The organism is Burkholderia sp. YIM B11467 (genome assembly GCF_052952715.1).
In genome coordinates this window covers 1-114,809 of record NZ_JBQVSQ010000001.1, presented here as the reverse complement: position 1 = coordinate 114,809, position 114,809 = coordinate 1, and the positions used below count along the sequence as shown (strand labels likewise).

General features: G+C 66.5%; 95 protein-coding genes and 3 pseudogenes. 61 read left to right on the top strand and 37 right to left on the bottom strand.

The window, feature by feature from the left end; all coding sequences use genetic code 11:
* Positions 1-292: 292 nt before the first annotated feature.
* Complete coding sequence (locus tag ACTRWB_RS00490) at positions 293-577, bottom strand: H-NS histone family protein (RefSeq protein WP_419687497.1); 285 nt, start codon at positions 575-577, stop codon at positions 293-295.
* 502 nt (positions 578-1,079) lie between these two features.
* On the opposite strand from ACTRWB_RS00490, the gene ACTRWB_RS00485 reads away from it, so the two are divergent.
* Positions 1,080-2,630: a phospholipase D-like domain-containing protein gene (locus ACTRWB_RS00485; protein ID WP_446900568.1), complete on the top strand. Its 1,551-nt coding sequence runs from the start codon at positions 1,080-1,082 to the stop codon at positions 2,628-2,630.
* Between the two features lie 22 nt (positions 2,631-2,652).
* Here the strand turns inward: ACTRWB_RS00485 and pdxR (ACTRWB_RS00480) are convergent, their stop codons facing one another.
* A complete protein-coding gene (gene pdxR / locus ACTRWB_RS00480; RefSeq protein ID WP_446900567.1) occupies positions 2,653-4,119 on the bottom strand; it encodes a MocR-like pyridoxine biosynthesis transcription factor PdxR in 1,467 nt (488 codons plus the stop codon).
* Between the two features lie 326 nt (positions 4,120-4,445).
* On the opposite strand from pdxR (ACTRWB_RS00480), the gene ACTRWB_RS00475 reads away from it, so the two are divergent.
* Positions 4,446-5,096, top strand: a complete 651-nt coding sequence (locus ACTRWB_RS00475; protein WP_446900566.1) for a pyridoxamine 5'-phosphate oxidase family protein — start codon at positions 4,446-4,448, stop codon at positions 5,094-5,096.
* Positions 5,097-5,234: 138 nt separating this feature from the next.
* Here ACTRWB_RS00475 and ACTRWB_RS00470 read toward each other — a convergent pair whose 3' ends face one another.
* The 7 genes from ACTRWB_RS00470 to ACTRWB_RS00440 form a co-directional block, all read right to left on the bottom strand.
* Positions 5,235-6,896, bottom strand: a complete 1,662-nt coding sequence (locus ACTRWB_RS00470; protein WP_446900565.1) for a DUF3300 domain-containing protein — start codon at positions 6,894-6,896, stop codon at positions 5,235-5,237.
* Between the two features lie 407 nt (positions 6,897-7,303).
* Positions 7,304-9,136, bottom strand: coding sequence for a S53 family peptidase (locus ACTRWB_RS00465; protein WP_129516892.1), 1,833 nt, complete (start codon positions 9,134-9,136; stop codon positions 7,304-7,306).
* A gap of 598 nt (positions 9,137-9,734) precedes the next feature.
* Positions 9,735-10,235: a histidine kinase gene (locus tag ACTRWB_RS00460; RefSeq protein WP_446900564.1), complete on the bottom strand. Its 501-nt coding sequence runs from the start codon at positions 10,233-10,235 to the stop codon at positions 9,735-9,737.
* A 173-nt stretch (positions 10,236-10,408) separates the two neighbouring features.
* Positions 10,409-11,101, bottom strand: coding sequence for a response regulator (locus ACTRWB_RS00455; RefSeq protein ID WP_419687486.1), 693 nt, complete (start codon positions 11,099-11,101; stop codon positions 10,409-10,411).
* Between the two features lie 101 nt (positions 11,102-11,202).
* Complete coding sequence (locus tag ACTRWB_RS00450; protein ID WP_446900563.1) at positions 11,203-12,633, bottom strand: efflux transporter outer membrane subunit; 1,431 nt, start codon at positions 12,631-12,633, stop codon at positions 11,203-11,205.
* Between the two features lie 4 nt (positions 12,634-12,637).
* A complete protein-coding gene (locus ACTRWB_RS00445) occupies positions 12,638-15,781 on the bottom strand; it encodes a multidrug efflux RND transporter permease subunit (RefSeq protein ID WP_446900562.1) in 3,144 nt (1,047 codons plus the stop codon).
* A gap of 20 nt (positions 15,782-15,801) precedes the next feature.
* Complete coding sequence (locus ACTRWB_RS00440) at positions 15,802-16,959, bottom strand: efflux RND transporter periplasmic adaptor subunit (protein ID WP_446900561.1); 1,158 nt, start codon at positions 16,957-16,959, stop codon at positions 15,802-15,804.
* A 140-nt stretch (positions 16,960-17,099) separates the two neighbouring features.
* Between ACTRWB_RS00440 and ACTRWB_RS00435 the strand changes: the two are divergent.
* Positions 17,100-17,346 (top strand): annotated as a pseudogene (locus ACTRWB_RS00435) (phosphotransferase); the annotation flags it as partial.
* Between the two features lie 37 nt (positions 17,347-17,383).
* Here the strand turns inward: ACTRWB_RS00435 and ACTRWB_RS00430 are convergent.
* The 5 genes from ACTRWB_RS00430 to ACTRWB_RS00410 form a co-directional block, all read right to left on the bottom strand.
* Entirely contained in the window at positions 17,384-17,995 is a 612-nt protein-coding gene (locus ACTRWB_RS00430; RefSeq protein WP_446900560.1) for an ankyrin repeat domain-containing protein, read from the bottom strand.
* 76 nt (positions 17,996-18,071) lie between these two features.
* Positions 18,072-19,607, bottom strand: a complete 1,536-nt coding sequence (locus ACTRWB_RS00425; protein WP_446900559.1) for a catalase — start codon at positions 19,605-19,607, stop codon at positions 18,072-18,074.
* A 225-nt stretch (positions 19,608-19,832) separates the two neighbouring features.
* Positions 19,833-21,320 carry an efflux transporter outer membrane subunit gene (locus ACTRWB_RS00420; protein ID WP_446900558.1) on the bottom strand — a complete coding sequence of 496 codons (1,488 nt, stop codon included), beginning with the start codon at positions 21,318-21,320 and terminating at the stop codon, positions 19,833-19,835.
* Positions 21,321-21,333: 13 nt separating this feature from the next.
* The gene (locus ACTRWB_RS00415; protein WP_446900557.1) at positions 21,334-22,920 is read right to left on the bottom strand and encodes an MDR family MFS transporter; all 1,587 of its coding nucleotides are present in this window, start codon (positions 22,918-22,920) and stop codon (positions 21,334-21,336) included.
* Entirely contained in the window at positions 22,913-24,037 is a 1,125-nt protein-coding gene (locus tag ACTRWB_RS00410; RefSeq protein ID WP_446900556.1) for an HlyD family secretion protein, read from the bottom strand. Before ACTRWB_RS00410 ends, ACTRWB_RS00415 begins: the two co-directional genes overlap by 8 nt.
* A gap of 92 nt (positions 24,038-24,129) precedes the next feature.
* On the opposite strand from ACTRWB_RS00410, the gene ACTRWB_RS00405 reads away from it, so the two are divergent.
* A complete protein-coding gene (locus tag ACTRWB_RS00405) occupies positions 24,130-24,963 on the top strand; it encodes a CerR family C-terminal domain-containing protein (protein ID WP_446900555.1) in 834 nt (277 codons plus the stop codon).
* A 26-nt stretch (positions 24,964-24,989) separates the two neighbouring features.
* Here ACTRWB_RS00405 and ACTRWB_RS00400 read toward each other — a convergent pair whose 3' ends face one another.
* A complete protein-coding gene (locus ACTRWB_RS00400; RefSeq protein ID WP_446900554.1) occupies positions 24,990-27,434 on the bottom strand; it encodes a mechanosensitive ion channel domain-containing protein in 2,445 nt (814 codons plus the stop codon).
* A 309-nt stretch (positions 27,435-27,743) separates the two neighbouring features.
* Positions 27,744-28,703, bottom strand: coding sequence for an LLM class oxidoreductase (locus ACTRWB_RS00395; RefSeq protein WP_446900553.1), 960 nt, complete (start codon positions 28,701-28,703; stop codon positions 27,744-27,746).
* Between the two features lie 710 nt (positions 28,704-29,413).
* Between ACTRWB_RS00395 and ACTRWB_RS00390 the strand changes: the two genes are divergently transcribed.
* The 5 genes from ACTRWB_RS00390 to ACTRWB_RS00370 all read left to right on the top strand — a co-directional run bounded on the left by ACTRWB_RS00390 (position 29,414) and on the right by ACTRWB_RS00370 (position 33,395).
* Positions 29,414-29,554: a hypothetical protein gene (locus ACTRWB_RS00390; RefSeq protein WP_446900552.1), complete on the top strand. Its 141-nt coding sequence runs from the start codon at positions 29,414-29,416 to the stop codon at positions 29,552-29,554.
* A gap of 251 nt (positions 29,555-29,805) precedes the next feature.
* Positions 29,806-30,702 carry an NAD-dependent protein deacetylase gene (locus ACTRWB_RS00385; protein ID WP_343490361.1) on the top strand — a complete coding sequence of 299 codons (897 nt, stop codon included), beginning with the start codon at positions 29,806-29,808 and terminating at the stop codon, positions 30,700-30,702.
* Positions 30,699-31,340, top strand: coding sequence for a DUF938 domain-containing protein (locus ACTRWB_RS00380; RefSeq protein WP_446900551.1), 642 nt, complete (start codon positions 30,699-30,701; stop codon positions 31,338-31,340). The genes ACTRWB_RS00385 and ACTRWB_RS00380 overlap by 4 nt, the downstream gene beginning before the upstream one ends.
* A 97-nt stretch (positions 31,341-31,437) precedes the next feature.
* Complete coding sequence (gene gndA, locus ACTRWB_RS00375; RefSeq protein WP_021160879.1) at positions 31,438-32,850, top strand: NADP-dependent phosphogluconate dehydrogenase; 1,413 nt, start codon at positions 31,438-31,440, stop codon at positions 32,848-32,850.
* A gap of 200 nt (positions 32,851-33,050) precedes the next feature.
* Positions 33,051-33,395, top strand: a complete 345-nt coding sequence (locus ACTRWB_RS00370) for a DUF4148 domain-containing protein (protein ID WP_446900550.1) — start codon at positions 33,051-33,053, stop codon at positions 33,393-33,395.
* A 302-nt stretch (positions 33,396-33,697) separates the two neighbouring features.
* Here the strand turns inward: ACTRWB_RS00370 and ACTRWB_RS00365 are convergent, their stop codons facing one another.
* Positions 33,698-34,015, bottom strand: a complete 318-nt coding sequence (locus tag ACTRWB_RS00365; protein WP_129516912.1) for a hypothetical protein — start codon at positions 34,013-34,015, stop codon at positions 33,698-33,700.
* 422 nt (positions 34,016-34,437) lie between these two features.
* Here ACTRWB_RS00365 and ACTRWB_RS00360 point away from each other — a divergent pair, with 422 nt between their 5' ends.
* Positions 34,438-35,169: a peptidoglycan DD-metalloendopeptidase family protein gene (locus ACTRWB_RS00360; protein WP_129516913.1), complete on the top strand. Its 732-nt coding sequence runs from the start codon at positions 34,438-34,440 to the stop codon at positions 35,167-35,169.
* A 59-nt stretch (positions 35,170-35,228) separates the two neighbouring features.
* Here the strand turns inward: ACTRWB_RS00360 and ACTRWB_RS00355 are convergent, their stop codons facing one another.
* Complete coding sequence (locus ACTRWB_RS00355; protein ID WP_446900549.1) at positions 35,229-35,867, bottom strand: Pr6Pr family membrane protein; 639 nt, start codon at positions 35,865-35,867, stop codon at positions 35,229-35,231.
* Between the two features lie 229 nt (positions 35,868-36,096).
* Here ACTRWB_RS00355 and ACTRWB_RS00350 point away from each other — a divergent pair, with 229 nt between their 5' ends.
* The 5 genes from ACTRWB_RS00350 (at position 36,097) to ACTRWB_RS00330 (ending at position 41,728) form a co-directional block, all read left to right on the top strand.
* Positions 36,097-36,633, top strand: a complete 537-nt coding sequence (locus tag ACTRWB_RS00350; protein WP_048250537.1) for a cytochrome b — start codon at positions 36,097-36,099, stop codon at positions 36,631-36,633.
* A gap of 156 nt (positions 36,634-36,789) precedes the next feature.
* Positions 36,790-37,158: a DUF2946 domain-containing protein gene (locus ACTRWB_RS00345; protein ID WP_446900548.1), complete on the top strand. Its 369-nt coding sequence runs from the start codon at positions 36,790-36,792 to the stop codon at positions 37,156-37,158.
* Positions 37,159-37,242: 84 nt separating this feature from the next.
* Entirely contained in the window at positions 37,243-39,375 is a 2,133-nt protein-coding gene (locus ACTRWB_RS00340; protein ID WP_446900547.1) for a TonB-dependent copper receptor, read from the top strand.
* A 220-nt stretch (positions 39,376-39,595) separates the two neighbouring features.
* Positions 39,596-40,690 carry an esterase/lipase family protein gene (locus ACTRWB_RS00335; protein WP_446900546.1) on the top strand — a complete coding sequence of 365 codons (1,095 nt, stop codon included), beginning with the start codon at positions 39,596-39,598 and terminating at the stop codon, positions 40,688-40,690.
* A gap of 3 nt (positions 40,691-40,693) precedes the next feature.
* On the top strand, positions 40,694-41,728 hold the full coding sequence (locus ACTRWB_RS00330) for a lipase secretion chaperone (protein ID WP_446900545.1): 1,035 nt from the start codon (positions 40,694-40,696) through the stop codon (positions 41,726-41,728).
* A 29-nt stretch (positions 41,729-41,757) separates the two neighbouring features.
* Here the strand turns inward: ACTRWB_RS00330 and pdxR (ACTRWB_RS00325) are convergent, their stop codons facing one another.
* Complete coding sequence (pdxR, locus tag ACTRWB_RS00325) at positions 41,758-43,278, bottom strand: MocR-like pyridoxine biosynthesis transcription factor PdxR (RefSeq protein ID WP_446900544.1); 1,521 nt, start codon at positions 43,276-43,278, stop codon at positions 41,758-41,760.
* Positions 43,279-43,386: 108 nt separating this feature from the next.
* On the opposite strand from pdxR (ACTRWB_RS00325), the gene ACTRWB_RS00320 reads away from it, so the two are divergent.
* From ACTRWB_RS00320 to ACTRWB_RS00300, 5 genes are all read left to right on the top strand, one after another.
* Positions 43,387-44,493 carry an ABC transporter ATP-binding protein gene (locus ACTRWB_RS00320; protein WP_048250530.1) on the top strand — a complete coding sequence of 369 codons (1,107 nt, stop codon included), beginning with the start codon at positions 43,387-43,389 and terminating at the stop codon, positions 44,491-44,493.
* Positions 44,494-44,570: 77 nt separating this feature from the next.
* Positions 44,571-45,617, top strand: coding sequence for an ABC transporter substrate-binding protein (locus ACTRWB_RS00315; protein ID WP_129516921.1), 1,047 nt, complete (start codon positions 44,571-44,573; stop codon positions 45,615-45,617).
* 99 nt (positions 45,618-45,716) lie between these two features.
* The gene (locus tag ACTRWB_RS00310; protein ID WP_193102181.1) at positions 45,717-46,973 is read left to right on the top strand and encodes an ABC transporter permease; all 1,257 of its coding nucleotides are present in this window, start codon (positions 45,717-45,719) and stop codon (positions 46,971-46,973) included.
* A gap of 37 nt (positions 46,974-47,010) precedes the next feature.
* The gene (locus ACTRWB_RS00305; RefSeq protein WP_129516923.1) at positions 47,011-47,847 is read left to right on the top strand and encodes an ABC transporter permease; all 837 of its coding nucleotides are present in this window, start codon (positions 47,011-47,013) and stop codon (positions 47,845-47,847) included.
* Between the two features lie 224 nt (positions 47,848-48,071).
* Entirely contained in the window at positions 48,072-49,490 is a 1,419-nt protein-coding gene (locus ACTRWB_RS00300) for an MFS transporter (protein ID WP_446900543.1), read from the top strand.
* Between the two features lie 65 nt (positions 49,491-49,555).
* Here the strand turns inward: ACTRWB_RS00300 and ACTRWB_RS00295 are convergent, their stop codons facing one another.
* Positions 49,556-51,289, bottom strand: coding sequence for a S53 family peptidase (locus ACTRWB_RS00295; protein ID WP_446900542.1), 1,734 nt, complete (start codon positions 51,287-51,289; stop codon positions 49,556-49,558).
* A 643-nt stretch (positions 51,290-51,932) separates the two neighbouring features.
* On the opposite strand from ACTRWB_RS00295, the gene ACTRWB_RS00290 reads away from it, so the two are divergent.
* The 3 genes from ACTRWB_RS00290 to ACTRWB_RS00280 are packed head-to-tail and all read left to right on the top strand — an operon-like array spanning position 51,933 to position 53,109.
* On the top strand, positions 51,933-52,256 hold the full coding sequence (locus tag ACTRWB_RS00290; protein WP_041493622.1) for an ArsR/SmtB family transcription factor: 324 nt from the start codon (positions 51,933-51,935) through the stop codon (positions 52,254-52,256).
* Positions 52,256-52,687 carry an SRPBCC family protein gene (locus ACTRWB_RS00285; RefSeq protein WP_048250526.1) on the top strand — a complete coding sequence of 144 codons (432 nt, stop codon included), beginning with the start codon at positions 52,256-52,258 and terminating at the stop codon, positions 52,685-52,687. The genes ACTRWB_RS00290 and ACTRWB_RS00285 overlap by 1 nt, the downstream gene beginning before the upstream one ends.
* Positions 52,684-53,109 (top strand): DUF1801 domain-containing protein, encoded by a 426-nt coding sequence (locus ACTRWB_RS00280; RefSeq protein WP_446900541.1) that lies wholly within the window; start codon positions 52,684-52,686, stop codon positions 53,107-53,109. Before ACTRWB_RS00285 ends, ACTRWB_RS00280 begins: the two co-directional genes overlap by 4 nt.
* Positions 53,110-53,201: 92 nt before the next feature.
* On the opposite strand, the gene acnA is transcribed toward ACTRWB_RS00280, so the two are convergent.
* The 5 genes from acnA to ACTRWB_RS00255 form a co-directional block, all read right to left on the bottom strand.
* The gene (acnA, locus tag ACTRWB_RS00275) at positions 53,202-55,919 is read right to left on the bottom strand and encodes an aconitate hydratase AcnA (protein WP_129516928.1); all 2,718 of its coding nucleotides are present in this window, start codon (positions 55,917-55,919) and stop codon (positions 53,202-53,204) included.
* Between the two features lie 52 nt (positions 55,920-55,971).
* Positions 55,972-57,423 carry a bifunctional 2-methylcitrate dehydratase/aconitate hydratase gene (locus tag ACTRWB_RS00270; RefSeq protein WP_193100953.1) on the bottom strand — a complete coding sequence of 484 codons (1,452 nt, stop codon included), beginning with the start codon at positions 57,421-57,423 and terminating at the stop codon, positions 55,972-55,974.
* A gap of 19 nt (positions 57,424-57,442) precedes the next feature.
* On the bottom strand, positions 57,443-57,958 hold the full coding sequence (locus tag ACTRWB_RS00265) for a hypothetical protein (protein ID WP_193100952.1): 516 nt from the start codon (positions 57,956-57,958) through the stop codon (positions 57,443-57,445).
* A 231-nt stretch (positions 57,959-58,189) separates the two neighbouring features.
* Positions 58,190-59,197 carry an HpcH/HpaI aldolase/citrate lyase family protein gene (locus ACTRWB_RS00260; protein WP_446901389.1) on the bottom strand — a complete coding sequence of 336 codons (1,008 nt, stop codon included), beginning with the start codon at positions 59,195-59,197 and terminating at the stop codon, positions 58,190-58,192.
* 185 nt (positions 59,198-59,382) lie between these two features.
* On the bottom strand, positions 59,383-60,369 hold the full coding sequence (locus ACTRWB_RS00255; RefSeq protein WP_048250518.1) for a malate dehydrogenase: 987 nt from the start codon (positions 60,367-60,369) through the stop codon (positions 59,383-59,385).
* Between the two features lie 288 nt (positions 60,370-60,657).
* Between ACTRWB_RS00255 and ACTRWB_RS00250 the strand changes: the two genes are divergently transcribed.
* The 7 genes from ACTRWB_RS00250 to gltA all read left to right on the top strand — a co-directional run bounded on the left by ACTRWB_RS00250 (position 60,658) and on the right by gltA (position 66,579).
* Complete coding sequence (locus tag ACTRWB_RS00250) at positions 60,658-61,482, top strand: GntR family transcriptional regulator (protein WP_080971008.1); 825 nt, start codon at positions 60,658-60,660, stop codon at positions 61,480-61,482.
* Positions 61,483-61,652: 170 nt separating this feature from the next.
* The gene (sdhC, locus tag ACTRWB_RS00245) at positions 61,653-62,069 is read left to right on the top strand and encodes a succinate dehydrogenase, cytochrome b556 subunit (RefSeq protein ID WP_048250517.1); all 417 of its coding nucleotides are present in this window, start codon (positions 61,653-61,655) and stop codon (positions 62,067-62,069) included.
* Between the two features lie 4 nt (positions 62,070-62,073).
* Positions 62,074-62,442, top strand: a complete 369-nt coding sequence (sdhD, locus tag ACTRWB_RS00240; protein ID WP_034180015.1) for a succinate dehydrogenase, hydrophobic membrane anchor protein — start codon at positions 62,074-62,076, stop codon at positions 62,440-62,442.
* Between the two features lie 3 nt (positions 62,443-62,445).
* Positions 62,446-64,221: a succinate dehydrogenase flavoprotein subunit gene (gene sdhA, locus ACTRWB_RS00235; protein ID WP_412024921.1), complete on the top strand. Its 1,776-nt coding sequence runs from the start codon at positions 62,446-62,448 to the stop codon at positions 64,219-64,221.
* A 21-nt stretch (positions 64,222-64,242) separates the two neighbouring features.
* On the top strand, positions 64,243-64,944 hold the full coding sequence (locus ACTRWB_RS00230; RefSeq protein ID WP_059237255.1) for a succinate dehydrogenase iron-sulfur subunit: 702 nt from the start codon (positions 64,243-64,245) through the stop codon (positions 64,942-64,944).
* Between the two features lie 7 nt (positions 64,945-64,951).
* On the top strand, positions 64,952-65,224 hold the full coding sequence (locus ACTRWB_RS00225; protein ID WP_011355742.1) for an FAD assembly factor SdhE: 273 nt from the start codon (positions 64,952-64,954) through the stop codon (positions 65,222-65,224).
* A gap of 53 nt (positions 65,225-65,277) precedes the next feature.
* Positions 65,278-66,579: a citrate synthase gene (gltA, locus tag ACTRWB_RS00220; protein ID WP_048250513.1), complete on the top strand. Its 1,302-nt coding sequence runs from the start codon at positions 65,278-65,280 to the stop codon at positions 66,577-66,579.
* Positions 66,580-66,670: 91 nt separating this feature from the next.
* On the opposite strand, the gene ACTRWB_RS00215 is transcribed toward gltA, so the two are convergent.
* Positions 66,671-67,636 carry a helix-turn-helix domain-containing protein gene (locus tag ACTRWB_RS00215; RefSeq protein WP_446900540.1) on the bottom strand — a complete coding sequence of 322 codons (966 nt, stop codon included), beginning with the start codon at positions 67,634-67,636 and terminating at the stop codon, positions 66,671-66,673.
* Between the two features lie 72 nt (positions 67,637-67,708).
* Here ACTRWB_RS00215 and ACTRWB_RS00210 point away from each other — a divergent pair, with 72 nt between their 5' ends.
* The 5 genes from ACTRWB_RS00210 (at position 67,709) to ACTRWB_RS00190 (ending at position 72,628) form a co-directional block, all read left to right on the top strand.
* A complete protein-coding gene (locus ACTRWB_RS00210) occupies positions 67,709-68,098 on the top strand; it encodes a VOC family protein (RefSeq protein ID WP_446900539.1) in 390 nt (129 codons plus the stop codon).
* Positions 68,099-68,208: 110 nt separating this feature from the next.
* A complete protein-coding gene (locus ACTRWB_RS00205; RefSeq protein ID WP_446900538.1) occupies positions 68,209-69,459 on the top strand; it encodes a DUF1479 domain-containing protein in 1,251 nt (416 codons plus the stop codon).
* A gap of 209 nt (positions 69,460-69,668) precedes the next feature.
* Entirely contained in the window at positions 69,669-70,427 is a 759-nt protein-coding gene (locus tag ACTRWB_RS00200; protein WP_446900537.1) for a dimethylarginine dimethylaminohydrolase family protein, read from the top strand.
* Between the two features lie 98 nt (positions 70,428-70,525).
* Positions 70,526-70,990, top strand: coding sequence for an Lrp/AsnC family transcriptional regulator (locus tag ACTRWB_RS00195; RefSeq protein WP_048250506.1), 465 nt, complete (start codon positions 70,526-70,528; stop codon positions 70,988-70,990).
* A gap of 99 nt (positions 70,991-71,089) precedes the next feature.
* Positions 71,090-72,628, top strand: coding sequence for an amino acid permease (locus ACTRWB_RS00190; RefSeq protein WP_129516936.1), 1,539 nt, complete (start codon positions 71,090-71,092; stop codon positions 72,626-72,628).
* A gap of 167 nt (positions 72,629-72,795) precedes the next feature.
* Here the strand turns inward: ACTRWB_RS00190 and ACTRWB_RS00185 are convergent, their stop codons facing one another.
* Positions 72,796-73,521 carry a glutathione S-transferase gene (locus ACTRWB_RS00185; RefSeq protein ID WP_446900536.1) on the bottom strand — a complete coding sequence of 242 codons (726 nt, stop codon included), beginning with the start codon at positions 73,519-73,521 and terminating at the stop codon, positions 72,796-72,798.
* Positions 73,522-73,649: 128 nt separating this feature from the next.
* Positions 73,650-73,973: a cupin domain-containing protein gene (locus tag ACTRWB_RS00180; RefSeq protein WP_446900535.1), complete on the bottom strand. Its 324-nt coding sequence runs from the start codon at positions 73,971-73,973 to the stop codon at positions 73,650-73,652.
* A 398-nt stretch (positions 73,974-74,371) separates the two neighbouring features.
* On the opposite strand from ACTRWB_RS00180, the gene ACTRWB_RS00175 reads away from it, so the two are divergent.
* The 7 genes from ACTRWB_RS00175 to asd all read left to right on the top strand — a co-directional run bounded on the left by ACTRWB_RS00175 (position 74,372) and on the right by asd (position 81,079).
* Entirely contained in the window at positions 74,372-75,193 is an 822-nt protein-coding gene (locus ACTRWB_RS00175) for a hypothetical protein (protein WP_446900534.1), read from the top strand.
* Between the two features lie 32 nt (positions 75,194-75,225).
* A complete protein-coding gene (locus ACTRWB_RS00170) occupies positions 75,226-75,984 on the top strand; it encodes a Tat pathway signal protein (protein ID WP_446900533.1) in 759 nt (252 codons plus the stop codon).
* Positions 75,985-76,216: 232 nt separating this feature from the next.
* Positions 76,217-77,626, top strand: coding sequence for a 3-isopropylmalate dehydratase large subunit (gene leuC / locus ACTRWB_RS00165; protein ID WP_419689809.1), 1,410 nt, complete (start codon positions 76,217-76,219; stop codon positions 77,624-77,626).
* A 3-nt stretch (positions 77,627-77,629) separates the two neighbouring features.
* Positions 77,630-77,776 (top strand): entericidin A/B family lipoprotein, encoded by a 147-nt coding sequence (locus tag ACTRWB_RS00160; RefSeq protein ID WP_021158717.1) that lies wholly within the window; start codon positions 77,630-77,632, stop codon positions 77,774-77,776.
* 68 nt (positions 77,777-77,844) lie between these two features.
* On the top strand, positions 77,845-78,495 hold the full coding sequence (gene leuD, locus ACTRWB_RS00155) for a 3-isopropylmalate dehydratase small subunit (RefSeq protein WP_048250494.1): 651 nt from the start codon (positions 77,845-77,847) through the stop codon (positions 78,493-78,495).
* Positions 78,496-78,571: 76 nt separating this feature from the next.
* Complete coding sequence (gene leuB, locus ACTRWB_RS00150; RefSeq protein WP_446900532.1) at positions 78,572-79,639, top strand: 3-isopropylmalate dehydrogenase; 1,068 nt, start codon at positions 78,572-78,574, stop codon at positions 79,637-79,639.
* Between the two features lie 318 nt (positions 79,640-79,957).
* On the top strand, positions 79,958-81,079 hold the full coding sequence (asd, locus tag ACTRWB_RS00145; protein WP_034185812.1) for an aspartate-semialdehyde dehydrogenase: 1,122 nt from the start codon (positions 79,958-79,960) through the stop codon (positions 81,077-81,079).
* Positions 81,080-81,181: 102 nt separating this feature from the next.
* Here the strand turns inward: asd and flgE are convergent, their stop codons facing one another.
* Complete coding sequence (gene flgE, locus ACTRWB_RS00140; protein WP_446900531.1) at positions 81,182-82,426, bottom strand: flagellar hook protein FlgE; 1,245 nt, start codon at positions 82,424-82,426, stop codon at positions 81,182-81,184.
* An 802-nt stretch (positions 82,427-83,228) separates the two neighbouring features.
* Here flgE and ACTRWB_RS00135 point away from each other — a divergent pair.
* The 12 genes from ACTRWB_RS00135 (at position 83,229) to ACTRWB_RS00080 (ending at position 96,519) form a co-directional block, all read left to right on the top strand.
* Positions 83,229-85,301 (top strand): FimV/HubP family polar landmark protein, encoded by a 2,073-nt coding sequence (locus ACTRWB_RS00135; RefSeq protein WP_446900530.1) that lies wholly within the window; start codon positions 83,229-83,231, stop codon positions 85,299-85,301.
* Complete coding sequence (gene truA, locus ACTRWB_RS00130) at positions 85,301-86,113, top strand: tRNA pseudouridine(38-40) synthase TruA (RefSeq protein WP_446900529.1); 813 nt, start codon at positions 85,301-85,303, stop codon at positions 86,111-86,113. Before ACTRWB_RS00135 ends, truA begins: the two co-directional genes overlap by 1 nt.
* Positions 86,110-86,811 carry a phosphoribosylanthranilate isomerase gene (locus tag ACTRWB_RS00125; protein WP_193102175.1) on the top strand — a complete coding sequence of 234 codons (702 nt, stop codon included), beginning with the start codon at positions 86,110-86,112 and terminating at the stop codon, positions 86,809-86,811. Before truA ends, ACTRWB_RS00125 begins: the two co-directional genes overlap by 4 nt.
* A 55-nt stretch (positions 86,812-86,866) precedes the next feature.
* Positions 86,867-88,060 carry a tryptophan synthase subunit beta gene (gene trpB / locus ACTRWB_RS00120; protein WP_129516945.1) on the top strand — a complete coding sequence of 398 codons (1,194 nt, stop codon included), beginning with the start codon at positions 86,867-86,869 and terminating at the stop codon, positions 88,058-88,060.
* 9 nt (positions 88,061-88,069) lie between these two features.
* Complete coding sequence (locus ACTRWB_RS00115) at positions 88,070-88,921, top strand: DNA-methyltransferase (protein ID WP_343490334.1); 852 nt, start codon at positions 88,070-88,072, stop codon at positions 88,919-88,921.
* A 46-nt stretch (positions 88,922-88,967) separates the two neighbouring features.
* On the top strand, positions 88,968-89,783 hold the full coding sequence (trpA, locus tag ACTRWB_RS00110) for a tryptophan synthase subunit alpha (RefSeq protein WP_446900528.1): 816 nt from the start codon (positions 88,968-88,970) through the stop codon (positions 89,781-89,783).
* 65 nt (positions 89,784-89,848) lie between these two features.
* Complete coding sequence (accD, locus tag ACTRWB_RS00105; protein WP_129516946.1) at positions 89,849-90,721, top strand: acetyl-CoA carboxylase, carboxyltransferase subunit beta; 873 nt, start codon at positions 89,849-89,851, stop codon at positions 90,719-90,721.
* Between the two features lie 100 nt (positions 90,722-90,821).
* A complete protein-coding gene (gene folC, locus ACTRWB_RS00100; RefSeq protein ID WP_446900527.1) occupies positions 90,822-92,132 on the top strand; it encodes a bifunctional tetrahydrofolate synthase/dihydrofolate synthase in 1,311 nt (436 codons plus the stop codon).
* Between the two features lie 29 nt (positions 92,133-92,161).
* The gene (locus ACTRWB_RS00095; protein ID WP_343490330.1) at positions 92,162-93,001 is read left to right on the top strand and encodes an SPOR domain-containing protein; all 840 of its coding nucleotides are present in this window, start codon (positions 92,162-92,164) and stop codon (positions 92,999-93,001) included.
* 6 nt (positions 93,002-93,007) lie between these two features.
* Positions 93,008-93,502: a CvpA family protein gene (locus tag ACTRWB_RS00090; RefSeq protein ID WP_027782633.1), complete on the top strand. Its 495-nt coding sequence runs from the start codon at positions 93,008-93,010 to the stop codon at positions 93,500-93,502.
* Between the two features lie 51 nt (positions 93,503-93,553).
* Positions 93,554-95,086 (top strand): amidophosphoribosyltransferase, encoded by a 1,533-nt coding sequence (gene purF / locus ACTRWB_RS00085; protein WP_446900526.1) that lies wholly within the window; start codon positions 93,554-93,556, stop codon positions 95,084-95,086.
* A 242-nt stretch (positions 95,087-95,328) separates the two neighbouring features.
* Entirely contained in the window at positions 95,329-96,519 is a 1,191-nt protein-coding gene (locus ACTRWB_RS00080) for an O-succinylhomoserine sulfhydrylase (RefSeq protein WP_048250475.1), read from the top strand.
* Positions 96,520-96,627: 108 nt separating this feature from the next.
* On the opposite strand, the pseudogene ACTRWB_RS00075 reads toward ACTRWB_RS00080, so the two are convergent.
* The 4 genes and pseudogenes from ACTRWB_RS00075 to ACTRWB_RS00060 all read right to left on the bottom strand — a co-directional run.
* Positions 96,628-97,575: pseudogene (locus ACTRWB_RS00075) on the bottom strand (NAD-dependent epimerase/dehydratase family protein); the annotation flags it as partial.
* Complete coding sequence (gene gmd, locus ACTRWB_RS00070) at positions 97,562-98,608, bottom strand: GDP-mannose 4,6-dehydratase (protein WP_129516952.1); 1,047 nt, start codon at positions 98,606-98,608, stop codon at positions 97,562-97,564. The gene gmd and the pseudogene ACTRWB_RS00075, both read right to left, overlap by 14 nt.
* A 35-nt stretch (positions 98,609-98,643) precedes the next feature.
* A complete protein-coding gene (locus ACTRWB_RS00065; RefSeq protein WP_446900525.1) occupies positions 98,644-99,708 on the bottom strand; it encodes an acyltransferase family protein in 1,065 nt (354 codons plus the stop codon).
* Positions 99,709-99,842: 134 nt separating this feature from the next.
* Entirely contained in the window at positions 99,843-100,061 is a 219-nt protein-coding gene (locus ACTRWB_RS00060) for a hypothetical protein (protein ID WP_446900524.1), read from the bottom strand.
* A gap of 118 nt (positions 100,062-100,179) precedes the next feature.
* On the opposite strand from ACTRWB_RS00060, the gene ACTRWB_RS00055 reads away from it, so the two are divergent.
* The 3 genes from ACTRWB_RS00055 to ACTRWB_RS00045 are packed head-to-tail and all read left to right on the top strand — an operon-like array spanning position 100,180 to position 106,344.
* A complete protein-coding gene (locus ACTRWB_RS00055) occupies positions 100,180-102,372 on the top strand; it encodes a hypothetical protein (RefSeq protein WP_446901388.1) in 2,193 nt (730 codons plus the stop codon).
* 43 nt (positions 102,373-102,415) lie between these two features.
* Entirely contained in the window at positions 102,416-103,882 is a 1,467-nt protein-coding gene (locus tag ACTRWB_RS00050) for a flippase (RefSeq protein WP_446900523.1), read from the top strand.
* The gene (locus tag ACTRWB_RS00045) at positions 103,879-106,344 is read left to right on the top strand and encodes a glycosyltransferase family 4 protein (RefSeq protein ID WP_446900522.1); all 2,466 of its coding nucleotides are present in this window, start codon (positions 103,879-103,881) and stop codon (positions 106,342-106,344) included. The genes ACTRWB_RS00050 and ACTRWB_RS00045 overlap by 4 nt, the downstream gene beginning before the upstream one ends.
* Before the next feature lie 367 nt (positions 106,345-106,711).
* Here the strand turns inward: ACTRWB_RS00045 and ACTRWB_RS00040 are convergent, their stop codons facing one another.
* A complete protein-coding gene (locus ACTRWB_RS00040) occupies positions 106,712-107,887 on the bottom strand; it encodes an acyltransferase family protein (RefSeq protein WP_446900521.1) in 1,176 nt (391 codons plus the stop codon).
* Between the two features lie 232 nt (positions 107,888-108,119).
* On the opposite strand from ACTRWB_RS00040, the gene ACTRWB_RS00035 reads away from it, so the two are divergent.
* A complete protein-coding gene (locus tag ACTRWB_RS00035) occupies positions 108,120-108,263 on the top strand; it encodes a hypothetical protein (protein WP_164992100.1) in 144 nt (47 codons plus the stop codon).
* A gap of 230 nt (positions 108,264-108,493) precedes the next feature.
* On the top strand, positions 108,494-109,381 hold the full coding sequence (galU, locus tag ACTRWB_RS00030; RefSeq protein WP_129516958.1) for a UTP--glucose-1-phosphate uridylyltransferase GalU: 888 nt from the start codon (positions 108,494-108,496) through the stop codon (positions 109,379-109,381).
* Between the two features lie 381 nt (positions 109,382-109,762).
* Here galU and ACTRWB_RS00025 read toward each other — a convergent pair whose 3' ends face one another.
* Positions 109,763-110,881 carry an acyltransferase family protein gene (locus tag ACTRWB_RS00025; RefSeq protein ID WP_446900520.1) on the bottom strand — a complete coding sequence of 373 codons (1,119 nt, stop codon included), beginning with the start codon at positions 110,879-110,881 and terminating at the stop codon, positions 109,763-109,765.
* Positions 110,882-111,142: 261 nt separating this feature from the next.
* On the opposite strand from ACTRWB_RS00025, the gene ACTRWB_RS00020 reads away from it, so the two are divergent.
* Complete coding sequence (locus tag ACTRWB_RS00020; protein WP_069747789.1) at positions 111,143-111,592, top strand: HU family DNA-binding protein; 450 nt, start codon at positions 111,143-111,145, stop codon at positions 111,590-111,592.
* Positions 111,593-111,827: 235 nt separating this feature from the next.
* Positions 111,828-112,620, top strand: a pseudogene (locus ACTRWB_RS00015) (AadA family aminoglycoside 3''-O-nucleotidyltransferase).
* Positions 112,621-112,785: 165 nt separating this feature from the next.
* Here ACTRWB_RS00015 and ACTRWB_RS00010 read toward each other — a convergent pair.
* Together ACTRWB_RS00010 and ACTRWB_RS00005 are read right to left on the bottom strand one after the other, a co-directional pair.
* Positions 112,786-113,259, bottom strand: coding sequence for a VOC family protein (locus ACTRWB_RS00010; protein ID WP_446900519.1), 474 nt, complete (start codon positions 113,257-113,259; stop codon positions 112,786-112,788).
* Between the two features lie 390 nt (positions 113,260-113,649).
* Complete coding sequence (locus tag ACTRWB_RS00005; RefSeq protein WP_193100928.1) at positions 113,650-114,807, bottom strand: porin; 1,158 nt, start codon at positions 114,805-114,807, stop codon at positions 113,650-113,652.
* Positions 114,808-114,809 lie beyond the last annotated feature (2 nt).

Genomic DNA, 114,809 nt, shown 5'->3' with positions numbered 1-114,809 from the left:
TCGGCAGATGGCCAGGTGAGGGTGCCCAGCCATTCTGACCGTGGTATCCGCCCGCATGTGACCTGCCAACGCATCCGAAGCCGCTGAATAACGGCGACATTGAGTTATCCGAAAGAAACCGCTCATTGTCCGACGTTACGTGCGGAAGATTTCAGCCCGCGCCGTTCTGGCTGTCGACCAGGGGGGGGCGAGCGAACTGACCAGAAGGCAACGCGGCGGGACAAGGTTTCAACGACTTACTGCGCTTGCCGGATATCGAAATGCGATATCGATCGAATATCGCATTGAATGTTTATCGGGCAATTAAATAGTTCTTGGGATCCTTGTCTTTGAGCCACAAGGGTGTTCTCCCGCGGCCGCACCAGGTTTTACCTGTTTCCGGGTCGCGGAACTTCGGGGTTAATTTAATACCTTTTTTCGCTTTGTTTGCGCCAAATACCTCGCGTGCGTTGAGATCGAACTCGATCACGAGCCGCCTTACTTCGTCGAGTACGGCAGCTCGTTCGGTCGATTTCACAGCATCTATCTGCCTTTCCAGTTCGGCTCGTTGCTCGATTAAATCGCGATATCTGGACAAGTTATTCTCCTGTTGAGGTGGCTGTTGCTTTTAAAGCTATCACATGATGTTTTTATGATGATGAATCAAAATTGGATGATGTGTGGATTTTTGTGTCAGGAGTGGATTTGACGATTGTTCATTATTGAATGGAATTCTTGTGGTAAATGTCGAATCGTGTCGATGATTGGTTAATCATGACCGGGTAGCCGGCTGCTGCACGCGTGGCAATGAATGTGCGCGACTTTCGTGCGAGAAACGGAAGTTATGCCGCGCCGTGTCGCGGCATGCCGAAAACCCGTGACGGCTTCATGCGTCGCGGGTTTTTCTTTGCTTGAACGCACGTCCGGATCGGGAAAACACGGAGGGGGTGCCGCACCGTCGGCAATCGAAGTATGCTGTAGCGCGACCGATACGCGCGACTGCCGGACATCAGCCGAGCGCGGTGGATAACCGGCCAGCCCCGTGATTCATCCGGCGGCCAGAACAAACAACCTTCGCCCGGGAGTGGGGGGCGTCAAACATGACCATGCTGCGTTCGTGGGGTGCGATTCTTTCGTCGCTGGCGCTCGTTGCGTGCGCCAGCCTTCCGCCGCAGGCCGATCGCGTACCGACGCATGCGTTCACCGACACGGAAAACACGCGGCTGGGCGCCGCGTTCCAGCAGCAGGCCAGCATGCATCCGGGGCAGGACGCGTTTCATGTGCTGACCGATCCGGTCGACGCGCTGGATGCGCGTGTGCTGCTGGCCGACCGCGCGGACCGGTCGCTGGACCTTCAGTACTACATCTGGCACGACGACCTGACCGGGCATGAGCTGGCCGACGCGATCATTCGCGCGGCCGATCGCGGCGTTCGCGTGCGCGTGCTGCTCGACGATCTCGGCACGAACGCGGACGACCGCAAGCTGCTCGAGATCAGTTCGCACCCGAACATCGAGATCCGGCTGTTCAATCCGGTTGCCACGCGCCGGTTCAAGAAGATCGGCACGGTGTTCGAGTTCTCGCGCGTCAACCGGCGCATGCACAACAAGGCGATGATCGCGGACAACCAGGCGGCGATCGTCGGCGGCCGCAACATCGGCGACGAATACTTCGGCGCATCGTCGATGCTGGAGTTCGGCGATATCGACGTCGTCGTCCACGGTCCGGCCGTGAGAGCCATCTCGACGGAATTCGACACGTTCTGGAATTCCCCGTACGCGTATCCGATCGACGCGCTGGTCGGGCACGAAGCGGCGCCGGGCGGGCTGGATCGCGAACGCGAACGGTTGCGCGACTACCTGAGGGCGATGGAGGACAACCCGTACGTGCTCGAGGCCAGGCAACGGCTCGACCGGATCGTGCACGGGCAGGGCACGGAACTGTCGTGGGGGCACGCGACGGTGCTATACGACGATCCGTCGAAGATCGCGCATTCGCCGAAGGACAGTGACGGGCACCTGTTGCCGCAGTTGCGCGCCATCCTATTGCAGCCCGAACATGACCTGCTGATCGTGTCGCCGTATTTCGTGCCGGGCAAGGACTTCGTCGAGCGGCTGCGCGCGTATTCGGCGCGCGGCGTGCGCGTGACGGTACTCACCAATTCGCTCGCGTCGACCGACGTGGCGGCCGTGCATGCCGGCTACCGGCGCTACCGGAGCGACCTCGTCGCGGCTGGCGTGCGGCTCTACGAGCGGCGGCCGTCGGGCGACAAGAGCATTTCGAAGGACGTCATCATCGGGTCGTCGCGTGCGTCGCTGCATGCAAAGACCTACGTGTTCGACCACAAGCGCATTTTCATCGGGTCGATGAATTTCGACCCGCGCTCGCTGAACCTCAATACCGAGATCGGTGTTTTCTGCGAGAGCCCGGCGATTGCGTCGCAGGTGGCGAACGATCTGGAATCGCGACTCGACCGGATCGCGTGGCGTGTCGAGCCGCGGACCGATCCGGCAGGGAAAGGGCGGCTCAAGTGGATTCAGACCGATTCGGGCGGGAAGGTCACCGAGCTCGACCACGAACCGGAAGTGTCGACGGCGCGCCGGATGGAGGTGTGGTTTCTCGGGCTGTTTCCGATCGAATCGCAACTGTGAGCGACGCTGCGTCGCGCGACGCTCAGCGCCGCTTGCGTGCGTGCTGCTCGATGACGGCCGCGAACTGCATCGTCGCCGTCTCGATCGTCGCGTCGTTCAGCCCGGAATACCCGAGCACGAAGCCGTTGTAGCGGCGGCCGTCGCCGACGCGATAGCTGCTCAACGGCTGAAGCTGCAAGCCCTGCGCGGATGCGGTGCGGGCGACTTCGGTATCGTGCAGCGCAATCGCGAGATCCGCCGAAAGATGCATGCCGCCCGGGCTGTCCCGAACGCTCAGTGTGGTGCCGAGGTGGCGAGCGAGTGCCGCTTCGAGGCTGCTCCGCCGTTCCGCATAGAGCGCCCTCATCTTGCGCAGGTGCCGCGCAAAAAGGCCGGTGTCGATGAATTCGGCCATCGCGAGTTGATCGGCCGAATGGCCGCGATGGACGAGTTCGCGCAGCGTGCTGGTGAAGCGGTCGACCAGGACCGGCGGCACCACCATGAAGCCGAGCCGAAGGGCGGGAAACATCGTCTTGCTGAACGTGCCGAGATAGCAGACCGGCGCGTCGGCATGCAGGCCCTGGATCGCGGGCAGCGGCTGGCCGCCGTGGCGGAACTCGCTGTCGTAATCGTCCTCGATGATCCACGCACCGCACGCGCGCGCGTGCTCGACGAGTGCCGCTCGCCGCCGGGGGCTCATCAGCGCGCCGAGCGGGTATTGATGCGACGGCGTCGTATAGATCAGCCGGGGCGGTTGCGTGCGCCACTGTTCGTCGGTCGGCGCCATCCCTTCGTGATCGACGTCGATCGGTACGATATTCAGGCCGGTCGACTGGAATGCGGTCCGGGCGCCGTTATAGCAGGGGTTCTCGAGCCAACCGAATTCGCCGGGATTCGCCAGCATGCGCGCGCACAATTCGAGGCTGCTTTGCGTGCCGTCGGTGATGAAGACCTGCCCGGTCTCGCAGCGCACGCCGCGCGAAACCCGGATGTACGCAGCCACGGCGCGCCGCAATTCGGGCAGCCCTTCGACCGGGCCGTACGCGAGTTGGGTGGGCTTGATGACTTTCCACGCGCGCTCGATGCAACGGCGCCACTGCGCAACGGGGAATTCGTCGAGCGAAGGGAGGCCGGGGACGAACGGCAGCATGCGTTCGGGTTCGGGGTGGGCGTTTTCGAGCCCGTGCACACGCTCGGACAGGCGAACCGGGGCCGGGCCGTTTTCGTGCGCGGCGCTCGGGCGGCCGCAACCGTCCCATAACGTGATCGTGCCGTTGCGCGTGGCTGCCACGAAGCCTTCCTCGGCAAGGCGCTCGTACGCATAGACCGCGGAATTGCGCGCGATACCCAGCTCCGCCGCGAGCACGCGCGTCGACACGAGCCGCGTGCCGGGCGGAATGTGTCCGTCCAGCAGCATGTTGCGCAGGCTCCGGTAGAGGGCTTCCTGCTGGCTGTGCGTTGTCGTGCCGTCCTGTCGGGAAAGCGATGAGATGAGCAGCGCGAAATCCATGGGCTGGTTCTAAAAATTATCCTTGAGCTGGTTCTTTTGAAGAATCGACGCGCATCGTATTGTTCACATTCTCGCGGTGCTGGCCAGTACGCGGGTATTTCCGGTGATCGTTTCGGCTTGCGGCACGCGCGTATTTTGATCGATTTGGCGAGCGGCTGTCGATGGGCCGATCGAGTGGTCGATCGGGCGTGGATGCCGCACGATTTCGATTCGATCCCGGTTTCATTCAATTCGCAGTGCAAAGATATGTTCGAGCGGATACCCGCGTCTTGCCGGAATGCGGGCCGATCGATGCGCGCAAGGCCGCGCGAACAGGAAAACGAAACATGAACGACCAGACCGTCCTCTCTCCCACATCCCGTACCACCATTCGCCGCCTGCCCGAACTGGCGCATCGCGATCGCGCGATGCTCTACCGTATCGTGGACGACGCGTACGTCTGCCACATTGCGTTCAACGCCGGCGAGGACACGCATTGCATCCCGACCGCGCACTGGAGACGGGGCGACGACCTCTATATCCACGGGTCCAACGGCAGCAGGATGATCAAGGCGCTGTCGGCGGGCGCACAGGCCTCCGTCGCCATCACGTTGCTGGACGGGCTGGTGCTGGCCAAGTCGGCCTTCAGTCATTCGATGAATTATCGATCCGCGGTGATCTACGGGCAGTTCGACGTGGTGGAGGGCAGTGCTGAGAAGCTCGCGGCGCTGGATGCCTTGATGGACAAGATCGCCGCGGGCCGCAGGCATGAAGCGCGACCGGGCAATGCGAAGGAGATCAACGCGACCCACGTGCTGCGGATTTCTCTTGCGGAAGCGGCCGTGAAAGTCAGCGACTCGATGCCGTCCGACAAGGACGAAGATCTGGCGCTCGCTGTCTGGGCGGGGATCCTGCCGCTGAAGACGACGCGCGGCACGCCGGTTCATGCCGACGCCAACGTGCCCGTGCCGGACTACGTCCGCAACTGGGCAGATTGAATGGCGCGGCAAGGCCGGGAAGCGTTGACGAAGCAGGCGTCGCGCGTCGCGCGCGTTACAAAGGGTGTGCGGCGCCATAGGCCGCGCCGTCTTCGCACGGCAGCGTGATCCGTGTCGCGCTGCCGTGGTGTGGCGTTGTCACTCCGGGCGGTGTTCGCGTGACTCGTGCTGCGTCGGATGCGATTCCGCAGGGTGCGGATGCGGAGCAGGCGCGTGCTCGGGCGCCGGTTGCCGCGGCTGCGCGGCCGCGTGTTCCTGCGGTTGCGCTTCGTTGCGCGGCGGCGTCTCCTTGTGCAGTTGCTGCTCGGCCTCGTTACGTTGCTGCATTGCTTCGCGCTGTTGTTGCTGCGCCGCGTTGCGTTGCTGCATTTCCTCTCGTTGCTGCTGCTCCTGCCGTGCCGCGTCGTGCTGTTGCATTGCTTCGCGTTGCTGCTGCGCCTCGTTGCGCTGCTGTTGCTGAAGTTGCTGCTGCTCGACTGCACGATTCTCCTGCGCGGCGCGTTCCTGCTGCATCGCCTGCTGTCGCTCGTCGTGCATCGCGCCGGGCGGGTGCTGCGCCGGTGCGTCGGCATGCGGCTCGTTCGCGCGGCGCTGCGCAAAGTCTTCCGGCGCCGGCCGGGCACCGGGGCGCGCGTCGTTCGCGGCGAAGTGCGGCATCGTCATCGGCGCGGCACCCGGGCGTTGCTCCATCGCCTGCCCGCGCATCGGCTCCGCGCCCGGCTGCATCGTATTGCGTTCGATCGTCGTGTTGTTGGTGACGTTGCCGCCGTAATTGTTCGTGATGCGCGTGTTGCGGATGTTGGTGATGTTGTTGATCACGGTGGTCGACTTCGTCACGTACGTGGTGTGGTTGTACACCACGGCCGGGCGCTGCCAGCCGCCGTTCCAGCGCGGGCCGTCCGGATGCGGCGCGCCCCAGTTCATGCCCCATGCATGCCAGCCCCAGTCGTGGTGCCCGAAGATCGCGGCGCCGACGGCGATGCCGACGCCGAATGTGATCACGCCGGCCGCGACGATTTCGCCGGTGCTGTATGCGGGCGGCCGATACACATAACCGGGGTAGGTCGAAACCGGCTCGCCGTAGACGACGGTCGGGTTGTACGACGGAACGTAGACGACGTCGGGCTGCGCGGACTCGATCTCGATCGCCTGCTCGGGCGGCGGCACGATCGCCGGCCCGGCGTAGACCACGGGCGCGTCGGTGGCCGGCGTATAACCGGCCGGCGCGGCTTGCGCGACTTGCGTGACCCGCATCTGGCCGCCCGAACGGAGATGCCCGGACGTCTGCGCGCGCTGGCGCATCACCTGAATCGCGTTCATCACGTCGGTCGGATCGTTGTAGTACGCCTGGCCGAGCGACGTGGTCCAGGCCGGGTTCGACACCATTTGCGCGAGCACCGCGGGGAACGCGGTCAACGCCTTGACGGACGGGTCCCACGGCTGCGTATCGGCGGCAGTCGCGAGCGCCGGCCCCTTCAGCGCTGGATTCTGCGTCACCCAGGTATTCGCAGCCGTCACCTGGTCCGGATACGTTGCACTCGCCAGCACCAGTGCGACGAGCTTGTCGGGGAACAGCGCGATCGGCGCGACCATCTGATAGAGCTGGTCGGCCGTCGGCGGCGTGTACGCGACCGGCGTCGACGCGGGCAGTGCCGCCGAGGCCGCGCTCGCGTCGCTGGCCGGTACGGCGGCGTTGCTGTCGCTGTTCTTGTTGCAGGCCGACAGGCCGAGCAGCGACACGATGATCGACGACGCGATCAGCGTTCTGACGGGGCGGTAGTGTGCACGTGCGGTTTTCATGGAGTGGGTTCGGTGTGGTGCGGCGTTCTCGGGCACGCGGGCCGCGCGATCGGCTTCAGCACTGAGCCGCGATCGTGTCCGCATGGCGGTTGTCCCGCGACGAATCGATATATTCAGTTAAACGCACGACACGCACGGAAGGTGTCAGCGGCTTGTGTAACAGTGTGTGTACCTTGCAGTCCGTAAGCGGGCGGGCGCCGGCCAGGTAAGCGATATGAAAGTTGCTGGCGCAACGGTTGCAAGGTCGGCGTGCGTATCGTCCCGCCGGATGATGCTCCGCGAGATTACGCGGAATGCAGAAAACCCGCGACGGCTTTGCAGCCGTCGCGGGTTCTTGTTACGCGGTGGTATGCGGTTCCGGGCGCGCGAAACGGCGCACGCCCGGAACCGGGGCGGTCAGCGGTCCATCAGCGCGCGAAATCCGACGTGCTCTGGATGAAGGCGTTCAGCTTCGAGATGTTCACGCTGCCGAAGCCCGTCGTCGCGTCCCAGCCGGCCTTCGCCTTGTAGCCGTAGGTGCCGCTGCCGTTGTTGCCCGACGTGACGTCATGCAGCAGCGCCGCGTTGGCCGGGAAGTACTTGTAGATGCTCGATGCCGGGAACCCGAGCGCATTGTTGTTCGCCGACTGCAGCCGTGCCCAGATGCCCGTGAAGATCGGCGCGGCGAGGCTCGTGCCGCCTTCGTTGTTCAGGTAACCCGAGCCCCACAGCGTATCGGACGTCTGGCCGTTCACCACCAGGATCGCGCCGGTGCGCAGGTCGGCGTCGAAGCCGACGTCCGGCAGCGCGCGCTTGGTCGACCCGGTGAGGCTCGACGATTGCCACGACGGTGCAGCCTCGTACTTGCTGTACCCGCCGCCCGTCGACCACACGGTGCCCGGTTGCCAGCTCGGATCGTTCCAGACGATCTCGCTGTTGTACGCGTTGGTCGACGTATTGGTGAACAGCGTCGTACCGCCCACTGCGATCACGTACGGCGACGTGGCCGGTTCGCTGACCGTGTAGGTCGAGCGCGACGGCGTGCCGCTCGCGCATTCGTACGCGCCGTGGTCGCCGGCGGATACGGAGAAGGTCTGCCCCTGCGCGACCGCCTGCTTGAAGATGGTGTCGTCGGTGGCCTGCGAGCCGGTGCTGTTCGCGGACGATTCGCACACGCCGAGCGACACGTTGATCACCTTCGCGACATTGTCGGTCACGGCCTTGTTGTACGCGGCCGTGATCGCGGTGAGCGTCATCGACGGCGCGGCGTAGAACACGACCTGCTTCACGCTGCCGCCGGCCGCGCCGACGATCGACTGGCTGTCGAGATTCCATTCGACGGTGCCGGACGTGTCGGTGTACGAACTGCCTGCCGGGCCGGTCTGCACGATGGTGCTGCTGATCGTGCCGAGGCTGTTGTTCGCGGCGAACGTGTTGAGGTCGCTCACGGTCTGCGACAGGTCGCCTTCGGAGATGATGCCGACGGTGGTTTGCGACGCGTTCGGCGTGCCGTCGCCGCCGTAGATCGACGAGAACTCGGTCGGGTTGTGCGGCACCGCCGACGCGCCGGCCGGGATCGTCAGGTTGCTGGTGTTGCCTTGCGGCGTGCCGGCCGCGCCGGTATGCATCAGCTCGACGTTCTGCAGGCCGAGCACCGCGCCCACGATGCCGCCGATCGCGTTCGGCACTTGCGCGGCGTCGGTATTCGCATAGACGCTGCGGCCGTTGCGCGTGAAGCGCTTGAGCGTCGTGCGGAACGCCGACTTGATGGTTGCCGCGGTGCCGGACGCGGAGACCAGCAGGCGGTTCGGCGCGACCACGATATTCACGAAGCCTTGCTTGCGCAGATGCGCGACGACGGACGCGACCTGCGCGTCGGTCGGCGCATATTGCGACGCGAACTGCGCCGGCGTGAGGAACTGCCGGTAGTGCGGCGAGCCGGGCGTATGCAGGTCGTGCAGGTACTGGTCGAGTTGCGCTTCGTTGCGCAGGTTCAGCCCGAGCACGATGTCCACCGATTCGCCGGGCGCCATTTCGATGGCTGCGGCGGCAGCGGCGGCCGTGCTCGCGGCAGGCGCGCCGGCCGCACCGCTTTCGCTCTGCTGCACGAGCGGCAGGAATCCCTTGGTGCGCGTTTCCGTCCAGCCGGCCGCCGGTGCGGCGTGGGCGGTCGCCATGCCGAACGAAGCGGCCGCGGCGGCGGCACATGCGAGCTTGACGATGCGAATGTGCTTTTGTTTCTTGTCTGCAACCTGATTCATTTGAATTACCCCTCCGGTTGAACATCGAACGGCACAACAACAACGGTCGACAGCGGTGCGGGTCATGCACCGCCGTTTTCTGTCGCACGCGTGCGGATGGCACGGACGCGACAGGGCCTTTCGCCCGATCCGGAAAGATGGGTTTTCTCCGGGGGCGAAATACGGAAAACGCGGTAACGGGAGCGCTGCGCCGCGCTGCGGGGCAGCCGCGCCGGACGCGGCGCGGGCGGGATTGCTAGAGCAACAGCTTCGTTGTCCTGCTCATTTGATTCGATCCTTCGGCCCGCTGCCGGATGGCAGCCGTCCAATGAGATGCATCGGGATATTGCATGCGCCGGCGCGAGAACGACACAGCCGGCGGCGAGCACTGCGGTGCGGCGGAAGCGAAAAAAACGTGGAGCGGAATCGTTTGCGTGGTTGGCAATTCGTTAGATTGCTTGCATCTGACGGTATCAAGAACGAAAGCAGAGTGTCAAACTTTTTTTGATTATATGAAACAAAATTAAATCGAATAAAGCGCAATGTTTTTGAAAAGATTGGCGGCGTTTTGTAATTTTCGAAACCGGCAAAGAAGGTAATGCCGGAGGCGATTCGCCGATCACTTCCGATTCGCTCCGTAATCGGCCGATCGTTCTCGAGGAAGTGTTCGAATGGCCGGCGTGTCCGGTTGTTCGGCAAGCCGAAGGTCGTCGACGAACCGGAACAGCCCGTCGATACGGTGAAGCAATGCTTCGCGCGACTCAGCATCGGCATCGGCTTCGGCGGCGAGACCCTTGATCTCTTCGAGCCGGGTTTCGAGTGCCGCGAGCGGGTCGTGTATTTCGCTGCCGCTGTCGCTGCCACCGCCGGCGGAATCAGCGGCCGCATTGGACGAAGTCGTGTGTTTCAGTTGAACGGCCATTGTGTTGAAGTCCTCGATGAATCGCGACATGTCTGCCGGGCAACCGTCGCGGGAAATCGCGCGCGCCGACGAATCGCCTGCGACGATGCGGCCGGCGCTTTCCGCAACCGAGTCGAGCGACCCGAGCGCGCGGCGCATCAGTCTGAACAGGTCGAACGCGGCCGCCAGCAGGCCGACGAACAACACCGTCGCGAGCACGAGGTAGGTCGACGCATTGCCGAGCATCGCGTCGGCCGTTGCGTCGTGCGGCAACGCGTCCGGCTCGCGCAATGCGCCAATGAAGCATGCAGCGGTGCAGCCGATCAGCAGCACGACGATCGCGCTCAGGCCGATCGCCTGTCCGATTTGCCGGCCCGGCCTCGCCGGCGGGGTCACTGCGTGCCCCGCAGCCGGTAGCCGACGCCGCGCATCACTTCGGGCATGCCCGGCGCGCCGGCTTGTTCAAGTTTCCTGCGCAGCCTGCTGATGTGGCTGTCGACCGTGCGCTCCAGCGCACTCACGTCGGCCATGCACGCATCGAGCAGTTCGCCGCGCGTGAAGACGCGGCTCGGCGCTCGCGCCATATGCGCAAGCAGCCGGAATTCCGTCAGCGTCAGCGCGATCGGTATCTCGGCGGATTCCGTTCGAACGCGCGTCAGATAACTTTCGGTGTCGATTTCGAGAGCGCCGACACGAAGCATGCGCGCGGTCGGCGGCGTGGCCGACCGGCGCAGGATCGCGCGCAGCCGCGCGACGACCTCGGCCGGGTTGAACGGCTTGACGATGTAGTCGTCCGCGCCGGCATGCAGTGCCTGCAGCCGGTCGAGGTCGCGGTCGAATGCGGTGATCACGACGACGGGCGTATTGCAGCGCCGCCGAAGCTCGGCGAGCACGTCCCAGCCGCTCTTGTGCGGCATCTTCACGTCGAGCAGGATCAGGTCGGGCTTCAGGTGCGGCTGCACGTCGAGCACCGCTTGCCCGTCGGCCACGCGATAGGTGCGAAAACCGTCGTGCGTCAGATACGCGTCGAGGATGTCCGAGATGTCGGGCTCGTCTTCTGCAATCAGTATCAGGGAATTCGTCATGGGGTTTGCCGTGCGATGTCGAACCATCGGAGCAGCCCGTTGCCGGGCCGAATCGCGCCGTGCCTGCCCGATGCCGCGAGGGAGGGCACAGCGCCGGTCGTTCAGTTCTGCACCACGCTCGTCGACGGCGCGACGTCCTTTTCCGTGAGGCCGCCGCCGAGCGCCTTGTACAGCGCGACGGCATTGCCGAGCTCGCTGCGACGCAGATCGAGCAGCGCCTGCCGGGCCGCATAGAGCTGCCGCTGCGAATCCAGCAATTCCAGCCGCCCCTCGATGCCCGCGCGATAGCGCAGGTTCGACAGGTCGGTGCGGCGTTCGGCCGAGCCGACCACGCGCGTCTGCGCTTCGATCTGGCGGCCGAAGGTTTCGCGCCCGGCCAGGCCGTCGGCCACTTCGCGGAACGCGGTCTGGATCGAGCGCTCGTATTCGGCCACCGCGCTGGACTTGCGCACTTCGGCGAGACGCAGCTCGGCACGCAGCCGGCCGCCCTGGAAGATCGGCACCGTGACCTGCGGCGCGAAGCTCCACACGTTCTGGCCGCCGGCGAACAGGCTGCCCATCGCCGGGCTGAGGAAACCGATCGACGACGTCAGCGACAGGCGCGGAAAGAATGCGGCGCGCGCGGCGCCGATATCCGCGTTGGCAGCCACGAGATTCTGTTCGGCCTGCTGGATATCCGGCCGGCGGAACAGCAGCTCGGACGGCAGGCCGGCCGGCAGTTGCGTCATCACCGGTTGCTGCTGGAGCGGCAGCGCTTCAGGCAGATCCTTCGGCGGCTCGGTGCCGAGCAGCAGGCGCAGCGCGTTGCGCGCCTGCTCGACGGCGCGCGTGCGCGCTTCCAGATCGGCGGTGGCGCTCGCGACCTGGCCTTCGGCCTGCGCGATGTCGACGCCGCTCGCCTGATGCGCTTCCTTCAGGCGCCGCGCGAGATCGAGCGATTGCTGCCAGTCGCCGAGCGTGCGCTCGGACAACTGGCGCTGCTCCTGCGCGAGGCGCTCGGCGAAATACGCGTCCGCCACCGCGCCGACGAGCGAGATCTGCACCGCGCGCCGGCCGTGATCGGTCGCGAGGTAATGCGCGAACGCCGCATCCGACTGCGACTTCACGCGGCCGAACAGGTCGATCTCGAACGCGCTGATGCCGACGTTCACGCCGTACTGGTTCTGCGTCGTTTCGAACAGCGGCGGGTTCGACTGCGGGTCGGCCGCCGTGCGCTGGCGCGTGAAGTTCGCGCCGGCGCCGATGGACGGCAGGCGCGCGGCGCGCTGGATGCCGTACTGCGCTTCGGCGGCCTCGACGTTCAGCGCCGCCACGCGCAGGTCGCGGTTGTTATCGAGCGCGATCTCGATCAGGCGCTGCAGGCGGCTGTCGCCGAACATCGTGCGCCAGCCGAGATCGGCCGCGTTGGCTTTGAGGTCGGCCGCCGCGGCGGCCGTGTAGGCCGTCGGCACCGGCATGGCCGGCTTGACCAGCGTCGGCGCGAGCGAGCAGGCCGACAGGGCCAGGACGAGGGGAAGAATAAGCAATCGCATGGCATCAACCTTCTTGTTCGTGGTGCGCGGCGGCGGGTTTCCGGCGGGATGCCCGCCAGGCGGAGAGGCGCTCCTGGATGCTCATCACGAACACAAAGAAAACCGGGACGAAGAAAATGGCCAGCACGGTGGCGGCCACCATGCCGCCCAGCACGCCGGTGCCGATCGCGTGCTGCGTTTCGGCGCTCGCGCCGGACGCGATCACCAGCGGCACCACGCCGAGACCGAACGCGAACGACGTCATCAGGATCGGGCGCAGCCGCAACCGGGCCGCCTGCACGGTGGCTTCGATCAGCCCCTTGCCTTCCTCGCGCAGCTGCTTCGCGAATTCGACGATCAGGATCGCGTTCTTCGCGGACAGGCCGATCACGGTGATCATCCCGACCTTGAAGAACACATCGTTCGGCATGCCGCGCAACAGCACCGCGGCGATCGCGCCGATCAGGCCCAGCGGCACCACCAGCATCACCGACAGCGGAATCGACCAGCTTTCGTATAGCGCGGCCAGCACGAGGAACACGACGATCATCGACAGCACCATCAGCATCGGTGCTTCCGATGCCGACTGGCGTTCCTGCAGCGACTGCCCGGTCCATTCGACCGCATACCCCTTCGGCAACTGCGCGGCGAGCCGTTCCATCTCGACCATCGCCGCGCCGCTTGAATAGCCGGGCGCGGCGGTGCCCGAGATGCGCGCGGACGGATAGCCCTGGAAGCGCACCAGTTGCAGCGGCGTCTCGGCCCAGACGGGGTGGACCACTTCGGACAGCGGCACCATGCCGCCGCCCGCGTTGCGCACGTACAGCTTCATCACGTTGTCGATCTGCATCCGCGACGGCGCGTCGGCCTGGATGATCACCTGCTGCATGCGGCCCGCGTTCGGGAAGTCGTTCACGTAGGTCGAACCCATCGCGGCCGACAGCGTGTCGCTGATGCTCGTGAACGACACGCCGAGCGCTTCGGCCTTCTGCCGGTCGATTTCCAGGCGGATGCTGGTGCCCGCGGGCAGGCTGTCCGGATAGACGCCGGCGACGACCTTGCTTTGCGCGGCCAGTTCGAGCAGCTTCGTTTCGGCGGCCTTGAGCGCCGCGGCGCCCTGGTTCGAGCGATCCTGCAGCCGCATCGTGAAGCCCGAGCTGTTGCCGAGTTCGTCGATCGCGGGCGGCATCAGGCTCAGCACCATCCCTTCGGTCACGCCGGCCATTGCCTGCTGCGCGCGCATCGCTTCGTCGGCGGCGGTCGCGCCGTTGCGCTTGTCCCAGTCCTGCAGCACGCTGAAGTTCAAGGCCGCGTTCGACCCCGATCCGGAGAAGCCGTAGCCGATCACCGACACGTTCGACTTGATCGACGGCCGCGACTCGAGGTGCTTCTCGAGCGTCTTGACGACGTCGATCGTGCGCTGGGTCGTCGAATCCGCGGGCATCAGGAAGCTGGTGATGAAGTAACCCTGGTCCTCCTCGGGCAGGAACGACGACGGCAGCGTGCGGAATCCCATCGCGAGCGCGCCGCAGATCGCGACGAACAGCAGCATCATGCGGCCCGTGCGGCCGACCAGCCGGCCGACGCGGGTCTCATACCAGTTCGTCAGGCGCTCGAAGCGGCGGTTGAACCAGCCGAAGAAGCCGCGCTTCTCGTGATGGCCGGGCTCGACCGGCTTGAGCATCGTCGCGCACAGGGCGGGCGTCAGCGTCAGCGCGAGCAGTGCCGAGAACAGGATCGACACGGCCAGCGACATCGTGAACTGCTGGTAGATCACGCCGACCGAGCCGCTCGCGAGCCCCATCGGGATGAACACGGCGGTCAGCACCAGCGTGATGCCGACGATCGCGCCCGTGATTTCCTTCATCGCCTTGATCGTCGCGTCCTTCGGCGACAGGCCTTCCTCCGCCATCAGGCGCTCGACGTTCTCGACGACCACGATCGCATCGTCGACGATGATGCCGATCGCGAGCACCATGCCGAACATGGTCAGCACGTTGATCGAGAAACCCGTCGCCAGCATCACCGTGAAGGTGCCGAGCAGCGCCACCGGCGCAACGATGGCCGGAATCAGCGTATAGCGCACGTTCTGCAGGAACAGGTACATCACGAGGAACACCAGCACCATCGCCTCGATCAGCGTGTGCAGCACCTTCTCGATCGAGATCTTCACGAACGGCGACGTATCGAACGGAATCGAGTAGCGCATGCCGGTCGGCATCGCCTTGCTCAGTTCCGCGAGGCGCGTGCGCAGCGCATCGGCGGTCTTGACCGCGTTCGCGCCCGACGACAGCTGCACCGCCGCGAAGGTCGCCGGCTTGCCGACCTGGCGGCTCATGAAGGTGTACGACTGCGAGCCGAGTTCGACGCGCGCGACGTCGCCCAGCACGACCTTCGAGCCGTTGGCGTTGGCGCGCAGCACGATCGCGGCGAACTGTTCGGGGGTCGTCAACTGGCCCTGGGCGGTGAGCGGCACGGTGACCCGCTGGCCCGGCAACGACGGCTCCGCGCCGAGGCTGCCCGGCGAGATCTGCACGTTCTGCTGCGCGACCGCGGTGGTCAGGTCGGTCATCGACAGGCCGTAGTTGATCAGCTTGTTCGGGTCGACCCAGATGCGCATCGCGCGCTCGGAACCGAACAGCTGCACGCGCCCGACCCCTTCGGTGCGGCGCAGCTCCTCGACGATGTTGCGCGCCATGTAGTCGCTGAGTTCGGCTTCGCTGAAACGGCCGCCCTGGGACTGGAGGCTGATGAACATCAGGAAACCGGACGACGCCGATTCGACGATCAGGCCGTTCTGGCGCACTGCGGCCGGCAGGCGCGGCTCGACGGCCTTGATCTTGTTCTGCACGTCGACCTGCGCGAGCGCCGGATCGGTGCCGGGCTTGAAGGTCACGGTGATCTGCGCCATGCCCGACGTGTCGGACGACGACTCGAAGTAGAGCAGGTTCTTGACGCCCGACAGCTCGCGCTCGATGAGGCTCAGTACCCCGTCGCTCATGGTCTGCGGCGTTGCGCCCGGGTAGGTGGCGGTGATCGTGACGGACGGCGGCGCGACCGACGGATAGCGTGCGATCGGCAGTTGCGGGATCGCGATCAGCCCCATCAGGATGATGAAGAGGGCGATCACCCACGCGAACACCGGTCGGCGGATAAAGAATTGAGCCATGATGGAATGCGCTCCCTGACTCAGCGCGCTGCCGCGGTCGTGGCCGCGTCAGGCGATTTCCAGTCGGTCGCGGCGACGGCCGCGCCATCGGTCAGGCGCTCCATGCCTTCGACGACCACCTTCTGGCCGGCCTGCACGCCCGACCGGATGCGGTAACGACGGTCCGTCAGCTCGCCCACCTCGACGGCCTTCAGATGCGCGTTGCCCTTCGCGTCGAGCACCCACAGGCCCGGCTTGCCGTCCATGCGCACGACGGCCTGCTGCGGCACCGTCAGCGCGTTCGCGTAGTGCGCGCGCGGAATGCGGGCTCGCACGTACATGCCCGGCAGCAGTTGGCGCTTCGGGTTGTCGACCAGCACGCGCACCAGCACGTCGCCGGTGCCCGGGTCGACGTTGACGCCCGAGAACAGCATGCGGCCCTTCACGTCGTAACGCGTGTCGTCGCCGCGCAGCACGTCGACCGGCAGGCCGTTGCCCGACGCGTCCGGCTGCGACGCGAGCGCGCCGCGCAGCGATTCGAGCGCGCCGGCCGGCTGGCGCACGTCCACGTAGACCTGGTCGATCTGCTGGATGCGCGCCATCGGCTGGCTGTCGGTGCTCGACACCAGCGCACCTTCGGTCACGAGCGCCTGGTCGATACGGCCGGCGATCGGCGCTTCCACGGTCGCGAATTTCAGGTCGAGCTGGCGGCGCGCGAGCGTCGCGCGGGCCTGCGCCACGTCGGCGGCGGCCTGGTCGCGTTGCGACACGGCGTCGTCGTACACCTGGCGGCTGATCGCATCGGCTTCGACCAGCGGCTTGAAGCGCGCCGTCTGCACCTTCGCGCGTTCGAGCGCGGCCTGCGCGCGCTGCAGCGACGCGGCGGCCGTATCCATGTCGGCCTTGAACGGCGCCGGATTGATCTGGAACAGCGGCTGGCCCGCGCGCACTTCGGTGCCTTGCTCGAACAGCCGGCGCTGCACGATGCCGCTGACCTGCGGCCGGATCTCGGCGACCCGCACGGCCGCGACGCGGCCCGGCAGGTCTTCGCTCACGTCGAGGCGCACGGCTGCCAGCGTCATCGCCGCAACCGGGGTGGCCGGTACGGCAGCCTGCTGTTCGGCGGGCCCGCAACCCGCCAGCATGGCCGCCACCAGCGCGCACACGGCGCCGTAGCAGCATCGTTTCTGATTCTTCATAGCGACTCCAGGAATCGCAGGCAGCCCACTGCCTGCTTTGACGGGTCGGAGTGTGCGTCGAATAGTTGGCGTCTTTGATGCGGAAAGATGGAGATTCGATGGAGGGGGCGAAAGGTGTCGAAAAGAGGGTGTCAGCGGGCGTCGCCGGGCGCGGCGACGCGTGCCTGCCCAACCTCACGGCCGACGACGGCCGCTTCTCCTGCTTCATCGACTGCGGACGCCTGGGGGAGGCCGATCGTTATCAGGTATCAGGACCTGGCGCTGGCGGCGCGCGATATCGAAGCGGATTTGGGCAGCGAATGGGGCGCGCGTTTCTTCACGCGGTACGGGATCGAACACCCCGATCCCGACCGGATTGCGTTCTATCGGCTGCTCGACGCGTTTTTCCGAGTACGCAGGTATTCACGGGCGGCGCGCGAACGCGTCACTGCCCGGCGCCAGCCTGCCGCAGCGCATCCGCGGCTTCCGCGTTGTCGTGCGACAGCGCGAGCCGCAGCAGCGACTGACCGCGCCGATCGACATGGTTCGGATTCGCGCCATGCGCGACGAGCAGCGGAATCAGTTCGAAGCGATTGAAGAGCGTCGCGAACCCCAGCGCGGTTTCGCCAGCGCCGTTCGTCTGATCGATCGGGCAACGCGTGTCGAGCAGGCGCCGTGCGATGTCGGGTTCATTCTTGAACAGGGCACCCATCAGCGCCGTGTTGCCGTGGCGATCGCCGCGGCACGCGTCGGCGCCGGCCGACAGCAGGTAGTCGAGCGCGGCGGGCTGGCCGTCGTAGGACGCGAGTATCACGGCCGTATAACCGTGGCTGTCGGTGGCGTCGACCGGATAGCCGGCGTCGCGCAACGCGCGCAGGATGTCGACGCGTCCGACGCGCGCGGCGTCGAACCAGTCGCCGTCGTAGCGGCGCAGCGCGGCCGGATCGGCCTTGCCGTACGCCGGTCGATCGGGAAGGTGCGCGCAGCCGGCGATCGCGGCCAGCGCGAGCGCCGTTGCGGTCGCGCGGATTGCATGCGTGAAGCGTTCTGATCGCATGGGGAGATCCTGAAGAAGAGAAAAGGTCGACGTGCGCGGCGCAACCGCGCACGTAGACCGAGACAGCACCGCGGGATCAGTTCTCGCTCAGCTTCGCCGCAAGCGACTGAACCTGCTGAACGTTTGCGTGGACGGCCTGCGCGAGGCGCGTGCCGTAGTCGGCGTCGGCCTTGTAGAAGTACGACAGCATCGCGTACTGGTTGTGCGCGTTCGTCACCTTGCCGAGATCGCCGGACAGCGCGGTGACGAGGTCGTCCTTGTCCTGCTGCGACAGGCCGCGGTAGTACTCGCCCGCCTGACGGAACAGCAGCTTCTTGTGGATCGCTTCCTGCTGCGTCGTTCCGCCGAGCGCCATGCGCACGGACTTGTACTGCGGATCCTGCGCGAGCTCGCGCAGCGTCGACGGCTCGTAGTTCACCTCGCCCTTGCGGTCGCCGGCATTCATCGCGCCGTCCTGGTTATTGTTGACCACCGGCACGGCAGGGCGGTTGATCGGCAGGTCCATGTAGTTCGCGCCGAGCCGGTACATCTGCGTGTCGGCGTACGCGAACAGGCGATCCTGCAGCATCCGGTCTTCGGACGGCTCGATGCCCGGCACCAGCCGCGACGGCGCGAACGCCGATTCCTCGGTCGACTGGAAGTAGTTGTCGGGTACGCGATTCAGCGTCATCGTGCCGATCTTGCGTTCCGGTACGCCGGTCCAGACCTTCGTATCGTCGAGCGCATCGAAGTCGAATCGGTTCAGGTCCTTCGGCGTGAGCACCTGCACGTACAGATCCCATTTCGGGTAATCGCCTTGCTTCAGCGCGCCGTACAGGTCGTTCGTCATCATGTTCCAGTCGCGCCCGATCGACGCGGCGATGTCTTGCGGACGCAGGCCGTGCACGCCTTGCTGGCTCTTCCAGTGGAACTTCACGTAGTGCACGTCGCCTTGCGCATTGACGAACTTGAACGCATGCACCGCGAAGCCGTCCATGTGACGATACGAATCGGGCATGCCCGCATCCGTGTACAGCATCGTCAGCATGTGGGTCGCTTCGGGCGTGTTCGCGAAGAAGTCGAACGCGAGGTTCGGATCCTGCACGCCAGTCACGGCGCTCGGCTTGTTCGCGTGAACGAAGTCGGGGAACTTGATGCCGTCGCGAATGAAGAACACCGGCCAGTTGATGCCCACCATGTCCCAGTTGCCCTGCTGCGTATAGAACTTCACCGCGAAGCCGCGCGGATCGCGGGCCTGTTCGGGCGAACCGCGGTAGCCCATCACGGTGGAGAAGCGCACGAACACCGGCGTGCGGGTGCCCGGTGTGAAAACCTTCGCTTTCGTCAGGTCGGAGATGTCGGCGCTCGGCACGAACTCGCCGAATGCGCCGGTGCCGCGCGCATGCACGACGCGTTCCGGAATGCGCTCGCGATCGAAGCGCTGCAGTTTCTCGATGAGCGCGGAGTCCTGCAGCAGCACGGGGCCGGCCGGGCCGGCCGTCTGCGAATTCTGGTTGTCGCCGACGGGCGCGCCGGTGTCGCGGGTAAGTTCGGCGGCGTACGAAGAAGCGGAGAGCGCAACGCAGATCGCGGCGACTGCGCGTCTCGGCACGCGATGGGAGGATGAGGACATGACGATGGAACTCCTTGAATCCGGTCGGTGGTGGGGAAGCCGACTGAATTAAAAGAGATCGTCAGACGATTGGCTAATTGATATTGGATATGTTTTCGATAGCCGCGGCGTCGATGCGGCGCGGGCCCGTTCGTTACGGAGGAAACGAACGAGGATTGTTGCGCACGCAATGAGTTGTTGCGCTGCGCGACACACCGCAATCGTGCGTGTATCGCGCCGGCACCGTCAACCCGCGTTCGTCTGCCACCCGAGCCCGAGGCTCTTCTGCATCGACACGTAGTCCTTGATCAATTCGGCTTGCCCGGCGATCACGTTCTGCTGCGCGGACAGCGCCTCGCGTTGCGTATCGAGCAGGTCGATCATCGATGCGACGCCCGCGCGATAGCGCTCGTCCATCAGCGATCGGGCATGCACGGCCGACGTCTGCACCTTGGTGAGTGCCACGACGTGCTCGCGCTGGTGCCCGTAGCGCTGCAACGACGTGTTGGCATCCTGTAATGCGCCGAGCACCGCCTTCTGATAGTTCGCTTCCGCTTCATCGCGCGACGCTTCGGCTGCGCGTACCGCGCCGCGGGTGCGGCCGAAGTCGAGAATGTTCCATTGCAGGTACGGCGCGCCGACCCAGGTGAAGTTCTGCTTGCGGAACAGATGGCCGGGGTCCGTCGCGCTGAAGCCGAGATCGCCGAGCAGCGTCACCTTCGGGAAATAGTCGGCGACATGCTCGCCGATCTGCGCGTTGCTCGACGCGAGTCGGCGTTCGGCCGCGCGAATGTCGGGGCGCTGCTTCAGCAGCGCGGCCGGATCGCCGATTGCGACACTGCCGGGCAACGTCGGCAGCGCGGCGTCCGGTGCCGACAGCGCGGCGTCGAGCGCACCCGGCGCGCGGCCCGTCAGGATTGCGAGCCGGTCGAGCGATTCCGTGACCTGCGCGTCGAGCGGGATCAGCGACGCGCGCGTGGTCTCGACCTGCGTCGTCAGGCGTTCGATGTCCACATCGGCCGCGACGCCGCGCGCGCGGCGCTGCTGCGTCAGTTCGAGCATCGTCTGCTGCAGTTCGGCCGTGCGCTGCGACAGCGCGAGCCGCTGCTGCTGGTCGCGCAGGTCGACGTAGGCCGTCGCGACTTCGGCGGCGATCGAAACCTGCGTGTCCGACAGATCGGCGTCGACGGCCTCCGCTTGCGCGGATGCCGCTTCGACCGCACGGCGCGTGCCGCCGAACAGGTCGATTTCCCAGGTCGCGTCGAAGCCTGCCGAATAGAGCTGCAGCGGGCCCGAGCCGCCCAGCGACGGCGATGTGCCGCCCGACTGGTTCGAGCCGTTCGACGGCAGCAATGAGCCGAGCGCGCTGACGTCCGGTTCGCGCATGCGGATGGCCGCGACGGTGGCCGACGATTTCGGCAACTGGGCCGCGCGCTGTTGCGAGAGCTGCGCGCGTGCTGCGCGCAATCGCGCTTGCGCGGCGTGCAGATCGGGGTTGTACACGAGCGCGGCGGCGATCAGGTCGTCGAGCTGGCGGTCGTTCAGCGCGTGCCACCACGCGCTTGGCGCAGGCGCGCGAGTGTCGATGCCGGATGCCGGCGCGCGCACGAAGGTCGGCGCATCCGGCGCGGCGGGCGCGCCGCGGTAGTCGGGGCCGACCGTGCAGCCGGCGAGCAGGCACGCGGCCGCACACAGCGTGAGCGCAGGGTGGCGGGGCAGGGAGAAGGGTTTCATCGCGTAAGACGGTTCAATGGCCGGACGACATCGGCTGCGGCCCGCGCGGCGTTCTCAGCAGCAGCGCGAGCGGTACGCAGGCGAGCAGTGCGAGGCCCAGCAGGTAGAAGGTTTCGGAGTAGGTCATCACGACCGCCTGGATCTGGATCTGCTGCGCGAGCTGGCCGAGCGCGCGCATGTTCGAATACGCGAGGTCGCCGGTGTGCGCGAACCAGTTGGCCGCATAGGCCGACAGCCGGTCCTGCCCGATCAGCGAATTCGCGGTCACCGATTCGCGGAGCGCGGCCGTATGGAAGGTCGTGCGCCGGTCGATCACGGTGCCGATGATCGCGAGCCCGATCGAGCCGCCGAGATTGCGCGCCATGTTGTAGAGCCCGGCCGCATCGCCCGAGTCTTCGCGCGCGACCGCCGCCATCGACGCCTGGTTGAGCGGCATCATCGCGAGCATCTGCGCGACGCCGCGGATCAGTTGCGACCACACGAAGTCGTGGCCGACGCTCTGCGCGGTCAGGCTGATGTCGAGCATGCAGCTCAGGCAGAACAGCAGCAGCCCCGAGATCACGAGGATGCGGAAATCGACCTTGCCGAGCAGGCGCGGCAGGATCGGCATCACGAGAAAGGCCGGCAGCCCCGACAGCAGCATGATCGCGCCGGCCTGCTCCGCGTTGTAGCCGGCGACGATCGCGAGGAACTGCGGCAGCAGGTAGGACACGCCGTACAGGCCGGCGCCTACCGCGGACACGATCACGATCACGCTCGCGTAGCGCGGGTTGCGCATCAGCGACAGCCGCATGATCGGCCGCTTCGCGAAACGCTGCGACAGCGCGATCAGGATCATCCCGGCGAGCGACACGAGGCTCAGCGTGACGATCATCTGCGATTCGAACCAGCGTTCGCGCTGGCCTTCCTCGAGCACGACGGTGAGCGAGCTCAGCCCGATCGCGAGGCCGGCGATCCCGAGCCAGTCCGCGTTGAAGAACGAGCCCCATTGCGGGCGGTCCGACGGCAGCCCGAATGCCAGCAGCGCCATCAGCAGCAGGCACACGGGCAGGTTCAGGAAAAAGCACCAGCTCCAGTTCACGTTTTCCGCGAGCCAGCCGCCGAGCACGGGGCCGAACAGCGGCCCGAGCAGCACGATCAGGCCGAACAGCGTCATCCCGACCGGCAACTGCGACAACGGCAGCCGCGTGCGGATGATGGTCTGCGCGGTCGGGATCAGCGCACCGCCGGTGAAGCCCTGGCCGATCCGGCCGGCGATCATCATCGGAAGCGAATGCGACCAGCCGCACATCATCGAGAACGCGATGAAGAGCGCGGAGTTCGTCAGCAGGAAATTGCGCAGCCCGAACACGCGCGTGAGCCACGCGGCGAGCGGGATCATCACGATTTCCGACATCAGGTAGCCGGTCGAGATCCACGTGCCTTCGGTGCCGGTGGCGCCGATTTCGCCCTGGATCTGCGGCAGCGCGGAGTTCGTGATCGAGATGTCGAGCGTCGCCATCAGCGCGCCGAGCGCACCGGCCGCGACCGCGATCCAGTCGGTCACGCTCGCGCGGCCTTCGTGCGGCGGCGCGGGCATCGTGGCGGGCGTATCAGCCATGGTGCTGCTCGTCGCGGGCCGAACGCGTATCGACGTCGACCGTCACCGACAGCCCCGGCAGCAGCATGCGCTGTGCACGCGCGTCCGCGGCGAGGCGAATGCGTACCGGCACGCGCTGGACGATCTTCGTGAAGTTGCCGGTCGCGTTTTCGGGTGGCAGAAGCGCGAACTGGGCGCCCGTGCCCGGCGCGAAGCTGTCGACGACGCCGGACAGCGCGCCGTCCGGCAGCGCGTCGACGTGCAGTTCGACGGACTGGCCGATGCGCATCTGGCCGATCTGCGTTTCCTTGAAGTTCGCGACGAGGTAGATCGCATCGACAGGCACCACGGTCAGCAGGCGCGTGCCGGGTTGCACATATTGACCGACGCGCACGGTGCGATCGCCGACGCGGCCGGCGAGCGTGCTGCGCACGACCGTGTTGTCGAGGTCGAGCTGCGCCTGCGCGGCGCTGGCCTGCGCGGCTTCGAGCTGCGCGCGCGCCTGCTGGAGCTGCGCGGTGAACGACGCGATCTGCGTGCGCGCGGCGGCGATCGACGCGTTGTTTGCGGCGAGCGTCGCGGCCGCCTGGTCGCGCGTGCTCTTCAGATCGGCCACGCGTTCGTGCGTTTCGGCGCCGGTCGCCGCGAGCGGTGCATAACGTGCGTATTCGTCGCTCGCGTGGCGCGCGTTGATTTGCGACACCTTCGCCTGTGCATCGGCCTGTTCGAGATTCGCGTGCTGCTGGCTGATGTCGGCTTCGGCACGCGCGATATCCGCGCGGCGCGCATCGACGGTCGCGAGCGATTGCGCGAGCGCGACCTGGTACTGGCGGACGTCGAGCCGCACGAGCGGATCGCCGGCCTTCACCGCCTGGTTGTCGCGCACATACACGTCGGTCACGTAGCCGGCGACCTTCGGCGCGGCGGTCATGCTGTCCGCCTGCAGGTACGCATCGTTGGTGCTTTCGATGAAGCGGCCGACCGTCCACCAGCGGCCGAGCCAGACGGCGCCGCCGATGGCCGCGAGCACGGCGACCACGAGCAGGATGCGCCGCTTCGATCCGACCTTTTCGTTGCGCGGCGTTGTTCCGGCTTCCTGGCGATTTGCTTTCTGTGGCGGGTCTTGCAGCGTCGACATGCTGGCGTCCAATTTATTCCGAGTGGAAGAATTATTCCAGTTGCTAGAATTGTGTCAAGTAGAATGTCGATCGATCGAATGACGAGGAAGGCATGAACGAAGCGAAGAAGCTGCGCCGCACGTCGGCGTGCGGCTACGCGCGCGGCGACGAAACGCGCCAGCGGATCATCGAGGCGGCGATCGAACTGTTCGGCGAACGCGGGTTCGCGGGCGCATCGACGCGCGAGATCGCCGCGATGGCCGGCGTGAATGCACCGGCGCTCCAGTACTACTTCGAGAACAAGGAAGGCGTTTACCGCGCGTGCGTGGAGACGATCGCCGAGAACGGCTGGGAGGTGTTCGCGCCGTCGGTCGGCCATGCGTGGGCGATGCTCGACGCGGACGCGGACGTCGACGTGCTGATCGACGCGTTCGTCGGGCTGTTGCGCGCGTTGTCGGACCGGATGTTCACGGCGCCGAAGACGATGAACCAACGGTTGTTCTTCGCGCGCGAGCAGGTCGGCCAGGAGCCGGCGAGCGCGAGCGAAATCCTGATGAAGCGCATGCGCAAGCCGCTCAACGACGTGAGCGCCGAGCTGATCGGCCGCATCTCGGGGCGGCCGGCCGACGATCCCGTCACGCGCTTGCGGGCGATGAGCCTGTACGGGCAGATCACGGTGTTCCACATCGCGGAGCGTTCCGCGCTGCAGGTGCTCGAATGGGATGCGTTCAATGGCGAGCGCGCGGCGCTGCTGATCGAGACGATCGCCGACCAGACGCGCGTGCTGCTCGAACAATGGCATGCGCAGCGCGATGCGTCTGCCACCGATCCGGAGGCTGCCGCGAAGCGGAAGCCGCGTGCCGCGGCGAAACGCACGACGAAGCCGGATGCCTCAACCTCCGCGGCGAAAAACACGCGGCGCGTGACCAAGCCCGCCGCGCGTTGAGCGCGACGGGTCGTTAGCCCGTCCAGTCAGTTCGGCTTGCGCGCCGGCTCGTCGTTTGACGGCGGCCGGGGCGCTGTTGCGGCGGCATTGCCGTTGCCGTCATGGCTGCCGTTTTCGTCCATGCCGGCCGGCCGCGATTCATCCGCGTACGCGACGACGCTGCGCTGCGGATTGGCGATCCGGATGCCGCGCTCGCGGAAGGTTTCCGCGATGCGCCGGTTGAATTCACGCTGCACGCTCCAGCGCGTCGAGTCCGTGCACTGCATCTGTCCGGCCAGCGCGAGCGCCGCGCCGTCGACCTGGTCGATGCCCCAGTAGCTGAAGTCCGACAGGATGCCGTCGTGGTATTTCGGATCGTCGCGCAATGCGGCGCCGATCTCCTTCAGCGTCGCGATCGCGCGATCGATGTCCTCGCCATAGGCGATGCTGACCTTGACTGCCGCGTTGCCGAGCCCGCGATTCGTGTTGTTGACGGTCGTCACCGAGCTGAACGGGATCGTGTACAGCGAACCGTCGCCGCCGCGCAGCCGCACGGTGCGGATCGACAGGTACTCGACCGTGCCAGACACGCCGGCGAGCGTGACCCAGTCGCCGACCTGCATCGCGTTTTCCATCAGCAGGAAGATCCCGGTGATGAAATCCTGCACGAGCTTCTGCGAGCCGAAACCGAGTGCGACGCCGAAGATGCTGGCGCCGGCAAGCAGCGGGCCGATGTTCACGCCGAGCTCGCTGAGGCCCGTCAGCACGACGACGAGCGCGATCATCACGAACAGCAGCGAGCGCAGCATCGGCAGCAGCGTGCGCAAGCGCGCCGCGCGCACCAGATTGCCTTCGCGCGTCCAGCGCTGCAGACGGCGCTCGATCGCAATGTTCGCGGCTTCCCATACGACGAGCGCGACGACGGCCGCGATCGCGATCGTCATCAGCGCCGACGCGAGCCGGTGGCCGATCGTGCCGGTCTCGAACGCGCGGAAGATCGGCACGCCCCAGATCTGCAGCAGCAGCACGACGGTCACGATGCCGATCACGCCCGACACGATCTGGCGCAGCAGCGGGTAGTAGCGGTACGCGTGCAGGTGGACGAGCGTGCGGTCTTCGTCGCGGCCCTGGAACAGCCGCGCAAGCGCGCCGAACACGACGATCGATACCATCCGCATGCCGATCATCACCGCGATCGAGCGGCCGCCGAGCGTGATCAGCACGCGGTAGCCGTTGTGGACGTCGAGTGCCCACACGAACCACAGCGCCATCACGATGAATACCGACACGGGTGCCCATGCGTCCGCGAGCGCGTTGCCGACCACCGCGAAGGTCGGCCGGTCCGCGCCGGCCGCGCGGATCCGTGCGGCGACCGGCCGGCGGCACTGAAGGATCAGCGCCGAGATCATCACGTGCCCGACGAGCGCGACCGCTTTCAGCAGCGCGACGTGACCGGCCTCGCTGAGGCCGAAGTTCGCGGCGATCTCGACCGCGGCCGTGCACGCGCCGACCACGATCACGATCCGCGCGATCGAGCGTTGCGCGAAGTCGGCCCATGCATCGCTGATATGCAGCAGCCGCAATTGCCGTGCATCGGGCTGGAAGAACAGCCGGCTGACGATCGTGACGAGCCGGCAGATCACGTAGATGTCGATCAATGCCTCGAGCGCGGATTCGATCGGCGTGCCTGCATCGCCGATCACCGACATCGTCAGGCTCGCGACGCCGACGAACACGAGCAGCGGCACCGCGCGCAGCACGAGGCTGACGAGCGCGCGCGGCATCCGGTGCAGCAGCGTGGTTTGACGCTGCGCATGGCCGAGACCTTGCGACGACGCGGGCGCGGTGTCGGGCGGGGTGGAGGCATCCCGTAGTGATGCGTTGTCGTCGTCGGGCGTGACGGAATCGGGCGCGGTGCGGCGCGACGGGTCGGCGCGCCGTGCGGCCACCGTGGCCAGCGCGCGTCGCAGCAGCCGCTTTGCGAACCATTCGACGAGGAGCGCGGGCACGAGCACGGCGATGATGAGGAAGATCGCGTGCATGAAATCCGCGCGCGCGTCGGCGCGCACCAGTCTGTCATGCCACCAGCTTCCGACCGAGCCGACATCGAGCAGCGAGCGCAGCGATTCCTTCAGCGCGCCGCCGATTTCGATGGTCCAGCGCGACCCCTGGCGGACGAGCATCGACGCGAGCCCGTTCGACGTGAGCGCGCTCGGGGCGGCGGCAGCCGACGCGCCGCTGGCCGCGGCCGTTTCGCTGGCGGCGACCGCGGGCGCGCTCAATGCGCCGACGGCCGCGATCGCGCGCAGCGTCGTTTCGACCTGCGCGCGCTCGCGCGGGTTTTCGAGCACGGTGAGTGCCTGCTGCGCCTGTTGCGGCGTCAGCGCGGGCGCGGTGCCGGAGGCGGCCGACGCGGCGGCCGGGGCGGGAGCGGCCGCGTGCGCGGCCGAGACGACGGCGGCCAGCAGCCAGCCGAGGAGGAAATGTCGCATGAGTGGGCATGCGGGCGCGCATCGGCGCGCGGCCCGCCGAGCTGAACGATGGACGGAAGTTAACATGATCGCGATCGGAACCGAATAGTTCCTTCGATGAGTATTCGAATCGGGCATACGCGAGGTGGCGCGGGCGTTTGCGAGTCGTTCGCGCATCGGATCGCCGCGACGCCGGCTGCGCGTTCTGTCACGCATGTGTCTGACGCAGACTGTAGGCAACCCGATATGTGGGAATGTCCTGCTTGCCGGATCGTAAGGTGGTTGTAACGACGCGTGCATCGCGCCATATGAATTCGGATTCCTGACGAATCACGCCTGCTCGTCGTGAAAAACCGGCAGCACGTGCTCCGCGAGTTCCTCGATGACCTCGCGCACGGGCCGGTCCGATCCCGGATTCAGCGTGACGTGATGCGTGCCCGCCGCGCGCATGCCGTGCAGGATGTCGACCAAGGCATGTCGCCCGGTTGCATAGCCGAGCGGCAATGCGGTGGCCGGCGTATCGGGCTGCGCGGCGAGGTCGAGCCGCATCGACACGCCGAATGCGCGAAAGGCCGGCGACGCGAGCCGGTCGACCGCCGCGCGCCACATCGAATAGCGGGCGCGCTGCGTGTCCGGATCGCGGTGATACGTCATCCAGCCGATCGCGTGCCGCGCGATCCAGTCGACGCTCTGTCCACCCGAGCCGACCGCGAGCATCGGCACCGCGCCGTCGCCGCGCGGCAGCAGCGTGAATTCGGGCGCGTCGGGCGGCGCGTCGTCGGGCAGCACGCGAGACGGCACGCCGAGCGCGGCCGCGACGACGTCCCAGTGTGCGCGGTACCGGTCGCGCCGCGTTTCCACGTCGACACCGAACGCCGCATATTCGGGCGGCCGGTCGCCGGAGCCGAGCCCGAGGATGAAGCGTCCGCCCGACAGCGTCGCGACCGACAGCGCGCCTTTCGCGATATGCAGCGGATGACGCAGCGGCAGCACGATCGCGCCGCTGGCGAGCGCGATCCGGCGCGTGCGCGACGCCAGCGCGCCGAGCAGCACCCACGGGTCGAGGTGGCCGACCGGGTCGGGATAGTCGGCGCTGTTCAGCGGCACGTCGCGAATCCACAGCGCGCGAAAGCCGAGCGTATCGGCCAGCGCCGCGAGTTCGAGCTGTTCGTTGAAGTCGGCGACGATCTGGTCGCTGCGAAGTAGCGGCAGCGTGAGGCCGATCGACAGCCGCCCGGCCGAAAAGACGCGATGCGCGACGTCGGGGCGGGCGGGGGCGGGCGTGGTCATGTCGAATCCTGGGAGGCGGTGCAACGCGAACGCGCGGCGCTGCGTGTCCGAATGCTAACGTGTTTGCGCAAGGCGGGAGCGGGGCGACCCACGCGAAGGGGCAAGGCCGCGCGCCCACGTCCGTTCGTGTGCGTGTGGCTACTGTCGGGCGATTGTAGGGCGATTGGCGCCAGCGCGCAGATGCAACGCCTCGGTGCCCGCCCGGGCCGTGCGCGAGCGGCACGGCGGCAGGCTCGGGCAGCCTGCACCGATCCGGCGGGCCGCCGTGTGCGTTTCAGTTTCGAAACGTTCGCGCTTCTTGCCGGTGCGCGATATGCGTCGACGGCCCTGTTTCGGCCCGCGCGGCCTTGCGGCATGAAGCATGGTGCGCTCCTTGCATATCTGTACGAGCCGTGAGCGCGGTCGCGGGTGCAGTGGGGCCGGCGATCGCTTCAGTGGGTCGGACGTATCGAAGACGGGGACAAGAGAATGAAAAGAGACCGAATCGCAACGTATCGTGTTGCAAACATGAATCGCCGACCTGCCGGGACATTCGCTTCGCCGTTGATCGAGGCGACGTGAGCGCGCGGCTTTCCGTTCCATCCGAGCAATCGGGTTCGTACTGAACGACGACGTGCATGTGTGACGCACGAGGCCGACCGGTGCCGGTCGGCCGTCGGGGATGAACCGTGAACGCTTGTGGATGGCCCCGGCCTGGATCCCGGATCGTCATGAAGCTGCGCGCAACGCAAGTCGTCGCGCGGCGTTTTCGTTCGCGCGCCGCGCATGGCCTCGGCGCGGCGAGCCCGAACCGGATCGTGCAGGAAAGCCGGCGGCGCAACGATGCGCGCGGCATCGCGGAACATGCGTAATTCAGGGGAAGCGTTCGCTGGTCGCAGCGTGACGGACGCCGCAAGTTTGTGCTGTCAGTTGATCCACTACCCCGATGGATCAATTGTTGAAGCGCCCATCGCCGAGTGGCGGATGGGCGTCTTTTTTTGTGCGCCGGTCGGCCGCGCGGGCCGTCGGCCCGATCGCGCGGCGTTCTGTATGATGTGCTGGCGTGCCTGGCCGCCCATGCGGGCGCACGGCCTGCCGGCGCGCCCGATCACGTGTTGCCAACATGAACGATAAAGCCCTGCACGACCTCTCATCCGCCGGCGTCGATCCGGCCGCGCTCGATGCGCTGCACATGTTCGTCGAGCGTCATCCGCGCCTGCTCGTGCTGACCGGCGCGGGCATCAGCACCGATTCCGGCATTCCCGGCTATCGCGACCGCAACGGTCAATGGATGCGCTCGCCGCCGATCCAGCTCCATGAATTTCTCGGCTCCGATGCCGCGCGGCGACGCTACTGGGCGCGCAGCATGATCGGCTGGCCCGTCGTCGGCCGCGCGCAGCCGAACGGGTCGCACGTCGCGCTGGCGCGGCTCGGCGGCGCCGGCCGGATCGAGCGCCTCGTCACGCAGAACGTCGACGGCCTGCATCAGCGTGCGGGCAGCGGCGACGTGATCGAACTGCACGGCGGGATCAACGGCGTGACGTGCCTCGCATGCGGCGCGCATCATGCGCGCGCGGCGATCCAGACCGTGCTCGAAGCCGACAATCCTGAACTGCTGGGCGCGCAGGCCGAGCCGGCCGCGGACGGCGACGCGCATCTCGAATGGGCCGGGCTCGACACCTTCCGCATCCCGGCGTGCCCCGCGTGCGGCGGCCTGCTGAAGCCGGCCGTCGTGTTCTTCGGCGAGAACGTGCCGCGCGAGCGCGTCGCGCTGGCGTCGCAGGCGCTCGATGCGGCCGACGCGCTGCTCGTCGTCGGCTCGTCGCTGATGGTGTATTCCGGTTACCGCTTTTGCGTGTGGGCGCAGGCGCAGCACAAGCCGGTCGCCGCGCTCAATCTTGGCCACACGCGCGCCGATCCGATGCTGACGCTGAAGGTCGAGGCGCGTTGCGCACCCGCGCTCGACGCGCTGACCGCGCGGCTGGGCCTCGCGGGCAATGCACCGGAGCACGCATCGTGACCGATCAAACGCAGTTGCCCGATTCGTCCGCACGGCTGTCGGCGCCGGCGGCCGAACGCAATCGCGGGCCGATCCTCGACGTATTGCGCCGCGTGCTGCCGGCGAGCGGCAACGTGCTCGAAATCGCGAGCGGCACGGGGCAGCACGTCGTCCATTTCGCGCAGGCGTTGCCGGGACTGCGCTGGCAGCCGAGCGATCCCGATGCGCAGGCGCGGCGCTCGATCGCCGCGTGGGTCGCGCACGCGGGCCTCGCGAACGTCGCCGGGCCGCTGGCGTTCGACGTGCGCGACGCAGCCTGGCCGGTCGGCGCGCTCGACGCGATCGTCTGCATCAACATGATTCACATCTCGCCGTGGGCCTGCACCGACGCGCTGTTCGCGGGCGCGTCGCGCCTGCTGCGGCCGGGCGGCGTGCTGTTCCTGTACGGCCCGTATCGCCGCGAAGGCCGGCATACGGCACCGTCGAACGCAGCATTCGACCTGCAGTTGCGGAGCCGCGACCCGTCGTGGGGCGTGCGCGATCTCGAAACCGTCGTCGCGCTCGGCCTCGATCGCGGGCTCGACTGCATCGAGGTCGTCGAGATGCCGGCGAACAACCTGAGCGTCGTGTTCCGGCGGCTTCCGCACGCGGAGCAATGACACGCAAGCGCGCATCGCCGCCGGGTTTCCACTATCCTTTCGCCTGTGCGCGCGGCCAGGTTCAGGTCGCGCCCCGTTTTTTCCGGAGAATTGACTAATGGGCAAACAAGCAATCGGTGTGATCGGGCTCGCGGTGATGGGCCGCAATCTCGCACTCAATATCGAGAGCCGCGGTTACGCGGTGTCGGTGTACAACCGCAGCCGCGAGAAAACCGACGAACTGATCGCCGAATTCCCCGGCCGCAATCTGGTGCCGACCTATACGCTCGAAGAGTTCGTCGCGTCGCTCGAAACGCCGCGCCGGATCCTGATGATGGTCAAGGCAGGCGAAGCGACCGATGCGACGATCGCGTCGCTCAAGCCGCTGCTCGAGAAGGGCGACGTGCTGATCGACGGCGGCAATACGCACTTCACCGATACGATCCGCCGCAACCAGGAGCTCGCGCAATCGGGCCTGCACTTCATCGGCACCGGTGTGTCGGGCGGCGAAGAGGGCGCACTGCGCGGCCCGTCGATCATGCCCGGCGGCCAGCGCGACGCGTACGACCTCGTCGAGCCGATCCTCAAGCAGATCGCCGCGAAGGCACCGTCGGACGGTGAGCCGTGCGTCGCGTACATGGGCCCGGACGGCGCGGGCCACTACGTGAAGATGGTCCACAACGGCATCGAATACGGCGACATGCAACTGATCGCCGAAAGCTATTCGGTGCTGAAGGACGTCGCGGGCCTGACCAACGACGAGCTCGGCGCGGTGTACACCGAATGGAACCAGGGCGAGCTCGACAGCTACCTGATCGAGATCACGTCGAAGATCTTCGGCAAGAAGGACGAAGAGACCGGCAAGCACCTCGTCGACGTGATCCTCGATCGCGCCGCGCAGAAGGGCACCGGCAAGTGGACGAGCCAGAACGCGCTGGATCTCGGCGTGCCGCTGCCGCTCATCACCGAATCGGTGTTCGCGCGCGTGCTGTCGTCGCTGAAGACCGAGCGCGTCGCGGCCAGCAAGATCCTGTCGGGCCCGGCCGCCGCGCCGTTCGACGGCGATCGCGCGGCGTTCGTCGAAGCGGTGCGCCGCGCGCTGTACCTGAGCAAGGTGATCTCGTACGCGCAGGGCTTCGCGCAACTGCGCACGGCGTCCGAAGAGTACGGCTGGAACCTCGATCTCGGGACGATCGCGAAGATCTTCCGTGCGGGCTGCATCATCCGCGCGCGCTTCCTGCAGAAGATCACGGACGCGTACGCGAAGGATCCGGCGCTCGCGAACCTGCTGCTCGATCCGTACTTCAAGGACATCGCCGCGAATTACCAGGCGTCGCTGCGCGACGTCGTGGTCGCCGCCGTGAAGGCCGGCGTGCCGGTGCCGGCGTTCGCGTCGGCGGTTGCGTACTTCGACAGCTACCGTTCCGAGCGGCTGCCGGCGAACCTGGTGCAGGCGCAGCGCGACTTCTTCGGCGCGCACACGTTCGAGCGCACCGACAAGCCGGGCAGCTTCCACGCGAACTGGTCGTAATCGCCCGCGAGGGCAGCATTGTTGCGAAAATCTATTCTTTGAATAGGGTTTCTCTATCCCGGATGCCGACATTGTTGGCTCCGGGGAAACAGTGTTTTCGCTCTTTCATGGTTTTCCCTAGGGGACGTCGGGACTAAACTCTGTTCCATCGCTGCAGACATGGTGTGTGCGGCGGAGCAAAAAAATCCCCGGAGGTAATCATGAAATCGCTGATCGCAACGTTCGCTGCAGCTGCTGTCCTCGCCGTTCCCGCCGTCTCGTTCGCCCAGGAAAACGCGCCCGTCACCCGTGCGCAAGTGAAGGCCGAACTGGTCGCCGTGCAACAAGCCGGTTACAAGCTGGGCAGCGACCGTACGACCTACCCGGAAGGCATCCAGGCTGCTGAAGCCCGTGTGAACCCGCAACAGAACGTCGCCGCCGCCGACACGACCGGCTATGGCGCACAACCGGCCGGCGCACAAGAATCGGGTGCTCCGGCTGCTGCAAAGACCGGCTGGCAAGTCAAGCGTATCGCTGACGACGCACCGATCTACAAGGGTCGTTAATGGGACGGCCGCCCAGGCGGCCGGATCCGACCCCGTAGTACAAACAGCCCGTCGTTCCGCAAAGCGGAACGACGGGCTGTTTTCATTGGTGGCGCCTGCGGCGCCGGTTCCGCAAAGCGGAAAGACGGGCGGGTTTAATTGGTGGCGCCAGCGGCGCCCGTTCCGCAAAGCGGAACGACGGGCTGTTTTCATTGGTGGCGCCTGCGGCGCCGGTTCCGCAAAGCGGAATGACGGGCTGTTTTCATTGGTGGCGCCTGCGGCGCCGGTTCCGCTTTTATGGGTGGCGTGTACCGCGCCGGCGCTCAGTGTAGCGGGCGCGTGCCGCGCCCGATATCCCGGAACAGCGCTTCGGCCGGTTCCAGCACCTGCAGCCACGTTTCGTCGTAGCCGCTCAGCGTGTCGAGCGCCTCGCGCAGCCGCTCGATCGCGAGGACCGGCAACTCGACGCTGTGGCGCGTACCCGTCAGGTGCGCGACGCTCGCCAGCTGGACAAGCGCGTCGGCCGCCTCGGCGACGTCGGTCGCGAACAGCAGATGCCGGTTGAGCAATTCGACCAGGCCGCTGGAACCGGCGAAATCGTCGGCGTTGAGCTGCACGGAAAGAAACGTCGCGTTGTTCATCGTCATGCTCCTCGTTGTCGTTGGATCGCGTTGCGCATCACCGAGTATAGGCGGCGATCGAAGGGGGGAATGTGACGGGGCCGAGATGACGGGCGAGGGCGGCGACGCGTGCGGAAGACCCGCGACAGGCCGCCGGACGGCCCGCGCGGCGCGGTTTGCGGGCCGCCGGCACGCCGGTGAGGCGCCGCAAGATTGTTGCCGGATCAGGCACTTGTCGCGGCCCTGACCGCCACAAATGGTATCTTTGCCGGTCGGAACGACGTGAAAAAGGGGCCGGTGAGCCCGTTCGCGCCGACTCCGCTGTGGAAACTGACGGCCGCGAGAGCGGTCGGATACTGGTTGGTCCGGCCCTCCGGCCGGACATCGTGCGTCGCGCGCCGGAGGGCGGTGGGCGGCGCAACGACGCAAATCCGGGAGGACCCTTGAGAGAAACTATTCCCATCCACGATGCGCTCGCGCGCTGGCTGCCGCAGGCGGCGCTCATCGCCGCGGCCGTCGCGTTGTCGGGCTGTACGCTGACACCGTGGACCGACAACTGGCAGCCGGCGCGTCAGTCGACCCCGATGTCGGCCGCGACGCCGGGCGTGATCGCCGGCTATTACCGCGTGAACCCGGGCGACACACTCGCGGGCATTGCGGGCGCCTACGGGCAGCGCGTGCAGGACGTGGCCAGCTGGAACCACATGGCGCCCACCGATGCGGTGTCGCCCGGCCAGGTGCTGCGCGTCGCGCCGCCGCCGGCCGCGACGTCGCTCGGGCAGCCGTCCGCCGCCGCGCAGCCGGGCTCGCTTGCATGGCCGGCCACGGGTGTCGTCGCGACGCCGTTTACGGCCGGCAAGACGCGCGGCGTCGTGATCGCCGCATCCGGGCCCGACCATTCGGTGCGGGCCGCGGCGAACGGGCGCGTGGTTTATGCCGGGTCCGGCGTCAAGGCCTATGGCCCGCTCGTGATCCTGAAGCACGACAACGGGCTCATTACGGCCTACGGACACAACGGCAAGCTGCTCGTCAACGAAGGCGACGCGGTACGCCAGGGCCAGCCGGTCGCCGAGATGGGCACCGACCCAAGCGGCCGTTCGACGTTCGAGTTCGAAGTCCGTCAGAACGGCAAGGTCGTCGATCCGATGAACTTCCTGCCGCGCAACGGCGGCTGACGCACCCGCGTCGCCACGTGTGCGCCGGGCGGCGCACACGCTCCCGCCTTCTTCCACCTCTATCCTTCCTTGAACGCCGCGGTGCCGGCCTGTCTCGCGCGATTGCCGAGCCAGCAGATGCCCAGTGCGAGCGCCGCCGCGCCGAGCGCGATCAGCGAGCACTGGATCGCGACCGGCAGGTAGCCATGCGGCCGCGGATCGACGAACGGGTAGGGATACCAGTTCTCCAGCGCGCCGCGCACCAGCGTATAGCCGAGATAGATGACCGGAAAGCCGAGCCACGCAAACGCGCTGCGCCGCGGGATCGGCGAGCGCGGCTCCACGTACAGCCAGTCGCACAGCATGACGAGCGGCACGATCCGGTGCAGCACCCAGTTGTTGAACGCGGGCGTGACGTGGCGTAGCGCATCGAGCCGCGCGAGCAGGAGTTCGTAGACGATCGCGGTGATCAGCATGTACAGCACGGCGGCACCGCGCATCGATTCGTAGCGCGCCGAGCCGGGGCGCGCGATGCGCCAGAGCCCCGCGGCCAGCACCCCGGCCGCATAGAGGCTGCTCAGTTGCGTGAAATAGCTGAGAAAGTTGCCGAGCTCGAACGCGGGCATGCCCCAGTAGCCGGCGATGCTGTGCAACGTCGTCGACACCGCGAGCAACGCGGCGGTCAGCCGGTAGGCCGCAACGAAGAACGCCTTGCTCATGATGCGCGCGCAACGTTGACACCAAAGCTTCATCGTGCCACAGGCGTTTCCGGGCGCGATGCGGATTTTCCATATGAAGGCCCCGCGCGGCGCGCGTTGACGATTCGTCCGATATTTGACCGTGCCGCGCAAAACCGGACGCCCGTGCGGCTACAATCGTGGCAGCTTTGCCGGGCTGCCGAGCCGATTGCGGCATGCGCCCCTCCCCGCATACAACACGAGACGAAGCATGAGAAACATCCTCGCGAAACAGACGCGCTACAGCTCGCCCGCGATCTTCTTCCACTGGGTCATCTTCCTGCTGGTGGCGTTGGCCTACCTGGCCATCGAGATCCGCGGGCCGAAAGGCAGCGACAGCCGTGTGTTCTGGATGAACGTGCACCTCACCGCGGGCACCTTCGTGCTCGTGCTGTCGGTGCTGCGCGTGCTGTGGCGGGCGGTCAGTCGCGTGCCGCAAGCCATTCCGCAGGCGGTGCTGCTGCGCTGGCTCTCGAAGCTCGCGCATGTCGCGCTCTACGTGTTCATCATCGCGCAGCCGCTGCTCGGCATCATGATGATCAATATGGGCGGCAAGCCGGTGTCGCTCGACTGGCTCGGCGTGTCGTTCACGCTGTTCGGGCCCGACAAGGCGCTGCGGCCGACGATCAAGGAAGCGCACGAGCTGATCGGCAACGCGTTCTACTTCGTGATCGGCCTGCATGCGCTGGCCGCGCTGTACCACCATTTCATCCGGCGCGACGACGTGCTGCGGCGCATGGCACCCTGATCGCCACGCTCCGGGCGCGCACGGCAGGCGAGGGCGCATGGTTGTGTTGACAACCATGCGCCCTCGCTGCGTTTACCGTCATGTGCGGCTGGCCATCGTGGCGAACATTCTGTAACATCTCGGCTGTTTTTACATTCCGCTTACTCGCCGCCGCGCATGCTGCACCGACATCGTCACCTGACCGCCTGGCTCGGCGTGCTCGCGATCTGGTTCGCGATCGCGGCGCCGCTGGTGTCGCAGTGGCGCGTCGCGCAGGCGGCCACACCGGAAGCGATCGTCTGCAGTACAGAGCACGGTGCGCATCAGTCGCCCGATGCGGGCCGCACGCACGATCACGCGCTGCATCTCGATGCGTGCGGCTATTGCGGCTTCTTCGCGCACAGTCCCGCGCTCGGCGCGCCTGCCGCCGCGTCGTTCGCTTCCGTTTCCGTCGTTTCCGTTTCCGCCGCCGCGCCGCCTGCCGTCGCGGTGCGCGCCAACCGCTATCCGCGCGCGTATCCACGCGCACCGCCCGAGCGCGCCTGACGCGTTTTCTTCCGTTCTGTTCCACCGCCGATATCCGTGCGGCCCGTCGAGGCCGCGTGGAGGGCGTCACTCGGGCTTTCCATCATGACCATTTTCCAGTTGCGTGCGCCACGGGCGTCACGCAATGCCTGTGCGCGGCGCATGCCGCGCATGCTGAAACTTACCGTTCCCGCGCTGGCCGTCGGCGCCATGGCCGCCAGCGCCGCCGCGGCCGAAACGGCGCGCACGGCCGGCGCACCTGCTGACGACGCGGCCGCGCTGCTGCCACCGGTCGAGGTCGTCGCGTCGCCGCTGAGGACACCGCTCGTCGTCGTCACGGATCCGAAGGCGCCGCGCCAGCCGCTGCCCGCCAGCGACGGCGCCGATTACCTGAAAACGATCCCCGGCTTCACGTCGATCCGCAGCGGCGGCACGAACGGCGACCCCGTGCTGCGCGGGATGTTCGGTTCGCGGCTGAACATCCTGGCGAACGGGATGCCGACACTCGGCGCGTGTCCGAACCGGATGGATGCGCCGACTTCGTACATCGCACCGGAAAGCTATGACAAGGTCACCGTCGTGAAGGGGCCGCAATCCGTGCTGTATGGCCCGGGCGCGTCGGCCGGCACCGTGCTGTTCGAGCGCGTGACGCCGCGATTCGACAAACCGGGCATGCGGTTCGACGGCAGCCTCGTCGGCGGCTCGTTCGGGCGCAACGACCAGAACATCGACGTGACGGCCGGCACGCCGGACGTCTACGGCCGCGTGACCGCGAACCACGCGCATTCGCAGGACTACAAGGACGGCAACGGCAACACGGTGCCGTCGCAGTGGGACAAGTGGAACGCCGATGCGGCACTCGGCTGGACGCCCGACGACCACACGCGCGTCGAACTGACGGCCGGCACGGGCGACGGTTACGCGAAGTACGCGGGCCGCGGGATGGACGGCGCGCATTTCCGCCGCGAGACGTTCGGCCTGTCGTTCGACAAGCGGCATCTCGGCGACGTGCTCGACCGCATCGAAGCGCGCGTGTACTACAACGAAGCCGACCACGTGATGGACAACTACACGTTGCGGCAGCCCGACCCGACCAGCAGCATGCCGATGCGGATGGCGGCCGAGGTGCGGCGCCGCACGTTCGGCGCGCGCGCGGCGGCGACGTTCCGTTTCGGCGACGACTTCAAGCTCGTGACGGGTGTCGACGCGCAATCGAACCGGCTCGATTCGCGTTCGGCGATGGGGTCGCAGAACTACGGCGACCAGCCGTGGGATGCACAGGCGACGATGTGGAACGCGGGCGCATTTAGCGAGCTGACGTGGTATGCGAGCGACGTGTCGCGCGTGATCGGCGGCGCGCGCATCGACTATGCGAGCGCACGCGACAAACGCGCGACGGTGAGCGGCATGATGATGAGCAAGCCGAATCCGACCTTCGACGACGATCGAGCGCGCGTGCTGCCCAGCGGTTTCGTGCGCTACGAACGCGATCTCGCGTCGCTGCCTGTCACGTGGTACGCGGGGATCGGTCATGCGGAGCGCTACCCCGACTACTGGGAGCTGTTCTCCGCGAATCGCGGGCCGGCCGGTTCGGTCAACGCATTTTCGTCGGTGCAGCCGGAGAAGACCACGCAGCTCGACATCGGCGCGCAATACAAGAGCGACCGGTTCGACGCATGGGTGTCGGCCTATGCGGGCTACGTGCAGGACTTCATCCTGTTCAACTACAGCGCCGGCATGATGGGCTCGACCACGCAGGCCACCAACGTCAACGCGCAGATCATGGGCGGCGAAGCGGGCGTGTCGTGGCGGCCGGTCGCGCCGCTGCGCGTCGAGACGTCGCTCGCGTATGCGTGGGGGCGCAACGTGGCGAGCGGCGATCCGCTGCCGCAGATGCCGCCGCTCGAGGCGCGCATCGGGCTCGAATACACGCGCGGTGCATGGTCGGCCGGTGGCCTGTGGCGGATCGTTGCGCCGCAGCATCGATATGCCCTGAATGAGGGCAACGTGGTCGGCAAGGACTTCGGTCCGAGCGCCGGATTCGGCGTGCTGTCGCTGCATACGCAATACAACGTCAGCAAGACCGTGCAGATCTCGGTCGGCGTCGACAACGTGCTGAACAAGGCCTACACGGAGCACCTGAACCTCGCCGGCAACGCGGGTTTCGGTTATCCGGCGAACGCGCCGGTGATGGAACCGGGCCGTACCGCGTGGTTGCGCGTGAGCGCGAAGCTGTAGCGCGCGGCGCGTGTGCGTTGCAGCAAACGCGCGCACGAACGCGGCCCCGCCCGAACGGGCGGGGCGCGTCAACCGATTAGAGAACCGTGTCTAGTCAGGGCGCAAACGTTCGCGACTCGTGATTCACTCCCGCATTCGACGGTCACGGCGCACACGAGGGCGCAACGTGCGTCGATTCGAGTTCATTCGCACCGGCAGCACAATAATCAGGAGAACATGCATGGCCAGATCGATGCGTTCCAGGGTGGTGGCAGGGGCAGTGGCATGCGCGATGAGCGTCGCGCCGTTCGCGGGGATGACCGCGGCGATGACGCTCGCGACGACGCACGCGGCGATGGCGGCGAGTGCGCCCGCCGACAACTACGCGGCGACGCGCTATCCGATCATTCTCGTGCACGGGCTCACGGGAACCGACAAATACGCAGGTGTGCTCGAGTACTGGTACGGGATCCAGGAGGACCTGCAGCAGCATGGCGCGACCGTCTATGTCGCGAACCTGTCGGGCTTCCAGAGCGACGACGGCCCGAACGGGCGCGGCGAACAGTTGCTGGCCTACGTGAAGACGGTACTCGCCGCGACGGGGGCGACCAAGGTCAATCTCGTCGGTCACAGCCAGGGCGGGCTGACGTCGCGTTATGTCGCGGCCGTCGCGCCCGATCTGGTCGCGTCGGTGACGACGATCGGCACGCCGCATCGCGGCTCCGAGTTCGCCGACTTCGTGCAGGGCGTGCTCGCGTACGATCCGACCGGGCTGTCGTCGACGGTGATCGCCGCGTTCGTCAATGTGTTCGGCATCCTCACGAGCAGCAGCAACAACACGAACCAGGACGCGCTCGCGGCGCTGAAGACGCTGACGACCGCACAGGCCGCCACGTACAACCAGAACTACCCGAGCGTTGGCCTTGGCGCGCCGGGCAGTTGCCAGACCGGCGCACCGACGGAAACCGTCGGCGGCAACACGCATCTGCTGTATTCGTGGGCCGGCACCGCGATCCAGCCGACGATCTCCGTGCTGGGCGTCACGGGTGCGACGGATACGAGCACCATTCCGCTCATCGATCCGGCGAACGCGCTCGACCCGTCGACGCTCGCGCTGTTCGGCACCGGCACGGTGATGATCAACCGCGGTTCGGGCCAGAACGACGGGGTCGTGTCGAAGTGCAGCGCGTTGTACGGCCAGGTGCTGAGCACGAGCTACAAGTGGAACCATCTCGACGAGATCAACCAGTTGCTCGGCGTGCGCGGCGCGAATGCGGAAGATCCGGTCGCGGTGATCCGCACGCATGCGAACCGGCTGAAGCTCGCGGGCGTGTGATCGATGACGGCACGTGAAGGGCGCGCGCCGCTGGCGCGGCGCGCTGTGGTCTACGGTGTCGTGGGGCTGGCGGCGATCGCCGGCGTCGCGATGTGGAGTGGTGCGGGATGGCATCGCGGTACCGGCACGGCCGGCGAGTTGCCGGACGCAGCCGCGGCAGGCGGGGCGGCTGCCGCGCCGCCGCAGGCCGCGCTGCCGGCGAGCACGGGCCTGCCGTCGTCGCTGGCCGGCTCCAGCGCGCCGCGGCTGCCGCTCGATGCCGGCGGCCATCTTGCGAAGTCGCGCGCGGTGCGCGATTTCTTCGATTATTGCCTGACCGCGCAGAGCGACCTGAGCGCGGCCGCGCTCGATGCGTTCGTCATACGCCAGATCGCCGCGCAGCTCGACGGCACGGTCGCGCAGGCCGAGGCGCTCGACGTCTGGCACCGGTATCGCGCGTATCTCGACGCGCTCGCGAAATTGCGCGATGCCGGCGCGGTCGACAAGTCCGACCTGGGGGTGCTGCAGCTCGCGCTCGACCAGCGCGCGTCGATCGCGTACCGCACGCTCGGCGACTGGAGCCAGCCGTTTTTCGGCGCGGAGCAGTGGCGGCAGCGCTACGATCTCGCGCGACTGAAGATCGCGCAGGATCGTACGCTGACGGATGCGCAGAAGGCCGAGCGGCTCGCGGCGCTCGAGCAGCAGATGCCGGCCGATGAACGCGCGGCGCAGCAGCGGGTCGACCAGCAGCGGGCCGCGATCGACCAGATCGCGCAATTGCAGAAGAGCGGCGCGACGCCCGATGCGATGCGTGCGCAACTGACGCAGACGCTCGGCCCGGAAGCCGCCGCGCGCGTCGCGCAGATGCAGCAGGACGACGCATCGTGGCAGAGCCGTTACGCGGACTATGCAACGCAGCGTGCGCAGATCGAGTCGGCCGGCCTGTCGCCGCAGGATCGCGATGCACAGATCGCCGCGTTGCGGCAGCGCGTGTTCACGAAACCCGGCGAAGCAGTGCGGGCGGCATCGCTCGATCGCGGCGCGGGCAGTGCGCAGTGACGAAGGCGGCGCGCCGCGCGTGACCGGCCCTATGCCGCGCGCGTGATGTGTCGCGGCAGATGTTGCTCGATGGTATCCGCGAGCGTGTCGAACGCGGGCCCGATGCCTTCGTGCGCGACGCACGCATAACCGAGCAGCAGGCCGCGCCGCGCGGTGTCCTGGCGGCTGTAGTAGCTGGTGAGCGGGCGCACGATCACGCCCGCGTCGAACGCGCTCTGCGTGACCGCGCGATCGTCGCAGGCGTCGGGCAGGCCGAGCACCAGGTGCAGGCCGGCCTCGTCGCCCATCACGGGCAGCGCATCGCCGAAGCGCGCGCGAATCGCGTCGATCATCAGTTGCCGGCGCTCGCCGTACAGCGTGCGCATCCGCCTGACGTGCGAAGTCAGGTGACCATCCATGATGAATTCGGCGAGCACGGCCTGCTGCATCAGCTGGCCCTCGCGATACAACTCCGACAGCCCCGTGCGGAACGTGTCGACCAGATGCTCGGGCACGACCATGTAGCCCATCCGCAGCCCCGGGAACAGCATCTTGCCGAGGCTGCCGACGTAGATCACGCGGCCGCCGTCGTCGAGCCCCTGCAGCGACGCGAGCGGCCGGCTGCCGTAGCGGAATTCGCTGTCGTAGTCGTCCTCGATGATCCAGCAGCGGTGCTGGCGCGCGTATTCGAGCAGCATCCGGCGCCGCGCGAGGCTCATCACCATGCCGAGCGGGTACTGATGCGACGGCGTGACGAGCACGAGCCGCGGCGGGTGCTGCATGTCGCTTGCGCGCGGATCGAGCCCTTCCTGGTCGACCGGCACCGGCGTGAGCGTGAGGCCGGCCGCCTGCAATACGCTGCGCACGCCCCAGTAACACGGTTCCTCGACCCACGCACGATCGCCGATGTCGGACAGCAGCCGCACCGCGAGATCGATCGACTGGTGGATGCCCGTCGTGATGATCACCTGGTCCGGCGAGCATTTGACCGAGCGCGCGACGCGCAGGTAATCGGCGAGCGCGCGCCGCAACGGCCGATAGCCGCCGCCCGGCGCATAGGTCAGCAGCTCGGGGTTCGCCTCCTTCCACAGCCGCGCCTGCAGGCGGCTCCAGGTGCGGCTCGGAAATTCCGACACGTCCGGTACGCCCGGCATGAACGCGCCCCACTGGCGCCGCGACACCCCCGCGTGCTCGATCAATTGACGGCCGCGCATCGACAGGCTGCCCTGTGCGTCCGGCGCGGGTTCATCGGCGTCCGTCGGCGGCGGCGCGGCGCCCGGCGCCTGGATCGCCGCGGCGTCCGGGCGCGTGTCGGCCACATAGGTGCCGCTGCCGGTCGTCGTCAGCACGTAGCCTTCGGCCGTCAACTGGTCGTACACGTGCAGCACGGTATTGCGCGCGATCGACAGGTCCGCCGCGAGCGTGCGGGAACTGGGCAGTTTCGTTCCTGGCCCTAATTCCCCGGTCAGGATGGCCTGCTGCATCTGCTGGAGCAACTGCCGGTACATCGGCTCGGACGAGCCGCGGTCGAGGTGGGCGGAGAGCCAGTCGGCGAGGATCACGGTATCCAAAGTGGTCCTACTAGTAATATTGAAATGGTTCCCTATTGTAGAACCGTGTGCGCCGTATAGTGGCTCGCATCTCAAAATCAATTGTCGCGAAGCAAGGGGACAGCCACGATGAAGTCCGATGATGTGATCGTCAGCTTTCGCGGCGTGCGGAAGACCTACGACGGCGAGACGCTGGTCGTCAAATCGCTCGACCTCGATATCCACCAGGGGGAATTCCTGACGCTGCTCGGGCCGTCGGGCTCGGGCAAGACGACCTGCCTGATGATGCTGGCCGGTTTCGAGTTTCCGACGGGCGGCGAGATCCGCCTCGACGGCGAGCTGCTGAACAACGTGCCGCCGCACAAGCGCAACATCGGCATGGTGTTCCAGAACTACGCGCTGTTTCCGCACCTGACGGTCGAGCAGAACGTCGCGTATCCGCTGACCGTGCGCAAGCTGCCGGCCGCCGAGCGCGCGGAGCGCGTCGCGCACGCGCTGAAGATGGTGCAGATGGAGCGCTTCGCGAAACGCTATCCGGCACAGTTGTCGGGCGGCCAGCAGCAGCGCATCGCGCTGGCGCGTGCGCTCGTGTTCGAGCCGAAGCTCGTGCTGATGGACGAGCCGCTTGGCGCGCTCGACAAGCAACTGCGCGAACACATGCAATACGAACTGAAGGCGCTCCACGAAAAGCTCGGCGTGACCTTCGTCTACGTGACGCACGACCAGGGCGAGGCGCTGACGATGTCCGATCGCGTCGCCGTGTTCGACAAGGGCATCGTGCAGCAGCTCGACACCGTCGACCGCCTGTACGAATCGCCGTGCAACGAATTCGTCGCGAACTTCATCGGCGACAGCAACCGGCTGCGCGGCACCATCGCGCGCGTCGACGGCGAGTTCTGCGAGTTCCGGCTCGACGACGGCACGAAGCTCGTCGGCCGCCATATCGGCGACGCGGCCGAGGGCGCGTCGGCCGTCGCGTGCATCCGCCCCGAACGCATGAGCCTCGCCGCGCACGGCGCGAACGGGCACGCGAACGGCGCCGCCGCCAACCGGCTGAGCGGCGAGGCGCGCAGTCTCATCTATTTCGGCGATCACGTGCGCATGCGCTGCGCGCTGCCGGGCCAGGACGAATGTTTCGTGAAGGTGCCGCTCGGCACCGGCGCGCTCGACGCGTTCTCGCCCGGCGCGCCGGTCTCGCTCGCATTCGCGCCCGAACACCTGCGCGTGTTCGCATGAGCACGGCTTCCCCGATTTTCCGTAGCACGTCGTCAACAACAACTGCCCACTTCCACCACGAGAGGAGAGGAACCACCATGAACCGAGCAAGCTTTACCGCGCGTCGTACCGCGCTGGCACTGGCGCTCGCCGTAGTCGGCGCATCGGCTTCGGCCGCCGAGCTCACGGTCGTCAACTTCGGCGGCGCGAACGGCGACGCACAGAAGGCCGCGTTCAACCAGCCGTTCGAGAAGGCAACCGGCAACAAGGTCACCGCCGTGGAATACAACGGCGAGCAGGCGAAAGTGAAGGCGATGGTCGAGGCGAAGCACGTCAACTGGGACGTGGTCGAAGTCGAATCGGGCGACCTGAACCGCGGCTGCGACGAAGGGCTGTACGAGAAGCTCGACTGGTCGAAGATCGCGAAGAAGTCCGACCTGATTCCGGAATCGCCGCAGGTGTGCGGCGTCGGTTTCTTCGTGTGGTCGACGGCGCTGTCGTACAACGCGGACAAGCTGAAGTCGGCACCGACCGGCTGGGCCGATTTCTGGAACGTGAAGAAATTCCCCGGCAAGCGCGGGATGCGCAAGGGCGCGCGCTATAACCTCGAATTCGCGCTGATGGCCGACGGCGTCGCGACGAAGGACGTGTACAAGGTGCTCGGCACGAAGGCCGGCCAGGATCGCGCGTTCAAGAAGCTCGACGAGCTGAAGCCGTACATCCAGTGGTGGGAAGCGGGCGCGCAGCCGCCGCAGTTCCTCGTCGCCGGCGACGTCGTGATGTCGACCGCGTACAACGGCCGCATCGACGCCGCGCAGAAGGAAGGCAAGAACCTGAAGGTGGTGTGGAACGGCAGCATCTACGACCTCGACTACTGGGCGATTCCGAAGGGCTCGCCGAACAAGGCGCTGGCCGAGCAGTACATCGCGTATTCGCTGACGCCGAAGCCGCAGCAGGCGTATGCGCAGCACATCGCGTACGGCCCCGCGAACATTGCGGCGATCAAGTCGCTTGACGCGAAGACGCTCGCGAACCTGCCGAACTCGCCGGCCAACGGCAAGAACGCGGTGCTGGAGGATATCGGCTTCTGGACCGACCACAGCGACGAGCTCGAGCAGCGTTTCACCGCGTGGGCGACGAAGTAACCGTTCAGGCATCCTGATGCAACCGGCCGCGCGGCGCGTGAATCGCGTCGCGCGGCATTCCGCCGGAGCGTGCCCGGCCGGAGAGAACCGTTGAATACGATGACGATCGCGCCTTCCTCGCCGTCGACCGCCGCGCTCAAGCGCGAGCTGAAGGCCGCCGAGGCCCGCAAGCGCACGATGGCGTTGCTGCTGGTCGCGCCGCTCGCGATTTTCCTGCTGCTGATCTTCGTCGTGCCGATCGGCACGCTGCTCACGCGCGCGGTGCAGAACCCCGAGATCGCGACCGCGCTGCCGAACACGATCGCCGCGCTGTCGGGCTGGGACCGCAAGGCGCCGCCGGCCGACGCCGCATACGTTGCGCTCGCTGCCGACATGACGAAGGTGGCCGACAGCGAGGCGATGGGCGCGCTCGCGCGGCGGCTGAACACTGAAATTCCGGGCTATCGCTCGCTCGTCGCGAAGACGGCGCGCGCGATGCCGCTGAAGGGCGACAACGACGCGGCGCTGACGCCCGCGCAGACGCGCGCGAAAATCATCGACCTCGACGCGCGCTGGGGCGACGTCGCGTACTGGCAGTCGATCGCGAAGAACGGCAGCCAGATGTCGCCGTTCTACCTGCTCGCGGCGCTCGACCACAAGCAGGACGGCTTCGGTCATATCGTGCAGGCCGATCCCGACCAGTCGATCTACCTCGCGATCTTCGGCCGCACGTTCGTGATCGGCGTTGCCGTCACGCTGTTCGCGCTGCTGCTCGGCTATCCGCTCGCGTACTGGATCTCGACGCTGTCGGAGCGGCGCGCGAACCTCGTGATGATCCTCGTGCTGATTCCGTTCTGGACTTCGGTGCTGGTGCGCGTCGCCGCGTGGATCGTGCTGCTGCAGAGCGAAGGGCTCATCAACAAGGCGCTGATCGGCAGCGGGCTGATCTCGCATCCGCTGACGCTGCTGTTCAACCGCGTCGGCGTGTACATCTCGATGACGCACATCCTGCTGCCGTTCATGATCCTGCCGCTGTACAGCGTGATGAAGTCGATCCCGCCGACCTACCAGCGCGCGGCCGTGTCGCTCGGCAGCCACCCGTTCGCCGCGTTCTGGCGCGTGTACGTGCCGCAGACCTATCCGGGCGTCGGCGCGGGCGCGCTGCTCGTGTTCATCCTCGCGATCGGTTACTACATCACGCCCGCGCTGCTCGGCGGGCCGAACGACCAGATGGTCAGCTACTACGTCGCGTACTTCACGAACGTGACGATCAACTGGGGCATGGCGTGCGCGCTCGGCGGGCTGCTGCTCGCGGCGACGCTCGTGCTGTACGCGGTGTACGGGCGCTTCACGCGCACGAACGTGAGCCTCGGCTGAGCGCCGCGCACCAGGAAACGGGAAAGGGAATCCGACCATGAAACTCGCCAGGCCGCTGTTCGCGCCGCACATGTCGTTCGTCGAGCGCGCGTGGTACGTCGCGCTGCGCGTGCTCGTCGTGCTGACGCTGCTGTACCTGATCCTGCCGGTGCTCGCGATCGTGCCGCTGTCGTTCTCGTCGAGCACGTTCCTCGTCTATCCGATCCCGGGCTTCTCGACGCGCTGGTACGAGAACCTGATCGCGTCGGACGAGTGGCGCATGGCCGCGAAGAACAGCTTCATCGTCGCGCCGTCGGCGACCATCGTCGCGACCGTGCTCGGTACGCTCGCCGCGATCGGTCTCACGAAGGCCGACTTCCGAGGCAAGGGGCTGCTGATGGCCGTGCTGCTGTCGCCGATGATCGTGCCGGTCGTCGTGGTCGGCGTCGGCATGTACCTGTTCTTCGCGCCGCTCGGGCTCGCGAATACCTACACGGGGCTGATCGCCGCGCACGCGGCGCTCGGCGTGCCGTTCGTCGTGACGACGGTCGCCGCGACGCTGCAGGGCTTCAACCAGAACCTCGTGCGCGCGAGCCTGTCGCTCGGCGCGAATCCCGTGTCGACCTTCTTCCGCGTGACGCTGCCGGTGATCGCGCCGGGCGTGATGTCGGGCGCGCTGTTCGCGTTCGCGACGTCGTTCGACGAAGTCGTCGTCACGCTGTTCCTCGCGGGCGCCGACCAGACGACGCTGCCGCGCCAGATGTTCACGGGTATCCGCGAAAACATCAGCCCGACGATCGCCGCGCTCGCGACGATCCTGATCATCTTCTCGACGAGCCTGCTGCTCGCGCTCGAATGGCTGCGCGGCCGCAATGCGCGGCGCGCGGTGACTTGACGGCGGCAGCGGGCCGGCGCAGTTCGTTGCGCGAACAACGACGTGGCGAAACGACACGCAAGCTTTCGTTTCGCTGACTGACGACGCGGCCGCCTGCACGTTCGATGCGGCTCTGCAACAATACGGTTCGCGACGGCACGCGAGCCGGTTTCACCGCATGGCACGCACGCCGCCGCGCCGCTCAATCCGCGACGCCGCGCGTCGCTCGTCAGCCGAGCCCCATCTTGTCCGAATTCGCTTCTCCCGCCGGCGCCAGCGAGCCGGCCGTCAACTGGCGCGCGATGTCCGCCGTGCTGCTGGCCGTCGCGCTCGCGACGCTCGACACCGCGATCGCGAACACCGCGCTGCCCGCGATCGCCGCCGACCTGCATGCATCGCCGGCCGCGTCCGTGTGGATCATCAACGCATACCAGCTCGCGATGGTCGCGACGCTGCTGCCGTTCGCGTCGCTCGGCGACATCGTCGGCCACAAGCGCGTGTATATCGCCGGGCTCGCGGTGTTCACGCTCGCGTCGCTCGGCTGTTCGCTCGCGTCGACGCTGCCGATGCTGACGGCCGCGCGGATCGTGCAGGGCTTCGGCGCGAGCGCGATCATGAGCGTCAACGTCGCGCTGATCCGTGGCCTGTTTCCCGCGCACCGGCTCGGGCGCGGGGTCGGCTTCAACGCGCTCGTCGTTGGCGTGTCGTTCGCGGTGGGGCCGACGATCGCGTCGCTGATCCTGTCGGTCGCCGCGTGGCCGTGGCTGTTCGCGGTGAACGTGCCGCTCGGCGTGCTCGCGCTCGCGGTGGCGATTCCGTCGCTGCCGCAGACGGCGCGCGGCAAGCATGCGTTCGATCCGATTGCCGCGCTGTTCAACGTGATCACGTTCGCGTCGCTGATCTTCGCGCTTGGCGAATTCGCGCAGCGCGGGCCGCTTTCCGTCGTGTTCGCGGCGGCCGCGGTCGCGCTCGCGTTCGGCTGGCTGCTGATTCGCCGCCAGGCCGGGCACCCGGCGCCGATGCTGCCGGTCGACCTGTTTCGCCGGCCCGTATTCACGCTGTCCGCGCTGACCGCCGTGTGCGCGTTCGCCGCGCAGGGGCTTGCGTTCGTGTCGCTGCCGTTCTATTTCGAAACCGTCCTGCATCGCAGCGCGGTCGAGACGGGGTTCCTGATGACGCCGTGGTCGGCGATCGTCGCGCTTGCCGCGCCGATCGCGGGCCGGCTGTCGGATCGTTACCCGCCGGGCCTGCTCGGTGCGATCGGGCTCGCGTTGCTGAGCGCGGGCATGGTGTCGCTCGCGGCACTGCCGGCGCTGCCGGGCGTCATCGATATCGGCTGGCGGATGATGCTGTGCGGCGCGGGTTTCGGTTTCTTCCAGTCGCCGAACCTGAAGGCGCTGATGTCGAGCGCGCCGCCCGAGCGCAGCGGCGGCGCGAGCGGGATCATCGCGACCGCGCGGCTGATCGGGCAGGCGACGGGCGCGGCGCTCGTCGCGCTGTCGTTCGGGATCGCGGGGCGCCACGGGCCGACGCTGGCGCTGATGCTTGGCGCCGGCTTCGCCGGGGCCGCGAGTGTCGCGAGCGGCTTGCGGCTGTTTGCGCCGTCGCATCGGGCCGGCGTACCGGCCGCGCCGGAGCGTGCGAAGGAGCCCGCGGCGGAGTAGGTCAAGGAAAAGCCACGAACCGACGCGCGACCCACCACCGTCGCGCGCCGTCCTTCACACGTCGCTTAGAACCCGCCCGACTTGATCAGCTTGTTGAGGTTCGCGATATTCAGGCTGCCGAAGCCGGTCGTGTAATCCCAGCCGGTGCCCGCGGTGTAGCCATACCCCTGATAGCCGTTGTTCCCCGACACGACGTCGTAGCGCACGAGCGACGGGTTCGACGGAATCGCGCGATACAGGTTGCTGGCCGGGAAGCCGAGGCCCGTACCGTTCGCCGCGAGCAGGCGCGCCCAGAGGCCCGTGAAGATCGGCGCGGCGAGACTCGTGCCGCCGATCTGCTGCAACTGGCCGTAGTTGTAGATATACGCGCCCGTGCTTTGCGCGGCGTCGAACGACACGTCCGGCAACTGACGGTTGCTGCCCGACTGCCACGACGGTGCGGGCAGGATCGTGCTGACGCCGCCGCCCGTCGCCCACAGCTTGCCGTTGCCGTCGAGGCCTTCGTTCCACACCGTCTCGTTCGAGAAGGCGCCCGACGATGTCGTGTACAGCGTCGTGCCGCCGATCGCGAGCACGTGCGGCGACGAGGCCGGCCACGACACCGTGTAGTTCGAGCCGTCCGGATAGCCGCGGTTGTTGCACTCGTACACGCCTTCGTCGCCCGACGATACCGAGAACGTCTGGCCTTGTGCCGCGGCCGTCGTGAAGATCTGTTCCTCGGCGTCGATCGTGCCGTCCGCGTTCGCGTCGGTCTCGCACCAGCCGAGCGACACGTTGATCACCTTCGCGGTGTTGTCCGACACGGCCTGGTTGAAGGCCTGCGTGAGGCCCGTGTTGCCGCTGGCGTTCAGGTCCGCCATGTAGAACACGAGCTTGCCGACCTGGCCGCCGGCCGAGCCGACGATCGACTGGCTGTCGAGATCCCATTCGCCCTGGCCTTCCTGGTCGTCGCTGTAGCTGCCGCCCGAGCCGTTGGTCTGGACGGTCTGCGTCGAGACCGTGCGGTAACCGTTGCTCGACGTGAACTGGCTCAGATCCTGCAACGTCTGCGATACGCCGCCGATCGTGATGATGCCGACGGTCACGCCGGCCGCGGTCGGCACGCCGGTCGCGTTGTAGAGGCCCGGGAATTCCTTCGGATAGTGGCCCGTCGCCGTGCCGGCCGCGAGCGCCTGCGGCTTCGCCACGTTGCCGACGCGCAGCATCGGCCGCGCATGCGCGACGCTCTGCAGCCCGAGCACCGAGCCGACGACGTCGCCGAGCGCGCGCGGCACCTGCGCGGTCGACGCGTTCGCGAAGCCCGAGCGGCCCGCATACTCGAAGTGCACGAGCGACGTGTTGAACGCGGTCTTCACGGTGCCGGCCGTACCGCGCGCGGACACCAGCAGCCGGTTCGGCGCGACCACGACGTTCACGAAGCCGCTCTTGTGCAGATAATCGACGACCGACTTCACCTGCGCTTCGGTCGGCGCGTAGCTGGCGAGGAACTGCTCGTGCGTGAGGTACTGACGGTAGTGCGCGCTGCCGGGCCGGTTCACGTCGCGCGCCAGTTGCTTGAGCTGCGCGGCGTTGCGCAGCTTCAGGCTGACGACGACGTTGGTCGTTTCACCGGCCGTGAGTTCGAGCGACGGCGCGGCACTGCGCGCCATCAACTGCGGGCCGGTCAGAAAGGCCTTCGTATGAGTATCGACCCAATCCGTCGTCGCATGCGCCGCAGCGGCGGCGAACACGAGCGGTGCCACGCACGCAAGGCGGCGGGGCGACGGCAGGGGCAGGGCAAACCAGGCGTTCCTTTTCATCGGGAGTCCTTTTTAGGAGAGACGACGTTGCTGGAGCCCTCGACCCTTGTGGGGCCGCGAGCGGTGACGAGCGTAGGGCGTCGGTGCCGTTCGGGTAGCTGCCAGTTTCCATAGCTGTCAGTTCTGACATCCGCGCCCGCGCTTGCACGCGATGCGTCGTACGCGCATGCAATGGCGAGCCCGGCGAACGGAACCGGTTCGCGGTACGGCGGCGCGGCAGGGCGCGACGCTCGCACGCACGAGTTGTTCGTCGCGGCAGCGGAACGCGCGCGATCGCGGAGCGGATCGACACGCGAACGCGTGACGGGCGACCGGCCGCTGCCGTGTGCCGCGTCGCACTATGTGGTCAAACGAAGCGACACGGCAGGAACGGATTCGCGCGTGCACAAGAAAGGGGCCGGCCGATCGCAAACGTTTCCCGAACTGTGGAACAGCGCACCGGGCAGTCTTGCAGGGGGCTTTCGGATCGCGTGCCGCGATGGCGGATTAGAGGAAACGCTCGAATTCCGGGGCGGACACGAGCCGATGCGCCGGATGCGCGGCCCGCGCAAGTTCGAACGACGTCGTTCGCGAAATTCCGTCTTGACTTGCGCCGATCAGCGGATATCCTTCGATTCATAACCACCGGGTTATGGATTTGGACATGCAGAACGCACACGACATGCTTTTCAGGACGCTTGCCGATCCGACGCGCCGCGCGCTCTTCGAGCGGCTGTGCGCGGACGGCGAGTTGACGGTTGCCGCGCTGACGGCACATGCGGGCGTCTCGCAGCCGGCCGTCTCGAAGCATCTCGGCGTACTGAAGCAGGCCGGGCTCGTGAGCGACCGTCACGAAGGCCGGCAGACGCACTACAGCGCGCAGCCGCAAGCGCTGGCCCCGTTGATCGACTGGACAAGCCAGATGGCCGGTTTCTGGCAGAACCGGTTCGATGCCCTCGAAGATCTTCTGAAAAGGATGGATCAGTAATGAACCAAGCCACGACCGAAACGCGCTCCGTCGTCGTCGAACGGGAGCTCCCTCATCCGCCGGAGAAGATCTGGCGCGCGCTCACGCAACCGCACCTGATCGAGGCGTGGCTGATGAAGAGCGACTTCGAACCCGTCGCGGGCCGCGCGTTCAGCTTCCGAGCGGACTGGGGCTCGGTCGACTGCACGGTCCTGACGATCGAGCCGCCGCGGGCGCTGTCCTACACGTGGGCCGCGTACGGCCTCGAAAGCGTCGTCACGTGGACGCTCACGCCGACGCCGGCCGGCACGCACCTGCGCATGGAGCAGGTCGGCTTCCGCGCGGATCAGGAGCAAGCGTACCGCGGCGCGCAGCACGGCTGGGTACGGTTCTTCGAGTCGCTTGAACAGGTGCTGGCACGCCCCGACGAAGGCACGGAGGCCCGCGCATGAGTACCACGGACCTGCAACCGTCGGAGCGCATCGACGCGCTGATCGCCGGCATCGCCGACTGGCGCGGCCCGCTCTTCGCCGATCTCCGCCAGACGATTCTCGCGGCCGACAACGGGATCGTCGAGGACTGGAAATGGATGGGCAGCCCCGTGTGGTCGTGCGACGGGATGATCGCGGTCGCGAACGCGCACAAGGGCAAGGTGAAGCTGACGTTCATGCACGGCGCGCATCTGCCCGATCCCGGCGCGCTGTTCAATGACGGCCTCGACGGCAATGCGCGGCGCGCGATCGACTTCTTCGAAGGCGACCGGATCGACAAGCGGGCGCTGAAGACCCTCGTGCGCGCGGCGATCGAATACAACCGCACGCATCTGAAGAAGAACGCACGGACGGGCGCAAAGGCGCGCGGCAGCGCCGCGTAGCGCGCAGGCAAAAAAAAGCCCGACACGAGGTCGGGCACCAAATCGGCCGCAACCGCCGCGAGGCGGCTGCGGCACCTGCAAAAGCAGGGCGCTTACGCTGCGAGCAGCGAGCGCAGCACGAACGGCAGGATACCGCCGTGCTTGTAGTAGTCGACTTCGATCGGCGTATCGATACGCAGCAGCACCTGCACGCGCTGCGTTTCGCCGTTCTTGCGGTTGATCACGAGCGTGACGTCCTGCTGCGGCTTGAAATCGTCGCCGAGGCCTTCGATATCGTACGTCTCCTCGCCGGTGATGCCGAGCGACTGGATGCTGTCCGAGCCCTTGAACTGCAGCGGCAGCACGCCCATGCCGACCAGGTTCGAGCGGTGGATACGCTCGAAGCTGCGTGCGATCACGGCCTTCACGCCGAGCAGTTGCGTGCCCTTCGCGGCCCAGTCGCGCGACGAGCCCGTGCCGTACTCTTCACCCGCGAACACGACGGTCGGCGTATCGGCGCCGACGTACTGCATCGCCGCATCGTAGATCGACTGCTGTTCGCCGCTCGGCTGGTGGATCGTCAGGCCGCCTTCGACGCGCGAGCCGTCTGCCTTCGCCGGGATCATCAGGTTCTTGATCCGGACGTTCGCGAACGTGCCGCGCATCATCACGTCGTGGTTGCCGCGGCGCGAGCCGTAGCTGTTGAAGTCGGCCTTCTGCACGCCGTTTTCCTTCAGCCACTTGCCTGCCGGCGAGTCTTCCTTGATCGAGCCTGCCGGGCTGATGTGGTCGGTCGTGACCGAGTCACCGAAGATCCCCAGTGCGCGCGCGCCCTTGACCGTCGGGATCGACGCAGCCGGTTCCATCGAGAAGTCGTTGCCGAAGAACGGCGGCTCGGCGATGTACGTCGACTTCGGCCAGTCGTAGACCTGGCCCGATTCGCCTTCGATCTTGCTCCAGAGGTCGCCCTTCTTGGTCAGCTTCGCGTAGTTGTCCTCGAACTTCTTCGGATCGAGCGCGAACTTGAGCAGCGCGTGGATTTCATCGCTCGTCGGCCAGATGTCGCCGAGGTAGATGTCGCGGCCGCCCTTGCCCTTGCCGACCGGCTCGGTCATCAGGTCGCGCGTGATGTTGCCGGCGATCGCGTAGGCGACGACGAGCGGCGGCGATGCGAGGAAGTTCGCGCGGATGTTCGGGTGGATACGCGCTTCGAAGTTGCGGTTGCCCGACAGCACGGCGGCCGCGACGATATCGTTCTTCGTGATCGCTTCGTTCAGTTCCGGCGTCAGGTCGCCCGCGTTGCCGATACAGGTCGTGCAGCCGTACGCCGCGACTTCGAAACCGAGCTTGGAGAGGTAGGGCAGCAGGCCCGTCTTCGTCAGGTATTCGGTGACGATGCGCGATCCCGGCGCGAGCGAGGTCTTGATCTTCGGATCGACCGTGAGGCCGGCCTCGACCGCCTTCTTCGCGAGCAGGCCGGCGGCCAGCAGCACGCTCGGGTTCGACGTGTTCGTGCACGACGTGATCGCGGCGATCAGCACGTCGCCGTTCTTCACGTCGACGCCGTTGCTCGTCGTGTACTGCGTGTTCAGGTCGTCCGCCTTCTTCGCGAAGCCGTTGTCGGCGACCGGCTTCGAGAACAGATCGGTGAACGTCGACTTGACGTTGCCGATCTCGATGCGGTCCTGCGGGCGCTTCGGGCCGGCCAGCGACGGTGCGACCGTCGCGAGGTCGAGCGTCACCGTCTTCGTGTAGTCGATGTCGCCGGCCTTCGGAATGCCGAACAGCTTCTGCGCCTTGAAGTAGTTTTCGAACGCGGCGATTTCCGCCTTCGTGCGGCCCGTGCCTTCGAAGTAGTCGATCGTCTTTTCGTCGACCGGGAAGAAGCCCATCGTCGCGCCGTATTCCGGCGCCATGTTGCCGATCGTTGCGCGGTCCGGCAGCGACAGCGACTTCGTGCCTTCGCCGAAGAATTCGACGAACTTGCCGACGACCTTCTCCTTGCGCAGCATTTCGGTGATCGTCAGCACCAGGTCGGTGGCCGTCACGCCTTCGCGCAGCTTGCCCTTCAGCTCGACGCCGACGACGTCCGGCGTCAGGAAGTACACCGGCTGGCCGAGCATGCCGGCTTCGGCCTCGATGCCGCCGACGCCCCAGCCGACCACGCCGATGCCGTTGATCATCGTCGTGTGGCTGTCCGTGCCGACGAGGGTATCCGGGTAGTACACGGTGTCGCCGCCGTCCGCCTTCTTGTGGACGCCGCGCGCGAGGTATTCGAGGTTCACCTGGTGGACGATGCCGACGCCCGGCGGCACGACCTTGAACGTGTCGAATGCCTGCATGCCCCACTTCATGAACTGGTAGCGCTCGTTGTTGCGCTGGAATTCCAGTTTCATGTTCAGGTCGAGCGCGTCCTTCTGGCGGAAGTAGTCGATCTGGACCGAGTGATCGACGACGAGATCGACCGGGACCAGCGGCTCGATCTTCTTCGGGTTCTTGCCCGTGCGCTCCGCGACGCCGCGCATGGCCGCGATGTCGGCGAGCAGCGGCACGCCCGTGAAGTCCTGCAGCACGACGCGCGACACCACGAACGGGATCTCGTCGACGCGCTTCGCGGTCGGCTTCCAGTTCGCGAGCTGCGCGATGTGCTCTTCCGTGATTTTCTTGCCGTCGTAGTTGCGCAGCACGGACTCGAGCACGATACGGATCGACACCGGCAGGCGTTCGATCTTCGTCTTCAGCTCCTTGCCGAGTTGCGGCAGCGAGTAGAACTTGCCTTTGCCGGAACCGCTGTCGAATTCCTTGAGGGTCTTGTGGAGATTGTGGGCCATGGTGATTTTCCTGGGTTTAAGGCTAGGAAACAAAGAGTCCTGTATCTGACGGCTATATCACATACAAGTCGACGTACTCATCGACCGGCATCGCTTCGAGCTTTGCCTGGTCCAGCGACACGTCGAGAATCGCTTGTTGCTGTTTTGCCGGGAAACGGCGGGCGAGGTTGGTCCGGAACTTCTCGACCAGCAGCGGGATGCCGTCCGTGCGGCGTCGCTTGTGGCCGAGCGGATACTCGACTACCACTTCGGCAAGCTTCGATCCGTCCGTGAACTCGATCGTCAGCGCATTCGCGATCGATCGCTTGTCCGGATCGTGATAATCCTTCGTGAACTGCGGATCCTCGACGCACACGGTCTTCGCGCGCAGCGCGTCGATGCGCGGGTCCGCCGCGGCCGCGTCTTCGTAGTCGGCCGCGGTCAGCCGGCCGAACAGCAGCGGCACGGCCACCATGTACTGGATGCAGTGGTCGCGGTCGGCCGGATTGGCGAGCGGGCCCTGCTTGTCGATGATGCGGATCGCGGCCGCGTGCGTGCGGATCGTGATCCGGCTGATTTCGTCAGTTGTGCGGCCCGCCGCGGCGAGCTGCGCGTGCAACTGCAGCGCGGCCTCGGCGGCGGTTTGTGCATGGAATTCGGCGGGGAACGCGATCTTGAACAGCACGTTCTCCATCACGTAGGTGCCGTACGGGCGCTGGAAGCGGAACGGCTGCCCATCGAACAGCACGTCGTAGAAGCCCCAGGTTTGCGCGGTGAGCGCCGACGGGTAGCCCATTTCACCCGTTTTCGCGATCAGCGCGAGACGCACCGCGCGGGAGGTGGCGTCACCGGCCGCCCATGATTTGCGCGAACCCGTGTTCGGCGCGTGGCGGTAGGTGCGCAGCGCGTGGCCATCGACGAACGCGTTGGACACCGCGTTGATCAGCTCGTCGCGCGTGAGCCCGAGCAGCCGGCCGACGACGGCCGTCGACGCAACCTTCACGAGCAGCACGTGGTCGAGCCCGACCGCGTTGAATGAATTCTCGAGCGCGAGGCAGCCCTGGATTTCGTGGGCCTGGATCATCGCGACCAGTACGTCGCGCATCGATAGCGGCTTCCGGCCGGCCGCGACGGCCGTGCGGGAGAGCCAGTCGGCCGTCGCCAGGATTCCGCCGAGATTGTCGGACGGATGACCCCATTCGGCGGCGAGCCAGGTGTCGTTGAAGTCCAGCCAGCGGATCATCGCACCGATGCCGAACGCGGCCTGCACGGGATCGAGCTGGAAGGACGTGCCGGGCACCTTCGCGCCGTTCGGCACGATCGTGCCGGGCACGACGGGGCCGAGCAGCTTGGTGCAGGCAGGGTAGGACAGCGCCTCGAGTCCGCATCCGAGCGTGTCGATCAGGCAATGACGCGCCGTCTCCAGCGCGAGCGCGCTGTCGATGCCGGCGTTCAGCACGTAGTCGACGATATCGACGAGTACCGTATCCGGAGCAGGGCGGACGTTGGAGACCGGGGCGGACATCGAGGGGCGGGGAACGCGCTTAGTTCGTTGCCGGCTTCAGCTCGTTCGACTGCGTCGGCGCCGGCGTGCCTTGGGTCATTTCCGGCGTCACGCACTCGTCCGCGAGACGCTCGCCGCCGTTTGCGTCGGAGAACAGCATCGCCTTGGTCGGGATCACGACCAGCTTGAAGCCTGCTGCCGGATCGTAGAACGTGTCGGCGCCCGTCGTCGTGGTCTGACGCGGCAGCTTGTAGTTCTTCTTCGCCCAGTGAACCGTGACGACCTGGTCGCGCTTCATGTCGCCTGCGAGATCGAACGACAGGCCTTCCTTACAGGACCACTTCACCGCGCCGTCCGGTACCGGATCGACCTTCGCTGCGGCACGCGCCTGTGCCTTCTTGCTGCGCGGGATGATGCGCTTGGCCGGCGCCGGGCGCTTGGCCGTTGCCTTCTTCGCGGTTGTCGTGGTCGTACCCTGGGCAAACGCGCTCGGAGCCGACACCAGCATCGTGGCGGACAAGGCGCCGATGGCGGTAGCGATCAGGAGTTTCTTCATGGAGTCAGAACCTTTCGATAATCAGTTGACAAGGGCCGGCAATCGAAACTGCCGACCGGTTTGAAACTGCACGCGCCCCGAAAGCGCGCAGCGGCCGCTATTTTCACCTATTTGGCCGCGCAACCATCAGGTTTTCGGGCTCCGTTACGTTTTTTGTCGTTTCGCAAACCTCTGTCGGGTTCGCGCCTCTGCGAATGCATGAAACACGTGTATCGGCGCGGCGGCGCACGCTCACGGCGCGTCGCCCGCGGCGGCCGGGCCGAACAGCGGCGCGGCCTCGGCCGGTACGGGCTGGCCGGTGGCGCGCGCGCGGCGCAGCACCGACCAGTAATAGCGATAGCTCGCGCGATCGTGCAGCGTATCACCGTGGCGCGTCGGGCCCCAGTCGGCGGCCTGCGCGGCCAGCAGGATCTCGGCGGCCAGCGCGACCTCGTCGGTGCGCGGCGCGAAGGCGTCGACGATCGGGCGGATCTGCGCGGGGTGGATGCTCCACATCCGCGTGAACGCGAATTCGTCGCGCGCGCGGCGCGCGTCGCCGGCCACGACGGCCATGTCGCGCACTTCGGTCGTCACGTTGTGCGACGGCGTCTTGCCGTGCGCATGGCAGGCCGCGGCGATTTCCAGCTTCGCGCGGCGCACGAGCGGGTGTTCGAACTGGCCGGGCGAGCGCATCGCGGTATCGGGAATCGCGCCGTGGTGTGCGGAGACGAAGTCCATCAGCCCGAAGCTCAGCGTGCCGACCATCGGGAGTGCGGCGAGGGCGGCGGCCTGCGCGAGCGCGCCGTGCGTCTCGACCAGCACGTCGACCGGGATCGGCTGCGCGATGCCGAGCTCGCGGCGTGTGCCTTCGATGAACGCGGCCATTTCGGCCGCGTCGGCGGCGTTCGCGATCTTCGGGAGCGTGATGTAGGCGGGGGCGCGTGCGGCGCGCAGCACGATGCGCACGTCGTCGCGCCAGTGCGGATGGGAAAAGTCGTGGATGCGTACGCCGACGCGGCCGAAGCGGTTCTCGGCGCTGCCGAGCAGTTCGGCGACGAATTCCGCGTGCGCGGTTTCCTGGCCGACGGCGGCGCCGTCCTCGCAGTCGAACGTGATGTCGAACACGGGGCCCGTTTCGGCCTGCAGCGCGAGCGACTTGCGCATCAGCTTTTCGCTGCCCGCGTAGTGATCGCAGCATGGCAGGATCGCGGGCGGGGACGCCCCGTCGTACAGCACTTGTGCAGGAGTGAGCGCGGCCATCTCTTCTACGTCAGGGAAGCGGGTCAACGTGGAGAAAATCGGATTCGGGCGCGTTCTGGGCCGATGCGCGGCGAGCGCGGGGCGGCAAAACGTGCCCGGATCGGATCGGGCTGCAGGGACGGCGGTGCTGCGTGCCGGCCCTGCGGTGCCGGGCTGCCCGGAGGCGGCCCGTCACGGTGCTGAATTTAGTTCTTCAGCAGGTGGGCGACGCCGTCGCGCTCTTCGAGCAGCTCGGCCAGCGTACCGTCCATCTTCTCGCGCGAGAATGCGTCGATTTCGAGGCCTTCGATGCGCTTGTACTCGCCGTTTTCGCAAACGACCGGCACGCCGTAGATGATGTCTTCGGGGATGCCGTACGAGCCGTCCGACGGGATGCCCATCGTGACCCACTTGCCGTTCGTGCCGAGCACCCAGTCACGGACGTGGTCGATCGCCGCGTTGGCTGCCGACGCGGCCGACGACAGGCCGCGCGCTTCGATGATCGCCGCGCCGCGCTTGCCGACGGTCGGGATGAACGTGTCGCGGTTCCACACGTCGTCGTTGATCAGCTTCAGCATCGATTCGCCTTCGGCGGTCGCGAAGCGGAAGTCCGGGTACATCGTCGGCGAGTGGTTGCCCCACACGGCGAGCTTCTCGATCGACGCGACCGGCTTGCCCGACTTGGCGGCGAGCTGCGACAGCGCGCGGTTGTGGTCGAGGCGCAGCATGGCCGTGAAGTTCTTCTTCGGCAGATCCGGCGCCGACTTCATCGCGATGTATGCGTTCGTGTTCGCCGGGTTGCCGACGACCAGCACCTTCACGTCGCGGCTCGCGACTTCGTTCAGCGCAGCGCCCTGAACCGTGAAGATCTCGGCGTTCGCCGACAGCAGGTCCTTGCGCTCCATGCCCTTCGAGCGCGGACGTGCACCGACCAGCAGCGCGACGTCGGCATCCTTGAATGCAACCTTCGGATCGTCGGTGATCACGACGCCCGCGAGCAGCGGGAACGCGCAATCGTCGAGCTCCATCACCACGCCTTTGACGGCGGCTTGGGCTTGCGGGAGGTCGAGCAGTTGCAGGATGACCGGCTGGTCCTTGCCGAGCAGGTCGCCGTTCGCGATGCGGAACAGCAGGGAGTAAGCGATTTGACCTGCGGCGCCGGTGACGGCAACGCGCTTTGCGGGCTTAGCCATTGAAAATCTCCAGGACGGTTGAAGCGTTGGACGCTAGCGAAAACGCCATTCTATGCGCGTTGTGCGTAACGTTGCATTGAAGCAGGGCGGAGGACTCGCGATGGCAGACGCGGTGAACCTGGAGACGGCCGTGGCACGTAGCCGGGGACGCGCTCTTGCACCCGCGAACCCTTGCTCGACCGGGAGTGTAGGAGCCGTCACGCGCATTGTCAAACGGTATCATATGTCTTATATAAGACAGATGTTTTGCGGAAATTGAGTGGACGAAAAAGTGCGGTTTGTGATGAAATGCGCGCCATGACATCGAACCAGGCGAATACCGCGAATCAGACCGGCGCAGGCGGCCCAGGGCAGCCGGGCGCGGGTGATCCCGTCGCTTCGCCTGCGGCGTCTCCGTCGCCGACGTTCAGCCCGTTATACCAGCAGATTAAGTCATTGATCACGCAAAGTCTCGAAACCGGTGAATGGAAGCCGGGCGAGATCATCCCGAGTGAAGTGGAGCTCGCGGCCCGTTACAAGGTGAGTCAGGGCACCGTTCGCAAGGCGATCGATGAACTGGCTGCCGAAAACCTCGTGGTCCGGCGGCAGGGCAAGGGTACTTTTGTTGCAACGCACAATGAGGATCGCGCGCAGTTTCGCTTTCTTCGTCTGCTGGCCGACGACGGTGCCGAGCATCCGCACGTGAGTCGCCTGCTCGAATGCCGGCGCCTGCGCGCGCCGGCCGAGATCGCGCGGCAGCTCGACCTGAAGCCGGCCGATCCGGTCGTGCAGGTGCGCCGCCTGCTGGAGTTCGACAGCGAGGTGACGGTGCTCGACGAGATCTGGCTGCCGGGCGCGATGTTTCGCGGGCTCACGTTCGAGCGGCTGAGCGACTACAAGGGGCCGCTCTACGCGATGTTCGAGACGGAGTTCGGCACGCGGATGATCCGCGCGACGGAGAAGATCCGCGCGGTGGCGGCGGAGCCGGCGGTTGCCGACCTGCTGCACGTGCCGGCGGGTTTTCCTTTGCTGTCGGTCGAGCGCGTGTCCTATACATACGGGGATCGGCCGGTGGAAGTGCGTCGCGGCTGGTATGTCACAACCGGGTACTACTATCAGAATGACTTGAGTTGACGATGATTCGGCTCAGGCCGAGTGCATTCGCGTTCCCCACGCTCGCGAAGCACGTTTCGGGCCGCCTTTGTTCTTGTTCGCGCAACTATCCAGAGCAGACTTTCGCTGCAGCGCGATATAAAAAGGCGCTAAAATCGCGGATTAGTGTGACAACATAGTAGGGGTCTAGCATGACTGACGCAGTAAGAAAGCCGAGGCCGGAATACCGGAACATCGGATTCAGCGATATCACGATGAAATATCGCATGCCGCTGGCAGCGACTTTGTCGATTCTCCATCGAGTCAGCGGCGCGCTGCTGTTCCTGTTCCTGCCGTTCCTGCTGTTCCTCTTCGACCAAAGCCTCACGTCAGAGCTCAGCTTCGAAGTCTTCAAGGCTTTCCTCTCCAACATCATCGTCAAGCTGATCGTCCTCGCGTTGTCGTGGGCGTTCTTCCACCATTTCTGCGCCGGCATTCGCCACCTGCTGATGGACGTCAACCACGACGCCGTCACGAAGGAAGGCGGCAAGCGGACGGCAGTCGTCGTCTTTGTCGTCTCGATCGCACTGACGATCGCCATGGCACTCAAACTGTTCGGAGCATTCTAAGAAAATGGCAGCCAACAACCGAATCGGCTCGAAGCGCCTCGTCGTCGGCGCACATTACGGCCTGCGCGACTGGCTTGCGCAGCGTATCACCGCCACGATCATGGCGGTCTACACGGTCATTCTGCTCGTCCTGTTCTTCGGCGCGCACGACTTCTCGTACGAAGGCTGGGCATCGATCTTCTCCGCGCAATGGATGAAGCTCGCGACCTTCGTGATGCTGCTTTCCCTCTTCTACCACGCGTGGGTCGGCGTGCGCGACATCTGGATGGACTACGTGAAGCCCGTCGGTGTGCGCCTGCTGCTGCAATCGCTGACCATCGTCTGGCTGCTCGCATGTGCGGGCTACGCCGCGCAGATTCTCTGGAGAGTGTAAAGAATGGCTGCAATCAAAACTTCCCTCCCGCGTCGCAAGTTTGACGTGGTGATCGTCGGCGCGGGCGGCTCCGGCTTGCGTGCTGCGCTGCAACTGTCGCGCGCGGGCCTGTCGGTCGGCGTGCTGTCGAAGGTGTTCCCGACCCGTTCGCACACGGTGGCCGCGCAGGGCGGCATCGGTGCATCGCTCGGCAACATGAGCGAAGACAACTGGCACTTCCACTTCTACGACACGATCAAGGGCTCCGACTGGCTCGGCGACCAGGACGCGATCGAATTCATGTGCCGTGAAGCGCCGAACGTCGTGTACGAACTCGAGCACTTCGGCATGCCGTTCGACCGCAACGCGGACGGCACGATCTACCAGCGTCCGTTCGGCGGCCACACCGCGAACTACGGCGAAAAGCCGGTCCAGCGCGCTTGCGCGGCCGCCGACCGTACCGGTCACGCGCTGCTGCACACGCTGTACCAGCAGAACGTCGAGGCGAAGACGCAGTTCTTCGTCGAATGGATGGCGCTCGACCTGATCCGCGACGCGGACGGCGACGTGCTCGGCGTGACGGCCCTCGAGATGGAGACGGGTGACGTCTACATCATGGAAGGCAAGACGACGCTGTTCGCGACGGGCGGTGCAGGCCGGATCTTCGCTGCGTCGACCAACGCGTTCATCAACACCGGCGACGGCCTCGGCATGGCCGCACGTTCGGGCATCGCGCTGCAGGACATGGAGTTCTGGCAGTTCCACCCGACCGGCGTGGCCGGCGCGGGCGTGCTGATCACCGAAGGCGTGCGCGGCGAAGGCGGTATCCTGCGCAACGCGAACGGCGAGCGCTTCATGGAGCGTTATGCGCCGACGCTGAAGGATCTGGCGCCGCGTGACTTCGTGTCGCGTTCGATGGACCAGGAAATCAAGGAAGGCCGCGGCGTCGGTCCGAACAAGGACCACGTGCTGCTCGACCTGTCGCACATCGGCGCCGAGACGATCATGAAGCGTCTGCCGTCGATCCGCGAAATCGCGCTGAAGTTCGCGAACGTCGATGCGATCAAGGAACCGATCCCGGTCGTCCCGACGATCCACTACCAGATGGGCGGCATCCCGACCAACATCCACGGTCAGGTCGTCGGCACGTCGCGCGATCACAAGGAACCGGTCAACGGCTTCTACGCAGTGGGCGAGTGCTCGTGCGTGTCCGTGCACGGCGCGAACCGCCTCGGCACGAACTCGCTGCTGGACCTCGTGGTGTTCGGCCGTGCGGCCGGCAACCACATCGTCGAGCACGTGAAGAACCAGAAGGAACACAAGCCGCTGCCGGCCGATGCGGCCGACTTCTCGCTGGCGCGTTTGGCCAAGCTCGAAAAGTCGACGGCGGGCGAATACACGCAGGACGTCGCGAACGACATCCGCTCGACGATGCAGAAGCACGCAGGCGTGTTCCGCACGTCCGAACTGCTGAAGGAAGGCGTCGACCAGATGGCCGGCCTGAAGGAGCGCGTGGAAAGCATCCACCTGAAGGACAAGTCGAAGGTGTTCAACACCGCGCGCGTCGAAGCGCTCGAGCTGGAGAACCTGATCGAAGTCGCCCGCGCGACGATGGTGTCGGCGGAAGCGCGCAAGGAAAGCCGTGGCGCGCACGCACACAGCGACTACGAACACCGCGACGACGAAAACTGGCTGCGTCACACGCTGTGGTACAGCGAAGGCGATCGCCTCGACTACAAGCCGGTTCAAATGAAGCCGCTGACGGTCGAATCCGTGCCGCCGAAGCCGCGCACGTTCTAAGCCGAGTCAAAGGAATCCGAAATGGCAAAACGCATTTTTGAAGTCTACCGCTACGATCCGGACAAGGACGCAGCGCCGCGCATGCAGACGTACGAGCTCGACATCCAGCACGAGCGCATGCTGCTGGACGCACTGGTCAAGCTGAAGGCACTGGACGAGACGTTGTCGTTCCGCCGTTCGTGCCGCGAAGGCGTGTGCGGTTCGGATGCGATGAACATCAACGGCAAGAACGGTCTCGCGTGCCTGACGAACCTGAACGACCTGCCGCAGAAGATCGTGCTGCGCCCGCTGCCGGGCCTGCCCGTCGTGCGCGACCTGATCGTCGACATGACGCACTTCTTCAACCAGTATCACTCGATCAAGCCGTACCTGATCAACGACGCGCCGCCGCCGGAGAAGGAACGCCTCCAGTCGCCGGAAGAACGCGACGAGCTCGACGGTGTGTACGAGTGCATTCTGTGCGCGAGCTGCTCGACGTCGTGCCCGAGCTTCTGGTGGAACCCGGACAAGTTTGTCGGCCCGGCCGGCCTGCTGCAGGCTTACCGCTTCATCGCGGACAGCCGCGACACGGCCACCGGCGAGCGTCTCGACAACCTGGAAGACCCGTACCGTCTGTTCCGTTGCCACACGATCATGAACTGCGTCGACGTTTGCCCGAAGGGCCTGAACCCGACGAAGGCGATCGGCAAGATCAAGGAACTGATGGTCCGCCGCGCGGTTTAAGGTTGCAATGAGCGACGATTCGCATCAATCCGACCCGCACCGCCGCGCGCGCCTTCGCTGGCGCGCGCGGCGGGGTCTGCTGGAAAACGACATCATCTTCGAGCGTTTCTTCAGCAGATACGAGCATGACCTCACCGATGCAGACGTAGGCGCGTTGTCGCGCCTGCTCGATCTGAGCGACAACGACCTGATGGACTTGCTCCTCGCGCGCAAGGAACCAGAAGGCGACCTAGACAGCCCGGATATTCACCGGCTGTTGGAGATGCTGCGCAACGTGTAACGCGTTACGCCCGTTATCGAATCCCGTTTCTTTATTTCGATTGAGGATGTGCCATGACTCCGTCTGATGTTAAAGCCACGCTATCGTTCAGCGACAACTCGCCGAGCGTCGAACTGCCGATTTACAAGGGCACGATGGGCCCGGACGTAATCGACATCCGCAAGCTGTACGGCCAGACCGGCAAGTTCACGTACGACCCGGGCTTCATGTCGACGGCAGCCTGTAATTCGGCGATCACGTACATCGACGGCGACAAGGGCGAACTGCTGTACCGCGGCTACCCGATCGACAACCTCGCGCAAAATGCGGACTTCCTCGAAAGCTGCTACCTGCTGCTGAAGGGCGAGCTGCCGAACGCGGCGCAGAAGAAGGAATTCGTCGACACCGTCACGAAGCACACGATGGTGCACGAGCAGATGCACTTCTTCTTCCGTGGCTTCCGCCGCGACGCGCACCCGATGGCGATCCTGGTCGCCGCGGTCGGCGCGCTGTCCGCGTTCTACCACGACTCGCTCGACATCAACGACCCGCGTCACCGTGAAGTGTCGGCGATCCGCATGATCGCGAAGCTGCCGACGCTCGTCGCGATGGCGTACAAGTACAGCATTGGCCAGCCGTTCGTGTATCCGAAGAACTCGCTGTCGTACAGCGCGAACTTCATGCACATGATGTTCTCGAACCCGTGCGAAGAGTACAAGGTCAACGACGTGCTCGTCCGCGCACTCGACCGTATCCTGATCCTGCACGCCGACCACGAGCAGAACGCATCGACGTCGACGGTCCGCCTGGCCGGTTCGTCGGGCGCGAACCCGTTCGCATGTATCGCGGCCGGTATCGCCTGTCTGTGGGGCCCGGCGCACGGTGGTGCGAACGAAGCCGCGCTGAACATGCTCGAGCAGATCGGCTCGCCGGACAACATCCCCGAATTCATCAAGCAGGTGAAGGACAAGAATTCGGGCGTGAAGCTGATGGGCTTCGGTCACCGCGTGTACAAGAACTACGACCCGCGCGCGAAGCTGATGCGCGAGACGTGCTACGAAGTGCTGAACGAACTGGGCCTGCACGACGACCCGCTGTTCAAGCTCGCGATGCAGCTCGAGAAGATCGCGCTGGAAGACGAGTACTTCGTGTCGCGCAAGCTGTACCCGAACGTCGACTTCTACTCGGGCATCGTTCAGCGCGCGCTGGGCATCCCGACGTCGATGTTCACGTGTATCTTCGCGATGGCACGTACGGTCGGCTGGATCGCACAGTGGAACGAAATGATTGCCGATCCGGAACAGAAGATCGGCCGTCCGCGCCAGCTGTTCATCGGCGATTCGCCGCGCGAAGCGAAGCCGATCAGCGCACGTTAAGTCGTGCGCGGCGCGAACGGCCGGCAGGCCGCTCGCGTCGGGCGAAACGCAACGCCACGACACCCCGACGGGTCATCCCGTCGGGGTGTTTTCATTTGCGCGCCGGATCGGTGCGGCGCTCCAGCGACGGTGGTCGCGTCTCGAGCGCCGGTGCGTCGTCGTCGGGCGGGTGGCCGTGTTGCAGGAAGAACCGGCGGTATGCGCCGGGTGTGATTCCGCGTGCGGCGAGGAACTGGCGGTTGAAGTTCGCGGGATTCGGAATGCCGCAGCGCGCGGCCACGATCGCGATCGGCCAGTCGGTGCCGACAAGATGACGGCACGCGTGCGCAAGCCGCAGCCGTTGCACGTAGCGGCCGACGCTTTCGCCGAGATGCCGGACGAACAGGCGCTGCAACGTGCGTTTGGACATGTGCGCGGCAGCGGCGAGCGCGTCGATGCGCAGCGGTTCATGGAAGTGCCGGTCGATCGCGTCGAGCACGCGATCGAGGCGCTCGGCTTCGGGCGCGGCCGTATCGGCGGGTGGTGACGTTCCGTCGCGCCGGTCGTAGGCATGGGCGGTGGCGAGCGGTTCGCCGCCGGCTTCCGCGAGGTCGGCGAGCGTGTCGAGCGCGGCCGCGAGCCGTATGCGCGGAGCAGGGTCGAGCAAGTGTGGCAGCCTTGCGCGCATCGCGCGGGCCGTGTCGGTATCGAAGCGCAGGCCCGGCGCCGCACGTCGCAGCAGCGAGCGCAGCGGCGCATATTCGGGACAACAGTCGGCGAGCCGTCGCACCCAGTCGCCATCGAACCAGACGACGAGCGCGACTTCGGGCGCATCGCGGTCGATGCGCGCGTTAGACGACCAGGTATGCGGCAGGTTGGGCGGCACGAGCACGAGATCGTCGTCCGCGTAGCGCGCGACGTGATCGCCGATGAAGCGCTGGCCGCGGCTGTTGAGCGTCAGCGTCAGTTCGTATTCGGGATGGCGGTGCCATTCGAACGGGATGCGCGCGAGCTGACGGTGATACACGCGGATCGAACAGCCCGTCGCGAACGTCACGTGCTCGTACTGCGGTTTCATCGCGGCCTCCGGGTGAGGGCGGGCACCGCGCCGTGGCATGATCGTGAGCGATCGTCACGACGGAGCAATGCCATGTTTTCACATGTTTGCGTGGGCGTCAGCGACACCGCGCGCGCCTACGATTTCTACGCGCCGCTTTTCGCGGAACTCGGGCTGCGCCTGAAGTTCCGCGAGCCGGACGGCTGGTCGGGCTGGATGCCGGCCGATACCGACCGGCCGCTGTTCTTTTTCGGCCAGCCGCTCGACGGCCGCGCGCCCGAACCGGGCAATGGCCACACGATCGCATTCGACGCGCCGACCCGCGCGCACGTCGATCGCTGCCACGCGCTCGCGCTGCGCCACGGCGGCACCTGCGAAGGGCCGCCGGGCCCGCGACCGCACTATCACCGCGACTACTACGGCGCCTATTTTCGCGACCCGGACGGCAACAAGCTTTGCGTGGTCTGTCATCGTCCCGAGTAACGCACGGTTGTCAGGATTGTATCGATAGTTGACCGGATAGTAGTGATAGTGGCCGTGCGCTCGCCGTACGCTGACAGCACATCACGACACGCTTCAGCGAGGAGACCACGATGCAACTGACGATTGACGATCTGCCCGCCGCGATCCGCGCGGCGAAACGCGCGCTGCGCGCCGACCTGCCCGGTTACGCGGCGACGTTCCGCGAGCTGGAGGGTGACATCGCGCGGCAGGTCGACGCGATCCGCCGCGCGCATGCGCATGGCCATGACGTGATTCCGGTGGTGCCGTTCGCGGATATCGCGGGCGGGACCGTCGATCCGGACGCAATTGCCGCGATCCGCACGCACGGCGCGGTCGTGATTCGCGGCGTATTCGATGCGCAGCAGGCGCGCGACTGGAACGACGAGATCGGCGCGTACCTGGAGTCGAACCGCTTCGCCGACCGGTTGAATGCGCGTGCCGAGGACCGCTATTTCGGCAATCTCGCGTCGGGCAAGCCGCAGATCTACGGCGTCTACTGGTCGAAGCCGCAGCTGGCCGCGCGCCAGTCGCGGGCGCTCACGCAGGCGCGTGTATTCCTGAACCGCCTGTGGCGGCATGCGGACGGCGCGCACACGCACTTCGATCCCGACCAGGTGCCCGCCTATGCGGACCGGATTCGCCGCCGGCCGCCGGGTTCGACGTCGCTCGGGCTGTCGCCGCATGTCGACGGCGGCTCCGTCGAGCGCTGGCTCGGCGCGAACTTCCGCCAAGTCTACCGTCACGTGCTGGCCGGTCGCTGGCGCGACTACGACCCGTTCGATGCCGCGTTTCGCCCCGACGTCGAGGAGATTCCGTCGCCGGCCGTGTGTTCGATGTTCCGCACGTTCCAGGGCTGGACCGCACTGACGCCGCAGGGGCCGGGCGACGGGACGCTGCAGCTGATTCCGGTGGCGAACGCGATGGCCTATGTCGTGCTGCGCGCGCTGCAGGACGATGTGGCCGACGACGACCTGTGCGGCGCACGTCCCGGCCGCGCGCTGTCGATCCGGCCCGAGTGGCACGCGCTGCTGCTCGATGCGCTGGTGCCGATCCCGCACATGGCGCCGGGCGACGCGGTGTTCTGGCACGGCGACGTCGTGCATGCGGTCGAGGATGCGCATCGCGGCAGCGGCGACAGCAACGTGATGTACATCGCGGCCGCGCCCGGCTGCGCGAAGAACGACGCGTACCTGCAGCGCCAGCAGGCCACGTTTCTGCGTGGCGAGAGCCCGCCCGACTTCCCGGCCGATCATTTCGAGGTCGAATTCGACGGACGCGGCGGGGAGGGCGATCTCACGGCGCTCGGCCGCGCGCAGATGGGGTTCGGGCCCGGCGCGTAACGGGCGCGCCGCGCGCGAAAGCGGCCGTTCGCGATGCAGCGGTCGGCCGTCTGCCGAATCCGCTGCCTGCCGCATGCAATTCGACGCAATCGGCTGTCGGCGCAGCCGAAATCGACGCGAATTGCGCAATTTGGCTTCCGATAATGGTCCGGACACAACGCAGCTGCCCCGTGCCCCGCACGGGTGTGGCGATGACCATGGAGGAGTCGATGCAATTTACGCAAGCGATCGTTCGCCGCCCCGCGCCGTCCTGTGCCGCGGGCCTGACCACCGCCGAACTCGGCGCACCCGACTATGACAAGACGCTCACGCAGTTCCACGCGTATTGCGACGCGCTGCGCACGCTCGGCGTCGCGCTGACCGAGCTGCCGCCGCTGGAGGCGTTCCCCGATTCGCACTTCGTCGAGGACGTCGCCGTCGTGACGCCGGAATTCGCGGTGATCACGCGCCCCGGTGCGCCCGCACGGCGCGGCGAGACGGTGCATATCGAAGCGGCGCTCGCCGCGCATCGCGACCTGCTGCCGATGCAGGAAGGCCGTCTCGACGGCGGCGACGTGATGCTGGTCGGCAAGCGCTTCTACATCGGCCTGACGGCGCGCACCGACGCCGAAGGCATCGCCGCGTTCGAATCGCTCGTGTCGCGCTACGGCTATTCGGTCGTCGCGGTGCCGGTGGGCGCCGGCCTGCACCTGAAATCGGTCGTCAACGCGCTCGGCGACGACACGCTGCTCGTGACCGAAGCGCTGGCCGCGCATCCGGCATTCGCCGACTATCGCCGGATCGCGATCTCGGCTGCCGACGAATACGCGGGCAACACGCTGCGCGTGAACGGCACGCTGATCACGCCGGCCGGCTATCCGCGCGTGCACGATGCGATCGCGTCGCTCGGGCTGCCGCTGCACGTGATCGACACGAGCGAGTTCCGCAAGATGGACGGCGGCCTGACCTGCCTGTCGCTGCGGTTCTAGCCGATTGGCGCGCGGCCGCTTCGGCCGGATAATGTGGCCCCCGCGCGGAAAAGGAGACGTTCCGCGCACCAGCCACGACCTGACCGGAGCGAACGCGGATGACCGACAAGAAGATGCAGCTCGACAAGATCGATCTCCGGATCCTCGACATTCTGCGCACCGACGGACGGATTTCATACCGGAAGCTGTCGGAGCTCGTGAACCTCACGCCGCGGCCATGTCAGGCGCGCGTGGAGCGACTCGAGGCGCTGGGCGTGATCGAAGGCTACCGGGCGGTGATCAAGGCGCCGCGCGCGACCAAGCCGGTCGTCGTGATCGCGCAGATCGTGCTGGCCGACCACGGTCGTTCGCAGGCGCCGTTCGAGGACGAGATGCGGGCGAATCCGGCCGTGCTCGATTGCTGGCTCGTCAGCGGCACGTTCGATTTTCTCGTGCGGCTCGCGTGCGAGGATCTCGACGAGTACCGGCGGATCGCGAACGTCTGGCTGGAAAGCCCGCGGTTCCGGATCGAAAAGATCGTGACGACGGCTGAACTGCAGGCGATCAAGCGCAGCGTCGTTTGACGCGGCCGGGAAGGTCCGGCTTCCATGCGAATGACCGAATCAATCGATTTGTATTCCGAATCAAATCGATCGAACCGAAATCCAATCAAGGTGAAAACTATGGATGCTTTGCAAGCGGCAGCGGAGACGGCCGCACCGTCCGGGACGACGCTCAAGCGCCGTCTGCAGGGCCGCCACATCGCGATGATCGCGATCGGCGGCTCGATCGGCACGGGGCTGTTCGTCGCGTCGGGCGCGTCGGTCGCGCAGGCGGGGCCGGGCGGTGCGATCGCCGCGTATATCGCGATCGGGATCATGGTCTATTTCGTCGTCACGGGCCTCGGCGAGATGGCGGCGCTGATGCCGGTGTCGGGTTCGTTCGCGATCTACGGCGAGAAATACGTGGATGAAGGCTTCGGCGTCGCGCTCGGCTGGACCTACTGGTACAGCTGGGCCGTAACGATCGCGATCGAGTTGGTGGCCGCGCAGATCGTGATGCGCTACTGGTTTCCAGCCGTGCCGGGCGTATGGTGGGGTGCGGCCTTTCTCGTGCTGATCTTCCTGCTGAATACGCTGTCGGTGCGCGGCTTCGGCGAATCGGAATACTGGTTCTCGCTGATCAAGGTCGTCACCGTGATCGCGTTCATCGCGGCCGGGCTGCTGATCGCGGCCGGCGTGCTTGGCACCGGGCATCCGGTCGGCTGGCATAACTTCACGACCGGCGACGCGCCGTTCGTCGGCGGCGTGCACGCGATGATGAGTGTTGCGCTGATCGCGGGATTCTCGTTTCTCGGCACCGAGCTGGTCGGGATCACGGCCGGCGAATCGGAGAATCCGCGCAAGACGATCCCGCGCGCGGTGAAGCAGATCTTCTGGCGGATCATGCTGTTCTATGTGCTCGCGATTTTCGTGATCGGCTTGCTCGTGCCGTACACGGACCCGAACCTGCTGAAGAGCGACGTGACCGACATCGGCGTGAGCCCGTTCACGCTGGTGTTCAGCCATGCGGGCTTCGGGCTTGCCGCCGGCGCGATGAATCTCGTGATCCTGACGGCCGTGCTGTCGGCCGGCAATTCCGGCACGTACGCGGCGACGCGGATGCTGTACAACCTCGCTTCGGAAGGGCGCGCGCCGGCGATGTTCGCGACGCTGTCGCCGGGCGGCGTGCCGCGCAACGCGCTGTACGCGACGATGGCCGTCGGCGGGCTGTGCTTCCTCACGTCGCTGACCAACAACCAGAGCATCTATCTGTGGCTGCTGAATACGGTCGGCATCACGGGTTTCATCGCGTGGCTCGGCATCGCGGTCTGCCATTACCGGTTCCGCAAGGGGTTCCTGAAGCAGGGCTACCGGCTCGATCAGCTGCCGTATCGCGCGAAGTGGTTCCCGTTCGGGCCGCTGTTCGCGATCGCGATCTGCATCGTGATCTCGCTCGGGCAGGATTACCAGGCGTTCTTCGCGGCCCGCATCGACTGGATGGAAGTGCTGTCGATCTATGTGTGGATTCCTCTGTTCGTCGCGATCTGGTGGGCGTATCGCCGTGCGCGCAAGAGCCGGCTCGTGCGCTACGAGGAGATGGAGATCGGGCCGTGGCTGACGCGCTCGGTCGAGGCGATCGATGCGGCGGCGGAGCCGCGCGAGCGATCGAGCGGCGCGTAGTGCACGTGCCGTTTCGACGCGGGGCTGCAGGGGTTCGCGGCGGCTGAGTGAGCCGCCGCGTTCAGGCCGGACAGTCGACCCACGCGAGCACCTTCTGCGGCACATGCGTGGTCGCGTGAACGGGAATGGTGCCGCCGCGCGCGACGACGCACGTGTGTCGGCAGCCGTTACTTGTCGAGCTCAGGATAGTGCCGGAAGATCCCCATGTCGTTGAACGGGATGCGGCGCTCCGACTCGAGATAGCGCGCGACGGGCGGATGCTGCGCGACGCGGTCGTGCAGCGCGACGAGTGCCGCGACCTTCCGCTCCGCACGCTTCATCGCCTTCGGAAACGCGTAGCGCAGGCCCTCGACGAGCTGGAACATCGACAGGTCCACGTAGCTGAGCGCGCTGCCGGCGATGTAGCCGCCCTTGTGCGGATTCTGTTCGAGCACGCGATCGAAGTAGCCGAGGAATTTCGGCAGCCGGTTCTCGAGGAAATCGGCCGCGCGCTCGGCGGCTTCCGCTTGCTGGTCCTCGTAGTACAGGCAGCTTGCGATCGGATGATGCGTGTCGTGGATCTCGGTGACGAAATCGGCGACGGTCAGCTGGAGCTGGTGCACCCACAGCCGGCCGGCTTCGTCGTCGGGCGCGAGCCCGAGCCGCGTACCGAGAAACAGCAGGATGTTCGCGGTCTGCCCGACGACGATGTCGTCGGCCTTCAGGAACGGCGGCGCGAGCGGTAGGCATTCCGCCTTCGTGCTGTCCATCATGCGCATCATCGCCGACACGCCCATCCCGCGCCCCGATTCGCGCGCGACGTCGACATAGTCGGCTTCGGCCGCCTCGAGCGCGAGCCGCACGTATTCGCCGCGGCCCTGGATCTCGGGCCAGTAATAGAGTTCATATCGCATGCTGTGCTCCTGTCCGCTGAACCGGCTGTTGGCGGTTTCGTGAAGACCGGGCGGCCGTGCGCCGCCCGTTGCGAATAGACAGTCTAGAAGATCACGGGAAAAGCGCTGCGCGCGTTACGCGTGACGCTTCACTCGCCGCGTTCACCGCCTTCGGGGCCGTAGAAGAATACCCACGTCGAGAAGTCGTCGGAGAAGCCGACGAAGCGATGCTCCGCGTGCGCGGCGACGAACAGCGCATCGCCGGCCGCGACGTCGCATTCGCGACCGTCGACGACGAAGCGCGACGTGCCGGTCGCGATCACGTAAACCTCGTCGCGCGTATGCGGCTTCTGTTTGTCCTCGACGCGCGGCCGGTACAGTTCGACGTCGAGCGAACCGTGGCGAAACAGTGTCATGAACAGCGTGCCTTCGTAGTCGAGGCGCGCAAGCGATTCGTTCAGGCCGAGCTTCATCGTGGTGGGCTCCGGATCCGATCGTGGGGACGTGCGTTGCATCATCGTATCGCGAAATTGGGCGATCACGGTTCAGCGCGCGACGATGCACGCGAATCGCATCGCTCGCCACCGATGAAACATCGGCAAGCCTGTTCGCCACGCATGAAACAAAATCGTCCATCGGTGAAACGGCGTCACGATGCGCCTGCATTCGATCGACAGGTTCACCGCAATTTAATAAACGCCCACTACGATCCAGCATCGTCGATCGACAGCGTGCTGCGATCCGATCCGCGCGTCGATCCTGTCGCCCGTCTTCCAACCGCGCGACGTGCCCGATTGTCATTTCCCGTGAACCCGCGATTTGCATCGCCGCGACTCGTCGCCGGCGCTGTTCGCATCGTTTCGTATTTCTTATGAATCTGAATCCGTCGGCCTCTTCACGCAGAAAATTTCTTGCCGCCGCACCGGCCGTTGCTGCGGCACCGCTGCTGAGCGCATGCGGCGGCGACGACGTTACGTCGGCGCCCATCACCGATACGGCGCTTGCTGCCCAGATGTCCGCAAAACTGAACGCGCAGCTCGGCGATGCGGCGACGGTCAACGCGATCGTGCCGGCGCTGACCGACGTCGGCTTCACGTGGGACCTGCCGACGGCCCCGGCCGCGCAGGTCGGCGCGATCGTTGCGTACAGCTTCGGCAATCGTCCGAACGCGGCGAGCGGCAACACGTCGAGCAACGGCGGCAACCAGGCCGCGCTGCCCGATCCGGGGCCGGTCAACGAAGCGCTCGCGGATGCCGTGTACCGCATCCGCCAGTTGAAACCCGTGAAGGTCTACGCGCAGTGGGAAATCGCGCGCTTTCTCGTGTCGAAATACGGGATGGGCACCGACGTGTTGTCGTCGATCGAGCCAGTGATCGCGAGCGACGGTTCGATCGTGTACCTGAGCACGGCAGGCGTCGCGGCGGTGGCCGTATCGCGCGCGGGCGGCGCGGCCGCGATGGGCACTGTCGCGGTGGTCGGCCATCGCGACCATGCGAAGCGCTGCATCCAGACCTCGCAGCAGGCGGGCATGAAGGCGGCAGCCGTTGCCGAGGTGCCGCTCCCGACGACGTACGACCCGCAGTCGGGCCAGCCGTGGACGCGCAATCGCAGCCTGTATCTCGTGCACGACATGTATGCGCAGATGCTTGGCCGCGCGATGGCCGCGACGATGCAGGCGTTCCCGAAGGGCTGACGCCTTCCGTTCTCCACTCAAATTTTATGACCATGACGACCCGCCGCCATTTCCTGGCTTCCACTTCCGTGTTCGCCGCGTCGTGCGCCGCCAGCGCGCCGAGTTTCGCGAGCGACGCACCGGTTTCCGATGCCGAACTGCAACGCCAGATGCTCGGCAAGCTGACGACCGAGCTGAACGACCAAGCAACGGCTGCCGACGAGACCGGCTACCTGTTCGACACCTTCTTCTCGTGGACGCCGCCGACCGTCGATTCGAGCCGCATCCGCACGATCATTGCGTACGGCTTCGGCAGTCGCGCGCCGGCATCCGGCACCGTGCCCGTACCGGGGCCGGTGAACGAAGCGATCGCCGATGCGGTGTTCCGGCTTCGCCAGACGATTGCGATGCCGGTTTTCGCGCAGCAGGAGGTCGCGACGGTGCTCGCGTCGAAGTACGGGCTGACGGCCGGCGTGACGTCGATCGCGACGCCTGCCGCGGTTGCCGGCAGCCCGATCCCGACGCCCGACGGCGTCGCCGCCGCGATCGTCCGGCAGGCTGGCTCGGCCGCGGCGCTCGGCGCGGTCGGGATCGTCACGCACGCGGATCAGGCGTCGATCGCCGTGCGCGTGTCGAATGCGGCGGGGATGCAGGCGGCGGTGCCGGCCGGGCTGGCGCTGCCGTCGCTCTACGATACATCCGCGCAGCAGCCGGCGATGCGCCGCCGCGATCTGTACCTGATGAGCAATGTCGGCATGCAGCTCGCGATGCTGCGGCTCGATTTGATCAACCGCGAATATCCGAACGGTTGAGCCGCGGGGCTTCGGCCCGGCGCGCGCGATCCGGGCGACGCGATCCGCGATCGCAGTTCACCGGATCCCGCGCGCCCCGTTTGCCGGGTAATGCCGATACAGGTATTGGCACTACTAGCCAAACCACTGTTTTTAATGGGTTTTTTCGCATCCGGCCTGCGCCGTGACGCGTTCTGCGTGGCATAATCGACCGCATCCGTAAGGCTTGTAGTCACAACGACCCCGCATACCCATGGCACAGACTCTCTACGACAAACTGTGGAATACCCACGTGGTCCACACCGAGGATGACGGCACGACTTTGCTGTACATCGACCGTCAGCTGCTGCATGAAGTCACGAGCCCGCAGGCGTTCGAAGGGCTGAAGATCGCGCAGCGTCCGGTGTGGCGCATCAGCGCGAACCTGGCCGTGTCGGACCACAACGTGCCGACCACGGACCGCAGCCACGGCATCGCCGATCCCGTCTCGAAGCTGCAGGTCGATACGCTCGACTCGAACTGCGATGCGTTCGGCATCACGCAGTTCAAGATGAACGACGTGCGCCAGGGCATCGTCCACATCATCGGGCCGGAGCAGGGCGCGACGCTGCCGGGCATGACGATCGTGTGCGGCGATTCGCATACGTCGACGCACGGCGCGTTCGGCGCGCTCGCGCACGGCATCGGCACGTCGGAAGTCGAGCACGTGCTCGCGACGCAAACGCTGCTGCAGAAGAAGAGCAAGAACATGCTCGTGAAGGTCGAGGGCGCACTGCCGCGCGGCTGTACCGCGAAGGACATCGTGCTCGCGATCATCGGCAAGATCGGCACGGCAGGCGGCACGGGCTACGCGATCGAATTCGGCGGCTCGACGATCCGCGCGCTGACGATGGAAGGCCGCATGACGGTCTGCAACATGGCGATCGAGGCCGGCGCGCGCGCGGGCATGGTCGCCGTCGACGACACGACGATCGATTACCTGAAGGGCCGTCCGTTCGTGCCGACCGGCGCGGAATGGGACCAGGCCGTCGAGTACTGGCGCCAGTTCAAGTCCGACGAAGGCGCGCAGTTCGACCGCGTGGTCGAACTGAATGCGGCCGAGATCGTCCCGCAGGTCACGTGGGGTACGTCGCCGGAAATGGTCACGTCGATCGACGGTCGCGTGCCCGATCCCGAGCGCGAGAAGGATCCGGTCAAGCGCGACGCGATGGAGCGCGCGCTGGCCTACATGGCGCTCGAGCCGAACACGCCGATGGAAGCGATCAAGGTCGACAAGATCTTCATCGGCTCGTGCACGAACGCGCGGATCGAGGATATCCGCGCGGCCGCGTATGTCGTGAAGAAGCTGAACCGTCGCATCGCGTCGAACGTGCGTCTCGCGATGGTCGTGCCGGGCTCGGGCCTCGTGAAGGCGCAGGCCGAACGCGAGGGGCTCGACAAGGTGTTCACGGACGCCGGTTTCGAATGGCGCGAGCCGGGCTGCTCGATGTGCCTCGCGATGAACGCGGACCGGCTCGAGCCGGGCGAGCGCTGCGCGTCGACGTCGAACCGCAACTTCGAGGGCCGGCAGGGCGCGGGCGGTCGCACGCACCTCGTGAGCCCCGCGATGGCCGCCGCCGCGGCGATCGAAGGTCACTTCGTCGACATTCGCAAGCTGGGGTAACGCGTGACGGCATCCAAGGTCATCGCGCGGCTGGTCGCCGCGCTGGCGCTGGCGGGGCTGGGTTTCGGCCTCGCCGGCTGCAATACCGTCCAGGGCTTCGGGCAGGACGTCAACGCCGCCGGCAACGCGCTGAAGCGCGCCGCGGAGTGACGATTCCCGCCGAGAATTTGTCGATGTGCGCCGGCTGAACGCCGGCCCTCCAACCGGATAGACGGATCATGGAAAAATTCAATGTGCATACCGGCGTCGTGGCGCCGCTCGATCGCGAGAACGTCGACACCGACGCGATCATCCCGAAGCAGTTCCTGAAGTCGATCAAGCGCACGGGCTTCGGTCCGAACGCGTTCGACGAATGGCGCTACCTCGATCACGGCGAGCCGGGCCAGGACAACTCGAAGCGTCCGCTGAATCCCGACTTCGTGCTGAACCAGCCGCGCTACCAGGGCGCGTCGGTGCTGGTCGCGCGCAAGAACTTCGGCTGCGGCAGCTCGCGCGAGCACGCACCGTGGGCGCTGCAGCAGTATGGCTTCCGCGCGATCATCGCGCCGAGCTTCGCGGACATCTTCTTCAACAACTGCTACAAGAACGGTCTGCTGCCGATCGTGCTGACCGAGCAGCAGGTCGATCACCTGTTCAACGACACGTACGCGTTCAACGGTTATCAGCTGACGATCGACCTCGACGCGCAGGTCGTGCGCACGGGCGACGGCCGCGAGTATCCGTTCGAGATCGCCGCGTTCCGCAAGTACTGCCTGCTGAACGGCTTCGACGACATCGGCCTCACGCTGCGCCACGCGGACAAGATCCGCCAGTTCGAAGCAGAACGGCTCGTGAAGCAGCCGTGGCTCAACACCAAGCTGGTCGGCTGATATCGCCTTCGAGGCGGGCGCGCTGTCGGCGCGCTCGTCGGCCTGCCTCCATAACCTACCCAGTCAGGAATAACGCATGAAGATTGCAGTGCTGCCCGGCGACGGCATCGGTCCGGAAATCGTCAATGAAGCCGTGAAGGTGTTGAACGCACTCGACGAGACGTTCGAGCTCGAGCAGGCGCCGGTCGGCGGCGCGGGCTACGAGGCGAGCGGTCATCCGCTGCCCGACGCGACGCTGAAGCTCGCGAAGGAAGCCGACGCGATCCTGTTCGGCGCGGTCGGCGACTGGAAGTACGACTCGCTCGAGCGCGCGCTGCGCCCCGAGCAGGCGATCCTCGGGCTGCGCAAGCATCTCGAGCTGTTCGCGAACTTCCGTCCGGCGATCTGCTATCCGCAGCTCGTCGATGCGTCGCCGCTCAAGCCCGAGCTCGTCGCGGGCCTCGACATCCTGATCGTGCGCGAACTGAACGGCGACATCTACTTCGGCCAGCCGCGCGGCGTGCGCGCCGCACCGGACGGCCCGTTCGCCGGCGAGCGCGAAGGCTTCGACACGATGCGCTACTCGGAACCGGAAGTGCGCCGCATCGCGCACGTCGCGTTCCAGGCGGCACGCAAGCGCGCGAAGAAGCTGCTGTCGGTCGACAAGTCGAACGTGCTCGAAACGTCGCAGTTCTGGCGCGACATCATGATCGACGTGTCGAAGGAATACGCGGACGTCGAGCTGTCGCACATGTATGTCGACAACGCGGCGATGCAGCTCGCGAAGGCGCCGAAGCAGTTCGACGTGGTCGTGACGGGCAACATGTTCGGCGACATCCTGTCGGATGAAGCGTCGATGCTGACGGGCTCGATCGGCATGCTGCCGTCGGCGTCGCTCGACAAGAACAACAAGGGCCTGTACGAACCGTCGCACGGTTCGGCGCCGGACATCGCGGGCAAGGGCATCGCGAATCCGCTCGCGACGATCCTGTCGGCCGCGATGCTGCTGCGCTACTCGCTGAATCGCGCGGAGCAGGCCGATCGCATCGAGCGCGCGGTGAAAACGGTGCTCGAACAGGGTTACCGGACGGGCGACATCGCGACGCCGGGCGGCAAGCTGGTCGGCACGACCGCAATGGGCGATGCGGTGATCGCGGCGCTGTAAGCGGCGCGGCAACCACGCAGGCAATCATGTAGAAAGGGCGCGAACGGGCCGCAAAATCGGCCGGTTTGCGCGCGGTTGGCCGTTGTGCGGCCAACCGGCTTTGTGTAGACTCGAACGATGGCGCATATTTCCCTGATCTCCCCGGTCTTGAAACTCCACGGCAACATTGCCCGTGCGGGTGCGCGCGCCATCGTCATCACGAAAACCATTACCACGAAAACGATCATTAAACGCTGATCGTCCGTCGTGCCCGCCTTTTTCCCCGCGCGGTCACAGCGGGGACGGAAATGGCGGGGAAGCTCCATCAAAGGGTTAGTCATGAACGTAGGTCTCGTAGGTTGGCGCGGCATGGTCGGCAGCGTCCTGATGCAGCGCATGCAGGAAGAGGGCGATTTCGACCTGATCGAACCGGTGTTTTTCAGCACCAGCAACACGGGCGGCAAAGCGCCGTCGTTCGCGAAAAACGAGACTACGCTCAAGGACGCGACCAACGTCGACGAGCTGAAGAAGTGCGACGTGATCATCACGTGCCAGGGCGGCGACTACACGAACGACGTGTTCCCGAAGCTGCGCGCGGCCGGCTGGAACGGCTACTGGATCGATGCGGCATCGTCGCTGCGGATGAAGGACGACGCGGTCATCATCCTCGATCCGGTCAACCTCGACGTGATCAAGGACGCGCTGGTCAAGGGCACGAAGAACTTCGTCGGCGGCAACTGCACGGTCAGCCTGATGCTGATGGCGCTGGGCGGCCTGTTCCGCGAGAATCTCGTCGACTGGATGACGGCGATGACCTACCAGGCCGCATCGGGCGCGGGCGCGCAGAACATGCGCGAGCTGCTGTCGCAGATGGGCACGCTGAACGGCGCGGTGCAGGAGCAGCTCGCCGATCCGGCTTCCGCGATTCTCGACATCGACCGCCGCGTGCTGGCCGCGATGAACAGCGATGCGATGCCGACCAGCCACTTCGGCGTGCCGCTCGCCGGCTCGCTGATCCCGTGGATCGACAAGGATCTCGGCAACGGGATGTCGAAGGAAGAGTGGAAGGGCGGCGCGGAAACCAACAAGATCCTCGGCAAGCCGGCCATGGGCGAGCCGGGCTCGATCCCGGTCGACGGCCTGTGCGTGCGGATCGGCGCAATGCGCTGCCACTCGCAGGCGCTGACGATCAAGCTGAAGAAGGATGTGCCGCTCGACGAGATCAACGGCATCCTCGCCTCGGCGAACGACTGGGTGAAGGTCGTGCCGAACGAGCGCGAAGCATCGATGCGCGACCTGTCGCCGGCGAAGATCACCGGCACGCTGACGGTGCCGGTCGGCCGCCTGCGCAAGCTCGCGATGGGCGGCGAATACCTGTCGGCGTTCACGGTCGGCGACCAGCTGCTGTGGGGCGCGGCCGAGCCGCTGCGCCGCATGCTGCGCATCCTGCTCGACAAGTAAGCCCGCTTGCCGGTCCGGCCCGAGGGCCGGGCTGCACAAGATGACGCGCCGCGTCGGCCTTGACGATGTCAAGGCTGGCGCGGCGCGTTTTTCATGCGCGGATCAGCGCAGGTTCAGCAGCGTCTGGTCGACCGTCTGCTGGGTCTTGATCGTCTGCGCATTCGCCTGGTAATTGCGTTGCGCGGTGATCAGGTTCACGAGCTCGGTCGTCAGGTTGACGTTCGAGTTTTCCAGCGCGCTCCCCTGCAGCGTGCCGTGGTTCGTGCTGCCCGGCGCGGAGATCTGCGGCACGCCCGACGCGGCGGATTCGGTGTACTGGTTGCCGCCGATGTTCACGAGCCCGTTCGGGTTGTTGAAGTTCGCGAGCGCGATCAGGCCGAGCAGCGCGCTCTGGCCGTTGGAGTAGTTGCCGGTCAGCTTGCCGTCGGGGCCGATCGAGAACGTCGTCAGCGTGCCGCTCGCGAAACCGTCCTGCGCGAGATTGGTCACGCCGTTCTTCCCGCCGTACTGCGTCGTGCCGCTCAGGTCGAGCGTCAGGTTCTGCGGGTTCGCGCCGCCCGTCGTGTTGGGGACCGAGAACGCGAACTGGCCGAGGCTCGGCGTCGGCTGGCCGGTGGCGGCCGAGGTTGTCGAGCTGATCCGGCCCGACGTGTCGAACGTGACCGTGCCGAGATTCGTCGGCGTCTGGCCCTGCACGCCCGCGTACGCCTGCCAGGTGCCGGCCGCGCCCTTCGTGAAATACATCGTGACCTGCTGCGAGCCACCGAGCGTGTCGTAGACCTGGATCGACGAGTTGTAGTTGTACGTCGTGTTGTCGGTCGCGTTGAACGGCGTCTTGGCCGGCACCTTGTCCTGCGAGTTCAGGTTGAACTGACCGGTGATCTTGGTCGTCGCCTGCGGCGCGATGTTGTTGGTCGGCGCCTGCAGCGGCACGGTCGCCGCGGTGTTGATCGCGCCGCCCGCGCCTGCCGCATAGCCCATCAGGTTGCGGTTTTGCGAGTCGACGATGGCGCCGTTCTTGTCGCGGTGGAACGTGCCGTCACGCGAGTACGTCGTCACGCCGTTGTTCGACATCTGGAAGAAACCGTTGCCGTTGATCGCGATATCCAGCGACGAGTGGGTCGTATTGATCGTCCCCTGGCCGAACTGCTGCTGCACCGACGCGAGCTGCGTGCCGATGCCGATCTGCGTGTTGACCGACGTCGCGACCGAATTCGCATACATGTCGGAGAAGTTCGCGCGGCCCTGCTTGAAGCCGGTCGTGTTTGCGTTCGCGATGTTGTTGCCGATCACGTCGAGATTGCTCGACGCGCCGGCCAACCCGCTCAAACCCTGCTGATAGCCCATGTTCGATCCCCGTAACGAGCTGGTGAGTGAATGCAGTCGTGCGACTGCGCGATGACCCCCTGGCACCTCACGGCGTCAGCCCGGCCCGCGCTCCCGCCTTTCCGGCATGTGCGAACGCGATGGTCGAATTGCGCCGATTCTTGTTTGAAGTCGATCGTAGCGACCGCAATTATTTGATCTGTGTAATTTTGTGTAATGTAATTGAATTGCCGGTGAAACGATTGCTTTTGTACGACCAATGGGGAGGGCGATATGAGCTGTAAGCCTTATGGGGCGGGGCTTTCAGGGTTGAAATGTTCAATTCGACGATAAGAGAGGGGAATTGCCTTCTTATCGTTCAATTGAAATTTATTGGAATGGGATTGGCCGGGCGGTGGGATTTGTTTTGATTGTCGGCTGTTAATCCATTAACGGCAGGCGGTGCGAATTATTGAGCGCGCGCGCCCGATTCCGCGGCCGCGGTTCCGCGTCGGGCGCCCGGGCGGGCGAGCCTCCGGTGCGCGCCCGAAAGCCGCATGATTCGTTCGGGATGCGAGGGCTTTTGTTCATCGGGGAGCGCTCTTTTGACCACCCTGGCACGCCGGCTGCAGCGTGCGGACCGGGGCGGGGGCGCGGCCGGTTGCACCTGCGGGCGACGAATTCGGCCCGAACCCGATCGCGTGAAGTAAACTACGCGGTTACGACGCACAGACCCGCCTAAAGCGTCGCGTTCCGCGCGACGCTTTTGCATTTCTGCGGCAACTTTATTGACGCTTCCAACCGCGAATCCGAGCCGCGCCCGCGCGCGGCGATAGAGCCAACGATGTCCCGAATTTCCTTGTTTCCGCGTCAGTCCCGTCTGTCGCGCGCCGTGCGTGGCGCGCTGGCGATCCTGGCGCTCGGCGCAGCCGCGTCGGCCTGGGCGGCCGGCACCGGCGAACTGCCGGCTTCCGCTGCCGGCGCCGCGCCGCTTACCGTGACGGTCCAGCCGGGCCAGTCGCTGAACGATCTCGCGAAAGCGGCCACGCAGTCGCACGATCCCGGTGTGCTCGCGCGCGCCGGCCGCGCGCTGTTCGACGCCAATCCGCAGGCGTTCATGAAGCATGATGCGAGTCGCCTGAAAGTCGGTGCGACGCTGACCGTGCCCGCGCTCGACGCGACAGGCGCGGCACTCGCGCCGGCCGGTGCCTCTGGTGCTTCCGGTGTGGTGGCAGCCTCGGCGCCCGCCGCCGCATCGGGCGGGGTGGCGGTCGCGCAGCATGGCGCGTCCGCGCCGCATCCGGTGTCGGCCGTGCAATCCGCGTCGGTGGCGCCGGCCGTGCATGCGGCTCCGGTGAGTGGTGCGAGCGTCGCGACGGCTGCGGGGGCGTCGGCTTCGGTCAGCGCGTCGGCTGTCGACAACATGCAGCCGGCGGCGCCCGCGGCCGGTGCAAGCGGCCCGCACGTGTGGAGCGGTGCGATCCAGTCGGCGCCGTCGTCCGCGAGCGAGGTTGCGGTCCAGCCTGCGCCGGGCAGCCAGGGTTCCGGCGCGAACGAACCGGCCGGCGCGGCGCCCGTCGCGGGCGCGTCGCAGCCGCGGCCGTCGAGCCTGCAGCAATTGCTGGCGCTGAAGAACCGCGTGTTGATGGAGTTGCAGAAGCACGGCATCGGCAAGCCGGCCGGGCCGAACGACGTCGCGCCGTCGACTGCGCCGGCTCCTGCCGCGCCGCGTGCGGCCGCGAACGATGCGGGTGCGTCGGCTGCCGCGTCGACAGCAGGCGAAGCCGCGTCCGGCGTAGCCGCCAGCGCGGTGCAACCGGCATCGGCGCCCGTGCAACCGGCGACACCGGTGGCGGTGCCTGCGCGCCGTGCCGAGCAGATGGACTGGCGTCCGGCCGCAGTGGCCGGCGCGGCCGTGATCGTCCTCGCGGCCGGTTTCATGTGGCGCAAGCGCCGCAAGGGCCGGCGCACGGACGATACGGGTACGGCGGCTGCCGCAGCGGGCGGTGCCGCGGCTGCGGAAGCTGATATTGCGCCGGCCGTCGAACGCGAACTGCCGATCCAGCCCGAAATGCCGGTCTCCCGCGACGCGGCTGCCGACCTGCACCTTGCCGCGGCGACTGCCGCAGCGGCGGAGACGATCGAGCCGCACGATGCGGATGCCGCGACGGTGCCGGAAGCGGCGAAGCCGCATGACGAGCAGCTCGAGTCGCCGTCCGCCCACGCCGAAGACCCGCCCGCGAGCGAGGCGGCCACGCCGCCGACGCCGCACGACACGGAACCGGTGGAAGAGGCCGCCGCCGACCAGTCGGCCGAGACGCCGGCCGCGCCTTTGGCGCCCGAAGCGCAGCACGCGGCGCTGATGCAGAACGCGATCAGCGCGCTCAACAGCCTCGACATGCCGCTGCCGCCGCGCGCACCTGACGAGCTGTCGCCGGCGTCGCTGGCATCGGACGAGCCGGCTGCTCGGGCAGAGCCGTCCAACACCGATCAAATCGCAACTAACGGTCAATTCGCGCCGCACCCGCCGATTGGCTCGGATGATCCGACCCCGGAACATCCGGCCGACCAGGATGACGAGTTCGATTGGGACCCGGACGCGGCTACGCCCGCCGGCCACGCAGGCGGCCCGTCCGCGACGTCGACGCTGCCGCCGCTCGGCGGCGCGCAGTTCGGTGCGCTGAAGCTCGATTTCGATCTCGACCTGCCGTCCACGCCGGGCGCCGCGCTGCCCGCGCTGACGCCGGGCGAACTCGCACGCATCGCGCGCAACAAGCTGGATCTCGCGTCCGAGTACGTCGAACTGGGCGACCTGTCCGGCGCGCGGACGCTGCTGCAGGAAGTGGTCGACGCGAACGACGCCGCGACGCGCGACGACGCGCGTGCGCTGCTCGCGAAACTGGCGGACGAGGCGTGATGCGGATCGCACTGGGTATCCAGTACGACGGCGCGGCGTTCTGCGGCTGGCAGGCGCAGCCGCACGGCAAGACCGTGCAGAATGAACTCGAGCACGCGCTGGCCGAGTTCGCGCGGGTGCCGTTGCACACGACGGTGGCAGGGCGGACCGACACCGGCGTGCACGGGCTCGGGCAGGTCGTGCATTTCGACACGGAACTCGATCGCGACGATTTCTCGTGGGTGCGCGGCACCAACGCGTTCCTGCCGTCGACCGTGTCGGTGCAATGGGCGAAGCCGATGCCGGAGGCCTTCAACGCGCGTTTCTCGGCGTTCGAGCGCACCTATTACTACGTGCTGTACGTGCACCCCGTGCGTTCGCCGATGCTGGCCGGCCGCGCGGGCTGGATCCATACGCCGCTCGACGACGACGCGATGCGCGCCGCCGCCGCGCACCTGATCGGCGAGCACGACTTCTCGTCGTTCCGGTCGTCGGAATGCCAGTCGAAGACGCCGGTCAAACACCTGTATCAGATCGACGTGCGGCGCGCGGGCCATTTCATCCATTTCCGCTTTCGTGCCAACGCGTTCCTGCACCACATGGTGCGCAACCTGATGGGCTGCCTCGTCGCGGTCGGGCGCGGCCGCTATCCGGCCGACTGGGTCGCCGACGTGCTGGCCGGGCGCGACCGCGGCCTCGCGGCGCCCACGTTCATGGCCGACGGGCTGTACCTCGCCCACGTCGGCTACCCGGCGGAATTCGCCGTCCCGCCCGCGCAGCTCGGCAGCATGCCGTGGAGCAGCGTCTGGGCCGATCTGGACCTTCAATCATGACGGATCACGCGGTTTCTCCTTCGACTCCCGCCGCGGCCGGCCTGCCGCCGCGCACGCGCATCAAGTTGTGCGGGCTGTCGCGTCCCGAGGACGTGCTGCACGCGGCGGCGCTCGGCGCCGATGCGATCGGCCTCGTGTTCTACCCGAAGAGCCCGCGCGCGGTGACGATCGCACAGGCGGCCGAACTCGCGCGCCTGGCGCCGCCGTTCGTGTCGGTGGTCGGGCTGTTCGTGAATGCGACCGAAGCGGAGATCGAGGCCGTCGTGCGCGACGTGCCGCTCACGCTGCTGCAGTTCCACGGCGACGAGACGCCCGAGCAGTGCGATGCGCTCGGCCGCGCGGCCCGCCTGCCGTGGCTGCGCGCGGTGCGCGTCGGCCCCTCGACGCAGCCGTCCGATTTGGTAGAATCGGACCTTCATTATTCGAAAGCGCGCGGCCTCCTGTTCGACACCCTGGTGCCGGACTACGGTGGTAGCGGCAAGGTCTTCGATTGGTCTCTTATTCCCGCAGAGCTCGCGCGTCGGGCCGTTTTGAGTGGTGGCTTGAACGCGCAAAACGTCGGTGATGCGATCCGCCAGCTGCGCCCGTTTGCTGTCGATGTCTCGAGTGGCATCGAAGTGGAGGGCGCGAAGGGCGTGAAGGATCATGCCCGAATGGCGGCGTTCGTACGCGCGGTGCGCGAAGCGGACGCCGGGTGATGCAAGCCGGTGCGGCCCCGAAAGCGGGGCGCATCGACCGATCGAGAGAGACACCATGTACAACCTTCCTGATAGTCGCGGCCACTTCGGCCCGTATGGCGGCGTGTTCGTCGCCGAGACGCTGATTCACGCGCTGGACGAACTGCGCGCGGCGTATGAAAAATTCCAGAACGATCCCGACTTCGTCGCCGAATTCGAGCGCGAGCTGAAGCATTTCGTCGGCCGTCCGTCGCCGATCTATCACGCGCAGCGCTGGAGCGAGACGCTCGGCGGCGCGCAGATCTACCTGAAGCGCGAGGACCTGAACCACACGGGCGCGCACAAGATCAACAACGTGATCGGCCAGGCGCTGCTCGCGAAGCGCATGGGCAAGAAGCGCGTGATCGCCGAAACCGGCGCCGGCCAGCACGGCGTCGCGACCGCGACGATCTGCGCGCGCTTCGGGATGGAGTGCATCGTCTACATGGGTTCCGAGGACGTGCGCCGGCAGGCCGCGAACGTCTACCGGATGAAGCTGCTCGGCGCGACGGTCGTGCCGGTCGAGTCGGGTTCGCGCACGCTGAAGGATGCGCTGAACGAGGCGATGCGCGACTGGGTCACGAACATCGAGAGCACGTTCTACATCATCGGCACGGTCGCGGGCCCGCATCCTTACCCGATGATGGTGCGCGACTTCCAGCGCGTGATCGGCGACGAGTGCAAGGTGCAGATGCCCGAGCTCGCGGGCCGGCAGCCGGACGCGGTGATCGCCTGCGTCGGCGGCGGTTCGAACGCGATGGGCATCTTCTATCCGTACATCGATGATCAATCGGTACAGCTGATCGGCGTCGAAGCGGCCGGCGACGGCCTCGACACGGGCCATCACGCGGCGTCGCTGATCGCCGGCAGCCCGGGCGTGCTGCACGGCAACCGCACGTACCTGCTGCAGGACGACAACGGCCAGATCATCGAGACGCATTCGGTATCGGCGGGCCTCGACTATCCGGGTGTCGGCCCCGAGCACGCATGGCTGAAGGACAGCGGCCGCGCGCAGTATGTCCCGATCACCGACGAGGAAGCGCTGAAGGCGTTCCACGACTGCTGCCGGATCGAGGGGATCATTCCCGCGCTCGAGTCGAGCCACGCGATCGCATATGGCGTAAAGCTCGCGCCGACGTTGCCGAAGGACAAGATCCTGCTCGTCAACCTGTCGGGCCGTGGCGACAAGGACATGCACACGGTCGCCGAGCGATCGGGTATCGAGCTCTGACCCCGACCGATGCGTGACCTGATCGAAGAACCGGGCGGCGGTGCCGCGAGCGAGGCGGAGGCGGTTCAGCCTGCCGCCGCCGTGCCGCGCGCGCTGCCGTCCGGTATCGAACTGCATAACCGCGATTTCCTGACCCATGCCGCGCACCTGCCGGACGCGTCGATCGACCTGATCGTCGCGGATCCGCCGTACGGGCTCGGCAAGGACTACGGCAACGACTCGGACAAGCTGTCGGGCGACGTGTTTCTCGCGTGGACGCGCGAGTGGCTCGAACTGGCGATTCCGAAGCTCAAGCCGAGCGGGTCGATGTACATCTTCTGCACATGGCAGTACGCGCCCGAAATCTTCAGTTTCCTGAAGACGCAGCTCACGATGGTCAACGAGATCATCTGGGACCGGCGCGTGCCGAGCATGGGCGGCACGACGCGCCGTTTCACGTCGGTGCACGACAACATCGGCTTTTTCGCGGTTTCCAAGGCGTATTACTTCGATCTCGATCCGGTCCGCATCCCGTACGACGCCGACACGAAGAAGGCCCGCTCGCGCAAGCTGTTCGAAGGCAGCAAGTGGCTGGAGATGGGCTACAACCCGAAGGACGTCTGGTCGGTCTCGCGCCTGCACCGGCAGCACGCGGAGCGCGTCGATCATCCGACCCAGAAGCCGCTGGAAATCATCGAGCGGATGGTGCTCGCAAGCTGCCCGCCGGGCGGCCGCGTGCTCGATCCGTTCATGGGCAGCGGCACGACCGCGGTGGCCTGCGCACGGCAGGGGCGCGACTTCGTCGGCTACGAGATCAACGAAAGTTATTGTGCGATCGCGCACGAGCGCGTGAACGCGCTCGCCGCGCCGGCATGCGCGTGAATCGCGCCGCCGCATCGCCGAACGCAATGCATCCAGGAAAATTGCCATGTCCCGTATCCAGCAGACCTTCGCCGCGCTCTCCGAACAAGGCCGTAAGGGCCTGATCCCGTTCATCACGGCCGGCGACCCCGACCCCGCGAAGACCGTCGAATTCATGCACGCGCTCGCCGAAGGCGGCGCCGACGTGATCGAACTCGGCGTGCCGTTCTCGGACCCGATGGCCGACGGCCCCGTGATCCAGCGCTCGTCGGAACGTGCGCTCGCGCGCGGCGTCACGCTGAAGAGCGTGCTCGCCGACGTGAAGCGCTTCCGGGAAACCGACCCCAAAACCCCCGTCGTGCTGATGGGCTATGCGAACCCGATCGAGCGGATGGGCGTCGACGCGTTCGCGGCCGAAGCACAGGCGGCCGGTGTCGACGGCGTGCTCGTCGTCGACTATCCGCCGGAAGAGGCGGGCGTGTTCGCCGAAAAGATGCGCGCCGCGCAGATCGATCCGATCTTCCTGCTCGCGCCCACGTCGACCGACGAACGCATCGCCGACGTCGGCAAGATCGCGAGCGGCTACGTGTACTACGTGTCGCTCAAGGGCGTGACCGGTGCGGGAAATCTGGATGTTTCAAGCATTGCGGGTAAAATCCCGGCCATCAAGTCGCGCGTGCCGGTTCCGGTGGGCGTCGGCTTCGGTATCCGCGACGCCGAAACGGCGCGCGCGGTGGCCGAAGTGTCGGACGCCGTCGTGATCGGCAGCCGTCTGGTGCAGCTGCTCGAAAGCGCCGCGCCGGAAGGCGCCGCCGCCGCGCTGAAGACGTTCATCGCCGAGCTGCGTGCCGCGCTGGACGGCGCGGGCAAGGCGGCGCGATAACACCAACATAGGAAGGCGGGAACGGGCCACGCGGCCCGGCCCGCCACGGAACAGGAAATCATACGATGAGCTGGCTCGACAAACTGTTGCCGCCGAAGATCAAGCAGACCGACCCGAAAAGCCGCAAGGGCATTCCGGAAGGCCTGTGGGTCAAGTGCCCGTCCTGCGAGGCCGTGCTGTACCGCAACGACGTGGACGCGAACCTGCACGTGTGCCCGAAGTGCGATCACCACATGCGCATCGGCGCGCGCGAGCGTCTCGATGGGTTGCTCGATCCGGAAGGCCGTTACGAGATCGGCCAGGAAGTCGTGCCGGTCGACACGCTGAAGTTCAAGGACAGCCGCAAGTACCCCGATCGTCTGAAGGAAGCGATGGACGAGACGGGCGAGACCGACGCGATGGTCGTGATGGGCGGTGCGATCCACACGCTGCCCGTCGTCGCGGCCTGCTTCGAGTTCTCGTTCATGGGCGGCTCGATGGGCTCGGTCGTCGGCGAGCGTTTCGCACGCGGCGCGCAGAACGCGCTGGAACAGCACGTGCCGTTCATCTGCTTCACGGCGTCCGGCGGCGCACGGATGCAGGAAAGCCTGCTGTCGCTGATGCAGATGGCCAAAACCACCGCGATGCTGACCAAGCTGGCCGAAGCGAAGCTGCCGTTCATCTCGGTGCTGACCGACCCGACGATGGGTGGCGTGTCGGCGAGCTTTGCGTTCCTCGGCGACGTCGTGATCGCCGAACCGAAGGCGCTGATCGGTTTTGCCGGCCCGCGCGTGATCGAACAGACGGTCCGCGAGAAGCTGCCGGAAGGTTTCCAGCGTGCCGAATTCCTGCTGACGACGGGTGCGATCGACATGATCGTCGACCGCCGCAAGATGCGCGACGAGATCGCGCAGCTGCTCGCGCTGCTGCAGCGACAGCCGGCCGACGCGCTGGCCTGACCGGCGCAAGGTGGTGAACTCTGCGCGTCGCCTGGCTTCAGCGTCAGGCGGCGCGCTTCGTTTTTTGGCGTAGTGGCGGTACCGATCCAGATTTGATCCGATGAGCACTTTTCCCACTCTCGACGCGTGGCTTTCGCATCTCGAACGCGCGCACCCGGTCGGCATCGACATGGGCCTGACCCGCATCGGGCAGGTCAAGACGGCGCTGCAGCTCGAATTCGCGTGCCCCGTCATCACCGTCGGCGGCACGAACGGCAAGGGTTCGACCTGCGCGTTCCTCGAGACGATTCTCGTGCGCGCGGGTTACAAGGTCGGCTGCCACACGTCGCCGCACCTGCTCGAATTCAACGAGCGCGCACGCGTGAACGGGCAGAACGTCACCGATGACGAACTGCTGCCGCACTTCGAGGCCGTCGAAGCCGCGCGCACGTCGCTGCCCGAGCCCGTGTCGCTCACGTACTTCGAATTCACGACGCTCGCGATCCTGCATCTGTTCGCGTCGCGCGGGCTCGACGCGGTGATTCTCGAAGTCGGCCTCGGCGGCCGGCTCGACGCGGTCAACATCATCGATACCGATTGCGCGATCGTCACGAGCATCGACATCGACCACACCGAATATCTCGGCGACACGCGCGAGAAGATCGCGTTCGAGAAGGCCGGGATCTTCCGCGCGGGCAAGCCGGCGATCTGCGGCGATCCGGCCGTGCCGCAGACGCTCGTCGACCACGCCGAAGCGATCGGCGCCGACCTGTGGCTCGTCGGCCGCGATTTCCGCTACGAGGCGCAGGCAGGTGCGGAGCGCCAGCAGTGGAGCTACCTCGGTCGCGAGAAGCGTTATCCGGCGCTCGCGTATCCGGCGCTGCGCGGCGCGAATCAGCTGATCAATGCGTCGGCCGCGCTCGCCGCGCTCGAGGCGCTGCGCCCGCTGCTGCCGGTGTCCGCGCAGGACATCCGGCTCGGGCTCGCGAACGTCGAGCTGCCGGGGCGCTTCCAGGTGCTGCCCGGCAAGCCGGCGATCGTGCTCGACGTCGCGCACAACCCGCACGCGGCGGCCGTGCTCGAGCAGAATCTCGGCAACATGGGCTTCTTCCCGTACACGTACGCGGTGTTCGGCGCGATGCACGACAAGGACATCGACGGCGTGCTGCGGCACCTGAAGGGCGAGATCGACCACTGGTGCGTGACCGACCTGCCGCTGCCGCGCGCGGCCTCCGCGGAGCAGCTCGAAGCCGCGCTGCGCAAGGCCGGCGTGGAGGAGGGGGCCGATTCGAGCGTGACGCGTTACGCGTCGCCCGCCGAAGCGTTTCGCGATGCACTAAAAAGAGCATCCGAGAATGATAGAATCGTGGTTTTCGGCAGTTTCCATACGGTTGCCGGCGTGCTGGCCTACCGTAAATCGCAGCAACACTGACTGACGGGCAGTTTCGGACTCAGCCATTCATGGGAATTTTCTCGTTCGGCAAAAAAGACGACGACGCGCCCACGCGGCGCGGCGGTCGCACCGGGACCTCCCGGAACGTGCGCACGGAGCGCACTGAACGCGTCGAGCGACGCTCACGCCGCACCGAGCGTCCGGAATCGGACGCGCTGCTCCTCGATCCGACCCTTCCAGAAAAGCAACGCGCGCGCCGTCGCCTCGTCGGCGCGATCGCGCTCGTCGTGGCCGCCGTGATCGTGCTGCCGATGGTGCTCGATTCGCACCCGAAGCCGGTGACGGACGACATCGCGATCGACATCCCGAACCGGCCCGCGCACCAGGCGGTCGCGCCGCGCGACGACGACGCATCCGATGTGCAGGCGGGCGTCGCGCACGACGAGCCGCCGGCGTCCGATGCCGCGATCGCGGCGGTCCCGGCGCCCGCGCCGAAGGATGCCGACAAGCCGGCCGCGAAACCCGATACGACGACCACGGCAAGCGTGACGCCGCCGAAGCCGGCCGCCCCCGCGGCGAAACCGGCCGCGCCGAAGCCCGCCGCGCCGAAGCCGGCGCCCGCGACGGTCGCGAATGCCGACACCGCGAGCCCGGACAGCGGCGATGCATCGTCGCCGGCGTCGCCGGCCGGTGCGCGCTTCGCGGTGCAGCTCGGTTCGTTCAAGGATGACGCGACGGCCCGTTCGTGGGCCACCAAGTTGAAATCGGCGGGCGTGCCCGCATATGTCGAGCATCGCAAGCAGGCGGACGGCAGCACGGCTACACTGCTGCGTGCGGGCCCATTCGCGGATCGCTCGGCGGCTTCCGCCGCGATCGCGAAGGTGCGCGAAGCCGGTCTGACGCAATAACGCACGATGCTGACGGCTTTCGACTACGCTGTATTGGCGGTGATCGTGTTGTCGGCGCTACGCGGTGCGTGGCGCGGCTTCGTCTCGGAGATTTTCGGGCTGATCGGCTGGATTGCGGCGATCGTGATCGCGGGCCGCTACGTCGGGCTGGTCGTGCCATATATCCCGGCTAACTGGCCGGGCGGCGCGCTGACGCAGTGGGTGATCGCCTTCGCGTTGCTCGTGATCGGCGTCGTGCTGGTCGCCGGTGTCGCGAACGCGCTGCTGTCGCGGATCGCACAGGCGAGTGGCCTGGGCGGCGTCGACCGCTCGCTGGGCATGATGTTCGGGCTCGTCCGCGGCTGCGTGCTGGTGGTGCTGCTGGTCGCGGCGGCCGGGTTGACCGAACTGCCCAAACAGGATTTCTGGCGCAATGCGCTATTGCGTCCTTTTGCCGAACAGGGCGTGCACGAGCTGAAGCAGCTCCTGCCCGACGGCATGGCCCAGTACGTACGCGTGTGACGACGCGGCCGGGCAGGACGGAACCGATTTTGTCATTCTGAAGGACATGCCATGTGCGGCATCGTAGGCGTTATCTCCCAATCCCCGGTCAATCAGCTGATCTATGACAGCTTGCTGCTGCTGCAGCATCGCGGTCAGGACGCAGCGGGCATCGCGACGGCGGACGGCAGCAATTTCCACATGTACAAGGCGAACGGCATGGTGCGCGACGTGTTCCGCACGCGCAACATGCGCAGCCTGCCCGGCACCTACGGCATCGGCCAGGTGCGCTACCCGACGGCCGGTTCGGCGACGAGCGAAGCCGAGGCGCAGCCGTTCTACGTGAACGCGCCGTTCGGGATCATCCTCGCGCACAACGGCAACCTGACGAACTGGCCGCAACTGAAGGACGAGATGTTCCGGATCGATCGCCGGCACATCAATACCAATTCCGACAGCGAAGTGCTGCTCAACGTGTTCGCGCACGAGCTGCAACTGTCGACCACGGGCCTCGAGCTCGATCCGGCGTCGGTGTTCAAGGCCGTGTCGGGCGTGCATCGCCGCCTGCAGGGTTCGTATGCGATCGTGTCGCTGATCGCCGGCTACGGCCTGCTCGCGTTCCGCGATCCGTTCGGCATCCGTCCGCTCTGCCTCGGCAAGCTCGAGACCGAGCACGGCACCGAGTGGATGGTCGCGTCGGAGTCGGTGGCGGTCGAAGGCATCGGTTTCGAATTCGTGCGCGACGTGCGGCCCGGCGAAGCGATCTTCATCGACCCGGCCGGCAACTTCCACAGCCAGCAGTGCGCGGAAAAGCCGACGCTGAACCCGTGCATGTTCGAATACGTGTACCTCGCGCGTCCGGATTCGTGTCTCGACGGCGTGCCGGTCTACAACGTGCGCCTGCGCATGGGCGACTATCTCGCCGAGAAGATCAAGCGCGAGCTGCCGAACGTGCCGATCGACGTCGTGATGCCGATTCCCGATTCGTCGCGCCCGGCCGCGATGCAGGTCGCCGCGAAGCTCGGCGTCGAGTATCGCGAAGGCTTTTTCAAGAACCGCTACGTCGGCCGCACGTTCATCATGCCGGGGCAGGCCGTGCGCAAGAAGTCGGTGCGCCAGAAGCTCAACGCGATGAGCATCGAGTTCAAGGACAAGAACGTGCTGATCGTCGACGATTCGATCGTGCGCGGCACGACCTCGCACGAAATCGTGCAGATGGCGCGCGATGCGGGCGCGAAGTCGGTGATCTTCGCGTCGGCGGCGCCGCCGGTGAAGTTCCCGAACGTGTACGGCATCGACATGCCGACGCGCGGCGAGCTCGTCGCGCACGGCCGCACCGACGACGAAGTCGCGAAGATCATCGGCGCCGACCACCTGATCTATCAGGATGTCGACGATCTGCGCCGCGCGGTGCGCGACATCAACCCGAAGCTCGAAGGCTTCGAGGCGTCGTGCTTCGACGGCAACTACATCACCGGCGACGTGACGCCCGAGTATCTCGACAGGGTCGAGCGCGCACGCCTCACGCCGGCGTCGCAGGCCGATCGCGACACGGCCGGCGAGACCGAGCGCTCGCAGATGAACCTGCAATTGTCGGTCGAGTGACACCGGCGTACGCTTTCGCCGAAGCGTGATAGGATGTGGCCTTGCGTCGATTTGATATCAGCTTGCGGACGCGGGGCAACTTCCCAAAACAGCTAAAGCGAAGGCCGGCGGAAGTCGGCCCGAGTCGATCGCTGTCGTACCCCGAAGCCCGCTGATGCCGATGCATAGCGGGCTTTTTGTTTTGGCCTGGTTTTGGTCAGGTTTGCGCGACACGCGCAACCATCGAATACGGAAAACGGAACATGGACGACTCCCTCAACTTCGACACGCTTGCCGTGCGCGCGGGCACGCTGCGCAGCGACTTCAACGAGCACTCGGAAGCGCTGTTCCTCACGTCGAGCTTCTGCTTCTCGAGCGCGGCCGACGCGGCCGAGCGCTTCGCGAATTCGGAAGACTACTTCACCTATTCGCGCTTCACGAACCCGACCGTCACCATGTTCCAGGAGCGTCTCGCGGCGCTCGAGGGCGGCGAGGCGTGCATCGCGACCGCGTCGGGGATGGCCGCGATCATGTCGGTCGTGATGTCCGCGCTGCAGGCGGGCGACCACCTGGTCAGCTCGCGCAGCCTGTTCGGCTCGACGCTCGGGATGTTCTCGCAAATCTTCAGCAAGTTCGGGATCACGACGACCTTCGTCGACCCGACCGACCTGAACGCATGGCAGGAAGCCGTGCGGCCGGAAACGAAGATGTTCTTCCTCGAGACGCCGTCGAACCCGCTGACCGAACTCGCGGACATCGAGGCGATCGGCAAGATCGCGAAGGCCGCGAACGCGCTGTTCGTCGTCGACAACTGTTTCTGCAGCCCGGTGCTGCAGCAGCCGCTGAAGCTCGGCGCGGACGTCGTGATGCACTCGGCGACGAAATTCCTCGATGGGCAGGGCCGCGTGCTCGGTGGCGCGCTGGTTGGCTCGAAGGAATTCATCATGGGCAAGGTGTTCCCGTTCGTGCGCAGCGCGGGCCCGACGCTGTCGGCATTCAACGCGTGGGTGCTGCTGAAAGGGATGGAGACGCTGTCGCTGCGCGTCGAGAAGCAATCGGCGAACGCGCTGGAGATCGCGCGCTGGCTCGATTCGCATCCGGCGGTCGCGCGCGTGTTTCATCCGGGCCTCGAGTCGCACCCGCAGCACGAACTCGCGAAGCGTCAGCAGAAGGCGGGCGGCGCGATCCTGTCGTTCGAGCTGAAGGGCGACACGCCCGAGCAGCAGCGCGCGAATGCATGGCGCGTGATCGACAGCACGAAGCTGATCTCGATCACCGGCAACCTCGGCGACACGCGCACGACGATCACGCACCCGGCGACCACGACGCACGGCCGCATCACGCCGGAAGCCCGTGCGGCGGCGGGGATCACCGAAGGGCTGATCCGCTTGTCGGTCGGCCTCGAGGACGCGGGCGACCTGCGCAACGATCTCGCGCGTGGTCTCGGGGGCTGAGCGGGTTCATAACGATGCGACGGGGCGCGCCGGCGTCCTGTCGCCATCGGCACCGTAGTCACGGCGTACGCCTTCGCGCGTGCGCGATCCGTTCGGCGTACGTGCGGACGGCATGTCGTCACGCACCGCGCTCACCATCCACCGCAAAGTTTCGTCGAGCGGCGTGACGGGCAGTTCGCCCACCGCGCGCCGCAGTTTGTCGCGCGACCCGCTCAGGCTCTTCACTTCGTTGTGCCGCACGAAACGCGGATCGACCGTCACGTCGATCACGTAACCGGCGATGCGGGACAGTATCGCCAGCACTTCGTTCAGCGAATACGCGCGCTCCGAGCAGACATTGAGTATCTCGCCGGCCGGCGCGGTTTCGATCAGCCTCAGATAGGCGGCCGTCACGTCGCGCACGTCGGAGAAATCTCGGCGCACGTCGAGATTGCCGAGCGAGATCCGCGGTTCGTTGCGCGCGTAGTGCGCGACGAGTTTCGGCAGCAGATACGCATCGCTCTGCCCGACACCCGTGTAGTTGAACGGCCGTGCGATCACGATCGGCAGCCGGTCGGCCCACAGCTTCGCCGCATATTCCATCGCGAGCTTGCTGATCGCGTAGTCGTTCGCGGGATCGGGCGGGACGTTTTCGTCGAGCACGCCGGCCGTCGAGTTGCCGTAGATGTTCGCGCTGCTCGCCAGCAGCACGGCCGACGGGCGGCGGTCGAGGCCCGCGAGCGCGGCCAGCAGGTTGCGCGTGCCGACCACGTTGACCGCGTAGGTTTGCGACGGGTCATCCTGCGCGACATGCGCGCGCGCGGCGAGATGCACGACCGCATCGGGTCGTGCGTCGGCCGCGGCCGCGCGTACCGCATCCGCGTCGAGCAGGTCGACGGGCAGCAGCGTGCAGTTCGCGAACACCGGATCGTCGGACGGCGGCGAGCCGGGCGCGACCGTGCCCCAGACTTCGTAGCCGGCCGCTTCGAGATGTTGCGCCATGTAGCGGCCGGTGAAACCCGTCAGGCCCGTGACGAATGCACGGCGCGGGGCGTGTTCGATCTCAGAACGTGTCATGGTGTTGGTTCCGCGTCAGGTCCGCCTCGACCATCATCTGGCAAAGCTGTTCGAGCGTCGTTTCCGGCGCCCAGCCGAGCTTGCTCTTGGCCTTGTCCGCGCAGCCGATCAGCAGATCGACTTCCGCGGGGCGGTAGAACTTGGGATTCACTTCGACGAGCACGTTGCCCGTCGCCATATCGAGACCGCGCTCCTGCTCATCCTTGCCGGTCCATTCGATCTGATAGCCGGCCGCCGCGAACGCCATCCGCACGAAGTCGCGTACGGTCTCGGTGCGGTTGGTGGCCAGCACATAGGTGTCGGGCTCGTCGACCTGCAGCATCCGCCACATTCCTTCGACGTATTCGAGTGCAAAGCCCCAGTCGCGCTTCGCGTCGAGGTTGCCGAGCTCGAGGCGTGTCGCCTTGCCGAGCTTGATCTTCGCGACGGTGTCGGTGATCTTGCGCGTGACGAATTCGCGGCCGCGCAGCGGCGATTCGTGGTTGAACAGGATCCCGCTGCTGCCGAACAGGCCGTACGACTCGCGGTAGTTCACGGTCATCCAGTGCGCGAACAGCTTCGCGACGCCGTACGGGCTGCGCGGATAGAACGAGGTCGCTTCCGTCTGCGGAATCGACTGCACCTTGCCGAACATCTCGGACGTCGACGCCTGGTAGAAGCGCGTTTTCGGGCTCACGACGCGGATCGCCTCGAGCAGGTGCAGCGGGCCGAGGCCCGTGACGTCGGCGGTCGTGGACGGCTGCTCGAACGACACGCCGACGAAGCTTTGCGCGGCCAGGTTGTACAGCTCGTCGGGCTGCGTGCGTTCCAGCAGTCGCATGCTCGAACCGGCGTCCGTCAGGTCGTGCTCGACGAGCGTGAGGTTCGGGTGCGTGTTGACGCCGAGCTCGGCGATGCGCCAGAGGTTGACCGAGCTGGTGCGGCGATAGGTGCCCGTGACGTCGTAGCCCTTGTCGAGCAGCAGCTTGGTCAGGTAGGCGCCGTCCTGTCCGGTGATCCCCGTGATGATGGCCTTCTTGCGAGTTTGGCTCATGGCGTTGTCCTTGTCGAAAACTTGGATAGAGAAATTCAGGCGGTCGTGCTTGCGGCGGCCGGCAATGGGCTGCGCGCGGGGCCGCGCGTCAGGCGCCGTTCGAAGCCGTACCAGCTCAAGGTCGCGTAGGCGAGCGTGATCGCGAGCGCGAGCGCGGCCGTGACGAAGCGGTTCAGGTGAAGTGGCCACAGCGCGTACAGCACGCTCAGGTGGATCAGGTAGACGGTGTAGCTGACGGTGCCCACGTAGACGAGCATCGGATTCGTCAGCACGCGTTGCACGACGCCGCGGCCGCGCAGCGCGATCACGACGATCGACGTGCACAGCAGCAGCGAGATGCTGTAGAGCGCCGCATTCGACAGCGGCGTGTTCGCGGCGCGAAAGCGCGGGAACGACAGGTGCAGCCAGCCGAGGATCGCGAGCGACACGAGCGCGCCGACGATCGCGAGCGGGTAGAACGCCTCCAGCGCGCGCCGGTCGCGGCGCAGCACGATCGCGAGCAGCGCGCCGGCCGCGAGCAGGTCCATCCGGAACGGCGTCAGGTAGTAGATCGGCCAGAACGAATCGAACCACGGCGTCGCGATCGCGCGCAGCACGGGAGCTGCGACGATCAGCGCGGCGGCGACCCACAGCAGCGCGCGCTCCGAGCACCACAGCACGACGAACGGCCAGAAGATATAGAACTGCTCCTCGACCGCCAGCGACCACAGCACGTTCAGGCTGTCGTGGCCGATGCTGCCGAGCGACAGCCCGATGTTGGTCGAGAAGAACGCGAACCACGGCCAGTGCGGCAGCCAGCTCGCGCCGAACAGGATCGTCGAGACCACCAGCAGCAGCACGTACGGCGGCAGGATGCGGCGCACCCGGCGCGCGTAGAAGTGGCTGAAGTACGACTGCCCGCGCGCCTTGCGTTCGAGCAGGATGCCGGTGATCAGCAGGCCGCTCAGCACGAAGAACAGGTCGACGCCCATCCATAGCGGCGCCTTCAGCGCGTGCTGCAGGAATACGGCGCCCACCGCGATCGCGCGCAGCCCGTCGAGCTGCACGATGCGGCCGTGTTGCGGCGAGGCGAGGTCGGCGGGTCGCGCAAGGCCGGTCATTGCGCGGTTCCTTCGCGACGTGCATCCGATGCGTGTTCGTATTGCATGCCTTTAAATGGAATATTGATTCGAAATCGATTCTAGGGAAAAGAAATCGGTAAAAAAAAGCGTGGCATTTATCTATTTGAAAACATTCAAATGCCGCCGGTTTCAGTCGCGGGATGAAAGGTTTGCAGGCGGAGCGCCACATCAGGCGTGCCGGAGCGGCATTTTCTACGGGCCGTGGCGGGAGGTGCGGTCGTTATTTCCGCATCGAAGGGATTTTTTTCGATTGTTCCGGTTCGATATTTCAGGCGGAAACATCCCCAAATATTTCCAAATTTCTTGTGATTATTTTTGCTTGTAACCTGCATCGCGACGTTTGAAACCTATTTAGTAGCGACAGGGTGCGCCGGCGGCAGTCCGCGGCCGCGCCGGTCGCTTCCGCATCAAGTCTGGAGAAGCGCATTGCGACGTCTGATTCTGGTTGGCATGACGGTAGGCGCGGCGCTGCTGGCGAGCGCCGCACCGGCCGAAACGGTGTTGCCCGCGACGACGTCGTGGATCGGCAACACGTTCGGCTATGGCGACGGCAGCTGGACGCAGATCGACATCCGCGCGATCGCGGTGACGCCTGAAGGCAAGGTGTATACGAATGCACCGTGGGACGAGAGCGGGGCCGAGGCGAGCGTCTACCAGGACGGCAAGATGCTCGGCTTCGCCGGCGGCACGCACGGCTGGGGCAACCTCGGCGGCAACGCAATCGCCGTGAACAGCAAGTATGCGTACGTCGCGATCGGCGTTGGCAACGAGCGCGGCCACCTTCAGTCGCCCGGCATCTGGCCGGACAAGGGCAAGCAGTGGTTCGGCATTTCGCGGCGCACGATCGGCGACCTGAAGCAGCCCGCGCCGTTTCGCGCGGCGCCGCAGCCGGCGCCGGGCGGCCGGGCCGATACCGGCCGCGCGCGCATGGCCGCGAGCTTCATGATGGTCAACGAGGTGCCGGCTCCCGCGCGCTCGGAAGTCGGCGACGCGAAGGCGGAAGTGGGCGGCCTCGCGGCCGACGACAAGACGCTGTTCGCGACGAACCCGTCGCGCGACGCGGTGGATGTCTACGACGCCGAGACGATGCAGCAGAAGGGCACGTGGAGCGCGCACGAGCCGGGCCGCATCGCGCTGGCGGGCGACGGCACGCTGTGGCTGCTCACGGACACGATCAGCGGGCCCGCGCACCTCGTGCACATGCGCGCGGACGGCCGCAAGATCGACGACGCGCCCGCGCTGCCCGACGGCACCGACGCGGTGGACGTGGCCGTCGATGCGAAAGGGCGCGTGCTCGTCGCGGACAACGGGCCGCGCCAGCAGATCCTGATCTTCTCGAAAGGCGGCAAGGGTTATGCGCAGTCCGGCACGCTCGGCGAGCGCGGCGGCATCTTCGCGGGCCCCGTGCCGGGGCGGCCGGGGCCGCAGCGCTTCAACGGGCTGACGGGCGTCGGCGTCGACCGCGCGGGTAACGTCTATGTGTCGATGAACGGCATCGGGCTGAGCCACGACACGATCGGCGCGGGGCTCGGCGCGGTGCTCGAAAGCTATGCGCCGGATGGCAAGCCGCGCTGGCAGGTGCAGGGGCTGCTGTTCGTCGACGGCGCGTGGCTCGACCCCGCGCGGCCGAACAGCGTGTACACGGGCAACAAGCGCTTCGAGCTCGACCTGTCGAAGCCGCCGGGCCAGGACTGGAAATACGTCGGCTTCCTGTCGAACCGCTTCAAGTATCCGGACGACCCCGTGTTCCATACGGACCAGTGGCCGGGCATGCCGATCGCGCGCCGCGTCGACGGCCGCACGTTCCTGTACCTGACCGACATGTACGCCGACCACCTGAAGATCTACCGCTTCGATGCGAAGCGCGACGGCGAGGTCGCGATTCCGTCGGGCGTGATCGCGGGCCGTGCGCGGCCGGTCGACAAGGTGCCGAACAAGCCGCCCGGCGGCGACTGGCTGTGGCGCGATGCGAACGGCAACGGCCGCCTCGATGCCGACGAATTCGAGCTGAACACGACCGGCAAGGCGAAAGCGGGCGGCTGGGGCTGGTGGGTCGACACGAAGGGCGACATCTGGCGCACGAGCGACGTGCGCGGCATTCACCGGTTCCGGTACGGCGGCGTCGACAAGGCCGGCAACCCGATCTACTCGTACGACAAGGTCACGACCTACCCGATGCCGCAGCCGTTCACGCAGTTGCGCCGCTCGATCTACGACGCGCAGACGGACACGCTGTACGTGACCGGCTACACGGCCGACGCGCCGCCGCAGCCGGGCATCAACAAGGAAGTCGGCCGCGTGCTGGTGCGCTTCGACAAGTGGTCGACCGGCTCGCCCGTCGTGCGCTACACGGTCGCGCTGCCGTGGCAGCTCGACGCGAAGCCGATCCTGGACCTGATCGGGATCACGGTCGAGGGCCGCTACATCTTCACCGTGGAGCCGGTCGGCAAGATCCACGTGTACGACAAGGACACCGGCAAGGAAGTGGGCGTGATGAGCCCGGGCACCGAGGTCGGCAAGGCATCCGGCTGGGTCGACGTGCCGTTCGGCATCAGCGCCTTCAAGCGCGAGAACGGCGAATACCTCGTGTTCGTCGAGGAAGACGCGCGCGGCAAGGTGCTGATGTATCGCTGGAAACCGTGACGGGCGGCGCGCCGTCGTCGTCCCCGTCACACAAGGCTCAAACATGGACAAAGGCATACTCAAGAACGTTTCGATCAACTTCATCGGGCTGATCCTGCCGACCTTCGTGTCGCTGGTGACGGTGCCCGCGTATATCCACGCGCTCGGCGTCGAGCGATATGGCGTCGTCAGCCTCGTGTGGACGCTGATCGGCTATTTCGGGATCCTCGATCTCGGGATGAGCATGGCCGCGCAGAACCACATCTCGAAGGCGCTCGCGAGCGGCAACGACGACGAAAGCGCGCGCGTGTTCTGGAGCGCGTTCTGGCTGAATCTCGGCACCGGCATTGTGGGCGGGCTGCTGATCTATTTCGGCGCGTTCATCTACACCGCGTATTTCACGAAGGTGTCGGCCGCGATGCAGCACGAGGTGTATCTCGCGCTGCCGTGGCTCGCGCTCGCGATTCCGCTGGCGAACGTGTCGTGGGTGTTCGCCGGCGCGATCAACGGCGCCGAACGGTTCGGCGTGTTCAACACGAACCAGACGATCGGCACGTTCCTGTTCCAGCTGTTGCCGCTCGGCGCCGCGTGGTGGATCGCGCCGAACCTGCAGACGGTGCTTGCCGCGGCCGTCGTCGCGCGCCTGATCGCGGCGGTGATGCTGGGCCACGCGAGCATCAAGGTGCTCGGGATCCGGCGCATCGATCCGCCGCAGTGGGGCACCGCGAAAGGGCTGTTCAACTTCGGCGGCTGGATGCTGATCGCGAGCACGACCAGCATGATCGCGGACACGCTCGACCGCGTGATGCTCGGCGCCGGCATGGGCGCGAAGTTCGTCACCTATTACACGGTGCCGCAGAACCTCGTCACGCGCCTGAACATGCTGCCGAACGCGCTCGTGCGCACGCTGTTCCCGCGCCTGTCGGCGGTCGGCCGCGACCACGCGGACACGCTCGCGCGCCAGTCGCTCGAATTCCTGAACGGCGTGTTCACGCCGGTCGGCATCGTTGCAATTTTCGCACTCGCGCCGTTCCTCACGCTGTGGGTCGGCGCCGATCTCGCCGCGCATTCGGCGCCGGTCGGCCGCGTGCTGGTGATCAGCGTGTGGCTCGTCGGCCAGGCGAGCGTCACGCGGATCCTGATCCAGTCGCAGGTCAACCCGGCCCGCGCGGCGTTCGCCGGGCTCGTCGAGATGCCGTTCTTCGTCGGCGGCCTGTGGTTCGGCATTCATCACTTCGGGCTGATCGGCGCGGCGGTGGTCGTCGCGGTGCGCGCGTTCGTCGATTACGGCGTGCTGCTCTATCTGTCGGCGATCCGGATGCGCGCGATCGTGCTCGACATGCTGGCGCACCTCGCCTTCCTGCTCGCGAGCCTGTTTCTCGCGCAGGCGTGGCCGGGGCTCGGCGAGTCGATCGGCATGTGCGCGGTCGTGCTGGTACTGAACGTCGCGTGGTCGCTCACGATGACACCGGGGTTGCGCGCGCTCGTGCGCGACCTGTTTGTCCGTCTCAATGCGAGGAAAACCGTATGAATCGCGATCTGGCGGAACACGCCGTATTGAATCTCGCCACCGCCGATGCGGCCGTGGCCGACTTGGGCGACGCCGCCGCGCTGCGCCGGGCGCTGCCGGCCGAACGGGCCGACGCGCGCCATCCGGCGCGCGCGCTGCGCGTGGCGATCGTCCACGACTGGCTGGTTACCTATGCCGGCGCCGAGCGCGTGCTCGAGCAGATCGTCGCGTGCTTTCCCGACGCGGACCTGTTCAGCCTCGTCGATTTCCTCGACGACCGCGCGTTCGTGCGCGGCAAGCCGGTGACGACGTCGTTCATCCAGAAGCTGCCGTTCGCGCGCACCAAATACCGCAGCTACCTGCCGCTGATGCCGCTCGCGATCGAGCAGCTCGACGTGTCGGAGTACGACCTCGTGATCTCGAGCAGCCACGCGGTCGCGAAGGGCGTGCTGACGGGGCCGGACCAGGTGCACATCAGCTACGTGCATTCGCCGATCCGCTATGCGTGGGACCTGCAGCACCAGTACCTGGAACAGTCGAACCTCACGCACGGGCCGAAATCGCTGCTCGCGCGGATGATCCTGCATTACATCCGCAACTGGGACACGCGCACGGCGAACGCGGTGGACGGTTTCGTTGCGAACTCCGCGTTCATCGCGCGGCGCATCCGCAAGGTCTACCACCGCGACGCGGCGGTGATCTTCCCGCCGGTCGACGTCGACGCGTTTTCGCTGAACGCGGAGAAGGAGGATTTCTACCTGACCGCGTCGCGGATGGTGCCGTACAAGAAGATCGACCTGATCGTCGATGCGTTCTCGCGCACGCCTGAGCGCAAGCTCGTCGTGATCGGCGACGGCCCCGAGATGCAGAAGATCCGCGCGAAGGCCGGCCCGAACGTCGAGATCATGGGTTACCAGCCGTTCGCGGTGCTGCACGACCGGATGCGGCGTGCGAAGGCGTTCGTGTTCGCGGCCGAAGAGGATTTCGGGATCTCGGTCGTCGAGGCGCAGGCCTGCGGCACGCCCGTGATCGCGTACGGCAAGGGCGGCGCGCTCGAAACCGTGCTCGACCCGCGATCGGCCCCGAACCCGACCGGGCTGTTCTTCGACGAACAGACGCCGCACGCGATCGTCGCGGCGGTCGATGATTTCGAGCGCGCGCCGCAGCGTTTTACGCCGAATGCGTGTCGCACGAACGCGGAGCGGTTTTCGGCCGATACGTTCCGGCGGCGCTTCCTCGATTATGTGGAGGAGGCTTTGCCCGGCTCGACCGCGCAGCGCGGCACGGCCGTCGCGCCGATGCCGGCCGCACGCGGCCCGGCGACGCTGGTGCTCGACCAGAGCGGCGTGCTCGGCGGCGCCGAACTGTCGCTGCTCGAGATCATGAAGCACATGCGCGCGAACGCCGATGTGCTGCTGTTCGACGACGGCCCGTTCCGCGCGGCGCTCGACGAGATCGGCGCGCGTGTCGACGTGGTCGACCAGGGCGCGCTCGCGGGCGTGCGCAAGCAGGGCGGTGTGTCGGCCGGCGCATTGAAACAGCTCGTGCGGCTCGTGCGCGACGTCGCACGTCGCGCACGCCGCGCCGAGGTGATCTACGCGAATACGCAACGCGCGATGGTGGTCGCCGCGCTCGCCGGGCGGCTCGCGCGCAAGCCGGTGGTGTGGCACCTGCGCGACATCGTCAGCACCGATCATTTCGGCAGCAAGCAGCTGCTGGCGATCAAATACTGCGCGCGGCTCGGCGTCACCCGCGTGATCGCGAACTCCGACGCGTCCGCGCAGGCGTTCCGCGCGCTGACGGGCTTCACGCCACAGCACGTCGACGTCGTGTTCAACGGCATTTCGGCCGAGCCGTTCGATGCGCTGGAAGGCGTCAGCCAGGCCGCGCTGCGCGCGCGCCTCGGGTTGCCCAAGGACGCGTGGCTCGTCGGCTCGTTCAGCCGTCTCGCCCGCTGGAAGGGGCAGCACGTGCTGCTGGAGGCCGCCGCGCGGCATCCCGACATGCACGTGGTGCTGGTCGGCGCGCCGCTGTTCGGCGAGGACGAATACGCGGCGCAGCTGCACGAAACCGTCGCGCGGCACGGGATGGACGAGCGCGTGCATTTCCTCGGGTTCCAGCGCGACGTGGCCGCGTGCATGACGGCGGTCGACGTCGTCGCGCACACGTCGATCACGCCCGAGCCGTTCGGGCGCGTGATCGTCGAGGGGATGCTCGCGCGCCGGCCGGTCGTCGCGGCTCGCGCGGGCGGTGTCGTCGAGATCATCGAGGATGGCGACAACGGGCTGCTCTGCGAGCCGGGCGATGTGACCGCGCTGGCCGATGCGCTGGACACGCTGAAGCGTGACGGCGCGCTGCGCGAGCGGCTCGTCGCGAGCGGGCGCGCGACGGCGGTGCGCCGGTTCGGGACCGAGACTTACGTGCAGCGGGTCGAGAAGATCCTCGCGGATACGGCGAAGGCCGCGAAAGCGAAGAAGCAGTAACGGCGCGAGCCGGCGGTAAACGGGCCCCCAGGCGGCGTTGTGCTGCGTGGGGGCTTCGCTTTTCGGCTCGGGTGCCGTGTCGCGCGAGTTGCGGGCGGGCTGCTGCCTGCCGTATCGGGCACGAGCCGGGCCGATCGCCGTTCCGAGCGGGATCGCGCGCCGCTGGCAATGCGCGAAGCGAAGGCGACGCGGCGGCAAGCACGTGATGAAAGCCGGTCAGAAGCGGCCCACGCGGGCCGTAGCGCGGCCGGACGGAGGAGGGTTGCACATCCGGCTCAACCCGGCGTGCGACCGCGCTCCGGCCATGAAAAAGCCCCCGCGCAGCGAGATGCCGCGCGGGGGCTCCTCCGGAAGCGGACCGGCCGGGTCAGGTAGCCCGTTCGGGCGTCGATGCGACCACGCGGGTGCTGCGTGTCGGCTTGAAGCTGGCCGACCACGTCATCGCGGGCCGTTCGAACAGCCGGTAGAACAGGTACGCGACCGGGATCGCGGCGGCCATGAACGCGAACGACGGCCAGATCGACAGTTGCAGCTCGGAGTGGAACAGCACCGAGCCGAGGCAGACGAACAGCGGCAGGTGGATCAGGTACAGCGAGTAGCTGAAGTCGCCAAACCAGCCGAGCACGCGCAGCGGCGGCGTCGGGCGCGGCGGACGAGCGAGCGCGCGGTACAGGAAGCACGCGAAGCCGGCCGACCACAGCTGGAATGCGCCGTACTGGCCGAAATGGAACGCGCCGCAGCCGGCGGCCAGCAGCACGGCGGCCGCGCCGTACCACGCACGCGACGGCACGGTGGCCGCGCCGCGGGCCTGCTGCGCGCGCACGTCGGCGATCCACGCGCCGATCGTCCACGACAGCCAGTACGACGTGAAGAATTGCAGGTCGTGCCGTTCGAGCAGCCACGCCGACGCGACGTTGACGACCGCGACCGCGGCCACGACGGCCGGCATGCCGATGCGCCGGCGCAGCGCGAACAGCAACGGGTAGATCGCGTAGAACTGCACTTCGAGCGACAGCGTCCACAGTGCGCCGTTCGACCCGTACGTGTAACCGGCGACGCCCTGCAGCGAGAACAGGTTCACGAGGAACGCCGTGACGCCGATGTCGCGGATCTTGTGGCTGACGGGCTCGATCTGCAGGCTGACCGCGTCGAGCGCGAGCGTGAACAGCAGCGCGGCGAGCAGCACCGGGTAGATGCGTGCGAACCGGCGCGCCCAGAAGTTCGGCGCGTCGAGCCGGTACGTAGGATCGGCCGCGAGCTTGAGCGCCGCGTTGCGGTGGATGCAGTAGCCGCTGATCACGAAGAAGATCGGCACGCCGGCGGAACCCCACGCGAACGGGAAGGTCAGGTAACCGGCGATCGCGCTCGGGTTGAGCGCATGACCGTAAGCGTGATGGAAGCTCTGCATGCCGACCCAGACGACCTGGCGGCAGTGGAAATAGGCGACGAGCAGCGCCGCGAAGCCGCGCATCGCGTCGATCACGTGTTCCTTGCGATCGGCGACGGGCGGCGCGGTCAGAGACGATCCGCTGAAAGCTTGCATGCGATTCGATTCCTTGCGACGGATGGAGTGGAGCACGGACGAATGGGAAGTCTGGTCCAATCGTAATGCGCAAGAATTCGATCAATGAATAAAAAAATATCGCGCGGAAATAATGCTATTCCGCATGATGGTTTTATCCGGATCTGAAAGCGGTTCCAGCGGCGCTTCAATTATTTACCGATTTTTTTCTGATAGTTTGAAGCTCCAGTTGATTGATGCAAGGAGCGGCAAGATGGACATGCATTGGATCGCGAGCGCGGCAGTACTGCTGGTCATGGTCGTGCTGTCGGCGTACCGCGAGGCGCTGAAGAACGAACCGATTCGCCCGGGTCTCGAACGGGGCGGCGTGCCCTATATCGAGGAATTCGAATCGTAAGCATTTGTATCCGGAAAATCGGTAATTTGTTTCCGCTGCGGCACTCGGTCCGGCAAGATCGACCGGGTTGAAAGGATTATATTTTTTTCGGAATCATGGGGCAATCGGCCCATATCGAAAATGAGCGGAGTGGAATTGGCAGTGCCGTCGATTCTCGATATGCCGTTCGGAAAACCATCGCGCCGGGTCGCTGGTCGACGCGGCGCAGTCAACGCAATCAGGATGCGAACATGTTGAAAGTCACCAAGGCCGTGTTTCCCGTTGCCGGTCTCGGCACGCGGTTCCTCCCGGCTACGAAGGCGAGCCCGAAGGAAATGTTGCCCGTCGTCGACAAGCCGCTGATTCAGTACGCGGTCGAGGAAGCGATCAACGCCGGTATCACCGAAATGATCTTCGTCACCGGGCGCAGCAAGCGCGCGATCGAGGATCACTTCGACAAGTCGTACGAGATCGAGGCCGAACTCGAGGCGCGCGGCAAGGAAAAGCTGCTCGAGCTCGTGCGCGGCATCAAGCCGAGCAACGTCAACTGCTTCTACGTGCGCCAGCCGGAAGCGCTCGGCCTGGGCCACGCGGTGCTGTGCGCGGAGAAGCTCGTGCACGGCGAGCCGTTCGCGGTGATCCTCGCCGACGACCTGCTGCACGGCGAGCAGCCGGTGCTCAAGCAGCTCGTCGACGTGTTCGACCACTATCACAGCTCGGTGATCGGGGTCGAGACGATCGCGCGCGAGGACAGCCGCTCGTATGGCGTCGTCGAAGGCCGCGAATGGGAGGAGGACATCATCAAGCTGTCGGGCATCATCGAGAAGCCCGCGCCGGAAGATGCGCCGTCGAACCTCGGCGTGGTCGGCCGCTACGTGTTCATGCCGACGATCTTCGATCACCTGCGCCGGCTCAAGCCGGGCGCGGGCGGCGAACTGCAGCTCACCGACGCGGTCCAGTCGCTGCTCGCGAACGAGCAGGTGCTCGCGTATCGCTACTTCGGCACGCGTTTCGACTGCGGCAGCAAGATCGGCTACCTCAAGGCGACTGTCGAGCTTGCGCTCCAGCACCCGGAAGTGAGCCGCGAATTCGAGGCGTACCTGCGTACCTGCTTGCCCGCGCTGGCTGCTGTCGCTTAAGCAGCCGCGCGCTCCGTTGTTTCAGGTGGTGGTTGTTCCGTTGGCCCCGGCCGCTCGCGCGCCGGGGCTTTTTTGCTTTTGCCGATGCGCGATCGTGGTGCGTGCCGCCGGTGTGTCGTGTTGTGTCGGGTTCGAGTGACGAGTGGTGCCGTGTGTGGAGCGGGGCGCTCGGTCGCGGTCTGGCGCGACGTCTGAAACCGGTGCCGAAGCGCTCGCCCGGCCGACCGGATCGTCGGTATGGTTGCGCGATGCGCATTGACGTGTGTGCTGGCGTCGGTCCTGCCGGAGTCGGTCAATGACGCCGCGCCGTCGTGCATCAGCTTCCGGCCGTTACCGGCATCGCGTTTTTCCCGTTCCTTCGTGTCGCCGTCTGCGTGGCGCTCAACGCGCCGACGTGCCCGGCCGCGCGACGAAGTGCCGGGCCAGCATCGCGGCGATCGGCTTCTTGAAGTCGAGCAGCCGCTTTTCGAGATAACGCCACGACAGGTGCGCGAGCAGCACGGCGAGCGCGAATTGCAGCATCTCGGGCAGCGCTTCCCGGACGATTTCCGGTATCGGCACGTGCGCGAAGTGCGCGGGCAGCATCCCGAAGCGCGCGGGAATCAGGTTGTGGAACAGGTAGAAGCCGTAGCTGATCGTGCCGAGATAGACGAGCGGCGCCCAGTCGAGCAGCGACACGACGGGATGCTCGGGTTCGCTGACGATCCACAGCATCAGCGCGCCGAGCGATGCCGACAGGCCGAGATCCGCGAGCCCCGCGACCGCGTCGGGCAACGCCGTACACGCGGGCAGCACGAGGAAGAACACGACGCCTGCCGCGCCGAGCCAGCCGGGCGGAATGCGGCGCAGGGTGGCCGGGCCGTGATCGGCGAGCGCCATCGCGCCGACGCCGCCGAGCGCGATCAGCGCGAAATTCCACGGGGAAAACGCGTAGATCAGCACCGGCGACGCGTCGGACAGGTAGAGCGCGAGATGCGCGGCCGCGCACAGCGCGATAGCCGCGATGCCGAGCGCGACGTGTCGCGCGGCGGGTACCGCGAGCAGCGCGAGCGGCGCGATCAGATAGAACTGCTGTTCAACCGCGAGGCTCCAGAAGTGCGACGTGGAGCCCGGCCAGCCGTCCTTGACGACGCCGATCCAGTAATTCGACAGGAACACCGCGTGCCACGCGAGCCCGAGATTGACGCCGCGCTGGTAGAAGAGCGCGTGCGCGATCGCGAGCGCGGCGAGCAGCAGGTAGTACACGGGGAAGATCCGCAGCGCGCGTTTCGCGAGGAACAGCGCCAGCGCGTGGCGGCGCGTCATCGTGCCGCACTCGAGCGCCTGGCGGTTGCGATGCAGCTCGCCGACGATCAGGAATCCGCTGATGAGGAAAAACGTCCACACGCCAAGCTTGCCGACGTCGACGGCAAGGACGTGGCCTTTGTGGGACAGGAAAACGAGGATGACGGCGATGGCTCGCAGGCCGTCGAGTCCTTTGACGTATCTGGCTTCGCGCATGGAGGCATCCGGGCATTGAGCGAGCCCAGTATAGGTGCGCAAATATCGAACGTAATTCACGTTCGGACGCATACGTAACGAGGTTTTTCGACGTTCGAGCATCGGCGAAGTCGGTCGGGCGCAACAAAACCTGCGGGAAACCCCGCGAAAACGCATAAAAGTACTGCACGAAGCGTCAAGGCGCTTGTAGAATCCGGCGTTGAAGCGCGCGCATTGCACGCTTCGTGTATCCAACGAACGACCACACCTGGTAGGAGAAACATGGCGACTTCCGCAAAAAAGGTGGCCAAGAAGGCTGCCGCCGCACCGGCCAAGAAAGTGGCTGCTAAGAAAGTAGCGCCCGCGAAGAAAGTAGTGGCCAAGAAGGCCGCCGTCGCGAAGGCGCCCGCTGCTCCGACGCCGCTGAAGGACAAGTTCACGAAGGCATCGCTCGCAACGCACATCGCTGAGCGCGCAGCCGTGGAAGTGAAGGCGGTCAAGGCAGTGCTCGCCGCACTCGAGAACGTCGTGCTGGGCTCGGTCCACAAGAAGGGCGCAGGCGAGTTCACGCTGCCGGGTCTGCTGAAGATCACGGCACAAGTCGTGCCGGCGAAGAAGAAGCGCTTCGGCAAGGATCCGTTCACGGGCGAAGAGCGTTGGTTCCCGGCGAAGCCGGCCAGCGTGCGCGTGAAGGCACGTGCGCTGAAGAAGCTGAAGGACGCGGCGGCGTAATGCCGCGCAACGGTTGCCGATGCATGTCGGCAGCCGTTGCAGTGTCCGACGATCCCCGTACGCGAAAGCGTGCGGGGATTTTTATTGCGCTGCGCAAATCGTGCGGCAGCGATGTTCGGTTCGACGCGCAACGTGTGGCGAATGACGCACCGCGCCTGCGCAATGTCGAACGGCAATCTTCATTCACGCTTGCTGTTTTCCATTCGCGGCACGCCGTGCCCGTTGCATGCGCATCGTGACTGAATGCATTCCGACTGAAATCGTCGGGCAGGTGGCCGCCGCGCGCTCCGCGATCGAGCGGCATCTCGGCGCGATGCTGAATGCGATCCACCTGTTCGGATCGGCGCTCGACGGCGGATTGATGCCACGCAGTGACATCGACCTGCTGGTGACGGTGGCGGCGCGGCTCGACGAACCCGCACGGCGCGCGCTGATGCTCGACCTGCTCGCTGCGTCGTCACCGCCCGGTCGCGCAGGCGGCTTGCGTGCGCTGGAGGTGACCGTCGTCGCGCACGGCGAGGTGGTGTCGTGGCGTCATCCGGCGCGGCGCGAATTGCAGTTCGGCGAGTGGCTGCGCCGCGATCTCGAAACCGGCATCGTCGAACCGGCGCTCGCCGATCACGATCTGGCGATCCTGTTGACGAAGGCGCGGCAGCACAGTGTCGCGCTGGTCGGGCCGCCGGCGGCCGCGCTGTTCGAGCCGGTGCCCGCGTGTGATTTTGAGGCCGCGCTTCTCGCTACCGTGGCGCAGTGGGATACCGAACCGGACTGGCGCGGCGACGCGTGCAACGTGGTGCTCGCGCTTGCGCGCATCGGGTACAGCGCCGCGACCGGCAGGATCGCGCCCAAGGACGTCGCCGCGGCATGGGGTGCTGGAGCGTCTGCCGGACGCATACCGGCCGGTTGTAGCGGCTGCGCGTGCCGCCTATCTCGATGGCGAAGCGGGCGCGGCGATCCTGTCGGGTGAACCGCTCGCCGCCTTCATCGGCTACGCGCGGCGGACCGTCGAATCGATGCTGTCGGCGTAGCGGCGGATACCACGGTGCACGTGATCGGGATGCGGGCCGAACCACCGCGGATCATGAGCGCTTGCACAGACGCCGCACGCGCAAGCAGCCGGTCGGGCGCTCGCCGGCGACTCGCGCGGCGCTAGACCGGCGCGCCGTCACGCATCCGCGGCACGACGCGTTTCGTCAGCCCCCGGTGCCCTCATAGGCGGCCTTCAGCGCGGCGGCGTCGAACTTGGTCATCTGCATCATCGCCGCGGCCACGCGCGCTGCCTTGACCGCGTCGCGGTCGGCCATCATCGGAATGAGATCGGCGGGAACGATCTGCCACGACACGCCATAGCGGTCTCTCAGCCAGCCGCAGCCGTCCGCCGTGCCGCCGTTGTCGAGCAGGGCGCTCCAGTAGCGGTCGAGCTCCGCCTGATCGCCGCAACTGACCAGCAGCGAGATCGTATGGTTGAACGACTCCGTGCGCGTGTGGCTCATCGCGAAGAACGGCTGGCCGAACAGCTCGAATTCGACCATCCGGGTGCCGTCGGTGCCGGGCACGGACGTGACGCGCACGACGCGCGAATCCGGAAAGATGCCTGCATAGAAGGCCGCTGCTTCTTCGGCTTCCGTCGAGTACCAGAGAAAAGGCGTGATCTTCTGAATCGTCATGGCGAATCTCCTGTCTGTATTGGCCGGGGCGCAAACCGCGTGCCGACATCGATACGACGCACGACGGCCGCCGCAATCGACATGCCGGGGCGAATGCGCCGTCGCACGGGATGAACGGCGCCGGCAACTGCGGATGGTAGTCGCCTGGTGGAGAGATGGCGACCTGCCCGGGCATCCGGAAGCGGCGTTTCCGGCGCATTGCAGCCTCCAGGCGCCGCTGCCGGCCGGCGGTCGTGCGTCGGCATCGTCTCTGCTCGCCGTCCCGCGCAAGCCATTCCGGCCCGCCGGCGACGGACGAAAAAAAAAGCCAGCCACGGTCGAAACCGAAGGCTGGCTTTCCAGTTCGGCGGCAAGGCGTCGGAGACGCCATGCACACCGGATACATCGTTTTTAGAACTTGTGGCGCAGGCCGAGAGCGACCATTTCTTGCGACTTCGTGCCGGCGAAGCCGTACGAGCCGATCGATGCTTGCGCTGCCGACGTCGTGCCGTCTGCGTTGAGCTGCGTGCCGCTTGCGTGCTGGTACGCGCCGACCAGGTACACGTCCGTGCGCTTCGACAGCGAGTAATCGCCGCCCAGCGAAACCTGATGGTACTTGGCGTCCGTGTTGCCGCTCGCCTTCGTGTACGAGTAGCCGAGGCCCAGCAGCAGCGGCGGCGTGACTTGATACGTCGCGAACGCGCGGCCCGTGTTGTACTTCTCGGTCGAGCCGAAGCCCGACGATGCGTCCGGCTTGTACTGCGAGTTGCTGTAGCCGAGGCCAAGCGTGACCGGGCCGATGACGTACTGGCCTGCGACTTGCGCGATGGCGATCGACTTAGCCGACACGTAACCCGCGTTGATCGGGCCGTCGACGATGTTGTCCGACGTCGTCGACGTCCAGTTGTTGCGGACACCTGCCGACGGCGTCGGGTTGTTCGCGTAGAAGTAGCCAGCAGCAACGCCGATCGGGCCGTTGTTGTATGCGGCTGCGACCGACCACGTCTGGCCCGAACCCGTCTTGCCTGCAACACCGCCGAGGGCGTACATGCCTTCGACCTGGAGGCCGGCGAACACCGGCGACGTGTACTTGATCGCGTTGCTGACGCGCAGGCTGTTGTCGTTGTTGTCGACGTCGCCCGGCGTTGCGAACGTGCTGCCGAAGTAGTTGTCAGCCGTGACTGCCTGGACCAGGTCGACGACCGGGTCGTACTGGCGGCCGAGCGTCAGCGTACCGTATTGCTTGCTTTCGAGGCCGACGAATGCCTGACGACCGAACATGCGACCGCCCTGGTTCAGGTGGCCCGTGCCCGGATCAAAACCGTTTTCCAACTGGAAGATCGCCTTCAGGCCACCGCCGAGGTCTTCTGCGCCTTTCAGGCCGAAGCGGCTGCCTTGCAGGTTGCCCGACAGCATTTGCCACGAGTTGATGCCTTGGCCGTTATTGCCGTGAACGTAGGCGATCGACGTGTCGATCACGCCGTACAGCGTCACGCTCGATTGAGCGTGAGCAGCGCCAGCGGCGCCCAGCAGGGCGAGCGAGAGGGTCGAGAGAGCGAGTTTCTTCATCG

Bases quoted from the DNA above. Each gene is read 5' to 3' on its own strand.
- ACTRWB_RS00210 (WP_446900539.1), top strand. From the start codon at position 67,709: ATGTTTTCACATGTTTGCGTGGGCGTCAGCGACACCGCGCGCGCCTAC.
- ACTRWB_RS00320 (WP_048250530.1), top strand. From the start codon at position 43,387: ATGAAGTCCGATGATGTGATCGTCAGCTTTCGCGGCGTGCGGAAGACC.
- ACTRWB_RS00025 (WP_446900520.1), bottom strand. From the start codon at position 110,881: ATGCGCGAAGCCAGATACGTCAAAGGACTCGACGGCCTGCGAGCCATC.
- ACTRWB_RS00270 (WP_193100953.1), bottom strand. From the start codon at position 57,423: ATGTCCGCCCCGGTCTCCAACGTCCGCCCTGCTCCGGATACGGTACTC.
- ACTRWB_RS00395 (WP_446900553.1), bottom strand. From the start codon at position 28,703: ATGACCACGCCCGCCCCCGCCCGCCCCGACGTCGCGCATCGCGTCTTT.
- ACTRWB_RS00190 (WP_129516936.1), top strand. From the start codon at position 71,090: ATGGATGCTTTGCAAGCGGCAGCGGAGACGGCCGCACCGTCCGGGACG.
- ACTRWB_RS00340 (WP_446900547.1), top strand. From the start codon at position 37,243: ATGACCATTTTCCAGTTGCGTGCGCCACGGGCGTCACGCAATGCCTGT.
- ACTRWB_RS00485 (WP_446900568.1), top strand. From the start codon at position 1,080: ATGACCATGCTGCGTTCGTGGGGTGCGATTCTTTCGTCGCTGGCGCTC.
- ACTRWB_RS00250 (WP_080971008.1), top strand. From the start codon at position 60,658: ATGCGCGCCATGACATCGAACCAGGCGAATACCGCGAATCAGACCGGC.
- trpA (WP_446900528.1), top strand. From the start codon at position 88,968: ATGTCCCGTATCCAGCAGACCTTCGCCGCGCTCTCCGAACAAGGCCGT.
- accD (WP_129516946.1), top strand. From the start codon at position 89,849: ATGAGCTGGCTCGACAAACTGTTGCCGCCGAAGATCAAGCAGACCGAC.
- ACTRWB_RS00265 (WP_193100952.1), bottom strand. From the start codon at position 57,958: ATGAAGAAACTCCTGATCGCTACCGCCATCGGCGCCTTGTCCGCCACG.
- sdhA (WP_412024921.1), top strand. From the start codon at position 62,446: ATGGCTGCAATCAAAACTTCCCTCCCGCGTCGCAAGTTTGACGTGGTG.
- ACTRWB_RS00005 (WP_193100928.1), bottom strand. From the start codon at position 114,807: ATGAAGAAACTCGCTCTCTCGACCCTCTCGCTCGCCCTGCTGGGCGCC.
- ACTRWB_RS00365 (WP_129516912.1), bottom strand. From the start codon at position 34,015: ATGAACAACGCGACGTTTCTTTCCGTGCAGCTCAACGCCGACGATTTC.
- ACTRWB_RS00455 (WP_419687486.1), bottom strand. From the start codon at position 11,101: ATGACGAATTCCCTGATACTGATTGCAGAAGACGAGCCCGACATCTCG.
- ACTRWB_RS00205 (WP_446900538.1), top strand. From the start codon at position 68,209: ATGCAACTGACGATTGACGATCTGCCCGCCGCGATCCGCGCGGCGAAA.
- ACTRWB_RS00475 (WP_446900566.1), top strand. From the start codon at position 4,446: ATGAACGACCAGACCGTCCTCTCTCCCACATCCCGTACCACCATTCGC.
- acnA (WP_129516928.1), bottom strand. From the start codon at position 55,919: ATGGCCCACAATCTCCACAAGACCCTCAAGGAATTCGACAGCGGTTCC.
- ACTRWB_RS00095 (WP_343490330.1), top strand. From the start codon at position 92,162: ATGGGAATTTTCTCGTTCGGCAAAAAAGACGACGACGCGCCCACGCGG.
- gndA (WP_021160879.1), top strand. From the start codon at position 31,438: ATGGGCAAACAAGCAATCGGTGTGATCGGGCTCGCGGTGATGGGCCGC.
- ACTRWB_RS00410 (WP_446900556.1), bottom strand. From the start codon at position 24,037: ATGTCGACGCTGCAAGACCCGCCACAGAAAGCAAATCGCCAGGAAGCC.
- ACTRWB_RS00305 (WP_129516923.1), top strand. From the start codon at position 47,011: ATGAAACTCGCCAGGCCGCTGTTCGCGCCGCACATGTCGTTCGTCGAG.
- ACTRWB_RS00345 (WP_446900548.1), top strand. From the start codon at position 36,790: ATGCTGCACCGACATCGTCACCTGACCGCCTGGCTCGGCGTGCTCGCG.
- pdxR (WP_446900567.1), bottom strand. From the start codon at position 4,119: ATGGATTTCGCGCTGCTCATCTCATCGCTTTCCCGACAGGACGGCACG.
- ACTRWB_RS00415 (WP_446900557.1), bottom strand. From the start codon at position 22,920: ATGGCTGATACGCCCGCCACGATGCCCGCGCCGCCGCACGAAGGCCGC.
- ACTRWB_RS00215 (WP_446900540.1), bottom strand. From the start codon at position 67,636: ATGAAACCGCAGTACGAGCACGTGACGTTCGCGACGGGCTGTTCGATC.
- ACTRWB_RS00285 (WP_048250526.1), top strand. From the start codon at position 52,256: ATGAACCAAGCCACGACCGAAACGCGCTCCGTCGTCGTCGAACGGGAG.
- flgE (WP_446900531.1), bottom strand. From the start codon at position 82,426: ATGGGCTATCAGCAGGGTTTGAGCGGGTTGGCCGGCGCGTCGAGCAAT.
- ACTRWB_RS00185 (WP_446900536.1), bottom strand. From the start codon at position 73,521: ATGCGATATGAACTCTATTACTGGCCCGAGATCCAGGGCCGCGGCGAA.
- ACTRWB_RS00050 (WP_446900523.1), top strand. From the start codon at position 102,416: ATGGACAAAGGCATACTCAAGAACGTTTCGATCAACTTCATCGGGCTG.
- ACTRWB_RS00020 (WP_069747789.1), top strand. From the start codon at position 111,143: ATGGCGACTTCCGCAAAAAAGGTGGCCAAGAAGGCTGCCGCCGCACCG.
- ACTRWB_RS00125 (WP_193102175.1), top strand. From the start codon at position 86,110: ATGACGGATCACGCGGTTTCTCCTTCGACTCCCGCCGCGGCCGGCCTG.
- sdhC (WP_048250517.1), top strand. From the start codon at position 61,653: ATGACTGACGCAGTAAGAAAGCCGAGGCCGGAATACCGGAACATCGGA.
- sdhD (WP_034180015.1), top strand. From the start codon at position 62,074: ATGGCAGCCAACAACCGAATCGGCTCGAAGCGCCTCGTCGTCGGCGCA.
- ACTRWB_RS00090 (WP_027782633.1), top strand. From the start codon at position 93,008: ATGCTGACGGCTTTCGACTACGCTGTATTGGCGGTGATCGTGTTGTCG.
- ACTRWB_RS00255 (WP_048250518.1), bottom strand. From the start codon at position 60,369: ATGGCTAAGCCCGCAAAGCGCGTTGCCGTCACCGGCGCCGCAGGTCAA.
- ACTRWB_RS00200 (WP_446900537.1), top strand. From the start codon at position 69,669: ATGCAATTTACGCAAGCGATCGTTCGCCGCCCCGCGCCGTCCTGTGCC.
- ACTRWB_RS00040 (WP_446900521.1), bottom strand. From the start codon at position 107,887: ATGCAAGCTTTCAGCGGATCGTCTCTGACCGCGCCGCCCGTCGCCGAT.
- purF (WP_446900526.1), top strand. From the start codon at position 93,554: ATGTGCGGCATCGTAGGCGTTATCTCCCAATCCCCGGTCAATCAGCTG.
- ACTRWB_RS00290 (WP_041493622.1), top strand. From the start codon at position 51,933: ATGCAGAACGCACACGACATGCTTTTCAGGACGCTTGCCGATCCGACG.
- ACTRWB_RS00370 (WP_446900550.1), top strand. From the start codon at position 33,051: ATGAAATCGCTGATCGCAACGTTCGCTGCAGCTGCTGTCCTCGCCGTT.
- ACTRWB_RS00115 (WP_343490334.1), top strand. From the start codon at position 88,070: ATGCGTGACCTGATCGAAGAACCGGGCGGCGGTGCCGCGAGCGAGGCG.
- ACTRWB_RS00260 (WP_446901389.1), bottom strand. From the start codon at position 59,197: ATGGCCGCGCTCACTCCTGCACAAGTGCTGTACGACGGGGCGTCCCCG.
- ACTRWB_RS00315 (WP_129516921.1), top strand. From the start codon at position 44,571: ATGAACCGAGCAAGCTTTACCGCGCGTCGTACCGCGCTGGCACTGGCG.
- ACTRWB_RS00445 (WP_446900562.1), bottom strand. From the start codon at position 15,781: ATGGCTCAATTCTTTATCCGCCGACCGGTGTTCGCGTGGGTGATCGCC.
- leuD (WP_048250494.1), top strand. From the start codon at position 77,845: ATGGAAAAATTCAATGTGCATACCGGCGTCGTGGCGCCGCTCGATCGC.
- ACTRWB_RS00045 (WP_446900522.1), top strand. From the start codon at position 103,879: ATGAATCGCGATCTGGCGGAACACGCCGTATTGAATCTCGCCACCGCC.
- ACTRWB_RS00420 (WP_446900558.1), bottom strand. From the start codon at position 21,320: ATGAAACCCTTCTCCCTGCCCCGCCACCCTGCGCTCACGCTGTGTGCG.
- ACTRWB_RS00065 (WP_446900525.1), bottom strand. From the start codon at position 99,708: ATGACCGGCCTTGCGCGACCCGCCGACCTCGCCTCGCCGCAACACGGC.
- ACTRWB_RS00465 (WP_129516892.1), bottom strand. From the start codon at position 9,136: ATGAATCAGGTTGCAGACAAGAAACAAAAGCACATTCGCATCGTCAAG.
- ACTRWB_RS00425 (WP_446900559.1), bottom strand. From the start codon at position 19,607: ATGTCCTCATCCTCCCATCGCGTGCCGAGACGCGCAGTCGCCGCGATC.
- ACTRWB_RS00010 (WP_446900519.1), bottom strand. From the start codon at position 113,259: ATGACGATTCAGAAGATCACGCCTTTTCTCTGGTACTCGACGGAAGCC.
- ACTRWB_RS00280 (WP_446900541.1), top strand. From the start codon at position 52,684: ATGAGTACCACGGACCTGCAACCGTCGGAGCGCATCGACGCGCTGATC.
- ACTRWB_RS00060 (WP_446900524.1), bottom strand. From the start codon at position 100,061: ATGCAGGTTACAAGCAAAAATAATCACAAGAAATTTGGAAATATTTGG.
- ACTRWB_RS00330 (WP_446900545.1), top strand. From the start codon at position 40,694: ATGACGGCACGTGAAGGGCGCGCGCCGCTGGCGCGGCGCGCTGTGGTC.
- ACTRWB_RS00355 (WP_446900549.1), bottom strand. From the start codon at position 35,867: ATGAGCAAGGCGTTCTTCGTTGCGGCCTACCGGCTGACCGCCGCGTTG.
- asd (WP_034185812.1), top strand. From the start codon at position 79,958: ATGAACGTAGGTCTCGTAGGTTGGCGCGGCATGGTCGGCAGCGTCCTG.
- ACTRWB_RS00310 (WP_193102181.1), top strand. From the start codon at position 45,717: ATGACGATCGCGCCTTCCTCGCCGTCGACCGCCGCGCTCAAGCGCGAG.
- ACTRWB_RS00035 (WP_164992100.1), top strand. From the start codon at position 108,120: ATGGACATGCATTGGATCGCGAGCGCGGCAGTACTGCTGGTCATGGTC.
- ACTRWB_RS00390 (WP_446900552.1), top strand. From the start codon at position 29,414: ATGAAGCTGCGCGCAACGCAAGTCGTCGCGCGGCGTTTTCGTTCGCGC.
- ACTRWB_RS00195 (WP_048250506.1), top strand. From the start codon at position 70,526: ATGACCGACAAGAAGATGCAGCTCGACAAGATCGATCTCCGGATCCTC.
- gmd (WP_129516952.1), bottom strand. From the start codon at position 98,608: ATGAGCCAAACTCGCAAGAAGGCCATCATCACGGGGATCACCGGACAG.
- ACTRWB_RS00080 (WP_048250475.1), top strand. From the start codon at position 95,329: ATGGACGACTCCCTCAACTTCGACACGCTTGCCGTGCGCGCGGGCACG.
- trpB (WP_129516945.1), top strand. From the start codon at position 86,867: ATGTACAACCTTCCTGATAGTCGCGGCCACTTCGGCCCGTATGGCGGC.
- ACTRWB_RS00430 (WP_446900560.1), bottom strand. From the start codon at position 17,995: ATGCGATCAGAACGCTTCACGCATGCAATCCGCGCGACCGCAACGGCG.
- ACTRWB_RS00350 (WP_048250537.1), top strand. From the start codon at position 36,097: ATGAGAAACATCCTCGCGAAACAGACGCGCTACAGCTCGCCCGCGATC.
- ACTRWB_RS00225 (WP_011355742.1), top strand. From the start codon at position 64,952: ATGAGCGACGATTCGCATCAATCCGACCCGCACCGCCGCGCGCGCCTT.
- ACTRWB_RS00440 (WP_446900561.1), bottom strand. From the start codon at position 16,959: ATGAAGAATCAGAAACGATGCTGCTACGGCGCCGTGTGCGCGCTGGTG.
- ACTRWB_RS00135 (WP_446900530.1), top strand. From the start codon at position 83,229: ATGTCCCGAATTTCCTTGTTTCCGCGTCAGTCCCGTCTGTCGCGCGCC.
- ACTRWB_RS00385 (WP_343490361.1), top strand. From the start codon at position 29,806: ATGAACGATAAAGCCCTGCACGACCTCTCATCCGCCGGCGTCGATCCG.
- truA (WP_446900529.1), top strand. From the start codon at position 85,301: ATGCGGATCGCACTGGGTATCCAGTACGACGGCGCGGCGTTCTGCGGC.
- ACTRWB_RS00335 (WP_446900546.1), top strand. From the start codon at position 39,596: ATGGCCAGATCGATGCGTTCCAGGGTGGTGGCAGGGGCAGTGGCATGC.
- folC (WP_446900527.1), top strand. From the start codon at position 90,822: ATGAGCACTTTTCCCACTCTCGACGCGTGGCTTTCGCATCTCGAACGC.
- ACTRWB_RS00180 (WP_446900535.1), bottom strand. From the start codon at position 73,973: ATGAAGCTCGGCCTGAACGAATCGCTTGCGCGCCTCGACTACGAAGGC.
- ACTRWB_RS00400 (WP_446900554.1), bottom strand. From the start codon at position 27,434: ATGCGACATTTCCTCCTCGGCTGGCTGCTGGCCGCCGTCGTCTCGGCC.
- gltA (WP_048250513.1), top strand. From the start codon at position 65,278: ATGACTCCGTCTGATGTTAAAGCCACGCTATCGTTCAGCGACAACTCG.
- leuB (WP_446900532.1), top strand. From the start codon at position 78,572: ATGAAGATTGCAGTGCTGCCCGGCGACGGCATCGGTCCGGAAATCGTC.
- ACTRWB_RS00450 (WP_446900563.1), bottom strand. From the start codon at position 12,633: ATGCGATTGCTTATTCTTCCCCTCGTCCTGGCCCTGTCGGCCTGCTCG.
- ACTRWB_RS00470 (WP_446900565.1), bottom strand. From the start codon at position 6,896: ATGAAAACCGCACGTGCACACTACCGCCCCGTCAGAACGCTGATCGCG.
- ACTRWB_RS00055 (WP_446901388.1), top strand. From the start codon at position 100,180: ATGACGGTAGGCGCGGCGCTGCTGGCGAGCGCCGCACCGGCCGAAACG.
- ACTRWB_RS00295 (WP_446900542.1), bottom strand. From the start codon at position 51,289: ATGAAAAGGAACGCCTGGTTTGCCCTGCCCCTGCCGTCGCCCCGCCGC.
- galU (WP_129516958.1), top strand. From the start codon at position 108,494: ATGTTGAAAGTCACCAAGGCCGTGTTTCCCGTTGCCGGTCTCGGCACG.
- ACTRWB_RS00170 (WP_446900533.1), top strand. From the start codon at position 75,226: ATGACGACCCGCCGCCATTTCCTGGCTTCCACTTCCGTGTTCGCCGCG.
- ACTRWB_RS00405 (WP_446900555.1), top strand. From the start codon at position 24,130: ATGAACGAAGCGAAGAAGCTGCGCCGCACGTCGGCGTGCGGCTACGCG.
- ACTRWB_RS00230 (WP_059237255.1), top strand. From the start codon at position 64,243: ATGGCAAAACGCATTTTTGAAGTCTACCGCTACGATCCGGACAAGGAC.
- ACTRWB_RS00175 (WP_446900534.1), top strand. From the start codon at position 74,372: ATGAATCTGAATCCGTCGGCCTCTTCACGCAGAAAATTTCTTGCCGCC.
- leuC (WP_419689809.1), top strand. From the start codon at position 76,217: ATGGCACAGACTCTCTACGACAAACTGTGGAATACCCACGTGGTCCAC.